We start from the raw sequence: 115,343 nt of genomic DNA, 5'->3' as shown, positions 1-115,343 counted from the left end.
GGGCCGGTGCACGCACGACGCGAGGAGCACGGACCAGATGAGCACGACGCCCGGCGGGTACCTCGCCGACCTCTTCTCCCTCGACGGCCGCACCGCGATCGTCACCGGCGGCAGCTCCGGCATCGGGCGGGCCGTCGCGGGGGCCCTGGCCCGGGCCGGCGCCCGGGTGGTCGTCGTGGCGCGCAAGGAGGCAGATCTGGCCACCGCCGTCGACGAGCTGACCGCCGACGGCTGCCGGGCCGCATGGGTGAGCGCGGATCTGGGCACGCGCGAGGGAATCAAGGCCGGCGCGGAGCAGGCCGCGGCGGTCTTCGGCGAACCCGACATCCTCGTCAACTCCGCCGGCGTCAACCTCCGTCCCCCGCTAGGCGAGCTCGGCGAGGACGTGTGGGACACGACGATGACGGTGAACCTGGAGGCCCCGTTCCTCCTCGGTCAGCGCTTCGGTCCCGGCATGGCCGAGCGCGGCTTCGGCCGGATCATCCACATCACCTCCCAGCAGGCGCACCGCGCCTTCGTGCAGAGCGGGGCGTACGGGGTGTCCAAGGGCGGCCTGGAGTCGCTGGCCCGCTCGCAGGCCGAGGCCTGGTCCCCGTACGGCGTCACGGCCAACACGCTGGTGCCCGGCGTCGTGCTGACCCCGCTCAACGCGCGCCTTGCCGCCGACCCCGACAAGGTGGCCGCCCTGGCCGCCCGGACGCTCGTCGGCCGCAACGGTCTCGCCGAGGACTTCGCGGGCGCGGCCGTGTTCCTGGCGAGCGCGTCCTCCGCGTACGTCACCGGGCAGTCCCTCTTCGTCGACGGCGGCTTCTCCGTGCACTGACGGCTCCCCGTCCCGTACGAGATCCGGCCATCTCCCGCCCCTGAGGGACGTCGGATTTCAGTCATAGTTCACGGAAACCCTGGCGCCCCTCACGGTGAGTACTTGAATGGCCTCACCTGTTTGCGGGTGAGTGCACGGAACAACCGGGGGAACACATGGAGCCACTGACGGCCATCGCGGCTGCGGGCGTGGCGCTCGTGGTCAAGGGCGCTTTGGAGGCCACGGGGCAGGAGGCGGGGCGGAGCGGCTGGACCGGCGGAGCCCGGCTGGTCGCCCGGATCAGGGAGAGGTTCCGGGGGGACGGCGACGCCGAGGCCGCGCTGGAGCGGGTGACCGACACGCCGGACGACGAATCCGGCCGCCAGGACCTGGAACGGATGCTCTCCGCGCACATGCTGCGCGACCGGGACTTCGAGGGCGACATGCGGCGGCTCGTCGACGAGGCCGTCGCCGCGTCCGGGCGCGGCGGGCCGCAGGTCAGCGCGGCGCTGATCAAGAACGCCCAGGTCTTCAACGAGAAGGTCGAGATCCAGGGCGACTGGAACGTCTCCTGACGACGTCCCCACGTCCTCGGTAACCGAGGACCGCACGTCCCCGGTCGCCGAGGACCGCCGCACCTCCCCGCCGGTCGGGGAGGGCGCGTCCCCGACCAAGGGGGGCGGCCGTGCCGCTCCCGCCTCTTCGCCGAACCACCCCGGAAGACCTGTGCCATGAGCGAGGAACCCACCGCCGAGCCGTCGGCCGGCGGTCCGACCGACCGCTCCGAGGCCTCCCCCGCCCCGACCTCCCCGCCCGATGCCACGGGTGCGCCGGAGGGCGGGTCCCGCGGGGACGGCCCGGAACAGGACGGACCCGTCAGCGCGGACGCGGCCATGCGCTCCCTCCAGGAGGGAACCGCCGCGGACGACGCCGAGCGGTCCGACGCGCAGCGCGCCGGCGCCATCGCGGACCTGATCGCACGGCGACTGAACGACGACGCCTCCGGCACCCGGATCGGCACCCTGGCGCTCTTCAACGACACCGTCAGCTTCGGCGGCGGATTCAACGCCGGAGGCGAGCGGCACGCGCGGGCCGGCCACCGCGGCGGCGGGACCGTGCCGCTCGGGGCCGCCGAACTCGGCGACCACACCGAGCTGTTCGTCCAGCCCGCGGGGTACGCCTCCGCTCTGTCGGCGCTGAGCGAGCATCGGCTCCTGGTGCTGACCGGGCCGTCCGGCAGCGGCCGGGAGGCCACCGCCGTCAACCTGCTCGCCGAGGCCCTCGCGCTGGGCGGCGCCGACGGCGGCGGCGTCTGCCACCGCCTCCTCGACCCGGCGGCCGTCCTCGCCCCCGACTGGGAACCCCCCGTCAAGGACAGCGGATACCTGCTCGCCGTCGAGGACGGCCGGGCCGGCGCACGGGACTTCGAGGCGCTCCCCCGCAGGCTCCCGGCGGTCGTGGCGGCGCTGCGCCACCACGGCTGCCACCTGGTCCTGACCGGCGGCCAGGACCTCGCGGTCACCGTCCGGGCCGACGGCACCGAGTCGGTGGCCGTGCACGCGCTGACGCCCGTGGACCCGCTGGCCGTCCTCGAACGGCGAGTGCTCGGGCACGGCGGCTCACCGGAGGCCCTTGCCCGGCTGCGGGAGACGCTCGCCTCCGGCGGCGTCGCCGACACGCTGCGGGAGATGCCCGCCGCACGGCACGCCGCGCGTCTCGCCGCCGATCTCTCCGCCGGCCGGGACGTGGTGGCGGCAGCGGCCGCGCTGCGCGACCCGAGCGACCAGGTGCGGGCCTGGTTCGACCGGCACCGGAACCCGGAGGCGGTGGCGTTCGCGCTCGCCGCCGCCGTCCTGGAGGACAGCGGCTACCTCACCGTCGCCGAGGCGGCCGTACGCCTCCGGGCGGCCCTCGCGACCCCCGAACCCGCCCCGCCGGACGTACGGTTCAGGGACCGGCTCGGCGACGAGCAGCAGTGGATACGCCTCGACGCCGACGCCTCGGGTCCGCCGCGGGTCCGCTTCCGGAACCCGCTGCTGGGCCAGGTCGTCCTGGTCTACGCCTGGACCGGACTCGACGGCTGGCGCGAAGCCCTCCTCAGCTGGCTGCGCCGCCTCCTCGACCACCACGACCTGGAGGTCCGCGCCCGGGCCGCCGTCGCCGCCGGGATCCTCGCCTGGGCCGACCACCACTACGCGGTGCACCGCTTCCTGACCGCCTGGGCCTCCGCCGACTCCTGGCAGCTCCGCCAGGCCGCCGCGACCGCGCTCGGCGTGGCGGGAAGCCGGGAGGACTCGACCGAGGCCGTGTGGGAACTGCTGCACGGCTGGGCGCGCGGCGGCAGTTCGGTCCGCCAGCGGCGGCTCGCCGGGACCGCGGCCAACACGGCGGGCGGGCTCCTCGGCCGGGAGGCGCCCGCACGGGCCGTGGCCGTCCTGCACGACGCACTCGACCGCGACGACGACTGGGGCACCCTGCCATCCGTGGCCTGGGGCGGGGTCCGCCTCGCCCACCAGGGGCGGGCGGCGGAGCTGCTCGACGCCTACCTGGACTGGTCCGGGCCGCAGGACCGCTCGCCCATGGTCGTCAAGTCGCTGTCGGCCTTCCTCTTCGCCACGGGCCGCCCGTACGAACCGGTGACCGGCGGACCGGCGGAGGGCGTGTCCGGCGTCCCCCTGCTGCTCAGCGCCCTCCCCTCGCACGAGGAGCGGATGGCGGAGTTGTGGGCGCGTTCGCTGGCCTGCCCGCCGCTGCGGGACCGGGCACTCGCCGCACTGCGGGAGTGGATCGACGTCCACGCCGACCGCGGCGGCCGGTCCGCCCTCGAAGCGCTGAACCGCCTCCTGTGGGACGTCTCCCGGACCTCGAAGCCCCACCGCGAGCGGCTGCTGTGGTGGCTGGGGGCCTGGGCGGAGGACCGCGAGCGGCCGTCGCGGAACGCCGCCCTGCTGCGTGACGCGCTGGCCCGTACGACCTGACACGGACGACCGGGCACGACCCGACCGTTCGAACCGCCCCGACCGAGAGGGCGGAACGCCCCGAGGAAGTGGAAGGAGGCCCCCCGTGGGAGAACAGCAGACCTACGACCCGGTGCTGTCCTACGAGGAACTGCCCAAGTGGCGGCTGACGAGTCCGGTACGTCCTCCGCAGCCCGGTCGCGCACTGGTCCTGGTCCGGGAGAGCGGCCCGTCCCTGACGGTCCGCAACGGGGAGGAGATACCGTCCTCCCGCTTCGGCGCCTACAGCGGGATGTTCACCGTCGACCTGACCGAGCACCGTCTCGTCCTCGACATACCGCTGCTCAGCCGCGACCACACGTTCTCCTTCCGCAGCCGGGTCGACCTGGTGTGCCGGGTCGCGGACCCCGCCCAGGTCGTGGACCGCGGCATCCGGGACATGAGCGAGACGCTCTTCGACTACCTGCGGAAGACGCTGCGCGAGGTCTCGCGGGAGTACGACATCGCCCAGTTCCACCAGGCGGAGGTGGCGCTCAACGCCACCGTGGCCGGGTTCACCGGCGACGACGCGGTCCGGCTGCGCGGCGTCCACGTGGAACTCCTCGTCGACGAGGACGAGATCGCCACCAGCGGGCGCGACTTCCGGGACGTCGTCCGGGAGACCCGGCTCGCCGGGATGCGCCGCGCACGGCACGTGGACATGATCCGCGAGGAGGGCCTCGACGGCCTGATCGCCGAGATCATGGAGAAGGAGGGCCCCCGCGCCGCCCTCACCTGGATCGAGAAGAACGAGGCCGAGAAGCGCGAGGTCCGGCAGACCATCATGCGTCTCGTCCTGGAGCGCGGCGACGCCGACCGGGAGCCCTTCGAGCAGGCCGAGCTGGAGCGGACCATCCTGGAGGAGGTCCTCCGCGAGGGCGACGGGCTCTTCGACGGGGCGGCCCGGCGCGGGCGGCTGCGCGGCTCGCTGGCCCGCCCCGCGGACCCGCCGGCGGCCCTCGGCCCCGGCCACGGGCCGGAGGACGAACCCCGGCCCCGCGACGCGCTCCGCGGGGAGGTCGTGCGGGACGCGGGCCCCACCCGGCCCGGCCGCAGCCGGATCTCGGGGACGTACGGCACCGGCCGCACCGGGGGGTACGGGCCGGGCGCCCGCGCGGCGGACCACGACGGCGGGTCCGGGCGCGCGGGCGGCACGGGGTACGGACGCGAGGGCGGTTACGGACGGGACACCGGGACGGGCCATGGCGCCGGATCCGGGCCCGACGCCGGGTACGAGGGCGCGTACGAACGGGGTGCCGGGACGGGCCGCGGTGCCGGGTACGGGGCCGACTCCGCGTCCGGGCGGGACGGCGAACGCGGTGGCGCGGCCAGCGGGTACCCGTACGGGGGCGACTCCGGATACGGGCGCGACGGCGCCGCGGCGCGCGGGACCGGGCGCTCCGGGGCGCCCGAGGACGAGCCGCTGCCCGACCCCAGCGCGGGACGGGGCCGCGACCGGGAGCCCGCCCCGGAGCGGCGCTCCGGCCCCGCCGACCGGCCCGGCACTCCGCCCCGCGGCGCCGCGTCCGGCGAACCCGGCCCGGACGCGCCGCCGCCGAGGGTGAGCCGGGTGCGCGGCACCACCAAGCGGGACACCCCCCGACCCGGACCCGACAGGGAGCGTTGATGGAGCACGACCACAGTGCGTGGCGGGCCGGGCCCGCCCACCGCCCCGATCATCGTCCGCCCGCGGCCGCCCCGCCGGGCCCGCCGCCGCCTCCCGGGCCGCCGGGTCCGCCTCCGCCACCGGGGCCTCCCGGCCCTCCGCCGCCGCCCGCGCCCGCCGCGGCACCGGCGCCCGCGGGCACGCCGCCGGCGCCCGCGGGTGTCGCCGGTCCGCTGATCGGGCCGGGGCCGATGGCGGGCCCCAAGGGAGCGCACCACGCTCCCGCCGGGTCCCGCGACGAGCCGAAGCCGGAAGAGCGCCGGCTGCCGCCCCAGCTGGTGTGGTCGGCGCCCGACGGCTACACGGGGTTCCAGGCGCTCTCGGTGTGGACCGAGCAGGTGGCCGGTCACGGTGAGGACGCCGAGCCGTTCGTGGTGCACCACTGGCCCGGCGATGAGGGCATGATCGCGGTGTTCGACGGTTCGGGCGGCGCGGGCGCGGGCCCGGTCTGGCAAGGGCCGGACGGCCTCCGGCACACCGGGGCCTGGGTCGGCTCGCGGGTCGCGCGGCTCGCCACCGAGTGCTGGTTCCGCGAGGTGGCACGCGAGGGCGAGGAGGCCGGACCCGAGAGCCTGCACCAGTACCTGGACTGGTTCCTCGCCATGGCACCGCAGCGCCGCAGCAAGATCGGCGGCACCATGCGCCGCCACCTGCCGACGACCCTGGCGGGCGTGCACTACCGCGTCCACGGCAACACCACGGTCGAACTGCGCCCGCTGTGGGCGGGCGACTCCCGGGCGTACGTGCTCACGCCGACCGGCGGCCTGCACGTCCTCACCCGGGACCACACCCGCGAGAGCGACGCCCTCGAACTGCTGCGCACCGATCCTCCGATGACCAACGTCATCTGCGCGGACCGGGAGTTCACCATCGACACGCAGCACATCGCCTCGTTCGACATGCCGTGCGTGCTGATCGCCGCCACCGACGGCTACTTCGGCTACGTGCACACCCCGGCCGACTTCGAGCACCTGCTCCTGGACACCCTGCGCCGGGCCGGCAGCACGTACGAGTGGGCCGACCTGCTCCGCCGCGGCGTCCAGCGGTACACCGGGGACGACGCCTCGCTGGCGCTGCTCGCCCTCGGCCACCAGGACTTCCCGACACTGGCCGCCACGTACGAGCACCGCTTCGCCGAACTGACCGAGCGGTACGCACGGGGGCGCCCGGCCGTCCTCGACGGGACGCCGCGCGCCCGGGGCGGGGAGCCGGAGGAGCCGGAGGGCCCGCAGGAGACCCAGGCCCGCGTCCGCGCCTGGCAGGACCGCACCTGGGAGACCTACCGGACCACGTACGAGACCCACCTGCCGCCCGCGTCCGAGGAGCACCGATGAAACTGGGCGACACGATCGCGGGCTACCGCATCGTCACCGAACCGACCAACGCCAACGGGGGGAAGTGCATCTGGGCCTTCGCGGAGAAGGACGGGGGCCAGTACTTCATCAAGCAGTTCCTCGAACCCAAGCGCCCGCGCGACGACGCCGCCGACTCCAAGAGCGTCCGCATCCGCCGCGAGGTCGCCAAGGAGTTCGAGAAGCGGCACCGCGACGTCATGAAGCGGCTGCGGCCGGACACCCTCGGCGGCGGCAACATCGTGCTCGCCACCGACTTCTTCCACGTGGGCTCCACGTACTACAAGGTCACGGAGCGGATCGACACCACCAGCCTGGACCGGCCCCAGGACCTGGACCCCCGGCAGAAGACGGTGCTGCTCAAGACGCTCGGGTCGAGCCTCAGGCAGCTGCACGACAGCGGCACCGTGCACGGCGACCTCAAGCCGCTGAACGTGCTCGTGCAGAAGCGGGAGGGCGCGGCCTTCCACGCGGCGAAGCTGATCGACTTCGACGACTCGTACGGCTCCGGGAACCCCCCGCAGCCCGACGCCATCGCCGGCGACTCCGTCTACGGCGCCCCGGAGTGGCTCCGCTACATCAAGCTCGACGGGACGGTCCGGCCGAAGGACCTCACCTGCGCGGTCGACGTCTTCGCGCTGGGCCTGATGACCCACACCTACGTGGTGGGCGAACTCCCCGGATACGAGAAGGAGTTCGACTCGCCGGCGGACGCCGTGAGCAGCGGCGCCGAGCTCCGCTTCGACTCCCGCCTCTCGGACGAGCTCCTCGCCCTGCTGCGGGCGATGACGGCCGCCGACCCGCGTGCCCGGCCGGACGTCGGCGTCTTCCTGGCGACGCTCGCCGACCCCGAGGTGTGCACGCTCCGGCACCGCAGGCCCGGGACCACGGCCGCCCCGGCGGCCACCGCGGGCGGGCCCGCCGGGGGCTCCGGCGCGGCCCCGGCCGAGCCGGCCCCCGCGAAGAGCCGGATCCGCTCCACCTTCGGCCGGCGCAGGGAGGCCCCGGCACCCGCGCCCGCCGCGCCCCCGGCGCCCCGCCCGGCACCCGAACCGCCCCCGGCCGCCACCGGGACCCCGGCGCCCGCTCCGGAACCGGGCAGGTCCCGCGTCCGCATCAACCTCGGCGACCGCCGCACCCCCTGACGACCGCCGCACCCCTGACAAGGAGAACGTCCCCATGAACGACGCCCGCGGGCAGTACCAGGGCAATCTGCAGTACGCCGTCGACATCGCGCTCTGCATCGACGCGACCGGCAGCATGCACCCCGTCCTCGGCACGGTGAAGGCGAGCGCCCTCCAGTTCCACCAGCGCCTCGACGACGTGATGGCCAAGAAGGGCAAGTCCATCAGCCAGCTCCGGCTGAAGGTCATCGCGTTCCGCGACTTCGGCGACAACCCCTCGGACGCCATCGAGGAGACGGACTTCCTCCACCTCCCCGCGCAGGCCGCGGACTTCCAGCGGTTCGTCGGCGGCATCGAGGCGGGCGGCGGCGGCGACATCCCGGAGTCCGGCCTGGAGGCGCTCGCCCTGGCGATCAACTCCCCCTGGGAGACCGGCCTCGACCGCAGGCGCCATGTGATCGTGATGTTCACCGACGCCCCCGCGCACGCCCTCGGCACGGTCGGCGCCGACGCGCCCACCTACCCGCGGCACATCCCGCGCAGCCTCGACGACCTCTTCGAGCAGTGGGGCTACGCCCGCAGCCAGAGCTCGGTCATGGAGCAGTCCGCCAAGCGGCTCGTACTGTTCGCGCCCGAGGAGGCCCCGTGGTCGGACCCGATCGCCGAGGAGTGGGACCTCACCCTGCACTTCGCCTCCAAGGCGGGCGAGGGGCTGGAGGAGTTCGAGATGGACGAGATCATCGAGACGATCGCGAACAGCCTGTGAGGTTGGAGTGGGACGGCTTCACGCTGTCCCTGACCTCCGAGGGCCTGGTGGAGTTGCAGTGGATCGGCGCGGGCGTCCTGGAGGCCAAGCCGTCGCACTGCACCTCCGCCTCGTTCCGGCCCCCCTCGGCCACCAGGCCCGGCCACGAGCTGGACTTCCGGTTCCGGTTCCCGGGCGGCGCCTCCGGGACCAAGACGGCCTGGGTGCGCGTGGACGTCCCGCCCGCCATGGTGGACCAGGTCAGGCGGTTCATGGCCGTGCTCTGGCGCGACTACTCAGTGCCGGACCTGCCGGAGGAGTCCGGGCCCGCGGCGGATGCCCGGGGCGGAGGCACGCGCGCGGGTGTTCCCGCCGCCGTCGCCGCGCCGCCGCCCCCGGCCGTGGTCGAACCCGCGGACCCGGCGCCCGGGGCGGCGACGGAGGCCGTGGAGCTGGAGCGCGTGCCCGAGGGCAGCGCCGCGTGGATCCTCAGCCCCGCCGGGGAGAGGTCGGAAGAGCTGTTCGCGGACGTGATGGAACGTCTGGCGAGCAGCGATCGCTGAGAAGGGACGACAGGGGTGGCGGGCTCGGCGGACTGGAAGTGCGCGGACTGCGACAGCAACAACGGGCTCAAGGACACGGCCTGCACCATCTGCGGGTCCACCCGGCGGGCTCCGATGCCGCGGCCCGCGGCCCCCTCGCGCCCGGCGCCCAAGCGCCCGTCGCCCGCGCGTCCCGCGGGAGACTGGCAGTGCCGGGTGTGCCGGGCCACCAACCCGGCGCGGCGGAGCACCTGTTCCGGCTGCGCCAAGAGCCGGGAGGAGTCCGGCGGCCCCGCCCCGAAGGCGACCCCGCCGCCGACCAGGACCTCGCGCGTCACCTCCACCGGGACGTCCGGGAAGGGGACGGCGAAGAAGGCGGCCCCGTCGCGGCCCACGCCCCGGCGGACGGCCTCGCCCCCGCGGTCGGGCGGTTCGAAGGGGACCGGCCCGACTCCGACGGGGCTCCTGTTCCCACCGCCGAGCGGTACCGGCTACACGCCGCCCCGGCGGACGCCGGCCCCGGCGCCGGCCCCTCCGACGTACACCGAACCGAGCCCGTACGTGCCGCCCGCCTCGTACCGGCCTCCGGCGAAGGAGAAGAAGTCGCGCGGCTGCCTGGTCTTCTTCCTGCTGGTCGCCGTCCTCGTGGTGGTCGGGATCCAGAAGGGCTGGTTCGCCCAGATCGGCGACGCCATCGAGGAGGCCGGCACGGAGCCGGCGGCGGGCGACCCGCGCCCCACGGCCGCCGCGTGCCCGGCCAGGATCGCCGACGAGATCCGGGGTGGCGACGGGGCCACCCTGGTCGAGGCCTTCCGTACGAAGAACAAGCAGATCACCCTCTGCCGCACGCGGGCCGGGGCGCTCTACTACTTCGGTGAGTTCAGCGACCGGCGCGAGCCGGGCATCGCCATGCGGGCCGAGCGGACGACGGACGGGTACGAGGCGACGAACAGCCCCTACCGGTACGTCATCCGCGGGGACACCGTCTCCGTCTACAAGTCGGGCGCCCGCATCGGCCGCGAGGAGCTCGTCCCGGAGCCGTCCCCGAGCTGAGCCCCTCGCACGCCGGTGCCGACTACTCCGTGGGCTCCAGCCGCAGCGAGATCGAGTTGATGCAGTACCGCTGGTCCGTCGGCGTGGGGTAGCCCTCGCCCTCGAAGACGTGGCCCAGGTGCGAGCCGCAGCGGGAGCAGCGGACCTCGGTGCGGACCATGCCGTGGGAGCGGTCCTCGATCAGCTCGACGGCGGAGCTGTCCTTCGGGTCGAAGAAGGACGGCCAGCCGCAGTGCGAGGCGAACTTCTCCTTCGACGTGAACAGCTCCGCGCCACAGGCCCGGCAGGAGTACACGCCCTGCGTGGTGGTGTCCGTGTACTCGCCGCGGAAGGCGGGCTCGGTGCCCGCCTGGCGCAGCACCTGGTACTCCGCCGGGCTCAGCTCCGCACGCCACTGCTCGTCCGGCTTCTCGACGTCGTACGCCATGAACTCGCTCCCTCTGCTGCTTGCCGCTACTTCGACAGGTGGTCCAGGATGCGCGGTCCGAGGTCCGTGACGTCGCCCGCGCCCATGGTGAGAACGAGATCACCCGGGCCGGCCATTCCCTCGATGATCTCGGGGACCGCGCCCTTGTTGTGGACCGGGGTCACGTCGGCCCCGGCCTTCCGGGCTGCCTCGATGATCAGCTCGCTGGTGATGCCCGGGATCGGGTCCTCGCGGGCCGGGTAGATGTCGAGGACGACGGAGGCGTCGGCGAGGGCCAGTGCGTCGCCCATCTCCTTGCCCAGCTCCTGGGTGCGGGAGAAGAGGTGCGGCTGGAAGACGACCAGGAGGCGGGAGGCCCCGGCGGCGCCGCGCATGGCCTCCAGGTCGGCGGTCATCTCGGTGGGGTGGTGCGCGTACGAGTCGATGACCTGGACGCCCCTGGCCTCGCCCTTGAGCTGGAGGCGGCGGCCGACGCCGGTGTAGGCGGTGAGGGCGCGGGCGAGGTCGGCCGGGTCGATGCCGACGCGGGCACCGGCGGCGAGGGCCGCGGCGGCGTTGTGCGCGTAGTGGCGGCCGGGGACGGAGACGGTGAAGACGTGCTCGACGCCGTCGAGGGCGACCGTGACCTCGCTCTTCATCCCGTTCGGGACGATCTTGAGGATGCGGGCGTCGGAGTCCTCGGTCTCGCCGACCGTGACGATGCGCAGACCGTCGCGGTCCGCGACGCGGCGGGCCAGCTCGCGGGCGCCCGCGTGCTCGCCGACGACCAGGGTGCCGCCGGGGCGGATCTTGGCGGTGAAGGCCTCGAAGGACTCGTAGATCTCGTCCATGGAGGCGTAGTTCGCGTGGTGGTCCAGCTCGACGTTGAGGACGATCGCGACCTCGGGGTCGTACTTCTGGAAGCTGCGGTCGCTCTCGTCGGCCTCGGCGACGAAGACCTCGCCGTCGCCGTGCAGCGCGTTGGTGCCGGGGCCCGCGAGGTCGCCGCCGATGGCGTACGAGGGGTCGAGGCCGAGCTCGGTGAGGGCGACGGCCAGCATGGAGGTGGTCGTCGTCTTGCCGTGGGTGCCGGCGACGGCGATCGCGCGCAGGCCGTCCATGAGGGAGGCGAGGGCGTCGGAGCGGTGGACGACGGGGATGCCCAGCTCGGCGGCACGGGCCAGCTCGGGGTTGTCGGCGCGGATGGCGCTGGAGACGACCACGGCGGAGGCGTCGTCGGCGAGGTGCTCGGCGGCGTGGCCGATGTGCACGGTGGCGCCCAGGGCGCGCAGCGACTGGGCGGTCGCGGAGTCCTTGGCGTCGCTGCCGGCGACCTTGGCGCCGCGCTGGGCGAGGATCTTCGCGATGCCCGACATTCCGGCACCGCCGATGCCGATGAAGTGCGGCCGTTCCATGGCGGCAGGGATGGCGGGTGCCATGTGGATCTCTCCCCGGAGTGCGTCTCGTGGCTCCTACCTGTTGCGCGCGCAACAGGTAGTGGTGGAAAGCCCCAGCCTAGTGGTTCCGGCCGGGTGGGCCCGGCGGGCGGCGGCGGGGCGGGCGTGTGGCGGGGCGGGGGTGCCGGGGCGCCGGTGCAGGCGACGCCCCGCCCGGGGCGCGCCGGTGCCCGCGACCCCCTGCACGGGGCGCGGGCACCGACGGGTGCCGGCCGGGCGGCTACCCGGCGGCGGCGTCCTCGCTGTGCGCGAAGAGCTTGAGGACGGGCACCCCGACCTTGTGACGGGCCCGGGAGGCCCAGTCGCGGTGGAAGAACTCCTCCACGTAGTGCGGGGCGGTCAGCACGATCACCTCGTCCGCCTCGGCCTCCTCGACCACCGACTTCATCTTGGTGAGCGGGTGGTCCTCGACGACCTGCCCGACCGCCTCGCAGCCGGCGTCCCGCAGTGCCTGGAGCGAGTGCTCCAGGGCCAGCTCGGCGGGGCGTCTGGCCTCCTTCCCCTCCGGCTCGTCGCCCTCGCGGGTCGCCTCCTTCAGTTCGCCCATCGCCACGTCGTCGATGGCACGCAGCAGTACATCGGCCTGGTCACCACGCGGCTGCATCAGAACGATGAAGGACACGCCCTCCTCGCCGTGCAGCGTGGTCACGAACTCCACGTCGACGGCCGTCAGGGGCTTCTCGATCATCAGAACGCTTGTGAACACCTCATGAGCCCTTCTGCGGAAACCATCCTTCCCCGTGCCCGCACGGGGTCTGCGTCAGTAAGTGTGCCCAGCCCACGCTAAGCGGAACGACAAATTCCGCCGATTGTCAGATCCGACGGTAGCGGGTGAAGAGGAAGCCGTCCTGCTCCAGCAGCGAAGCCAGCGCGAAGCGTGTCGGGACGGCCGTCGCGGGCCCCCCGGCGATGCGCTGGGCGTCGCCCGCCGTCATGGTCGGCGAGACCGAGAGGCACAGCTCGTCCAGGACTCCCGCCGCCGTGAACTGGCCGAGCAGCCGGGGTCCGCCCTCGGTCAGCTGCCGCCGGAGCCCGCGCTCCGCGAGCACCGCCTTGGCCCGGGCCGGCTCCACTCCGGCCCCGTCGCCCGCCACCAGCACCTCGGCGCCCGCGGCCCGCGCCGCCCGGACCCGCTCGGCGGGTGCGGCGGCGCCGGTGAGGACCAGGGTCGGCACCAGCGGCTCGGTGAAGAGCGGGAGCGAGAAGTCCAGGTCCAGGGAGGCGCTGACCACGGCGATCACCGGGGCCGGCCCCTGCCGGGCGGCGGCGCGGCGGGCGGCGAAGGCCTCACGCGCGCGTGCGGGGCGGTACCCCTCCAGGCGTACCGTTTCGGCACCGGCGACGACGACGTCGGCCAGGGCCCGCAGGGTGCCGAAGATCCGCATGTCGGTGTCGGAGGAGAGCGGCTGCGACCGCCCGTCGTGCTGTCCCGCCCCGTCGAGCGAGGAGACCATGTTGGCCCGCAGCCACGCGCCCCCGCCCGCGGGGAGCTCCGGGTACGCGTAGGCCTCGGCGAGCGCGTCCAGCGACCACTCCTGGTCAGGGGCGGTGGAAGCTGTCATGTCCGTCACAGGGAAGAGCTGTCGCATCCTCCGAGTCTGACATGACGCTTAGAGTGGGTAACTGTGTCGACCCGTGCCCTCCCCGAAGCCGCATCCACCCCGGCGGCCCCGCTCTCGCTCTGCTCCCGAGAGCCCCATGTCCCCGCCGACCGGCTCGTCGCGGAGATGGTGCCGCCGCCGCGCTTCGACTCCGTGCGGTTCGACACGTACCACCCGGACCCCCGGCAGCCCACCCAGGCCGACGCCGTCACGGTGCTGAGCGCCTTCGCCGAGGGCCTGGGCGGAGCGCACGCCTCCGGCGCCGGGAAGCGCCGCTGGTTCGCCCGCAAGCCGGCCGCCCCCACCGGTCCGCGCGGGGTCTACCTGGACGGCGGGTACGGCGTCGGCAAGACCCACCTGCTCGCCTCGCTCTGGCACGCCACCCCCGCCGAACCGGCGCTCAAGGCGTTCGGCACGTTCGTCGAGCTGACCAACCTGGTCGGGGCGCTGGGCTTCCAGCAGACCGTGAAGACCCTCGGCGGCCACCGCCTCCTCTGCATCGACGAGTTCGAACTCGACGACCCGGGCGACACCGTCCTCGTCTCCAGCCTTCTCGGCAAGCTGGTCGAATCGGGTGTGGCGCTCGCCGCCACCTCCAACACGCTCCCCGGCAAGCTCGGCGAGGGCCGCTTCGCCGCCGCCGACTTCCTGCGCGAGATCCAGGGCCTCTCGGCCCACTTCCGGCCGCTGCGGATCGACGGCGAGGACTACCGCCACCGCGGCCTGCCCGAGGCCCCGGCCCCCCACTCCGACCAGGTCGTCACCGCGACCGCGTACGCGACGCCGGGCGCGTCCCTCGACGACTTCCCGCACCTGCTGGAGCACCTGGCCAAGGTCCACCCGAGCCGCTACGGCGCGCTCACCGACGACCTCGCGGCCGTCTGCCTCACCGACGTCCAGCCCGTCCCGGACCAGTCGACGGCCCTCCGTCTCGTCGTCCTCGCCGACCGGCTGTACGACCGCGAGATACCCGTCCTCGCCTCCGGACTGCCCTTCGACCGGCTGTTCAGCGACGAGATGCTGAACGGCGGCTACCGCAAGAAGTACTTCCGGGCGATCTCCCGGCTCACCGCGCTCGCCCGCGACGCCAAGGGGCTGGTCCCGCAGTAGGTTGGAGGCCGTCACCCGATCGAAGGGATTCACCATGGCCACCGTGCGTCACGCCCACACCGTGTGGGAGGGCGACCTCCTCAAGGGCTCGGGCGTCGTCACCCTCGACTCCTCCGGCATCGGCTCGTACGACGTCTCCTGGCCCTCTCGCGCCGAGGAGGCCAACGGGAAGACCAGCCCCGAGGAGCTCATCGCGGCCGCGCACTCCTCCTGCTACTCCATGGCCTTCTCGCACGCCCTGGCCGGCGCCGGCCACGCGCCGACCCGCCTGGAGACCAAGGCCGACGTCACCTTCCAGCCGGGCGAGGGCATCACCGGCATCCACCTGACCGTGCGCGGCGAGGTCCCCGGGGTGGACGCGGAGACGTTCCAGGGGCTCGCCGAGGACGCGAAGAAGAACTGCCCGGTCAGCCAGGCCCTCACCGGCACGACGATCACCCTCACGGCAGAACTCGCCGCTTCCTGACCCCCGGTCGGCACACGCGCCACATGAGTCCGTTGTGGCCCGCATGTTCACCTGCCACCACCGTGCGTGGTACACACATGCGGGTCACACGTCACTTCACACACCTGTCCGCCAACAGGAAAGTGGGCTGTCTCATGTCCGCGACACGACGTCAGATCCTGTCCCGCACCGGCGCCACCGCCGCCGGGATCGCCTTCACCGGCACCCTCTCCGAACTCTTCGCCGGCACCGCGAGCGCCGCGACCGGCGGCCACACGGGACGGGCCGGCTACGGCCCCCTGGTCCCCGACCCGCACGGTCTGCTCGACCTCCCGGCCGGCTTCCGCTACAAGGTCCTGTCCCGCCAGGGCGACCCGCTCCGCTCCGGCGAGGGCCCCGTCCCCAGCAACCCCGACGGCATGAGCGCCTTCGCCGGCCGCCGCGGCCGCGTGCACCTCGTCCGCAACCACGAGAACCGTGTCACCGGGAAGATCGGCGTCCCGACCGTGCCCGGTCTGACGTACGACCCGGCCGGCAAGGGCGGCTGCACGGCCCTCGAACTCGACGGCCGGAACAACGTCCTGGGCGAGCGGGTCGCCATCGCCGGTACGGCCGTGAACTGCGCGGGCGGCCCCACTCCCTGGCGGACCTGGCTGACCTGCGAGGAGACCGAGGACAAGGCCGGCACCAACGGCTACACCAAGGACCACGGCTTCGTCTTCGAGGTCGACGGCGCCGACCCGCACCGCACCGGGGCCGTCCCCCTCACCGCGATGGGCCGCTTCCAGCACGAGGCCGTCGCGATCGACCCGGCGAGCGGCATCGTCTACGAGACGGAGGACGCCTTCGAGCACCCCTTCGGCCTCTTCTACCGCTTCCTCCCCCACCGGCCGCTCGGCGGCACGGGCTCGCTGCGCGCCGGCGGCGCCCTGGAGGCCATGCGGGTCCCGGGCGTCGCCGACCTCTCGGTGGTGCAGGAGGCGGGCACCCGCTTCGAGGGCGTCGAATGGGTCCCCGTACCCGACCCGCAGGCCGCGCTGACCCCCATCAGGCTGCAGGACTTCGGCCCCCGGGGCATCACGCACGCCCAGAAGCTGGAGGGCTGCTACTGGGGCGGCCGGTCCGTGTACTTCGTGTCCTCCTTCGCGCGCCTGGACGACGGCTCCGGCGCCACGCACTTCGGCCAGGTCTGGAAGTACGAACCGCACCGGCGCCGGCTCACGCTCGTCGTCGTCTTCGGCCCGGACACCGACGTCCGGCTGCCCGGCGAGTCTCCGGACAACATCTGCCTGGCGCCGAGCGGCGGGCTGATGGTCTGCGAGGACGGCGAGGGGGCGCAGCACGTCTTCGGGGTGAGCGAGCGGGGCGAGGTGTACCCGGTCGCGCGGGGCGCGCAGGACATCGGCGGCCCCGGGGCACCGGAGTGGGGCGAGTTCGCGGGCGTCACCTTCTCGCCGGACCGGGCGACCATGTACGTCAACTGCTACACGCCGGGCACGACGTTCGCGGTCACGGGTCCGTGGCACTGAGCTGAGGTCCCCGCCCGGCTGCGGGTGGGTCGGCGTGTGTCGGGGTGTCGGCTGAGCGCGTGGACTCGCGCTCAGCCGCTGCCGCGTCGCGAGTCGTAGAGATTCTGATCAGTTAACTTCCGATTGTGAGATCTTCTGTACGAAATCTGACGGCTCTCGGTCTTCTGGGGGCCGTCCTCGTCGGCTGCGGCCGGGAAGCCGTCGACACCGCCCCGGTCGCCCGTCCCGAGAGGACGGCCGGCACCGCCGCCCCGGCCCCCCAGGGCACCGCCGCCCCGCCCAAGGCCGCGCGCGGCCCCGCCGCACCGCCCACCATGGCCCCGGGCCCCGGCGGCCGGACCCCCGTGTACACACACCGGGTCAAGGCAGCCGGCGGGGCGGCGTCCCAGGCCGCGGAGAAGGTCGTCGCCCTCACCTTCGACGCCGACATGACCGCCGATCAGGGCCCGCGGGCCGCCGGGGGCGAGCGCTTCGACAACCCTCAGCTCATCGCGACGCTGCGGCGGCTCGGGGTGGACGCCACCGTGTTCATGACGGGCCGCTGGGCGGAGGAGTACCCGGACCAGGCGAAGTCCATCGGCGGCGACCCGCGGTTCGAGATCGCCAACCACTCCTACAGCCACTACGCCTTCGCCTCCCCCTGCTACGGCCTGCCGACCGTCGCCCCGCCCGACATGGCGGACGACGTGCAGCGGGCCTTCGACTCCTTCCGCGACGCCGGAGCGGTGAACGTCGTCCCGTACTTCCGCTTCCCCGGCGGCTGCTACGACGACGCGGCCCTGCGCGCCCTCACCCCGACCGGGGTGACGGCCGTCCAGTGGGACGTGGTCAGCGGCGACGCCTTCGCGAAGGACCCGGACGCGGTGGCCGAGCAGGTCCTCGACGGCGTGCGGCCGGGCTCCCTGGTCGTCATGCACTGCACGCGCAGCGCGGCCCCGGTCACCGAGCAGGCGGTCCGCCGCATCGTCCCGGAACTCCGCGCCCGCGGCTACCGCTTCGTGAAGGTCTCGGAACTGATGCGGGGCTGAGCACGGCGGGCGGCCTCACTCCAGGCGGGCCGTGGCCGCGCGCGAGACGGCCGCGCACCCCGCCGCGAGGAGCACGGCGCCCCCGCAGGCGAGCCACGGCGGAGTCGCCGTCGCCGTGCGGGCCCCGGTGATCAGGGCCGTCATCGCGTGCTTCGCGGGCGAGCCGGTGGTCACCAGCGCGAGCAGCGAGCCCAGGACCAGGGCCGAGACGGACCAGCCGGGGCCCCGGACGAACGGCCGCGAGGCCAGCGCGCCGACGCAGGCCCCGGTCAGGACACAGGTCAGGACCGCCAGAAGGCCCGTGGCCACGGCGGCGGACGCGGCGACACCGCGGCGGTCGCCGACCGCGGTCACCGCGAGGACCGCGACCCCGCCGACGAGGGCGGGCAGGAGGGTCCCGGCGGCGAGCGCCGCGAGGTGCGCGCGGCCCCGGCCGGCCGCCGCGGCCACGACGTTCCGGGCGGCGGGCGGCTCCTGGGTGACGCAGATGCGCACCGCCCAGGCCGTCACCGGAAGCAGCGCGCCGGCGGCGAGCCCGAGCGCCCCGAGGACCGGTTCGCCCGCGCGGACACCGACGCCGAGGACGGCCGCGTACAGGAGGAGCGGTGCGAGCCAGCGCTGGGAGCGGAGCAGCAGGCCGGTCTGGTAGCGCAGGAGCGCCGTCATACGCGTACGCCTTCGGGGTCGGTGACCGGTCCGAGACGGTGGATGTGGCAGGAGGCGGTGAGGAGGGCGCCCAGCAGGGCGTCGGAGTGCGCGGCGTCGACGGTGAGGACGGTGGTGCCGTCGCCGGCGGGGCCCGGTGCGACGAGCGGGCGGCCGGGCAGCCGCTCCGGGAGGGGGCGCGGGCCGCCCGAGACGGTGATCCGCACCCGCGGTCGCGGGCCGTCGGCCGGACCGGTCCGCCCCGCCGCCGGGTGGGCCCCGGGAGGCGCCGGGACCGCGTGGACCCGCCCGTCGCACACCGCGTGGACCGCAGACGGCTCCCCCGCGAGCCGGCGCGGGTCGTGGTCGACGAAGACGACGGTCCCGCCGGCCGCTCGGCGAGAGCGGACCGCCGCGTCCAGCTCCGCACGCGCGCCCGTGTCCAGGCCGGTCCAGGCCTCGTCGAGGACGAGGAGGCCCGGGTCCGCGAGGAACGCCTGAGCCACGGCGACCTTCTGGCTCGTGCCCTTGGAGAGCTCCGCCATGGCCGTACCACGGTGCTCGGTCGCCCCGAGGCGTTCGAGCCACTCGCCCGCCCGGTCCCGTGCCCGCGCCCCGCCGAGACCCTGGACCCGCCCCAGGTGGACCAGGTAGTCGAGGGCCGTGAAGGGCAGGGCCGCCGGGAAGCGCTCGGGGATGTATGCCGTGCGGGGCGGGCGGCCGGTGACGCGTCCCGTGGTGGGTGCGTCGACCCCGGCGACGATCCGGAGCAGCGTCGACTTCCCGGTGCCGTTCGCGCCGACGATCCGGACGAGCGCCCCGGCGGGCAGGTCGAGGTCCACCCCGCGCAGGGCCCACGGCCCCCGGAGGCCGTGCCGGCGCCCGACGCGCTCCAGCCTCACCCCGAGGACTTCTGCGGGGTCAGCTCGCTGGGCCGGACGACGACGAAGCCCTGGCCCTCCAGCTTCAGCTGGACCGCCTCGCCCGAGCCGCCGCGGATCATCGAGCCGACGGACTGCGAGCGGTGCAGCGAGGTGCGGAGCTGCTCGCTCCAGCCCACGACGGCGTCGGTGTCGACGAAGACCGGGGCCTGCGGCGTGACGGGAATGACGATCGGGCTGCCCTCGCAGACCAGGGCGACCTTGCCGTAGCCGGAGAAGACGGAGTTGAAGAGGCCTCCGCCGGTCATGCCGGCGCCCTTCACCGTCCTGATCTCGTAGTGCAGGGTGGTGTCGAAGCAGAGGACGTTGCGGCCGTTGACCGAGAAGGCGTCGCCCTGCTCGATCTCGACGATGAAGCAGTTCTGCGCTTCGTGGGCGAACCACGCCTCGCCCTGGCCGCGCACGGTCATCAGGGCGAGGCCCTCGCCGGTGACGGCCCGCTTGAGCAGGCCTCCGATGCCCTGGCCCTTGCGTTCGAAGGCGAGGTCGCCGCGGAAGGCGATCATCGATCCCTGACGGGCGTGCATCTCGCCGTTGACGGTGTATTTGACGGATTTGGCGTTCTGGAGGGTCATTCCCGGGAAGTCCGCGGTCTCGGCGAGGTGTTCGCCGCTGAAAAGATCACTCTTCATGAGGGGCATCCTGTCCCGGAGTCCTCCGTTCCCACAAGAATCGCCCACGGCGGCAATGGCAGACTTGCCCGGTGAGCAGCAACGAGACCGACACCCGCGATGAGAAGCCCCAGTTCGTCCTGCCATTGGTGGTGCGGATCGAACGGGACGCGCCGCCGTCCCGCACCGACGCCCTGGAGACCGCCGCGCGCGCCGTCCTGGAGATCCTCACCGACGACCGCTCGCTCGGCGAGGGCGACTGGGCACAGGCCGTGGCCGACTGGCAGGACGCCAGGATCCGCAAGGTGGTGCGCCGGGCGCGCGGGGCGGAGTGGCGGCGCGCGGGCGCGCTCCCCGGGATCACGGTCGGCGGCCGGGAGGCCGAGGTCCGGGTCTTCCCGCCGGTCCCGCTCGACGGCTGGCCCAAGGAGCTGGCCAGGCTCCAGGTGTCGGGCACCGACCTCGACGACCCGGAGGCGCCCGGTCCCGTCCCCGCCGGGGCGGTCGTGCTGTGGATCAATCCGGAGCTGGAGATGTCGGCGGGCAAGACGATGGCCCAGGCGGGCCACGGGGCGCAGCTGCTGTGGTGGGCGATGGACGACGCGGACCGGAAGGCCTGGCACGCGGCGGGCTTCCCGCTCGCGGTCCGCACCGCCACGGCCGAGGAGTGGCCCGCGCTGACCGCGAGCGGCCTCCCCCTGGTCCGGGACGCGGGCTTCACCGAGATCGCGCCGGGTCCCACCGTGGTGGCCGAGGGGAGCGACCGCTTCGCCCCCGGGCTGCGGCTTCCGCGTCCCTAGGGACCCGTCTCCCGGGGCGGGGGCCGCATGCCCGGCCCGATCCGGGAGGCGGCTTCCGGCCGTAGCGGTCGGATCTCCTCCGTTCGGCGTGACCGAAACGGAACCTCAAATCAACCTCTGAACGTGGTCCTCCCGGGGTTCGAACGCCTCCGCAGCGGCCATCACGTGGATGACTGAGGACCGAAGGAGGGGGACATGACGGAACTCGGCATCGGCATCGGCTGGCGTCCCGAGATCGCTGAGGCGGTGGAGGGGCTGTCCGGCATCGACTGGGTGGAGGTCGTCGCGGAGAACATCTGCGCCGACCACCTGCCCGACTCCCTGACCCGGCTGCGCGAGCGCGGCGTCACCGTCGTGCCGCACGGCGTCTCGCTGGGGCTCGGGGGCGCGGACCGCCCCGACCCGGCGCGGCTCGCCGCGCTCGGCGAGAAGGCCGTGGCGCTCGGGGCGCCGCTGGTCACGGAGCACATCGCGTTCGTCCGGGCCGGGGGGCCGCTCACCGCGACCCCGCAGCTCGAAGCGGGCCACCTGCTTCCCGTGCCGCGGACCCGGGACGCGCTCGACGTGCTCTGCGAGAACGTGCGGATCGCCCAGGACGCGCTGCCCGTGCCGCTCGCCCTGGAGAACATCGCGGCGCTCGTCGCGTGGCCGGGCGAGGAGATGTCCGAGGGGCGCTTCCTGGCGGAGCTGGTGGAGCGCACGGGGGTACGGCTCCTCATCGACGTCGCCAACCTGCACACCAATCACGTCAACCGGGGCGAGGACCCGGCGCGGGCCCTCGCGGAGCTGCCGGTGGAGGCGATCGCGTACGTGCACGTGGCGGGGGGTGTCGAGCGGGACGGGGTCTGGCACGACACCCACGCGCACCCGGTGCCCCGGGCGGTGCTCGACGTGCTGGCGGACCTCGCGTCCCGGGTGGCGCCGCCGGGCGTGCTGCTGGAACGCGACGACGACTTCCCGCCCGCGGAGGAACTGGCGGGCGAGCTCCGCGCGATCCGCGCGACGCTGGCCGGCGCCCGGCGCGGCGGGGCGGTCCGGGCGGACACGGCCCACCGGCACGGCGCCCGGCCGCCGGTGCCCGCGCCCCGCGAGACGCTCCTCATCGGCGCCGGAGCCCGGGTCTCCGGCGGGCCGATGCCCGAGGTCCCCCCGGTGGCCCCCGCCGAGGCGGCGCCCGCCGCCGCGCCGAGCCCCGCGGCCGGCGCCCGGCAGCGCGTGGCGGTCGCCCAGGCCGCCCTTCTCTCCGCGCTCGTCGCCGGCACCCCCGCGCCCGAGGGCTTCGACAACCGGCGGCTCGGCGTGCAGAGCCGGGCCCTCGCGGCCAAGCGGGCCGGGGTCGTCGCGAAGGTCGCGCCGGAGCTCCCCGAGATCCTGGGCGCGGGCTATCGGCCGGCGTTCCTCGCGTACGCCCGGTCCCGGCCGATGAGCGGCGGCTACCGCCGGGACGCGCTGGACTTCGCCGAGCACCTGCTGATCGCCGGACGGCCGGAGGACCCCGCGGCGCGGCGGCGGCTCACCGAGTGGTGGCAGGACCGTTCCGGCAGCCGCCCGCCCGGCCGCGCCACCCGGCTCGTCCGGGCCGCCCGCCACGCACTCGTACGGAAGTGAGGTGCTCGTGAACGTCCTCGTCACGGTCTTCTACCTGGCCGGCGTCGCCGGCATCGCCCTGCTCCTCACCCGGGTCGTCCGGACCCGCCGGGGATCCGGCGGCCCGGTCCACGACCGGTACGAGGTCGCCTTCCTCAACGGCGGCCCGGCCAGGGTCGCCGACGCCGCCCTGACCGCCCTCCAGGCGGACGGCAGGCTGGGGATCGGCGGCCCCGGCATCGTGGCCGTGGTCCGCCCCGTCGCGTACGACCCGGTGGAACGGGCCGTGCTCCAGGCGCACGCGGCCGCCCCGCACGGGGCCCTGCACCACCTGCGGCTCGCCGTGATGCAGCACCCGGCGGTGCAGGAGATCGGCGACGGGCTGGCGGGGCGCGGGCTCGTGGTCGACCCGGCGACCCGGCGCACGACGGCCCGCTGGTGCGGGGCGCTCCTCATCACCGGCTTCATGCTCTTCCCGGTGTCGATCGTGCTCACGGTCGTGGAGTTCGCGGGCACCCTGGACCCCGGCGCGGACATGCCCGTCCCGTTCGTCTTCAAGGTGGTGCCGATCCTGGTCGCCCTGCTGGTCACCGCCGCCGTCTGCGGGTCGCTCACCGGCCGGCAGACCACCCCGGCCGGCCGGCGCGCGGTCGCCGCGTACGGGCGGGAGCACGGCCCGCGCGCGGACCCGGCCCTGCTGGTGGCGCTGTACGGGCTCCGGGCGCTCCCCGACCCGGTGCTGCAGCAGCAGCTCGTGGCCGCGGCCCGGTTCTACGGGCCGCCCCGGCGGCGCGGGCGGGGCGCCCGGAGCACCGTGCCGCCGTACCGGCACGGCGGCACGTCGGGGTCCCACGACGATGTCGCCGCCGCCACCGTGTGGTGCGCGGGGGCGAGTGCCTGCGGCGGGGGCGGCGGATCCTGCTCCGGCTCCGGGTCGTCGTGCTCGTCGGGGTCCTGCTCGGGCGGCGGTTCGAGCTGCGGCGGCGGGGGCAGCGCGTGCTCCAGCTCCAGTTCGTGCTCCAGCTCCAGTTCCAGTTCGTGCTCCAGCTCCAGCGGGAGTTCGTGCTCCAGCTCCAGCAGCTGATCACCCGTTCGAGTGGCGGGGCGGCCCCGCCTCCCGTACAACTCGGTCATGGTCTGGGTTCCCCTGCTGCTCGTGGCGTGCGTGGTCGCCGGTGTCGGCTGCGCGCGGCTCTGCCGGGCGGCGCTCGCGGCGGCCGGGGACGGGGACGTGCCCGGCGGGGGTGCGCCGGAGCTGACCGTCGGCGAGGCGGCCTATCTCGCCGGCGGGCCGCTGCGGGTCACCGATCTGACCCTGGTGTCGATGCACCGGGCGCGGCGGCTGTTCCTGGCCCGCACGGGCTGGGCGACGGTCGTGGACGCGGAGGCCTGTGCGGCGGACCCGCTGGAGCGGGCCGTCGTCGGCGCCCTGGGGCCCGGCGGTCAGGCGCCGATCCCCGCCGTCCGTCCGCTGGTCGCCGACGCGGAGTCCGTCCGGCTGCTCGCGGAGCGGCTCGTCGAGCGGGGGCTCGCCGTGTCGGCCGCGGGCCGCCGGGAGGTCGCCGCCGGGGTGCGGGCGGTGCGGGCGGGGCTCCTGCTGAGCCTGGTCCTGGGGGCGGTGTCCGCGCTGCTCGTGCCGGCCGCCGAGCGTGCCCCGGTGCTGGCCGGGTTCGCGCTGCCGCTGCTCGCGTCGGGGCTCTGCCTGCTGATCGGGCGGGCCGAGGTGTACCCGTACACGCGCTGGGCGTCGCCGGCCGGGCAGCGGGTGCTCGCGGGGCTGTCCGCCGCGGATCCCCTGACCGCCCTCGCGACGCGGGGCACCGGGGTGCTCGAACCGGAGCTGCGGGCCGCCCTGTGCGGCCGGGGCTGAGCGGCCGGGACCGAGCAGGCCGGGGCCGGCCGGAGGTGCTCCCCCGGAGCGTGCCGAAGGCCGGTGGGGCGGCTGGAACGACCCCGGAAATGACGCCGGTGCGGCGCGCGTCGTGCGCGCCGCACCCGGAGCCGGACCCGGTGTCGCTGGAGCGGCGGGCCCGGTCGGGCCTGCCGTCTGATCTTCCGGGTCGAAGGATGGCACGCCCGGCCGGAGCCGGACCACCACCAGGTCTTGCGTGCGGCCGTCAGGCCAGGCCCGCCACCAGGTCGGCGACGCTCTTGCGGCGACCGGTGTAGAACGGGACCTCCTCGCGGACGTGCATCCGGGCCTCGGAGGCCCGCAGGTGGCGCATGAGGTCCACGATGCGGTGCAGCTCGTCGGCCTCGAAGGCGAGGAGCCACTCGTAGTCGCCGAGGGAGAAGGAGGCGACCGTGTTGGCGCGGACGTCCGGGTAGCCGCGGGCCATCTTGCCGTGGTCGGCGAGCATCCGGCGGCGGTCCTCGTCCGGCAGCAGGTACCAGTCGTAGGAGCGGACGAAGGGGTACACCGAGACGTAGGCGCGCGGGTTCTCGTCGGCCAGGAAGGCCGGGATGTGCGACTTGTTGAACTCGGCGGGGCGGTGCAGCGCCATGTTCGACCAGACCGGCTCCAGGGCGCGGCCCAGGCGGGTGCGGCGGAAGAGGTTGTACGCCTCCTGGAGCTCGTCGCTCGTCTCGGCGTGCCACCAGATCATCACGTCGGCGTCGGCGCGCAGACCGGAGAGGTCGTACGTGCCGCGGACGGTGATGTCCTTGGCCGCGAGCTGGTCGAACAGCTCCTGGACCTCGTCGGCGTAGCCGCCGCGGTCCTCGGGGAGAACGTCGCGCAGCTTGAAGACAGACCACAGGGTGTAGCGGATGACCTCGTTGAGGTCCTTCGCCTTCTTACCGGCGTTCGGGATCTTTTCGGGCGCACTCATACGCCTATTCTCGCCCGTCACAGGGAGTGCCCCGCACCGGGGTCGGTCCTTTTCGACGTGGCGATGATCTCGTCCGCCGCCCGGTGGGCCGAGGCGATGCAGGCGGGGATGCCGACGCCGTCGTACGCGGCGCCCGCGACGCGCAGTCCCGGGAGGGCGGCGACGGCCTCGCGGACCCGGGCGACCCGGTCGAGGTGGCCCACGGGGTACTGCGGCAGGCCGCCCGTCCAGCGGGTGACGGCGGTGGCGACGGGCCGGGCGGCGAGGCCCGTGGCGGCGCCGAGGTCCTTGAGTGAGGCGGCGACGAGGTCGGCGTCCTCCCGCCGGACCTGGTCCTCCTCGCCGTGGCGCCCGACGGAGGTGCGCAGGACGAACAGGTCGGGGGCGCCGTCGGTGACCCAGCGCCACTTCTGGGAGGAGAAGGTGGAGGCCTTGATCGTGTGGCCGTCGACCGGCGGCACGAGGAAGCCGGAGCCGGCCAGGGCGGGCACGTCGGTACGGCGGAACGCGAGGGTGACCAGGGCCATGGAGGCGTAGGCGACGTCGTCCAGCTCGGCGGCCGCGGTCGGCGCGTGCGGGGCGAGGAGCCGGGCCGCGGGGCCCGCGGGGGTGGCGAGGACGACGGCGTCGGCGGCGAGGGCCCGGTCGCCGCAGACGACCTGCCAGCCGGTGGCTCCGGTGCGGCGGAGCGCGGTCACGGGGGCGTCGGTGACGATCTCGCCGCCCGCGGCGCGGATCGCGTCGGCCACGGCGCCGGGCAGGGTGCCCACGCCGCCGTCGACGCCGAGGAAGACGGAGCCGCCGAGGCCGGTGCCGGCGCCCGCCGCGTCGGCGGGGGCCGCCGCCCCCGCCCGCTGGACGGCGCGGACGGCGTCGGTGAGCGTGCGGTGGCCGCGGGCGGCCGCGAAGAGCGCCGGGACGGCGGCCTTCATCGAGATGCGGTACGCGTCGCCCGCGTAGACCCCGCCGAGGAGGGGTTCCACGAGCCGGTCGACGACCTCGTGGCCCATGCGCGCGGCGACGTACGCGCCGATGGCGGTGTCCTCGCCGAGCTCGGTGGGGGGCAGTTCCGCGTCGAGGCCGATCCGGCGGACGCCCTCCGCGGAGAGCAGGCCCTCGACGGCGCGGGCGTCGCCGGGGACGCCCATGACATGGCCCTTGGGCATGGGGACGAGCGCGCCGCGGGACCAGACGGACGCCGTGGTCGTGCCGGGGGCCTGGAGCCGGACGCCGAGGCCGACGGCGCGGGCGAGGTCGACCGCCTCGGGCCGGCGGGCCAGCAGCGACTCCGCGCCGAGGTCGACGGGGGCGCCCGCGATCTCCCCCGCGAGCAGCTTGCCGCCGAGCCGCGGCCCCGCTTCGAGCAGGGTCACCCGGTGGCCGGCGAGGACCAGCCGGTGGGCGGCGGCGAGTCCGGCGATACCGCCTCCGGCGACGACGACATGGGGTCCCGTGGTGTCCGCGTTCATGGGACCACTCTCTCAAATCGCCCACGAGGTCCGGTTCCGAGGCTCCGCCGCGCGCCCGCGCCCGTTCCGAGGCCGGACCGTGACCGCATCGCTACCGCCGGAGGGCAACCCGTCCGGTGGGTCGGCACGTCGAACCGGCGACACCAACCACCCTTGGGGGGAATCGATGCGGAGCGCACGTACGACGGCGAGAACGCGGGCGGCGGCGGGCGGGGTCCTGCTCGCGGCCGCGCTGGTGCTGACCGGCTGCGGAGCCGGCGGCGACATGTCCGGGGACGCCAAGCGGGACCTGAGCGCGGCGGACGCGAAGGGCGGCGCGGAGCGGGGGGCCGCCGACGGCTACACGGGACCGGACGCCGGCAAGCCCTCGGCCGCGCCCTCGAAGGCCCCGGCTCGGCAGCACGTCATCCGTACCGCCTCGCTCGCGGTGGAGGTCGGCGACGTGACGAAGGCACTGGCCACCGCCCGTGACGTGACGGCCGCCGCGGGCGGCCGGGTCGAGAACGAGTCGACCGAGCGGGTCGAGGAGGGGGACGTCGTCTCCCGCGTCGTGCTGCGGGTGCCGCAGGAGCGGTACGACGCGGTCCTCGGCGAACTCACCGGCACCGGCAGGCTGCTGTCGCGCACGGCGGACGCCAAGGACGTCACCGAGCAGGTGGTGGACGTGGAGAGCCGGATCGCCACCCAGCGGGCGAGCGTGGCGCGGGTGCGCGCCCTGATGGACCGGGCGGAGAAGCTGGCCGACGTGGTGACCCTGGAGGGCGAGCTCAGCCGCCGTCAGGCCGACCTGGAGTCGCTGCTGGCCCAGCAGGCCTCCCTGAGGGACCGCACGTCCCTGGCGACGATCACGCTGGAGCTCTCCCAGAAGGAGAAGCCGCGCGAGGAGGAGGGCGGGGAGGGCCGCCCCGGCTTCGGCGACGCGCTGAGCGGCGGCTGGAACTCCCTGGTGGGCGCGGCCTCCTGGGCCGTCGTGGTACTGGCGGCCCTGGCCCCGTGGCTCGCCGTGGCGCTGGCCGGCTACCTGGTGTGGAGCCGTGTCGTCCGTCCCCGGCGCACGGGCCGTGCGGCCCGCACCGCCCCGCCGGCGGGCCCGGCGGCCGTCCCCGCGGCCCGTCGCAACGCCGCGGGAGCCGCCGTGCCGCCCGCGGACCCGGACGCCCCCGGCAGCGGCGAATGAGCCGTCGGGGGCGGGCGGTTCGGCCGGCTCGGCGTCCCCGGCCGGGAACGGCGCCCACACTGGAGGCATGAGCGAACGACTGGTGGTCATCGGTGGCGACGCGGCGGGGATGTCCGCCGCGTCGCAGGCACGCAGGCTCAAGGGGCCCGAGGAGCTGGAGATCGTCGCGTTCGAGCGCGGCCACTTCTCCTCGTACTCGGCCTGCGGCATCCCGTACTGGGTCGGCGGGGACGTCGCCACCCGCGACGAACTGATCGCGCGCTCCCCCGCGGAGCACCGGGAGCGCGCGATCGACCTGCGGATGCGGACGGAGGTGGCGGCGATCGACGTGGACGGTCAGCGGGTCCTCGCCCGGGACCTGGCGACCGGCGGCGAGACGTGGACGGGCTTCGACAAGCTGGTGGTCGCGACGGGCGCCCGCCCCAAGCGGCCCGCCCTGCCGGGGATCGACGCCCCCGGGGTCCACGGGGTGCAGACCCTGGACGACGGTCAGGCGCTGCTCGACTCGCTGGACGCGACCGACGGACGGCGGGCGGTCGTGGTCGGCGCGGGCTACATCGGCGTGGAGATGGCCGAGGCGCTCCTCCACCGCGGCTACGAGGTGACGGTCCTGCACCGGGGCGAGCAGCCGATGGCGACCCTCGACCCGGACATGGGCCGGCTGGTGCACCGGGCGATGGACGGCCTGGGGATCACCACGGTCGCCTCCGCGGAGGTCACGAAGATCCTCACCGGCGAGGACGGCCGGGTGCGGGCGGTCGCGACGGACGGGGCCGAGTACCCGGCGGACGTGGTCGTCCTGGGCATGGGCGTGGTCCCGGAGACCTCGCTCGCCCGGGCGGCGGGGCTGCCGCTGGGGACGCACGGGGGGCTGCTCACCGACCTGGCCATGCGGGTCAGGGGCCACGGGAACATCTGGGCGGGCGGCGACTGCGTGGAGGTCCTGGACCTCGTCTCGGGCCGTGAGCGGTACGTGCCGCTGGGGACGCACGCGAACAAGCACGGCCAGGTCATCGGGTCGAACGTCGGTGGCGACTACGCCACCTTCCCGGGGGTCGTGGGCACGGCGGTGTCCAAGGTCTGCGACCTGGAGCTGGCCCGGACCGGGCTGCGGGAGAAGGACGCGCGGGAGGTCGGGCTGAAGTACGTGACGGTGACCGTGGAGTCGACGAGCCGGGCCGGGTACTACCCGGGGGCCGCGGCGATGACGGTGAAGATGCTGGCGGAGCGGCGCACCGGCCGCCTGCTCGGGGTGCAGATCGTGGGCCGGGAGGGCGCGGCGAAGCGGGTGGACATCGCGGCCGTGGCGCTGACGGCGGGGATGACGGTGGAGCGGATGACGGCGCTGGACCTGGGGTACGCGCCGCCGTTCTCCCCGGTGTGGGACCCGGTGCTGGTCGCGGCCCGCAAGGCGACGGCGGCGGTCCGGGCGGCGGGCTGACGGAAGCGCGACGGCCGCCGGGGTGTTCCCCGGCGGCCGTCGGACGGGTGGCGCGGGCGCGTCAGACGGCCGTCCGGGTGTGGACGTACTCGACGAGCCGGGACAGGGCGTCCGGGTCCATCGACGGCATGACGCCGTGGCCCAGGTTGAAGACGTGGCCCTCCAGGTCCCGCGCGGCGGCCAGGACCTCGTCCGTCTTGGCCTCGACGACCTCGGGCGAGGCGAACAGCACGGCCGGGTCCAGGTTGCCCTGGAGCGCCTTGCCGGGGCCGACGCGGCGGGCGGCCTCGTCGAGCGGGACGCGCCAGTCGACGCCGACGACGTCCGCGCCGGCCTCGCCCATGAGGCCGAGCAGTTCGCCGGTGCCGACGCCGAAGTGGATGCGCGGGACGCCGTAGCCGGCGACCGCGTCGAACACCTTCACCGAGGCCGGCATCACGGAGCGGCGGTAGTCGGCCGGGGCGAGGGCGCCGACCCAGGAGTCGAAGAGCTGGACGGCGGAGGCGCCGGCCTCGATCTGGACCCTGAGGAAGGCCGAGGTGATCTCCGCGAGCCGGTCGAGCAGGTCGGCCCAGAGCTGCGGGTCGCCGTACATCATGGCCTTGGTGCGCTCGTGGCTGCGCGACGGGCCGCCCTCGACGAGGTAGCTCGCGAGGGTGAACGGCGCGCCGGCGAAGCCGATGAGCGGGGTGTCGCCCAGCTCCTCGGTGAGCATCCCGATGGCCTCGGTGACGTAGTGGACGTCCTCGGGGGTCAGGTCGCGCAGCCGGTCCAGGTCGGCGCGGGTGCGGATCGGGTCGGCGACGACCGGGCCGACGCCGGGCTTGATGTCGAGGTCGAGGCCGATGGCCTTGAGGGGGACGACGATGTCGCTGAAGTAGATCGCGGCGTCGACCTTGTGGCGGCGGACCGGCTGGAGGGTGATCTCGGTGACCAGCTCGGGGCGCATGCAGGACTCGAGCATGGGGATGCCCTCGCGCACCTTCAGGTACTCGGGGAGCGAGCGCCCGGCCTGGCGCATGAACCAGACGGGGGTGTGCGGCACGGGTTCGCGGCGGCATGCCTTGAGGAAAGCGGAGTCGTACGTCCGCGACTGCTTCGTCTGCTGGCCCGTGGGGCGTTCGTTGGCACTCACGCCCAGAATCTTCGCATGTGGCGGGAAGCCGCTCGTCCGGGCAGGGTGTCCCTCCCTGCGCAGAGGCCCCGTTCCGCCTACTCTTCCCCGCATGGCTGCGGCTCAGGGACATTTTTCCGATCATTCCGACGGCGATCGAGGGACGGACGAAACGGCGGACAGTACGGAGGCGAACCCGGTGCCACCGGCGTTCCGGCGGGCGGTGGAGGCCCTGCGCGCGGCCCGGCTCCGGCCCGAGATCGAGATCGACCCGACGAGGCCGCCGCAGCGGCTCGCCCCGCACGCGTACGCGGTGGAGGCGGCCGTCGTGGACGGTGAGGAGGACCTCGCCGACGGGCGGCTGGTGCTGCTGCACGATCCGGACGGGCACGAGGCCTGGAAGGGCACCTTCCGGCTCGTCACGCTGGTCCGGGCGGAGCTGGAGCCGGAGATGGCGGCGGATCCGCTGCTGCCCGAGGTGTGCTGGTCCTGGCTGACCGGGGCCCTGGAGTCCCGGGGGCTCGCGTACGGGGAGGCCGGCGGCACCGTGACGATGGCGGGCTCCCACTACTTCGGCGGTCTGGCCGACCGCAGGCCCGCGACGCAGATCGAGATCCGGGCGTCGTGGACGCCGCGGGAGGGCCTGGGCGGGGTCCCGGACACCGCCGCGCACCTGGCGGCCTGGTGCGATCTGCTGTGCCAGATCGCGGGTCTGCCGCCGGCGCCCGCGGACCCGGCGGCGGGGACGACGGGGACGGTGTCGGGCGCGGGGATCGTCTCGCTGCCGCAGCGGCGGGGGCCGCAGCAGGTCTGAGGGACGGGATCAAGCCAACCTTCGGTGTGTCCGAACGGCGGCCCCGGCCCTCCCCCTCAGGAGTGAATCGAGGGGGCCCGCTCGTAGGATGATCGATCACGCGTCCGAATTGCCCCAATTGTTACTCACCAAATCGTGATCTTTCCCTAAAGGCGGGCGACCCACCTGCCGAAGGAGTCAGTGACCCCTTCACAGCACGGGTTCGCCCCCGGCTTCTTCCCCGAGCCGGCTCCGTCCCGCACCCTTCCCCCCAGGAGGCCTGGTGTCCGTTCTCCTCGAGCAGCCCGCAAGCCTGGTCGCCTACCGCCCGAACAAGCCGACGGCCATGGTCGTCGTGGCCGACCCGCGCGTCCGCTCCACCGTGACCCGCCACCTGTGGGCCCTCGGAGTACGCGACGTGATCGAGGCTTCTTCCATCGCGGAGGCACGTCCCCGCGTCGGCAACCCGCGCGACATCTGCGTTGCCGACGTCCACCTGCCCGACGGCAGCGGCCTGACCCTGCTGTCCGAGACCCGCGCCGCGGGCTGGCCCAACGGCCTGGCCCTCTCGGCTGCGGACGACATCGGCGCCGTGCGCAACGCCCTGGCGGGCGGCGTGAAGGGCTATGTCGTCACCGGCACCCGTACCAACATCGGCCACCCGACCCGTCCGGGCGCCGCCCCCATCGGCGCCGCGGCCGCGCGCCTCGGCCACCGCCGCCCCCCGGGTGCCCCGAGCCACCCGGGCGGCTACCGCGAGCTCTCCGGCCGTGAGGTCGAGGTGCTCCGGCTCGTCGCGGAGGGCCAGTCCAACAAGGCGATCGGCGTCTCCATGGGCCTCTCCGCCCTCACCGTGAAGAGCCACCTGGCCCGGATCGCCCGCAAGCTGGGCACCGGCGACCGCGCCGGCATGGTCGCCGTCGCCCTGCGGACGGGCATCATCCACTGACGGAGCGGTGGACGAGAAGGCGGCGCCTGTCGACGGAACGTTCCGTCGACAGGCGCCTGCCGTTCACCGATACCCTTGACAGGTGACCGACGCCCAAGAGACCGCAGCAGACACAGCACTGCGCACCACCGGGGGCGGCCCCCCGGACGACGATGTCCCTGCGAATGGGCTTCCGATCCCGTTGCTGGAGCCCCGCGAGGGGATTCCGCCCGTCGTCGAGACCGAGGACGCCCTCGCCGAGGTGATCGCCGCCTTCGCGGGCGGCCGCGGCCCCGTCGCCGTGGACGCCGAGCGCGCCTCCGGCTACCGCTACGGCCAGCGCGCCTACCTCGTCCAGCTCCGCCGCGAGGGCGCGGGGACCGCGCTCGTCGACCCGGTGGGCTGCCCCGACCTCTCGGGGCTCGGCGAGGCGCTCGCCGGGACCGAGTGGATCCTGCACGCCGCGACCCAGGACCTCCCCTGCCTGCGCGACATAGGCATGCGCCCGACCTCGCTGTTCGACACCGAGCTCGCCGGGCGTCTCGCGGGCTTCCCGCGCGTCGGCCTCGGCGCGATGGTCGAGTCCGTCCTCGGCTACGCCCTGGAGAAGGGCCACTCCGCCGTCGACTGGTCCACCCGGCCGCTGCCCGAGCCCTGGCTGCGGTACGCGGCCCTCGACGTCGAACTCCTCGTCGACCTCCGGGACGCCCTGGAGAAGGAGCTCGACCGGCAGGGGAAGCTGGAGTGGGCGCACCAGGAGTTCGACGCCATCGCCTCGGCCCCGCCCGCCCCGCCGCGCAAGGACCCGTGGCGGCGCACCTCCGGCATGCACAAGGTGCGGCGGCGCCGTCAGATGGCCGTCGTCCGGGAGCTGTGGACGGCCCGCGACAAGGTCGCCCAGCGGCGTGACGTCTCCCCCGGCAAGGTGCTGAGCGACGCGGCGATCGTGGAGGCGGCGCTGGCGGTGCCGGTGAACGTGACCGCCCTCACCGCGCTGCCCGGCTTCGGGCACCGGATGGGCCGGCGCCAGCTGGAGCAGTGGCAGGCGGCCGTCGACCGCGCCCGCGCCCTGCCCGAGAGCGAGCTCCCCCAGCCGGGCCAGCAGGTGGCCGGCCCGCCCCCGCCGCGCGCCTGGGCGGACAAGGACCCGGCCGCGGCGGCCCGGCTGTCGGCGGCCCGCACGGCGGTCTCGGCCCTCGCGGAGGAGCTGAACCTGCCGCAGGAGAACCTGATCACCCCGGACACGGTCCGCCGGGTCTGCTGGGAGCCCCCGGCCCCGGCCGACGCGGACGGCGTGGCCGCCGCCCTGACCGGCCACGGCGCCCGCCCCTGGCAGGTCGGCCTGGTGACCCCCCTCCTGGTACAGGCCCTGACGGCGACGGCCTGACCCGCCCGCCACCCGATACGAGAGCCCCCGGCACGCCGAAATGCGCCGGGGGCTCCGTCATGTCCGGCAGGCTTCGGGGTGTGACCTTCGCCGCTTGGCCGTCAAGGACTGGGCAGCCTGGTTACCCACAAGTAGCATGGGGGAAGCAAGCGCACGCTTAGGCGTGTGCCGCAGCAGTGCCATCCCGCACCCTGGAGGAGAGCCATCGTGCCTCGTACCGTCAGGGACGTCGTCTTCGTCGACGGCGTCCGCACCCCGTTCGGCAAGGCGGGCCCGAAGGGCATCTACCACGAGACCCGCGCCGACGATCTCGTCGTCAAGGCCATCCGGGAGCTGCTGCGCCGCAACCCGGGCCTCGACCCCGCGCGCATCGACGAGGTCGCCATCGCCGCGACCACGCAGATCGGCGACCAGGGTCTGACCCTCGGCCGCACGGCGGGCATCCTCGCCGGGCTGCCGCAGTCGGTGCCGGGCTACTCCATCGACCGCATGTGCGCCGGTGCGCTCACCGCCGTGACCAGCGTCGCCGGTTCGATCGCGTTCGGCGCGTACGACGCCGTCATCGCCGGTGGCGTCGAGCACATGGGCCGCCACCCCATGGGCGAGGGCGTCGACCCGAACCCGCGCTTCGTGTCGGAGAAGCTCGTCGACGAGTCCGCCCTGTTCATGGGCATGACCGCCGAAAACCTGCACGACCGCTACCCGAGCATCACCAAGCAGCGCGCCGACGAGTACGCCGTGCGCTCGCAGGAGAAGGCCGCCAAGGCGTACGCCGACGGCAAGATCCAGCAGGACCTGGTGCCGATCTCGGTCCGCCGCACCGACGCCTCCACCGGCGAGACCGGCTGGGGCCTGGTCACCGCCGACGAGCCGATGCGCCCGGGCACGACCCTGGAGTCGCTGGCCGGCCTCAAGACGCCGTTCCGCGTCCACGGCAAGGTCACCGCGGGCAACGCGGCCGGTCTGAACGACGGCGCCACCGCCTCGGTCATCGCCTCCGAGGACTTCGCGCGGGAGAACGACCTCCCCGTCAAGATGCGCCTCGTCTCGTACGCCTTCGCCGGCGTCGAGCCCGAGGTCATGGGCTACGGCCCGATCCCCGCGACCGAGAAGGCCCTCGCCCAGGCCGGCCTGTCCATCGAGGACATCGGCCTCTTCGAGATCAACGAGGCCTTCGCGGTCCAGGTCCTCGCCTTCCTGGAGCACTACGGCATCGCCGACGACGACGCCCGCGTGAACCAGTACGGCGGCGCCATCGCCTACGGTCACCCGCTCGCCTCCTCCGGCGTCCGTCTCATGACGCAGCTGGCCCGCCAGTTCGAGGAGAACCCGCAGGTCCGCTACGGCCTCAACACGATGTGCGTCGGCTTCGGCATGGGCGCCACGGTCATCTGGGAAAACCCCCACTGGGAGGGCAAGTGAGCACCACCGCCGAGCTTCTGAAGGGCGCCGCGGAGCTCTTCCCCGACGAGGTCGTCACCAGCGCCCACGTACGGCACTTCGACCTGCCCGCGGGTGCGGGCCGGTTCGCCCTGATCACGCTGGACAACGGCTTCGACCACACCAAGCCGACCACCTTCGGCCCGCAGTCGCTCGCCAACCTGAACACGGCGATCGACCAGGTCGAGGCCGAGGCCGCCAACGGTGAGATCACCGGCGTCGGCATCACCGGCAAGCCGTTCATCTTCGCCGTCGGCGCCGACCTCAAGGGCGTCGAGCTGCTGAAGAAGCACGACGAGGCGCTCGCCATCGGCAAGGGCGGCCACGACGTCTTCAAGCGCCTGTCCGCGCTCGCCGTCCCGACCTTCGCGTACTACAACGGCGCGGCCATGGGCGGCGGCGTCGAGGTCGGCCTGCACTGCACCTACCGCACCGTGTCGAAGGCCCTGCCGGCCTTCTCCCTGCCCGAGGTCTTCCTCGGCCTGGTGCCCGGCTGGGGCGGCTGCGCCATCCTGCCGAACCTGATCGGCGCCGAGAAGGCCGTCTCGGTCATCATCGAGAACTCGCTGAACCAGAACCGCCAGCTCAAGGGCAAGCAGGTCTTCGAGCTCGGCATCGCCGACGCCCTCTTCGAGGGCGCGGACTTCCTGGAGCAGTCGCTGATCTGGACGGCCTCCGTCCTGAACGGCTCCGTGACCGTCGAGCGCCCCGAGGTCGACCGCGGCGAGGCCTGGGACCAGGCCGTCGCCAAGGGCCGTGCCATCGCCGACTCCAAGGTCCACGGCGCCGCGCCGGCCGCCTACCGCGCCCTCGACATCATCGGGGCCGCCAAGGACGGCGACCTGCAGAAGGGCTTCGACGCCGAGGACCAGGCCCTCGCGGACCTGATCATGGGCGGCGAGCTCCGCTCCGGCATCTACGCCTTCAACCTGGTCCAGAAGCGCGGCAAGCGCCCCGCCGGCGCCCCGGACAAGTCGCTGGCCCGCCCGGTCACCAAGGTCGGTGTCGTCGGCGCCGGTCTGATGGCCTCCCAGCTCGCCCTGCTCTTCCTGCGCCGCCTGGAGGTGCCGGTCGTCCTGACCGACATCGACCAGGAGCGCGTCGACAAGGGCGTGGGCTACGTCCACGCCGAGATCGACAAGCTGCTCGGCAAGCGCCGCATCAACCAGGACAAGGCCAACCGCCTCAAGGGCCTGGTCTCGGGCGTCCTGGACAAGGCCGAGGGCTTCGCGGACGCGGACTTCATCATCGAGGCCGTGTTCGAGGAGATGTCCGTCAAGCAGAAGGTGTTCGCGGAGGTCGAGGCGGTCGCCCCGGCGCACGCGATCCTCGCCACCAACACCTCCTCGCTCTCGGTGTCGGAGATGGCCTCCAAGCTCCAGAACCCGGAGCGCGTGGTCGGCTTCCACTTCTTCAACCCGGTCGCCATCCTCCCGCTCCTGGAGATCGTCCGCGGCGAGCAGACCGACGACGCCTCCCTGGCCACCGCCTTCGGCGTCGCCAAGAAGCTGAAGAAGACCGCGGTCCTCACCAAGGACGCCCCGGCGTTCGTCGTGAACCGCATCCTCACCCGCTTCATGGGCGAGATCCAGAACGTCATCGACGAGGGCACGCCGGTCGAGACCGCCGAGAAGGCGATCGAGCCCCTCGGCCTTCCGATGTCGCCGCTGGTGCTCCTGGAGCTCGTCGGCCCGGCCATCGGCCTGCACGTCTCCGAGACCCTGAACCGCGCCTTCCCGGAGCGCTTCACCGTCTCGCCGAACCTCAAGCGTGTCGTCGAGGCCGGCAAGCGCGGCTTCTACGTCTACAACGCCGAGAACGGCTTCAAGCCGGAGCTCGACCCCGAGGTCGCCGCCCTCCTCGTGCAGGGCGACTCCGTCCTCACCGAGGAGCAGGTCCGCGACCGCGTCCTGGACGCGGTGGCGCAGGAGATCGGCCTGATGCTGGAGGAGGGTGTCGTCGCCGAGGCGCAGGACATCGACCTCTGCCTGATCACCGGTGCGGGCTGGCCCTTCCACCTGGGCGGCATCACGCCGTACCTGGACCGCGAGGGCGTCTCCGAGCGCGTCAACGGCAAGCGTTTCCTCGCGCAGGGCGTGGCGAGCGTCCCGGCGTAACACCCGGCCTCGCGCCCCAGGGCGTACGTGGACGGCCCCGGCACCCCATGAGGGTTGCCGGGGCCGTCCGCGTGTTCCGGGGCGCTCCCCGGGCCCGTGAGGGCCTTCTCGGGGCGGTGTCACCCTATGGAGCGCCAGCCCTCCAGCAGCAGTCCCTCCGCCGCGGCCTTCTGGCGGGTGGTGATCGGCGCTCCGTCGCCGATCCGGGCCATCGCGACCAGGCGGCCGTCGAGTCCGCGGGTGAGGACGGCGGCGAGGTCGGCGTGCCGCTCCCCGGTCTCCGACCACTCGATGCCCTCGGTCTCCTGCTCGCTCGGATAGGCGGCGAGGGCGAGCCGGCCGTCGTCGGACTGCTGGGCGAGGACCGTGCAGTCGAAGCCGTCGATGAGGCAGCGGGTGGCGGCGAGCCTCCCGGTGCCGACGGCCTTGCCGAGCACCGTGGGCTCCAGGGAGCGCTCCGGCGACCAGGCGCGGACCTGCCCGTCGAGGTCCAGGTAGAAGAGGGTGACGTGCCCGGAGGGGCCGGTCGTGGCGGCCAGGGTGCCCATGGTCACCGAGGCCGGGAGCAGCTCCTCGCGGATCGGCTTGGCACCGGACTCGCGCTGGACGTAGCGGACGAGGCCCTTGGCGTGCGAGCTGTACAGCTCGACGAAGCCGGAGCCGTTGGTGATCGCGACCGGCGAGGGGTCGGTCTTCGAGCCCATCAGGTCCCACCAGGGGTGCCAGCCGCCGGTGTCCTTCTGGGCGCGGACGCTGAGCCCGCCGCCGCCGTTGCGCATGAAGGCGTACGCCCGGCCCTGGCCGTCCACCGCGACGGCGGGGTTGCCGGTCCACGGCCCCTTGCCGTTGGAGTGCCCGAGGGGGCGCCACTCCAGGGCGGGGCGGCCCGTCTGGAACTGGACGCTGTGGACGAGCTCCAGGTGCCCCTCTCCCCCGTCGGTCGGCCGCAGGGCGACCAGGTGGACGTAGCGGTCGGCGCCCTGGCCGACGGCGAGGAAGGGGGTGAGGCCCCCGGCCGGGCCCGGGCCGCCGAGCGAGACGGGGCCGGTCCAGGAACCGTCGGGTCCCTCGGTCCAGCGGACCACTTCTCCGTCCCTGGGCAGGTAGGCGCTGAACCTGCCCTCCGCTCCTCGGGTCAGCCAGGCGCCCTGGAGCAGGGGGGCGGTGGAGGGGGCTGCGGCGGCCTGGGATCGATTAGCCATGGGGGGATCCAGCACTCCGGTCGTCGGAAGGAGTTCGGGTACGAAACGACTTTAGTCGCCCTTCCGAACGGTACTTTCCGCGCCTGCCGCATCCCGGCCGTCTCTCCCGGCCGCCCTCCCTCGCTGGTCCGCTCAGTACGTCGCGTCCTGCCCCTGCCTCCCGAGCCGGCTGTGACTGCGCCCGTACAGGAAGTACACGACGATGCCGATCGCCATCCATACCGCGAAGCGGAACCAGGTCTCGCCCGGCAGGTTGAGCATCAGCCAGAGCGAGGCGGCGATGGACAGGATCGGCAGCACCGGCACCCAGGGGGTGCGGAAGGCGCGCGGCAGGTCGGGGCGGGTGCGGCGGAGCACGATGACGCCGAAGGCGACGACCACGAACGCGAAGAGCGTGCCGATGTTCACCAGGGTCGCGAGCTCGTTGATGCTGGTGAAGCCGGCGACGACGGCGATGATCACACCGAGCAGGATGGTCGGCCGGTACGGGGTCTTGAAGCGCGGGTGCGTCTTGGAGAAGAAGCGCGGCAGCAGGCCGTCGCGGCTCATCGCGAAGAACACCCGGGTCTGGCCGAGCAGCAGGATGAGGCAGACCGTGGTGAGGCCGACGGCGGCGCCGAAGCTGATCACGCCCGCGTAGAAGGGATGCCCGGCGGCCTTGAAGGCGTCGGCGAGCGGGGCGCTCACGGAGAGCTCCGAGTAGTGCTGCATGCCGGTGACGACCAGCGCGACGGCCACGTAGAGCACGGTGCAGATGAAGAGCGAGCCGAGGATGCCGCGGGGCATGTCCCGCTGGGGCAGCTTCGTCTCCTCGGCGGCGGTGGCCACCACGTCGAAGCCGATGAAGGCGAAGAAGACGACCGAGGCGGCGGTGAAGATGCCCATGACGCCGAAGTTGGTCGGCTCGTAGCCGAAGATCAGCTGGACCATCGGGGAGTCCCAGCCGGAGCCGCCGCCCTCGGGGGTGACCGCCGGCGGGATGAAGGGCTTGTAGTTGTCGCCGACGATGAAGAACAGGCCGGCGACGATCACGATCATGACCACGGTGACCTTGATCGCCACGACGAGCGCGGTGATCCGGGCGGAGAGCTTCATGCCGAGGACGAGGACGACGGTCAGCACCAGGACGAGCAGGAAGGCCAGGATGTCGAAGGTGCCGCCCGGCACGTCCGGCCCTTCGAGTGCCGCGGGCAGGTGCCAGTCGATGTTGTCCATGAGCGAGCGGACGTAGCCCGACCAGCCGACGGCGACCACCGCCGTGCCCAGGGCGAACTCCAGGACGAGGTCCCAGCCGATGATCCAGGCGGGCAGTTCGCCGATGGAGGCGTACGCGAAGGTGTACGCCGATCCCGCCACCGGCACCGTGGAGGCGAACTCGGCGTAGCACAGGGCGGCGAGGGCGCAGACGATGCCCGCGGCGATGAAGGCGAGGGCGGTGGCGGGGCCGGCGTTCTCCTTGGCGACCTTGCCGGTCAGGACGAAGATGCCGGTGCCGATGATGACGCCGACGCCGAACACCATCAGGTCCCAGGCGGACAGGGACTTCTTGAGCGCGTGCTCCGGTTCCTCGGTGTCGCGGATCGACTGCTCGACCGTCTTGGTCCGGAACACTCCGCTGTTGGCGCGTGGCTGCTGGTCCGTACTCACTCGTCGTACCTCCCTGCCATGGGGCTGCCCGTCCTGTGGACAGGATGCACGCCCAGGGGCCGATCGGCACTCCGAAGAGTGAACCGATCGGCCCCTGGGGTGACACGGGGTGACGGTGACCGTCAGTCGCGGGCGGGCTCCACGGCCTGCGCGCTGCTCTCGAACCGGCCGTCGAGTCGCGAGACCAGGCCGGTGACCTGCCGGGCGATGTCCGGGGCGGTCAGACCGATCTCCGCCAGGACCTCGCCGCGGGAGGCGTGGTCGAGGAACCGCGGCGGGATGCCGAAGTCACGCAGCGGTACGTCCACGCCGGCGTCGCGGAGCGCCTGGGCGACGGCCGAGCCGACACCGCCGACGCGGCTGTTGTCCTCGACGGTGACGACGACCCGGTGGCGCTCGGCGAGCGGGGCGAGGGCCTCGTCGACGGGCTTGACCCAGCGGGGGTCGACCACGGTGGTGGAGATGCCGTGGTTGTCGAGGAGGTCGGCGATCTCCAGGCACATGGGCGCCAGGGCGCCCACGGAGACCAGGAGGACGTCCGGCCGGTCCGAGCCGGGCTCGCGGAGCACGTCCATGCCGCCGACGCGGCGCAGGGCCGGTACGGCGGGGCCGACGGCGCCCTTGGAGAAGCGGACCACGGTGGGGGCGTCGGTGACCTCGACGGCCTCGCGCAGCTGGGCGCGGACCTGGTCGGCGTCGCGCGGGGCGGCGAGCCGCAGGCCGGGGACGACCTGGAGGATCGACATGTCCCACATGCCGTTGTGGGAGGCGCCGTCGGTGCCGGTGACGCCGGCCCGGTCCAGGACGAAGGTGACGCCGCACTTGTGCAGGGCCACGTCCATGAGGACCTGGTCGAAGGCGCGGTTGAGGAAGGTCGCGTAGACCGCGAAAACCGGGTGCAGGCCGCCGGTGGCCAGGCCGGCGGCCGAGACCGCGGCGTGCTGCTCGGCGATGCCGACGTCGAAGACCCGCTCGGGGAAGGCCTTGGCGAACTTGTCCAGGCCGACGGGCTGGAGCATGGCCGCCGTGATGGCGACGATGTCCGCGCGCTCCTTGCCGAGGGCGACCATCTCCTCGGCGAAGACGCCGGTCCAGTCCGCGCCGGAGGAGGAGATGGGCAGGCCGGTGTCGGGGTGGATCTTGCCGACGGCGTGGAAGCGGTCGGCCTCGTCCTGGAGGGCCGGCTGGTAGCCGCGGCCCTTCTCGGTGAGGCAGTGGACGATGACGGGCCCGCCGAAGCGCTTGGCGCGCGTCAGGGCGGACTCCAGGGCCTCGATGTCGTGGCCGTCGATCGGTCCGACGTACTTGAGGCCGAGGTCCTCGAACATGCCCTGCGGGGCGATGAAGTCCTTGAGGCCCTTCTTGGCGCCGTGCAGGGTCTCGTAGAGGGGCTTCCCGACGACGGGGGTGCGCTCCAGGATGTCCTTGCCGCGGGCGAGGAAGCGCTCGTAGCCGTCGGTGGTGCGCAGGGTCGCCAGGTGGTTGGCGAGGCCGCCGATGGTCGGCGCGTAGGAGCGCTCGTTGTCGTTGACGACGATGACGAGCGGGCGGTCCTTGGCGGCGGCGATGTTGTTCAGCGCCTCCCAGGCCATGCCGCCGGTGAGGGCCCCGTCGCCGATGACGGCGACGACGTGGTCGTCCTTCTTGAGGACCTCGTTGGCCTTGGCGAGTCCGTCGGCCCAGCCGAGGACCGTGGAGGCGTGCGAGTTCTCGATGACGTCGTGCTCGGACTCGGCCTGCGAGGGGTAGCCGGAGAGGCCGCCCTTCATCTTGAGCTTGGAGAAGTCCTGGCGGCCCGTGAGCAGCTTGTGGACGTAGCTCTGGTGGCCGGTGTCCCAGAGGACCTTGTCCTTCGGGGAGTCGAACACGCGGTGCAGGGCGATGGTCAGCTCGACCACGCCCAGGTTGGGCCCGAGGTGCCCGCCGGTCTTGGAGACGGCGTCCACGAGGAACGTCCTGATCTCGTCGGCCAGCTGGTCCAGCTGTTCCGGGGAGAGCCGGTCCAGATCTCGCGGTCCCCTGATACGGGTCAGCAGAGCCACCCGTGCCTCCTTGCGTTTGAGCTGGTCGAGCTTGCCGATTTGTCGAGTCTAATGTTCCGTCTTGGATCGTGGGCATCGGGCCGGGGGGTCGGGCGTCACTCCCACGGCCTACATGTCGCTGATCTGTACGGCTCCGCGCCCTGGTCCGCGGGGATTCCCGCGGCCCCTGGTACTGCTCCGGACGCAGCAGTGCCCGGCGCCGGTTTCACGGCGCCGGGCGGTGTGGCGGGCGTTACGCGGACGGGGGCGGGGCCCCTAGGCGCGTCCCGCCGTCTTCTGCGTCTTGCGGGAGACCGAGTCGATGATCACGGCGATGAGCAGGACCGCGCCGGTGATCATGTACTGGATCGCGTTCGAGGACAGGTTCATCTGGTTCAGGCCCTGGACGATCGACTGGATGACCAGGATGCCGAGGAGCGCCGACCAGACCTTGCCGCGTCCGCCGAACAGGGACGTTCCGCCGATGACCGCGGCGGCGATGCACATCATCAGCTGGTTGCCGCCGCCGAGGGAGCGGTCGGCGCCGCCGGTGGCGGAGGCGAGGAACAGACCGCCGATCGCGCCCATCGTGCCGGAGATCATGAAGACCGAGATCCGGATCCAGGCGACGTTGATGCCGGCCCGGCGGGCGGCCTCGATGCCGCCGCCGACGGCGAAGACCTGGCGGCCGTAGGTGGTGCGGCGCAGCACGAAGTCGGTGACGAGCAGGATGACCAGGAAGATCACCAGGGAGAGCGGCAGGCCCTGCTCCTGGTTGAAGCCGTACGCGGCGACGAGGACCAGGACCGCGAGGACGGCCGTGCGCAGGATGATCTCGCTCTGCGGGCGGTGCGGCAGGTCGGCGGACTTGCGGCGGCGGGAGTCGCGCAGCTGGGCCAGGTAGAACGCGGCGACGACGGCCACGGCGAGGCCGTAGGCGGCGGCGACGTCGGAGAAGTAGTACTTCGTGAGGTCGCCGACGAAGCTGCCGATCGGGGTCGGGATGGTCGACTTGTCGCCCATCACCCAGGTCTGGAGACCGGCCCAGCCGAGGAAGCCGGCCAGGGTGACGACGAAGGCGGGAACGCCGATCTTCGCGAAGACCAGGCCGTGGAAGGCGCCCAGCAGGGTGCCGGACAGGATGCCGAGGAGGATCGCCAGGGAGTCCGGCATGTCGGTGCCGAGGACGCCCCAGACCGAGCCGGCGAGGCCGGCCACCGAACCGACGGCGAGGTCGATCTCGCCGAGCAGCAGCACGAAGACGATGCCGACGGCCATGATGCCGGGGCCGACCGCGTACAGCGTGATCTGGTCGAGGTTGTACGAGGTGATGAAGTTGCCGGTGAGGGCCTGGAAGACGATGCCGATGACGATGAGGCCGACGACGACGGGCAGCGAGCCGATCTCACCGGAGCGGATCTTGCGCTTGAACTCCTCGACGTAGCCCTTGAAGCCCTGCTCGCGCACGAGCAGGCGGGGGTCGACGGCGGGTATCGCCGCGGCGGCCGGGGCCTCGGTCACCGGGGCCGTCTCGTCGGGGGTACGGGGCTCGGGCACCGCTGCCTCTTCGCTCGCGGTGGGAGGGGTGTTGCTCACTTCGCTACCTCCGCGTTGCGGGCCTGACGGCGGGTCACGGCGTTGTCCGTGGCACCGGTGATCGCGGCGATGATCTCTTCGTGCGTGGTGGTGGCGACCGGGAAGGTGCCGTTGTTGCGGCCCAGGCGCAGCACGGCCACGGTGTCGGCGACGGCCTTCACGTCGGCCATGTTGTGGCTGATGAGGATGACGCCGAGGCCCTGCTCGCGGAGCCGCTCGACCAGGTCGAGGACCTGTGCGGTCTGCTCGACGCCGAGGGCGGCGGTCGGCTCGTCGAGGATGACGATCTTGGGGTCGCCGACCAGGGCGCGCGCGATGGCGACGACCTGGCGCTGGCCGCCGGAGAGGGCGGCGACGGGGATGCGGACGCTGGGGATGCGGATCGAGAGCGTGGAGAGCAGGTCCTTGGCCCGCTTCTCCATGGCGACCTCGTCGAGGACGCCGCCCTTCTTGATCTCGCGGCCGAGGAACAGGTTGGCGACGACGTCCAGGTTGTCGCAGAGCGCGAGGTCCTGGTAGACGGTCGCGACGCCGAGGTTCTGGGAGTCGTGCGGGCGCTGGATCTCCACCCGCTCGCCCTCCCACTCGATGACGCCCTCGTCGATCGGGTGGACACCGGCGATCGTCTTGACCAGCGTGGACTTACCCGCGCCGTTGTCGCCGACGAGCGCGACGACCTCTCCTGCGTGGACTTCGAGATCGACACCGGAGAGGACCTGAACCGCTCCGAACCGCTTGAAGATCCCGCGCAACGCCAGCACGGGCGCCTGCGTCTGGGACACGTGAACCAACTCCTTCGCCGCGCGCGGGCGGCGGCATGTCGCGCCACCGGTGCAGCGCCAAAGTTCGAGGGGGGGCTGAGCTCGTCCGGCCCCCGGACCGACAGCGGGGTCTGGGTCGGCCGGGGGCCGGACGGGCGGAGGGACGGATCCGGTCGACGGGCTCGGGGCGTGCGGCGGGGGCGCGCCCTCTCGCGGGCAGGCGCCCCGGCGGGGCCGTCCGCCCCGTGGCCGGGGCTTCAGGCCCTGTACGCGGGCCGGTGTCGGGATCCGTGGTGCCGGGCCCCCTGGGGGCCCGGCGGGCACGGCTCGGGGGTTACTTGATGCCGAGTTCCGTGCACTTGGCGGCCAGGTCCGAGGTGCAGAGGTCGGCGGCCTTGTAGATGCCGTCCTTGATCACCGTGGTCTGGATGTTGGTCTTGTCGACCACGACCGGCGGGAAGAGCGTCGACGGCACGCCGTCGGTCGCGCCCTGGGCGCCGAGGTCCTTGCCCTGGAGCAGGTTCACCGCGAACTTGGCCGCCTCGGGGGCGAGCTGGAGCGGCGACTTGTAGATGGTGAAGGTCTGCGAGCCGGCGATGATGCGCTGGATGCCCGCGACCTCGGCGTCCTGGCCGCCCACCGGAATGCCCTTGATGCCGGCGTTCTCGAGGGAGGTGATGACGCCGCCGGCCATGCCGTCGTTGGCCGAGTAGACCGCGTTGATCTTGTCCTTGCCGACCGAGGAGATCGCGGCGGACATCTTCTCGCCGGCGACCTTCGGGTCCCACTCGCCGGACGCCTCGTAGGCGATCTTGCCGACCTTGCCGTCGAGCGCGGTGTGGGCGCCCTTCTTGAAGAGGCCCGCGTTCGGGTCCTTCTCGTCGCCGTTGATCATCACGACGTTGGCGGTGGCGGCCTTGGCGCCGAGGGCGGCGAGGAGCGCCTGGCCCTGGAGCTCGCCGACCTTGTTGTTGTCGTGGCTGACGTAGGCGTCGGCGCCCTTGACGGCACGGTCGTACGCGACGACCTTGACGCCCTTGGCCTTGGCCTCGGTGACCCAGCCCTCGGCCTTGGTCGCGTCGACCGGGTCGAGCGCGATGACCTTGATGCCGTCGGCGATCAGCTGGTCGAACTGCTGCTTCTGCTTGACGACGTCGGAGACCGCGTTGTTGTACACGACCTCGCAGTCGCCGCACGCGGCCTTGACGGCCTTCTCGAACTGGGGCTTGTCCAGAGCCTCGTAGCGCGAGGTCTTGTTCTCCGGAAGGAGCAGACCGATCTTGGTCGAGCTGCCCTTGTCTCCGCTGTCGTCGCCGCCGGCCTGGCCGCAGGCGGCGAGCGAGAGGGCCATCGAGACCGCGGCCGTTGCTATGACGGCACGACGCGTCACTGCGTTCATGTGGGGTTGCCTCCCTGACGAGGCCGCGACGTTGCGGCCGAGGTGGCACGAAGTCAACTCGGCCGCACGGTTGCCGTCAAGAAGTAAATTCTTAACGAGATGACAACGGTGGTGTTCGTTATCTAAGTGAACGCAAGGCGTGAGGCCGGAGCGGCCGCCGGCAGGGCACTCTCCAACAGGGTCGAATCGCCCATTTCACTCAGTACGAGGGCCAGGGCGCCGAGCACTTCGGCGCGGCCGCCCAAGGCCCCCTGGGCCAGCGAGAGCTGCCGGGCGGCACTGGGGATCGCGTAGCGCGACACGGAGTCCCTGATGGGCGCCAGAACCAGCTCCCCGGCCTCCGCGAGGTCCCCGCCGAGCACCACCCGGCTCGGGTTCAGGAGATTGCAGAGGTTGGCGATGCCGCTGCCGATGTGCCGCCCGACGTCGGCGATGACCCGGCGGCAGCCGGGATCGCCCTCGCGGGCCAGCTGGACGACCCGCTCCATGGTCAGGTCCGGGCCGTGGCTGGGCTGGAGCAGCGGCAGCACGTACCGGGCGGCGGTGAAGGTCTCCAGGCAGCCCCGGTTGCCGCAGCGGCAGACCGGGCCCGACTCGTCGAGCGTGATGTGCCCGATCTCGCCGGCGGTGCCGCCGGGGCCCCGGTAGACCCGCCCGTCGATGACGAGCCCGGCGCCGACGCCGCTGGCCACCTTGATGTACGCGAGGTCCTTGACGCCCCGCCCGCTGCCCCAGACCAGCTCGCCGAGCGCGCCGAGGTTGGCGTCGTTGTCGACGTGCACGGGCACGCCGAGGCGGCCGGAGAGCTCCTCGGCGGGGTTGATCCCGCTCCAGCCCGGCAGGATCGAGGTCGAGCCGAGGGTCCCGGAGGAGACGTCGATGGGACCCGGGACGCCGAGCCCGACGCCGATGACCTTGTCCCGGCCGATCCCGGTGGCCTCGATCAGCCGGTTGACCAGCTGCTCCGCCCGGTCGAAGCCCTCGGCGGCGGAGGCGTCCACGTCGAGCGGCTCCGCCTCCTCGGCGAGGACCTGGTGGGCGAGGTTGCCGACGGCGACCCGGAGGTGGGTGTGGCCGAAGTCCACCCCGATGACGATGCCGGCGTCGCCGGAGAGCGAGACGCTGCGGGCCCTGCGGCCGCCCGCCGAGGTGGGCGTGACGTCGACGGTGCCGCCGTCCTTCAGCTCCCTGACGATGTTGGAGACCGTCGCGGCGGACAGGCCCGTCGCCCGGGCGATCTCCGCCTGGGTGAGCGAGCCGGCCATGCGCACCGCCCGGACGACCCGTTCGAGATTGGCCCTGTGCAGAGACGTCTGCGACCCCGGAGTCTCCATCGACTCACTCACTCCCACCGTTTTCTCCAACATGTGAACTCTAAGGGGACGCTTTCGGCTTGCTCCCCGTCAAGACCTTGAGGTGGGGAGGGTCTGTGTCACACCGCGCGCCGCCCCACGCCCAGGGCCCCCGGCGCGGTTGCGCCGGGGGCCCTGGGGACTGCGGGACAGGAGTGCTACTTCACGGCGCCGGCGGTCAGACCGGCCACCACCTGCCGCTGGAAGATGATGTACGCGGCCAGGACCGGCAGCATCGCCATCACGAGCCCGGCGAAGAGACCGGACCAGTCGCCCTTGTAGCCCTGGCTGACCGCCAGCTGGACGAGGCCCTGGGAGAGCACCTTCTTCTCCGGCTCGGTGTTCAGCACGGTGGGCAGCAGGTACTGGTTCCACTGCCCGAGGAAGTTGAAGATGCCGACGCTGATCAGTCCCGGCTTCGCCATCGGCAGCATGACCTGGAAGAAGGTCCGGGTGTGCGAGGCCCCGTCCACGAAGGCCGCCTCCGCCACCGAGGTCGGCAGGGTCCGGAAGAAGGCGGTGAGGAAGAAGACGGTGAACGGCAGCGAGTACGCGATGTACACGAGGATCAGGCCGTGCAGCGTGTTCAGCAGGGCCATGTTCTGCATCACGTAGAACAGCGGCACGAGCGCCAGGATGATCGGGAAGCTCATCCCTCCGATGAAGAGGAAGTAGATGAACCGGTTGCCCGGGAAATCGAAGCGGGCCAGGACGTAGGCCGCCATCGACCCGAAGAGCAGGGTGCCGACGAGCGAGCCTCCGACCACCAGGATCGTGTTCAGGAAGTAGTCGCTCATGTGCGCCTCGGTCCAGGCGCGCGACCAGTTCTCGAAGTGCAGCCTGTCGGGCAGCGACCAGGGCGAGGTGAAGATCGCCTTGTCCGTCTTGAAGGAGGTCATGACCGCCCAGAGCAGCGGCATGACGACCATGATCGCCCAGATGATCAGGACGCCGTGTGAGAAGACGTTGAGGGTCGCGCCCTCCTTCTTCGGCTCCTTGCGGGGCGCGGGGGGCGGCGTCCTGGTGACCACGGGCCCGGAGCCGCCCGGGGTGCCGTGGCTCTCGACGCCGGTGGTGGCAGTGTCGGTCGTCTTCATCAGAACTCCAGCCGCTCGCGCCGGCCCACCTTCATCACGACGGCCGCGAAGGCCAGCGTGACGATGAGGAGCGCGACACCGATGGTCGTGGCGTAGGCGGCCTGACCGTCCCGGAACGCCTTCTGGTACACGTACAGCGGAAGGACGATGGTGGAGTAGTCGGGCCCGCCGCCGTTGGGGCCGACGGTCATGATCTGGACGACCGCGAAGGACTCCGCGCCGAGGGCGAGGATGCCCATGTAGATCCAGCCGGACTGCACGGTGTCCCAGAGCAGCGGCAGGGTGATCTTGAAGAAGGTGGTGAACCGGTTCGCGCCGTCGAGCAGGGCCGCCTCGTAGAAGTCCCTCGGAATGGACGCCATGCCGGCCGAGAAGAGGACGACGAAGAATCCGACGGTCGACCAGACGAGAACCACCATCACGCAGATGAGGGCGAGGTCCGGGTCACCCAGCCAGTCGGGCTGGACGTCGCCGAGACCGACCCCCTTCAGAACGGAATTGATCGCTCCGCTGTTCGGGTTGTACGCGAACTGGAAGAGCAGTGCCACGATCGCGATCGAGAGCACCTGCGGGAAGAAATAGACGATCTTGTAGAAAGACGATCCGCGCACACCCGCGATGGCCGCGCCCTTGCGGCGCCGACCGCCGACATTGAGCATGAAGGCGAAGAACAGCGCGAGTCCGACGGTCACCAGGGGCAGCACCAGCGCGAAGATCAGGCTGTGCTGGACCGACTTCCAGAAGACCTCGTCGTCCAGCATTCTGCTGTAGTTGTCGAATCCGACCATCCCGAATTCGGGGCTCAGTCCCGTCCAGTCCGTGAACGAGTAGTAGATGGACTGGATGAAGGGCCAGATGACGAAGAGCGCGTAGAGCGCCAGGGGGGCCGCCAGGAACCCCACGATGAAACGGTACTTGCCGTGTTGCATTCCTACCGACCCCGATCTTCCCGCGAAGGCGCGCCCCTGCTGTGACGCGCGAAGGGCCCGGGGCCCGCTCCCGGTCGGCGGGAAGGGGCCCCGGCACTGCTCACTGGTGCTTGTAGTGCTTGATCGAGGAGTCCTTGGCCGCCTCGTCGGCGTACTTCTGGATCTTCTTGATCGTCTCGGCCGGGGTCGCCCGGCCCGCCATCAGCTCACCGATACCGGCGACACCGATCTTCTCCTTCTGGAGGGCGACGTACCAGTCCTGGAGGCGCGGGTTGACGACGTTCTGGCCGGCCTTCTCCAGCGCCGCGACGCCGGACTTCAGGCCCGGGGACAGCTCGATCCCGTCGGTGCCGCCGTTGAGGGCGGTCAGGGACTTCACCGACTGGGTGAAGTTCTTCGAGGAGGCCTCGCTGAGCATGATGCGCAGCTGCTCCATGCCGCCCGCCGGGTTCGCCGCCTTCGCCGGGACGATGAAGGGCTCGCCGCCGGCGGCCCAGATGGTGCCGAACGGCATCTTGTCCGAGGCGTCGAGGCCGGTCGGGCCCGAGACGGCGAGGCCGAAGTCGGCCGGCATGGTCTTCGCGGCCTCGTTCTCGACCCAGGAGCCGTTCGGGATGAACAGCGCCTTGCCCTCGGTCCAGGCGGTCTGCGACTGGATGTGGTCGAGGCCGGGGGTGCCCTTGAGGATGTAGCCCTTGCGGACGAGCTCGTAGTAGGCCTCGAAACACGCCTTGACCGCGGGGTGCTCCCAGGCCTTCGGCTCCAGGTTGTCGATGGCGTCCAGGACCTCGCGGCCGCCGACCTTGCCGATCATCGGGTAGAGGGAGAAGGGCACGTAGTACGGGTGCTTGCCCGCGTACGTCCAGCCCGCGACGCCCTTCTTCTTGGCCTTCTCGCAGACGGCCAGCATCTCGTCCCAGGTCTCCGGGTACTTCGCGTCGAGCGAGTCGAGGAGCTTCTGGGAGTACCAGACGCCGTAGACCGTGTAGGCGTAGTTCAGGATCCAGCACGGCTCGCCGTCGAACTGGCCCATCTCGACGATGCCGGGCCGCAGGGTGTCGCGGACCTTCTTGCTCGGGTCGTCGATGGACGGCGCGTCCAGCAGCGGGGTGAGGTCCGCCAGCTGCTTCTGGCCGACGAGGACGCCCATGTCCATCTGCTCGGCGCCCGAGTTGTCGATGAGGTCCGGCGGGTTGCCGCCGTTGAAGCGCGGCTGCAGCGTGGTGGTGATCTTCTGGGTCGGGGTGAACTTGACCTTCGCCTTGGGGTAATTGGTCTCGTAGATCTTGACCGCGTCCTTGGCGTACTGCTGGCCGAATCCGCCGTCGAAGAGGACGAAATCGAGCGGTGCCGACTCGTTCACCGCAAGCGGGTTCTTGTCGGACTTCGTCCCCTTCTCGACCTTCTCGTTGCCTCCGCTGTCACTGCTCGCGCAAGCGGAGAGGAAGCCCATGGTCGGCACCGAAATCAGGCCGATCGCGGCAGAACGCTTGATCAGATCGCGACGGCCAAGGCCCTCATTGGTCTGAGCGGAGGTGGATCCCATGCTCAAGTCCTCGCCTTCATTCAGGACTCAGGCGGTGTACCGGTCGCCCGTACTCGCTCGCCACAGGCGAAGGGCCCCGCCACCGCGGTCATTTGCAGCCGGGTCGTGCAGGCGTCGGGCCGTCGTGTGATGGAACCGACTGGCTGGACGCCGACAGGTATAGTCCACTTCCCTTCGCCTGAGCAAGATCGAAAGCAGGTTTTGACGGCCATCTTTCCCGAGTTGAGACCTCCGGGATAAGCACGCTGGATCTGCGGCGTTTCGTCCAACCATTCGTCCGCCCCTGCCCTTGACACCCCCTCAGGCCGACCCGTAATGGAGCGGTGCGCGGGGGGTGCGCCGCGGCGCAGCGAGAAGACATGGGGGGCAAACGGTACATACGACCGGGATCGAAACAGTTCTGTCACAGACACCTTGAAAAGTAAGGATCCTGTGAGGATGACGGGCGATCATAGGGGGACCGCCGACCTCGCGCACGCGTTCGAGCGACCGGTGGGATCGACTGTGTCCCTCTCTCCTATGGAGTACTACGTGGCCAACTCTTCTGGCCTGAACCGCTCGGGTCTCCTGTCCCGTGTCACCGTGGCCGCGATAACGGCCGCCCTCGTGGGCACCACGACGTCGGCGATGGCCGCGGAGACGCCGGTGGCGTCCGCGAAGTCCGCCGACGTCGCCCCGGCCGCCCCGCGCGCCGGCACCTTCGCCGCGACCTCCGCCTCGGTCACCCCGACCAACGCCCTGTACGGCATCAACAGCGCCGGCGACATCTACGGGTACGGCCTCACCGGCTCCGGCGGCCTCACGGCCTCCGAGAAGACCGGCTACGGCTTCCAGTACAAGAAGTTCGTCACCCAGACGGACGTCAACAACAACGGCTCGTCGGACGGCATCTGGTTCGTCGAGAACAACCGCCTCTACTACGGTCCCTGGAGCCAGGACCGTCGTGACCTCGGCGGCGGCTACAACATCTACAACCGCGTCTTCTCGCCGTCCAGCATCGGCGGCGCCGCCGCGGACGACCTGCTCGCCCGCGACAGCGCCGGCGTCCTGTGGCTGTACCTCGGCTACAGCAACGGCGGCATCGCGCCGCGCGTCAAGGTCGGCTCGGGCTGGAACATCTACGACCAGATCACCGGCAAGGGCGACCTGACGGGTGACGGCAAGGCCGACATCGTCGCGCGCAAGAGCAACGGCGAGCTGTTCCTCTACAAGGGCACCGGCAACTACCGCGCGCCCTTCTCCTCCGCCACCCGCATCGGCGGCGGCTGGAACATGTTCAACTACCTGCTGTCGATCGGCGACATGAACTACGACGGCACCGCGGACCTCGTCGCCCGCGACACGGCCGGCGCCCTGTGGCTGTACAAGGGCACGGGCAACGCCTCCGCGCCGTTCCACGCCAAGGTCAAGATCGGCACGTCCGGCTGGAACGGTTTCAAGATCATGTTCTGATCCGTCCGCCGCTCCGGGCGACCGGATCCGGTCGCCCGGACCGCTCGGTCCGTTCAGATCACGCGGATCTTCCGGACGGCTTCCGGGTCCGCCCGGGACCGCCGAAGGGCCCCGCTCCTCTTCCGAGGAGCGGGGCCCTTGCCGTGACCGGATCCGGCGGTGTCAGCCGCGGATCAGGTTGCGGAGCACGTACTGCATGATGCCGCCGTTGCGGTAGTAGTCCGCCTCACCGGGGGTGTCGATGCGGACGACCGCGTCGAACTCGACACCGGTGTCGGTGGTGACCTTGACCGTGCTCGGCGTGGTGCCCTCGTTCAGCTCCGTGACGCCCGCGATGGAGAAGGTCTCCTCGCCGGTCAGGCCGAGCGAGTCGGCCGACTGGCCGGCCGGGAACTGGAGCGGCAGGACGCCCATGCCGATGAGGTTCGAGCGGTGGATGCGCTCGTACGACTCGGTGATGACGGCCTTGACGCCGAGGAGCGCGGTGCCCTTGGCGGCCCAGTCGCGGGACGAGCCGGAGCCGTACTCCTTGCCGCCCAGGATGACCAGCGGGGTGCCGGCGGCCTGGTAGTTCTGCGAGGCGTCGTAGATGAACGACACCGGCGCGCCCTCGACGGTGAAGTCGCGGGTGAAGCCGCCCTCGGTGCCCGGCGCGATCTGGTTGCGCAGGCGGATGTTGGCGAAGGTGCCGCGGATCATGACCTCGTGGTTGCCTCGGCGCGAGCCGTAGGAGTTGAAGTCACGACGCTCCACACCGTGCTCGGTGAGGTACTTGCCGGCCGGGGTGTCGGCCTTGATGGCACCGGCCGGGGAGATGTGGTCGGTGGTGACCGAGTCGCCCAGCTTGGCCAGGACGCGGGCGCCGGTGATGTCGGTGACCGGGGTGGTCTCCATCGTCATGCCCTCGAAGTACGGGGGCTTCCGGACGTAGGTGGACTCGGTGTCCCACTCGAAGGTGTTGCCGGTGGGGATCGACAGCGCCTGCCACTGGGCGTCGCCCGCGAAGACGTCCTGGTAGGACTTGTTGAACATGTCCTCGCCGATGGCGTTGGCGACGACGTCGTTGACCTCGGCCTCCGTCGGCCAGATGTCGGCCAGGTAGACGGGCTTGCCGTCCTGGTCGACGCCGAGGGCGTCCTTGGTGATGTCCACCTTCATGGAGCCCGCGATGGCGTACGCGACGACCAGCGGCGGGGAGGCCAGGTAGTTCATCTTGACGTCGGGGTTGATGCGACCCTCGAAGTTGCGGTTGCCCGAGAGCACCGAGGTCACGGCCAGGTCGTGCTCGTTGACGGCCTTGGAGACCTCCTCCGGCAGCGGGCCGGAGTTGCCGATGCAGGTGGTGCAGCCGTAGCCGACGAGGTTGAAGCCGACCTTGTCGAGGTACGGGGTGAGGCCCGCCTTGTCGAAGTAGTCGGTGACGACCTTGGAGCCGGGGGCGAGGGTGGTCTTGACCCACGGCTTGCGGGTCAGGCCCTTCTCGGTGGCCTTCTTGGCGACGAGCGCCGCCGCGACCATCACGTACGGGTTCGACGTGTTGGTGCAGGAGGTGATCGCGGCGACGGTGACGGCGCCGTGGTCGATCGTGTAGGTGGTGCCGTCGGGGGCGGTCACCTCGACCGGGTTCGACGGGACGCCGTTGGAGACGGCCGGGGCGTCGGAGGCCGGGAAGGACTCCTTGCCCGCCTCGTCGTCGTTCGAGACGTAGTTGCGCACGTCCTGGGCGAACTGCGCGGCGGCGTTCGCGAGGACGATGCGGTCCTGCGGGCGCTTCGGGCCGGCGATGGAGGGGACGACCGTGGAGAGGTCCAGCTCCAGCTTCTCGGAGAAGTCGGGCTCGGCGGCCGGGTCGAGCCAGAGGCCCTGCTCCTTGGCGTACGCCTCGACGAGCGCGACCTGCTGCGCGGAGCGGCCGGTCAGCTTGAGGTAGTTCAGGGTCTCGCCGTCGATCGGGAAGACGGCGGCGGTGGAGCCGAACTCCGGCGACATGTTGCCGATGGTGGCGCGGTTCGCGAGGGAGGTGGCGGCGACGCCCTCGCCGTAGAACTCGACGAACTTGCCGACGACGCCGTGCTTGCGCAGCATCTCGGTGATCGTGAGGACCAGGTCGGTGGCGGTGGTGCCGGCCGGGAGCTCGCCGGTCAGCTTGAAGCCGACGACGCGCGGGATGAGCATGGAGACCGGCTGGCCCAGCATCGCGGCCTCGGCCTCGATGCCGCCGACGCCCCAGCCGAGCACACCGAGGCCGTTGACCATGGTGGTGTGGGAGTCGGTGCCGACGAGGGTGTCGGGGTACGCCTGGCCGTTGCGGACCATGACCGTGCGGGCCAGGTGCTCGATGTTCACCTGGTGGACGATGCCGGTGCCCGGCGGGACGACCTTGAAGTCGTCGAAGGCGGTCTGGCCCCAGCGCAGGAACTGGTAGCGCTCCTTGTTCCGGCCGTACTCCAGCTCGACGTTCTCCGCGAAGGCGGAGTTCGTGCCGAACTTGTCGGCGATGACGGAGTGGTCGATGACCATCTCGGCCGGGGAGAGCGGGTTGATCTTCGCCGGGTCGCCGCCGAGCGCGGCGACGGCCTCGCGCATGGTGGCGAGGTCGACGACGCAGGGGACGCCGGTGAAGTCCTGCATGATCACGCGGGCCGGCGTGAACTGGATCTCCTGGCTCGGCTGGGCCTGCGAGTCCCAGTTGCCGAGGGCCCGGATGTGGTCGGCGGTGATGTTCGCGCCGTCCTCGGTGCGGAGCAGGTTCTCCAGGAGGACCTTCAGGCTGTACGGGAGGCGCGCGGAGCCCTCGACCTTGTCCAGCTTGAAGATCTCGTACGACTCGTCGCCCACGCGCAGCGTGCTGCGGGCGTCGAAGCTGTTCGCCGACACGACAGTCTCCTTCATCAATGTGCGCGTATTACCGCCATGCTGCCGCCACGACTCCCTCGCCGATCCGCTAAGGTAAGGCTTAGTTAGGTAACCCTTACCGGGTGGGCGGCCGCGGTGCGCCGTAAGCAGTTATCTCGATGTCGAGATAACTCTAGTGCATCCCCGCTGCGCGGTCATGCCCGGCATGCCTGTGACGGGCGTCATCCTCGCGCCCGCGACCCGGCCGACCGGAGGCGCGGCGGCGCTCAGCCGCTCCCCCGGAGGCTCGACGTGCGCGGGCACAGCCGGGCCGGGACCGTCAGCCCGCCCGGCGGCGGGTCGGGCAGAGCGGGGTCCAGCAGCGCGGCCAGGGCCGTGACGGCGGTCTCCGCGATGGCCTCGGGCCGCAGCGACACCGTCGTCACCGCCGGGCCGGGGGCGCCGTAGGCGGGATCCTCGCTGGCGCAGACCAGGAGCAGGTCGTCGGGGATCCGCAGACCGTGCCGGGCCGCCGCGGCCAGGACCTGCCGTCCGCCGGGGTCGTACACGGAGTGGACGGCGTCGCACGACCGGCCGGAGAAGACCCGGTCGAAGGCGTGGCCCGGCGCGTCGTCCGGGTCGAAGGCGATCACCGTCGGCTCCCGGCCGCGCTGCCGGCACCACTCCTCGTACGCCCGGGTCACGGCTCCGGTGTAGTACTCGCGGCCGAAGCCGGCGTGCAGGGCGATCCGGTCCGCACCGGCCGCCGCCAGGTGGTCCAGGACCTCCCGGGTGGTCGCGGCGTGGTCGTTGTCGACCCAGACGTCCCCGGGGTGCGGGTCGGTGGGGCGGCCGTCGAAGACCACGGGGATGCCCCTGGCCCGCAGGGCGCGCAGCACCCGGTCGTCCTCGGGACTGTCGAGCAGGAGCATGCCGTCGACGCTCAGGGTGTGCCAGAGGGTCTCGCCGCCGCGCACGGCCGGCAGGACCGTGAGCGCGTAGCCGTGGACGTGCGCGGTGGCCGCGGCGGCGGTGAGCAGGCGGGAGAAGTAGGGGACCTCCAGGTAGTTCCAGGCGGCGCCCGCGTAGGTGGTGACGGCGAGGCCGAGGGTCCCGGTCGGGGTGAGCGGCGTCCGCCGCGATCCGTAGCCGAGGGCGGCCGCCACCTCGCGGACCCGGCGCCGGGTGGACTCGCCGAGCCGGCCCGTGCCGTTGAGGGCGTGCGACACCGTGGCGGTGGACACCTCCGCGGCGCGGGCGATGTCGGTGAGGGTGGGCCCTGCCATGCGCGTCATCGTACGGATTCCGCGGTCCGGGGAGGGTACTGGTTACGACGTTAATCAGCGAGCGTCCGGCCACAGCCAACGTTTGGAGTGGTCATGACTTCTTCCCTGAGCCGGCGCACCGTGCTCGCCGCCGCCGGCGCGGCGGGTCTCGTCGGGGTCGCCGGGAGCCCCGCCGCGGCCGGTTCGCGGCGCCCCCGGTCGGCCGCGCTGGTCGTGCACGGCGCGCGGGTGTTCACCGGCACCCCCGGCGGCCGTCCGGTCGAGGCGGTGGCCGTCGGCCGCGACGGACGGATCCTGGCGACGGGCCGGGGCGGCGAACTGCGCCGCCTCGTCGGCCGGGACACCGAGGTCGTCGACGCGCGCGGCGCGACCGTGATGAGCGGGATCCACGACGGGCACGTCCACCCGCTGGGCGCGGGCAGCCGCTCGCTGCGGCCCTCCCTCGAAGGGGCGGAGACCACGCGCGAGGAACTGCTCGCGATCCTGACCGGCTTCCTGAAGGACGGCCCGGGGCAGGAGCCGGACGGCTGGCTGGTGGTGGAGGACTGGAACCCGGTGGGCCTGCTGCCGCAGGGCACCCTCCCGCACCACTCGCTGCTCGACGCCCTGCCCACCCGCCGCCCGGTCGCCCTCGTCGGCGGCGACGGGCACAACGTCTGGGTCAACGGCCGGGCGCTGGAGATCGCCGGCGTCACGGCCGCCACTCCCGACCCGCCGGGCGGGAAGATCGTGAAGGGCGCGGACGGGCGGCCCACCGGGGTGCTCAAGGACGACGCCCAGCCGCTGGTGACCCGGCACATCCCGGAGCCGAGCGAGGCCGAGCTGGTCGCCGCGTGCGCGCGGGTGCTCGCGCAGGCCGCCGCCTCGGGCGTCACCACGATGATGGACGCCCTGGTCGGGCGCGGGGAGCTGAGCACCTACCGGGCGCTCGCGGCGGCCGGGAAGCTGCCGCAGCGGATCGTCCCGGCGATCCGGCTCGACCCGGAGCAGGCCAAGGACCCGGCGGCGGCGCTCGCCTACGCCCGGGGGCTGCGCCGGGAGTTCGGCGACGTGCGCGGCCTGCGGTTCGGGATGATCAAGGTGTTCCTCGACGGGGTGATCGAGTACCCGGCGCAGACGGCGGCGCTCCTGGAGCCGTATCTGGACGAGGACGGGCGGCCCACCGCGAACCGGGGCGAACTGTACGTCTCCGCCCGGGACTACGGCCGGCTGTCGGCCGTCCTCAACCGGGCGGGCTGGCAGATGCACGCCCACGGCCTGGGCGACCGGGCCGTGCGGACGGCGCTCGACGGCTACGCGTACGCGCGCCGCGTCACCGGACTGCGCGATCCGCGCAACGCGGTCGCCCACCTCCAGCTGGTCGACCCGGCCGACCTGCGGCGCTTCGCCGTCCTGGGGGTCGCCGCCTGCATGCAGCTGCAGTGGGCGGCCGCGGACACCTGGACGATGGAGGCGCTCCTGCCGTACATCGGGCCCGAGCGGCACCGCTGGATGTACCCGGCGCGTTCGCTCGAACGGCACGGCGCCGTGCTCTCGGGCGGCTCGGACTGGCCGGTGGACGCCCTCCAGGTGTGGAACCAGATCCGGACGGCGATCGACCGGCAGGGCTCGCACGGCGAGGGCCCGCTGCACCGCGAGCTGGAGGCGCTGAGCCGGTCCTCGACGCTGCGGATGCACACGTACGGCACGGCCTGGCAGCTGCGCATGGACGGTGAGACCGGGACGGTCCGGGAGGGACGCGCCGCCGACCTGGTGGTCCTCGACCGCGACGTCATGACGTGTCCGGTCGCCGACATCAGCGACATCGCGGTGCGGCTCACCCTGGTGGGCGGCCGCGTGGTCCACGACGCCGAGTCCGCCTCGGGCCGCACGGCGACCGCCGGTCTGGCCCGCGCGGTGGCCGCGCCGCGCCCCTCGTCGTACGCGGCGGTGCACGGCGGCCGGCACCGGGCGTGCGGCTGCTCGGCGCACTGATCCGAGCGCCGGCGCCGCCCGTACGGCCGCGGAGGAATTGCCGCGGCCGTACGGGCGGCCGACGATCGGGACATGTTCAGTGGCGCGCACGTGATCCTCTACACGCCGGACGCGGAGGCCGACCGGGCCTTCCTCAAGGACGTCGTCGGCTTCCCGCACGTCGACGCCGGAGGCGGCTGGCTCGTCTTCGCGCTGCCGCCCGCGGAGATCGCCGTCCACCCGTCGACGGACGAGCCCAAGCACGAGGTCTACCTCATGTGCGAGGACCTCACGGCGACCCTGAAGGACCTGGAGGACCGCGGCGCGGAGATCTCACGCGCCATCACCGACCAGGGCTGGGGTCTGCTCTCCGCCGTACGGCTGCCGAGCGGCACCGAACTCCCCCTGTACGAGCCGCGCCACCCGACCGCGCACACCCTGTCACCCTGATGGCCTACCCCAACAGCAGGCCCCATCTCATATCTGAGATAACGTGACGCCATGGCAGACGACTACCTCGTACGCATCGGCAAGCTCATCCGTGACGCCCGCCAGCACCGCGGCTGGACCCAGACGCAGCTCGCCGAAGCACTGGCCACGAGCCAGAGCGCCGTCAACCGGATCGAGCGCGGCAACCAGAACATCAGCCTTGAGATGATCGCCCGGATCGGCGAGGCCCTCGACAGCGAGATCGTGTCCCTGGGCTACGCGGGACCGATGCACCTCAGGGTCGTCGGCCGCCGCCGCCTCTCGGGCGCCATCGACGTCAAGACGAGCAAGAACGCCTGTGTCGCGCTGCTCTGCGCCTCCCTCCTCAACAAGGGCCGCACCGTCCTGCGCCGGGTCGCCCGCATCGAGGAGGTCTTCCGGCTCCTGGAGGTGCTCAACTCCATCGGGGTGCGCACCCGCTGGGTGAACGAGGGCGTCGACCTGGAGATCGTGCCGCCGGCCGAGCTGGACATGGACTCGATCGACTCCGAGGCCGCGATCCGCACCCGCTCGATCATCATGTTCCTCGGCCCGCTGCTGCACCGCATGGACCGCTTCAAGCTCCCGTACGCCGGCGGCTGCGACCTCGGCACGCGCACGATCGAGCCCCACATGATCGCGCTGCGGCGCTTCGGCCTCGACGTCACCGCGACCGAGGGCATCTACCACGCCCAGGTGGAACGCTCCGTCTCCCCCGACCGCCCCATCGTCCTGACCGAGCGCGGCGACACAGTGACCGAGAACGCCCTCCTGGCGGCGGCCCGCCACGACGGCGTGACCGTCATCCGCAACGCCTCCTCCAACTACATGGTCCAGGACCTGTGCTTCTTCCTGGAGGCCCTGGGCGTACGGGTGGACGGCATCGGCACCACCACGCTGACCGTGCACGGCGTGCCGCAGATCGACGTGGACGTCGACTACTCCCCCTCCGAGGACCCGGTCGAGGCGATGAGCCTGCTGGCCGCGGCGGTCGTCACGGAATCCGAACTGACCATCCGCCGGGTCCCGATCGAGTTCATGGAGATCGAGCTCGCCGTCCTCGAGGAGATGGGCCTCGACCACGACCGCTCGGCCGAGTACCCGGCGGACAACGGCCGGACGCGCCTGGTCGACCTGACGGTCCGCCCCTCCAAGCTGGAAGCGCCGATCGACAAGATCCACCCGATGCCGTTCCCCGGCCTGAACATCGACAACGTCCCCTTCTTCGCGGCGATCGCGGCCACGGCGCAGGGCAAGACCCTCATCCACGACTGGGTCTACGACAACCGCGCCATCTACCTCACCGACCTCAACCGCCTCGGCGGCCGCCTCCAGCTCCTCGACCCCCACCGGGTCCTGGTGGAGGGCCCCACCCGCTGGCGCGCCGCCGAGATGATGTGCCCGCCGGCCCTGCGCCCGGCGGTGGTCGTCCTCCTCGCGATGATGGCGGCCGAGGGCACGTCGGTCCTCCGCAACGTGTACGTCATCAACCGCGGCTACGAGGACCTGGCGGAGCGGCTGAACTCGATCGGGGCGCAGATCGAGATCTTCCGGGACATCTGAGCCGCCCGCCCGTCCGCACGGACCGGGAGGCGGCCGGCCCGACCCGGTGTGCACGCCGAAGGCCCCCTCGCTCACGGAGCGAGGGGGCCTTCGGCGCGGGGTGGGGGTGGCGGGGTGTGTCCCTGCGGGTGTCTCGGGTCGGGAACGGTCGGGGACGGTCGGGGACGGGTCCCGGGCGGCGGGGGTGTCGGGGGTGTGCCCGGGTGTCGGGGCGTTGGGGTGTCGGAGTGTCAGGAGGGTGTCGGGGTGTCCGGGTCCCGGTACGGGGCGCGGGACCGGAGGCGGGTCAGGAGGGTCGTGCGGTGGTCGGGGTCGGTGGCCAGGTCCAGGGCCGTCCAGGCCATCGCGAGGCCGCCGTCGAGGACCGCGCGGTCGGCCTGCGGGGTCGTGCCGTAGCGGGTGAACTCGGAGTTGTGCATGATCGTGTCGCCGCAGTCGTAGCCGATCATGGGGTGGATGGTCGGGACGTGGTGCGAGACGTTGCCCATGTCGGTCGAGCCGCCGCGGATCGAGGGGTCCTCGGCCTTCGCGTCGCGGCCCAGCGCGCGGACGGCGGTGAGGTAGGAGCGGGCCATGGCGAGGTCCTGGCGGAGGTCGGCGTAGTCGTTGCCCACGGCCTCCAGGGCCAGTTCGGCGCCGGTGGCGAGGGCGCCGGCCTCGAAGCAGGCGCGGATGCGGGCCTGGAGCTCGCGGAGCTCCTCGCTGGTGGCTGCACGGCAGTCGTAGTCGGCGGCCGTGCGGGCCGGGATGACGTTGGCGGCGTCGCCGCCGGAGGTGACGACGCCGGAGACCACCGCTCCGGGGCGCATCTGCTGGCGGTACGCGGCGATGGCGACCTGGGCGATCATCATGGCGTCGGCGGCGTTGACGCCGCGCTCGGGCATGGCCGCGGCGTGTGCGGCGCGGCCCGTGTAGCCGACCTTCCAGCTGCTGATGGCGAGCGAGCTCATGCCGACGGAGTCCGCGGGCGCGGCGTGCACCATCATCGCCGCGGCGACGTCGTCGAACGCGCCGCCGCGCAGCATGTCGACCTTGCCGCCGCCGGACTCCTCCGCAGGGGTCCCCAGCAGCTTGACGGTGATGCCGAGTTCGTCGGCCAGCGGGGCGAGCGCCAGGGCCGCGGCGACGGAGGCGGAGCCGTTGACGTTGTGGCCGCAGGCGTGGCCGATGCCCGGCAGCGCGTCGTACTCGGCGCAGAGGCCGATGACCAGGTCGCCGCTGCCGGCGGTGGCCGTGAACGCCGTCGGCAGGTCGCAGACCCCGCGGGTGACGTCGAAGCCGGACGCTTCGACCAGGTCGGTGATGCGGCGGGCGGCGCGGTGCTCCTCGTAGGCCAGTTCGGGGTCGGCGTGCAGCTGGTGGCTGAGGGCGAGGAGGTCGTCCTGCCGCCGGGTCACGAGGTCGCGGGTGCGGGCGCGCAGCCGGTCCAGGGGGGCGGTCGCGGTGGTGGTCATGAGCGGGCCTCGCGGTCCTTCGGCGTGCGGTAGAGGAGGGCGAGCGCGGCGCCCGCCAGGGAGACGACCGCGCAGATCGTCCAGGAGGTGGTGTAGGCGCCCAGCTCGGGCAGGGTCTCGCCGGCCGGGGTGCGGGCGGCGAACACGGTGAGGACGATCGCGGCGCCGACGGAGCCGCCGACGTTGATGAGGAGTTCGTTGATCCCCGAGCCGACGGACGTCCGGTCCGGCGGCACGGACTCGACGGCCAGGGTGCGGGTGGAGTGCTGGAGGAAGCCGATGCCGAGCCCGGCGACGGCGGTGCCGGCGAGGAACAGCGGCATCGAGCCGTGCCAGGTCAGGGAGGCCAGGTAGCCGGCGGCCATGAGCAGGGAGCCGGCGCACAGGGTGAGGCGGTCGGAGACCGCCGCGGCGACCTTGGGCGCGGCCAGGGCTCCGGCGGCGATGGCGAGCATGTTGGGAAGCATCGCCAGGCCGGTGGCGAAGGGGTCGAGGCCCAGCCCGTAGCCGTGCTCGGGCCCGGTGCCCATGAAGACGGGGTTGGCGACCTGGAGGCCGATCATCGGGACGGTGAAGGTCACGGTCACCAGCGAGACGGTGACGACGTTCCGGCGCCGGAACATCCGGACGTCGATCATCGGCTCCGGGATCCGCAGCTCGACGCGGACCCACAGGGCGGTGACCAGCGCGCCGCCCACGAGGCAGCCGAGGGTGCGCGGCGAGGTCCACTCCCAGTCGGGCAGTCCGCCCATGCCGAGACCGAGCATGATCGCGACGAGCCCCACGCACAGGAGGATCCCGCCGGCCCAGTCGATCCGTCCGCCGGGGCGCGCCTCGGACTCGGGCAGCAGCGGCCAGGTGACGGCGAGGGCCAGGCCGACGGCCGCGGTGGGGACCCAGAGGGCGGCGGTGGGGCTGTCGACGGTACGGGCCACGAAGCCGCTGGCGACCAGGCCGACCGCGATGCCGGCGACGAGCGCGGCGACCATGTAGCTGATGCCGCGGCGGGACTCCCCGTCGCCGTCCTTCCCGCCGCGGTTGCGGAGGATGCCGACGAGCAGCGGGAAGAAGCCCGCGAACGCGCCCTGGAGGATCTGGCCGGCGAGCAGCACGCCGAAGGAGCGGCTGAAGCCGACCAGGACGGAGCCGAGCAGGACGATCGCGAGGTTCCAGCGCAGGATGCGCCGGTGGCCGTAGAGGTCGCCCATCCGGGACAGGACCGGGGTGAAGGCGACCGACGCGAGCAGGTTGGCGATGCTGATCCAGTTCAGCTCCGCGGCGGTGACCCGGAGGGTCTCCGTGAGCCCCTTCAGGAGCGGGGAGAGGAAGCCCTGGGTGATGCCGCTGGACAGCTCGACGAGCGCGACGGAGGCGATCACGGCGGCGCCGGGGGTCGCGCGGACGACGGCCCGTGACGCCGGTGGCGTCCGCAGGGTGTCGGTGTCCGTCATACGTACCACCTGTTCGGGGGGAAGGGGCCGGGGGGCCGGGGCGGGAGTGCCGGGAGCGCGGTGGCCGCGCGAGCGGGCGGCGGAGTGGCCGGCGGCCCGGCCGGTCGTCGACCGGCGGCCGCATGGCGGAATCCGCACCACAATGTCCCCAGCCGGCGGGCGATCGGGCAAGAGTGCGCCTCACAATCGGGTGAAGGCGTCATTCGGGGGTCGTCGATCGGCGGATCCTGGCGCGGTGCGCCCTCCGGCGCCCCTGCTCCGGCACGCCCTCGCACGCCGCCGGGCCCGCGCCGTAGGGTCCGGGCCCGCCCCCGTCCGTCAGCCGTCCGCACCCCGTCCGCTCCCTCGCCCACCTCGTCCGCCCGCACCCCTTCCGCACCCCAGGAGGTCCCCGATGCCGACCGGACCCGCACGGCCCGAGGCGCTCGACGCCCTGGACCACGCCGTGCTGCGGGCGCTCCACCGCGACCCCCGGGCCCCCTTCTCCGAGGTCGCCGCCGCGGCCGGTGTGCACGAGCGCACCGCCGCGCGGCGGCTCGACCGGATGACCGCGACGGGCGCGGTCGGGTTCACCGCGGCCCTCGTCCCCGAGTACCTCGGCGAGGGGGTGACGGCGGAGGTGGCCGTACGCTGCGCCCCCGGCCGCGTGCACGACACCGCGCTGGCCCTCTCCCGCCGCCCGGAGGCGCGGTCGGTGGAGGTCGCCACCGGCGCGCTCGACGTGTTCGCGGAGCTGATCGTGCCCGACCACGACGCCCTGCTGACCCTCGTGGACGCGGGCATCGGCCGGCTCGACGGAGTCGTCGACATCCACACCTCGGTGGTGCTGCGGCTGCTCCTCACCACCAGCGACTGGGCCCCCTACGACGACGAGCCCACGGAGGTGCGCCGCCACGCCGTGGAGGGCAGGCCGCTGCCCGAGCCGCCGGTGGTGGACGAGCTCGACCGGCGGCTCGTCGCGCTGCTCCACCGGGACGCCCGGATGTCCACCACCCGGCTGGCGCGCGAGCTGCGGGTCGGCGAGACCACGGCGCGCCGCCGGCTGGCCCGGCTGATGGCCTCCCACGTCCTGCACCTGCGGCTGCACGCGGAGCCCGAGGTGCTCGGCTATCCCGTGGAGGCGCGGTTCCGGCTGGCCGTCGGGCAGGCCCGCCTGGAGGAGGCGATCCGGCGCCTGGCGCGGGCGCCGGCCGTCCGCCATCTCGTGGTGACGACCGGCACGACGGCGCTCCTCGGTTATTCGAGCCACCGTTCGACCCGGGACCTGCACGACTTCACCGTGCGCGTCCTCGGCGCGCTCGACGGCGTCACGTCGGCGGAGGTCGCCGTGCTGATGCGCACCTACAAGCGGGCGGGGTTCGAGTCGGGAGGCCCCTAGGGCCGGCCCCAGCCCCCGCAGCCCCCGCCCTGGACCGCCTCGCAGCGGCGACCGCTCAGACGCCCACGCCCGGGCCCACCCCGCCCTTGAGGCGGTCGATGTCGGACTGGCGGACCTGGATCACGAAGAGGGCCACCAGCGCGCCGACCACGGCGAAGATCGCCGCCGTGACGAAGCCCGCGGAGACGCCGGAGGTCAGCACCTGGTCGCCCCAGGGGGCGGGCAGCTGGCCCGTTCTGGCGAACTCGGCCTTCTGCAGCGGGGTCGCCTGCGACAGGAAGGCCGGGACCTGGGTGTTCGCCTCGTTGCGGCTGGCCGTGCCGAAGACCGTCACCAGGATCGACAGGCCCAGTGAACCGCCCACCTGCTGCATGGCGTTGAGCAGGCCGGACGCGGCGCCCGACTCCTGCGGCTCGACGTTCGACAGCGCCATGATGGTCAGCGAGACGAACATCAGGCCCATGCCGAGACCGAAGACGAGGATCGGCCCGAGGATGCTGCCGAGGTAGGTGGAGTCGACGTCGGTCAGGGTCAGCCAGGACAGTCCCGCCGCGGCGAGCACCGAGCCCACCACCATGAAGGGTTTGGGGCCGTACCGGGGCAGCAGGTTGGAGGTGAGGCCGGCGCCGACCCCGATGATCGCGCTGACCGGCAGGAAGGCGAGTCCCGTCGCGAGCGGACTGAAGCCCAGCACCTGCTGGACGAACAGGGTGAGGAAGAAGAACATCCCGAAGATGGCCGCCGCCAGGCAGAGCATGATGACGTAGGTGCCCGAGCGGTTGCGGTCGGCGAACATGTGGAGCGGTGTGATGGGCTGCTGGGAGCGCCGCTCGATGAGGATGAACGCGGCGAGGAGGACGACCGCCGCGACGAACGAACCGATCGTGTAGGGATCGCTCCAGCCCTCCTGGGCGGCCCGGATGAAGCCGTACACCAGGGCGACCATGCCGAGGGTGGAGGTGAGCGCGCCGGCGAGGTCGAAGTGGCCGGGGTGCCGCTCGGACTCCTTGACGTGGCGCGGGGTGAGGAAGGCGATGAGCAGGGCGATCGGGACGTTGACGAAGAAGATCCAGCGCCAGTCGAGCCATTGGACGAGCATGCCGCCCGCGACCAGGCCGATCGCGCCGCCGCCGGCCGAGACGCCCGCGAAGACGCCGAAGGCCCGGTTGCGCTCCGGGCCTTCGTCGAACGTCGTGGTGATCAGGGAGAGGGAGGTCGGCGAGGCGATCGCGCCGCCGACGCCCTGGAGGGCGCGGGCCGCGAGGAGTTGCCACTCGCTCTGCGCGAGGCCGCAGAAGAGGGACGCGAGCCCGAAGAGCAGCACGCCGAAGATGAACACGCGTCGCCGGCCCAGGATGTCGCCGGCGCGTCCGCCCAGGAGGAGCAGGCCGCCGAAGGTCAGGGTGTAGGCGTTGACCACCCACGACAGGCTGGTGGTGGAGAAGTCCAGCGCGGTCTGGATGTGCGGGAGGGCGATGTTCACGATGGTGATGTCGAGGACCACCATCAGCTGACACGAGGCGATCACGAACAGGGCGATGCCCTTGCCGTCCTTGCCGCTCCTGCGGGGGGCGGTCGCCGTCGGGGTCTGCGGCTCGGGCGTCCTACTCATGGTTCTTCATGGCGCATCGCACCCTCACCTGACGGGGCCGTGGGCCGGTCAGTCCACCTTTCGACACTAAGCCCGGCCCCTCCGGGTGACCAATTGATCAAGTATGGGACGGTTCGTCCAGTACGGCGAAGCCGTCCAGCTCCACCCGGGCCTGCTCGTCCCAGAGCCGTACGACTCCGATGACGGCCATGGCGGGATAGTCGCGGCCCGCCAAGCGCCGCCAGATCCGGCCGAGTTCGGGGGCGTGGGCGCGGTAGTCGTCGACGTCGGTGGTGTAGACGGTGACGCGGGCGAGGTCGGCCGGGGTGCCGCCGGCGTGCCGCAGGGCGGTGAGCAGGTTGGCGAGCGCGGTGGTGAACTGCTCGGTCAGAGTGTCCCCCACGACGGCGCCCTCGCTGTCGAGGGCGGTCTGCCCCGCGAGGAAGACCAGCCGGCTGCCGGTGGCGGTGACGGCGTGGGAGAAGCCGGTCGGCGGGGCGAGGTCGGCGGGGTTGTGCCGGTGCAGGCTCATGGGGTCGGCTCCTCCTGGCGGGAGTGGGACCGTCGGTGGGAGGCGTACAACTCCTTGGCGATGATGGTGCGCTGGACCTCGGTGGCCCCCTCGTAGATGCGGGGAGCGCGGACCTCCCGGTAGAGGTGTTCGAGGAGGTGTCCGCGCTGGAGGGCCCGGGCGCCGTGGAGTTGGACGGCGGAGTCGACGACGTACTGGGCGGTCTCGGTGGCGAGGAGCTTCGCCATGGCGGAGCGCCGGGGGACGTCCGGGTCGCCCTCGTCGTACGCGGCGGCGGCGGCGTAGACGAGGAGGCGGGCGGCCTCGGTGCGGGTGGACATCTCGGCGATCCGGTGCGCGACGGACTGGAGGTCGGCGAGGTGTCCGCCGAAGGCGGTGCGGTCGGCGGTGTGGGCGAGGGCCGCGTCCAGGGCGGCCTGGGCCATGCCGACGGCGAAGGCCCCGACGCTGGGGCGGAAGAGGTTCAGGGTGTGCATGGCGACCCGGAAGCCCCGGTCGGGTGCGCCGAGCAGGTCGTCGGGGCCGACGGGGACGCCGTCGAAGGTGAGGGTGCCCAGGGCGTGCGGGGCGAGCATGTCGAGGGCCTCGCCGCCGAGCCCGGGCCGGTCGGCGGGGACGAGGAAGGCGGTGACCCCGCGGGCCCCGGCGTCCGGGGAGGTGCGGGCGAAGACGGTGGCGAAGTCGGCCTCGGGGGCGTTGGAGATCCAGCGCTTCTCGCCGTGCAGGCGCCAGCCGCCGGCGCCGTCGGGGCGGGCCTCCAGGGCCAGGGCGGCGGCGTCGGAGCCGGCGCCCGGCTCCGAGAGCGCGAAGGCGGCCACGGCGCGCCCCGCGGCGGCCTCGGGGAGCCAGCGGGCGCGCTGGGCGGGGGTGCCGAAGGCGGCGACGGGGTGGGTGCCGAGGCCCTGGAGGGCGAGCGCGGTCTCGGCCTCGGTGCAGGTCCGGGCGAGGGACTCGCGCAGCAGGCAGAGTTCGAGGGCGCCCGCGTCGAAGAGCCGGGCGAGCAGGCCCAGCTCGCCGAGGGCGGCGACCAGGGGGCGGTTGACCCGGCCCGGTTCGCCCTTCTCGGCGAGGGGCCGCAGGCGCTCGGCGGCGAGGGTACGGAGCTCCGCACACCAGGTGGTCTGGGCCGGATCGAGCGAGAATGCGGGCATGTGGGCCCTCTCTGACGCCCTCTGGCGTCTTCGTCCCCGCACCGGGCGGCGTCCTGGTGCCGCCCGGCACGTGCGTCCCTGTCCCGCCCGGCGTCCGCGCGCCGTGCGGGGCCTTGGTCCGGGCGCCCGGGAGCACCCTTGTCGCGAACCGTTGACTGCCGTCACCAACACGATACGCTCGTGGGGCGACGGTCGACCCCACCACGACAGGGGGACGGACTCATGGAGCTGACACCCTCGGCCCACCACGACAGCTTCGCCCGTGACCGGCTGCCCCCGCCGGACCGGTGGCCGCAGCTCGTCTTCGACCTCCCCGAGCTGGCCTACCCCGACCGGCTCAACTGCGGCGCCGAACTCCTCGACCGCACGGCGGAGCGCTTCGGCGCCGACCGGCCGGCCTTCCACGACGGCGACGGCGGCGTCTGGACCTACGGAGAGCTCCAGGACCGGGTCGACCGCATCGCCCACGTGCTCACCTCCGACCTGCGGGTCCGGCCCGGCAACCGGGTCCTCCTGCGCGGCCCCACCACCCCCTGGCTCGCCGCCTGCTGGCTCGCCGTGATGAAGGCCGGCGGGGTCGCCGTCACCGTTCTGGCCCAGCAGCGCGCCCCCGAACTGGCCACGATGGCCGACGCGGCCCGCTGCACCCACGCCCTGTGCGACGCGAGCGTCCTCGGCGAGCTCGAAGCGGCCCGGATACCGGGGCTCCGCGTCACCCCCTTCGGCGGGGAGGGCCCGGACGACCTGCTCGCCCTCGCGGCCCGCCGCGCCGGCCCGTACGCGGCGGTGGAGACGGCCGCCGACGACGTGGCCCTCATCGCCTTCACCTCCGGCACGACGGGGCGGCCCAAGGGCTGCGTCCACTTCCACCGGGACGTCCTGGCCGTCGCCGACACCTTCTCCGCGCACGTCCTGCGCCCGCTGCCCGACGACGTCTTCGCCGGTTCGCCGCCGCTCGCCTTCACCTTCGGCCTCGGTGGGCTCGTCGTCTTCCCCCTGCGGGCCGGGGCGAGCGCGGTCCTCCTCGAACAGGCCGGACCCAAGCAGCTGCTCGCCGCGATCGAGCGGCACCGGATCTCCGTGCTCTTCACCGCCCCCACCGCCTACCGGGTCATGATCGACGAGCTCACCCAGGGCACGGCCCCCGACCTCCGCTCCCTCCGCCGCTGCGTCTCGGCCGGGGAGAACCTGCCCGAGGCCACCTGGAAGGCCTGGTACGCGCGCACCGGCCTCCGCATGATCAACGGCATCGGCGCCACCGAACTCCTGCACATCTTCATCTCCGCCGCCGACGGCGACATACGCCCCGGCACCACCGGCCGCCCGGTCCCCGGCTGGCAGGCCCGGATCGTCGACCACGACGGCGGGGACGTCCCGGACGGCGAGGAGGGGCTGCTCGCGGTGCGCGGCCCGGTCGGCTGCCGCTATCTGGCCGACCCCCGGCAGTCGGAGTACGTGCGGGAGGGCTGGAACGTCACCGGCGACACCTACGTCCGCGAGCCCGACGGCTACTTCCGCTACGTCTCGCGCGCCGACGACATGATCATCTCGGCCGGGTTCAACATCGCCGGACCCCAGGTCGAGGAGGTCCTCCTCGACCACCCCGACGTGGTGGAGACCGCGGTCGTGGGCCGCCCGGACGAGCTGCGCGGACAGGTCGTCGTCGCCTACACGGTGGTGCGCGACGGGGTGCCGCGCGACGCGGGCACCGCCGCCGCGCTGCGCGCCTTCGTGCGCGCCCGGCTCGCCCCGTACAAGTCGCCGCGCGAGATCGTCTTCCTCGACGCGCTGCCGCGCACCCCCACGGGCAAGCTCCAGCGCTTCCGGCTGCGCGCCCCGGTCTGACGGCCGCGGCGCCCGCTCCCCCGCCCGGCCCGGACCGTCCGGTGCGCCACCCTCTACAGTGATCACGTGGCCGAGCAGCACACCCCCCGTTCCCTGATCGTCTCCCTCTACGGCGCGTACGGCCGTACGCCCGACGGGGCGCCGCTGCCGGTGGCCGGGCTCGTCCGGCTGCTGGCGGTGCTCGGGGTGGACGCGCCCTCGGTGCGCTCCTCGGTGTCGCGGCTGAAGCGGCGGGGACTGCTGCTGCCCGCCCGGACGGCCGACGGGGCCGCCGGATACGCCCTCTCGGACGACGCCCGCAGGCTCCTGGACGACGGCGACCGGCGGATCTACGCCCGCACCGAGCCCAAGCTGTCCGAGGGCTGGGTCCTGGCCGTCTTCTCGGTGCCCGAGGCCGAACGGCACAAGCGGCACCTGCTGCGCTCCCGGCTCGCCCGCCTCGGCTTCGGCACGGCGGCGCCCGGCGTCTGGATCGCGCCCGCGCGGCTCCAGGAGGAGACCCGGAACGCGCTGGAGCGCCTGGGGCTCTCTGCGTACGTGGACCTCTTCCGGGGCGACCACCTGGGGTACGCGGCGACGGCGGAGGCGGTGGCCCGCTGGTGGGACCTGCCGGCGGTGGCCCGGCTCCACGAGGACTTCCTGGCGGCCCACGCACCGGTGCTGCGGGCCTGGCGGGCGGCCCCGGAGGCGCGGGACGCCGAGCAGGCCTACCGGGACTACCTGCTCGTCCTCGACTCCTGGCGCCGGCTGCCGTACGCGGACCCGGTGCTGCCGGCGGAGCTCCTGCCCGACGACTGGCCGGGCCGCCGCTCGGCGGAGGTCTTCGCGGCCCTGCACGAGCTGCTGCGGGACCGGGGCGCGGAGTTCGTCCGCCCCCACCTGTCCGGCACGGACACCACGGACACCACGGCCGCGGCGGACGCGTAGCAGCTCCCGGGCGGCTGTCAGCCCCGGCGGCCCGTCGGGGGCGGTCGGCTGCCCGCGCGATACGGGGCGGGCCAGGGCGCCGCCGGCCCCTCGTAGCCCTGTTCGGCGGCCGCGTGCAGGGTCCAGTTCGGGTCGTACAGGTGCGGCCGGGCGAGCGCGCACAGGTCGGCCCGACCGGCCAGGAGCAGGGAGTTGACGTCGTCCCAGGAGGAGATCGCGCCGACCGCGATCACCGGGACGCCGGCCCCGGTGCGGATCCGGTCGGCGAAGGGCGTCTGGTAGGAGCGCCCGTAGGCGGGGGTCTCGTGGGGGACGACCTGGCCGGTGGAGACGTCGATCGCGTCGGCTCCGTGCGCCGTGAAGGCGCGGGCGATGGCGACCGCGTCCTCGCCGGTCGTCCCGCCCTCGGCCCAGTCGGTGGCCGAGACGCGGACGGTCATGGGGCGGTCCCCGGGCCACACCTCGCGTACCGCGTCGAAGACTTCGAGCGGGAAGCGCAGCCGTCCGTCGACGTCGCCGCCGTACCCGTCGGTGCGGTGGTTGGTGAGCGGGGAGAGGAAGCCGGAGAGCAGGTAGCCGTGGGCGCAGTGCAGTTCGAGGAGGTCGAAGCCGGCCCGCGCGGCGCGGCGGGCGGCGGCCGTGAACTCCTCGCGTACGGCGGTGAGTCCGGCGCGGTCGAGGGCGCCGGGGGTCTGGTTGACTCCGGGCCGGTACGGGAGGGACGAGGCGGCGGCGAGCGGCCAGTTGCCCTCGGGCAGGGGCTGGTCGATGCCCTCCCACATGCGCCGGGTGGAGCCCTTGCGGCCGGAGTGGCCGAGCTGGACGCCGATCGCCGCGCCGGGCGCCCGGTCGTGGACGAAGGCCGTGATCCGGCTCCAGGCGTCGGCCTGCTCGTCGGTCCACAGTCCGGTGCAGCCGGGGGTGATCCTGCCCTCCGGGCTCACGCAGACCATCTCGGTCATGACGAGCCCGGGGCCGCCGAGGGCCCTCGCGCCCAGGTGGACGAGGTGGAAGTCGCCGGGGACGCCGTCCTCGGCGAGGTACATGTCCATCGGGGAGACGACGATCCGGTTGCGCAGGGTCAGGCCGCGGAGCCGGAAGGGGGTGAACATGGGCGGGGTGCCGGGCGGGCAGCCGTAGTCCGTCTCGACGGCGGCGGTGAAGACCGGGTCGCGGAGCCGGAGGTTGGCGTGGGTGACGCGGCGGCTGCGGGTGAGCAGGTCGAAGGCGAACAGGCGGGGCGCCCGGTCGACGTGGCCCGCGAGTTCCTCGAACCACTGGAGGCTGGCGACGGCCGCGCGCTGGGTGGACTCGACGACGGGCCGCCGCTCGGCCTCGTAGGCGGCGAGGGCGTCCGCCGGAGCGGAGTGGTCGCGGAGGCTCTGCGCCAGGGCCAGGGCGTCCTCGACGGCCAGTTTGGTGCCGGAGCCGATGGAGAAGTGCGCGGTGTGGGCGGCGTCGCCGATGAGCACGGTGTTGCCGTACGACCAGTGCTCGTTGACGACCGTGCGGAAGGCGGTCCAGGCGGAGCGGTGGGAGCGCAGCTCCCGGCCGCCGAGCGCCTCGGCGAAGATCTTCGCGCAGCGGACGGTGGACTCCGCCTCGTCGAGTGCGTCGAAGCCCGCGGCCCGCCACACCTCCTCGCGCATCTCGACGATGGCCGTGGAGGCGCCGGCCTCGTACGGGTAGGCGTGCAGCTGCATCACGCCGTACTCGGTCTCGGCGATCTCGAAGCGGAAGGCGTCGAAGGCGAAGTCGGCGGCGAGCCAGATGTAGCGGCAGCGGTGGGTGGTGATCCGGGGGCGGAAGTGGGCGGCGTGGGCCTCGCGGGTGCGGCTGTGGACGCCGTCGGCGGCGACGACCAGGTCGTGGCCGGCGGCGAGGAGGTCGCCGGAGGGGGCCTCGGCTCGGAAGCGGAGCCGTACGCCCAGGTCGGTGCAGCGGGCGTGCAGGATCTCCAGGAGCCTGCGGCGGCCGAGGGCGGCGAAGCCGTGGCCGGTGGAGGTGGTGCGGTGGCCGCGGTGGACGACGTCGATGTCGTCCCAGCGGACGAGGTCGCGGCGGAGCGCCTCGTACACGACGGGGTCGGCGTCGTGGATGCCGCCGAGGGTCTCGTCGGAGAGGACGACGCCGAAGCCGAAGGTGTCGGAGGGGGCGTTCCGCTCCCAGACGGTGACCTCGCGGGCGGGGTCGAGCCGTTTGAGGAGGGCCGCGGCGTAGAGCCCGCCGGGGCCGCCGCCGACGACGGCCACCCGGGAGGGCGCGGGGCGGGCGCGGGTGCCCGGGGCCGGCCCGGGGCCCGGCACCGTCAGCACCCCCGCCATTTCGGGGGCCGCTTCTCGGTGAAGGCGGCGTGGAACTCGGCGTAGTCCTCGCCGTTCATCAGCAGGGCCTGGGTGGCCGCGTCGAGTTCGACGGAGGCGGCGAGCGGCATGTCGAGTTCGGCGGTGAGCAGCGCCTTGGTCTGGGCGAGGGCGAGCGCCGGGCCGTCGGCGAGGCGGCGGGCGAGTTCCGCGGCCCGCTCCCCCGCCGCGCCCTCCTCGGTGAGCTCGGAGAGCAGGCCGATCCGCTCGGCCTCGGGGGCGAGGACCGGTTCGCCGAGCATGAGGAGCCGGGTGGCGTGGCCGAGGCCGACGACCCGGGGCAGCAGGTACGCCGCGCCCATGTCGCCGCCGGAGAGTCCGACCCGGGTGAAGAGGAACGCGAAGCGGGTGGTGGGGTCGGCGATCCGGAAGTCGGCGGCGAGGGCGAGGACGGCCCCGGCGCCCGCCGCGACGCCGTGGAGGGCCGCGACGACCGGGAAGGGGCATTCGCGGAGGGCCCGGACGACCTGGCCGGTCATCCGGTTGAAGTCGAGGAGCTGGGCGGTGTCGAGGGCGAGGGTGGCGCCGATGATCTCGTCCACGTCGCCGCCGGAGCAGAAGCCGCGTCCTTCGCCGCCGAGGACGAGGGCGCGGACGGACCGCTCGCGGGAGAGCTCGGCGAGGAGGTCGCGCAGGTCGGCGTAGGCGCCGAAGGTGAGCGCGTTGAGTTTGGCGGGGCGGGCCAGCGTGACGGTGGCGACGCCCCGGTCGATGTCGAGGCGCAGATGGTGCCAGCGTGCCGTGCGGGGCGTGGAGCCGGTAAAGGGGCTCATCCGGAACGGCCTCCTTCCTCCGTTCGGAGGGTATCACTCTGCTGTGACTGTCGTCACGAGTGCGCGATAGAGAAGGAGTGGCGGCGCCCCGCACAAGGTCCCCGGCCGTCCGTGACGGAAGTCCCCGTCGATCAGGGAGGCCCGCCCCTGGAGATCCACGGGGCGCCTCGTAGGGTTGAAACCAGGACGTCCCGGGACGCCTCCACCCCACTCACCCACCCCCACTCCGGTGAAGGGAGCCTGCCCCCCATGCCCGAAGCCGCCGGACCCGCAGCCGGCACCCCCGCCGGGCCAGGCGGTCCGCCCGCCTCCTGGCGCGTCCTGCTGCCCCACACGACCGCAGCGGTGCCGATCGCCCGCGCCCTGATCCGCACCGCGCTCGCCGATCTCGTCCCCGGGAGCGCGGGCCGACCCGACCGGGACACGGCGGAACTGCTCACCGCCGAGCTGGTGGCCAACGCCGTGGAGCACACGGCGGGACTCGGCCCCATCGAGCTGGTCGTGGAGCTGCTCGCCGCGCCCGGCGGCTGCCAGATCGAGGTCCACGACGCCGAGCCGGCCCGCCCCGAGGGGCTGGTCTGCCCCGAGCCGGGGGACGTCGACCCCTGGCAGGAGCACGGCCGGGGTCTGCTGCTGATCCGGGCCCTGAGCAGCGACTGCGGCCACCGGCCCACCGCGCACGGCAAGGCGGTCTGGTTCACCCTGCCGGGGATACCGGCGCAGCGGCCGCCGTCGGAGGCGTAGGCGTGACCGGCCGCGGGCGTCCGCGCCTAGGCCGTCGGGAGCGGGCCGCCCGCCATCGTCGCGACCAGGACCGCCTTGATCGTGTGCATCCGGTTCTCCGCCTCGTCGAAGACGAGCGAGTGCGCCGACTCGAAGACCTCGTCGGAGACCTCCAGCTCGGTGAGGCCGTGCCGGGCGTGGAGGTCGCGCCCGACGGCCGTGCCCAGGTCGTGGAAGGCGGGCAGGCAGTGCAGGAACCCGACCTCGGGGTTCCCGGTGGCGCGCAGCACGTCCATCGTCACGGAGTACGGGGCGAGGTCCGCGATCCGCTGGTCCCAGATCTCCTTGGGCTCACCCATGGACACCCAGACGTCGGTGGCGACGAAGTCGGCGCCCCGGACGCCCTCGGTCACGTCCTCGGTGAGGGTGACCGTGGCCCCGCTGCCCTCGGCGAGCGCGCGGGCGGCGGCGACGACCTCCTCGGACGGCCAGTAGGCGCGCGGGGCGACGATCCGGACGTCCATGCCGAGCAGGGCGCCGGTGACCAGGTAGGAGTTGCCCATGTTGAAGCGGGCGTCGCCGAGGTAGGCGTACGTGATGCCGTCCAGCGGCTTGTCCGTGTGCTCGGTCATGGTGAGCACGTCGGCGAGCATCTGGGTGGGGTGCCAGTCGTCGGTGAGGCCGTTGAAGACGGGGACGCCGGCGTGGGCGGCGAGTTCCTCGACGACGTACTGTCCGTCGCCCCGGTACTCGATGCCGTCGAACATCCGGCCGAGGACGCGGGCGGTGTCCTTGACGGACTCCTTGTGGCCCATCTGGGAGCCGGAGGGGTCCAGGTAGGTGGTGCTGGCCCCCTGGTCGGCGGCCGCGACCTCGAACGCGCAGCGGGTGCGGGTGGAGGTCTTCTCGAAGATCAGCGCGATGTTCCGGCCCCGCAGCCGCTGGACCTCGGCACCGGCCTTCTTGGCGGCCTTGAGGGCGACGGAGAGCGCGATCAGGCCGCGGAACTCCTCGGCGGTGAAGTCCAGCTCCTTGAGGAAGTGGCGGCCGATGAGGTCTGTGGCCATGGGACGCGCTCCTGTGGGTACGGTCGGGGGGTCGGCGGGGGCGACGACAAGACCCTGGAAGTCTATACGTACATCAACATTTATATACAGCCCCCTCGTGCGGGCATCCGCCTCCGCCCGCTCCGGTGGTGACCGGCGCCCGGGGGCCCGGCGCGGTGCCGGGCGGCTGGGGCGCTGTCAGGCGGCGTCCCGCTCCACCGGACAGCTCATGCAGCGCGGGCCTCCCCGGCCCCGGCCCAGCTCGCTGCCGGGGATCTCGATCACCTCGATGCCCTGCTTCCGCAGATGGGTGTTGGTCGTGACGTTCCGCTCGTAGGCGACCACCACCCCCGGCTCCACGGCGAGCACGTTGCAGCCGTCGTCCCACTGCTCGCGCTCGGCCGCGTGCACGTCCTGCGTGGCGGTCAGGACCCGGATCTCCGAGAGTCCCAGGGCCGCGGCGATCGCACGGTGCATCTGCTCCGGCGGATGGTCCGTCACCCGCAGGGGCTGGCCCGCGTCCCCGGGTTCGATCGTGTAGGAGCGGAGCATCCCCAGCCCCGCGTACTGCGTGAAGGTGTCCTGGTCGACCATCGTCATCACCGTGTCCAGGTGCATGAACGCCCGCCGCTTGGGCATGTCGAGGGCGACGATGGTCCGCGCCGAACCCGCCGCGAACAGCCCCCGGGCCAGCATCTCCACCGCCTGCGGCGTCGTCCGCTCGCTCATCCCGATGAGCACCGCGCCGTTGCCGATGACGAGCACGTCCCCGCCCTCGATCGTCGACGGGTAGTCGCCCTGCCCCTCCGACCAGTGGTGGAAGGGCCCCGCCTCGGCCCCCGTGAAGAGCGGATGGTGCTTGTAGATCGCCTCGAAGTGGACGGTCTCGCGCTGCCGGGCGGGCCAGCGCATCGCGTTGATCGAGACGCCGTCGTAGATCCACGCCGACGTGTCCCGGGTGAAGAGGTGGTTCGGCAGCGGACCGAGGAGGAAGTCGTCCAGGTCCATGGCGTGGAAGCGGACCGAGGTCGGCTCCCGGTGCGCCGCCAGGAACTCCCGCTTCGTCATCCCGCCGACGAGCGCCTCGGCCAGGGCCGCCGCGTCCAGCGAGTCGAACGCGGCCCGCAGGTGGTCGGTGGCGAGCGGCCCGTACTCCTTCTCGTCGAAGACCCGGTCGAGCACCAGCTCGCGGGCGGTGGGCACGTCCAGGGCCTGGCTGAGGAGGTCGCCGAAGAGGTGCACCTCCACGCCCCGGTCGCGCAGCACGTCCGCGAAGCCGTCGTGCTCCTGCCGGGCCCTGCGCACCCAGAGCACGTCGTCGAAGAGCAAGGCGTCCTTGTTGGTCGGGGTGAGCCGCTTCAGCTCCAGATCGGGCCGGTGCAGGATGACGCGGCGCAGCCGCCCGGTCTCGGAGTCGACGTGGAATCCCATGCGCCCATCCTGACGGAGCGAGGCGTCGGCGGCCCGTGTTTCGGAGCAGGTCGGGGCGGGACGCGTCGGACGGCGCGCTACGGCCCTGCCGCCGGCCCCGGCCCCGCCTCCGCCCCCGCGCCCCGCCGGAGGGGTCGCCCCGGTCAGCCGAACCACGCGCGGACCGAGACGAGCAGCACGATCGCCACCACCAGGCCCCCGATCAGCAGCCCGGCCCTGCGCAGGAAGCGCCGGGTGTAGCCGCTGCCGTCGTCGTCCGGGAGGGCGGTCCCGTCCCGCGCCGCGGTCGCCGCCGGGCGGCGGGCCGTGCGCGGCAGCCCGTACGCGTCCGTCAGCAGGGTGAGCCAGACGGCCTCCGGCAGTCCGGGACGCTCGCCCTCGACGATCAGCCAGAACGCCTCGCGGGCGGACGGCACCGGGCTCACCCGCAGCCGGACGAGCAGCTCCGCGACCGTGCCGACCGGGGCGTCGCCGCCGGCCAGGACCGGGCGGACCGCCCACCGGTGCAGCTCGGCGGCGTTGGCCGCGCGCTGCTCCGGCGGCGGGTCGGAGGGGTCGGCCGCGGCGCCCGCCGGCGCGACGGCCCAGAACTCGCGGGCGATGGCCACCTCGCACAGTTCGCGGCGGAGCGCGTGCCCCCAGGACGGCAGCCGGCGGGCGACCTCGCGCAGGAGGAGGGTGAGGACGGAGTACGCCTGCGGGCGGCGCAGCGACTCCAGCAGCTCGCGGTCGCCGCCGTGCTCGACGAGTTCCCGCGCCTCGTCGACGGTCCGCGCGGCGGGCAGCTTGTGCAGCAGGCCGGTCTCGGCCTCCCGCTCCCTGCCGCGGGCCCGCACGGCGGCCCAGGCCCGCCCCGGGGCCGCCCCGGAGCCGGTCCAGACGGGCGCGACGAGGGGCAGGTCGGGCCGGGGGTGCGCCACGGCGCCGGGTCCCCGGGGCGGTCGGACACCGGACTCGGCGGACCCTGGGGCGTCGGCCCGGGGCCGGTCGGAGACGAGTGGTGCGGACCGCTCGTCGGCGGCCTGGAGTTCCGTGCGGGACTCGCGGTACGGGTGACCGGGTGCGGTCTCCGGCGGCGGGCGGTGGGAGTCGGACTCGGCCTCGGCCGGCCGAGGGGACGGGCGGGGCGAGGGGGACGGGGTGGGGTCGGGTGCCGGGTGAGGAGGGCGGTGCGAGGGGTGCTGCTGGGACCCGCGGCTCGGCGCGGCCTCCGGGGCGGGGGGCGTAGGAGGTGCCGGGGGCGCAGGGGGCTTGCGAAGCGAGCGGGGCGGGGTGGTGTCGGGGGCCGCGTGGGTCGGTTGGGCCGGGTCGGGCAGGCGGGACAGGTCCTGCGACGGGCGGCCGCCCTCCGCGGCCCGCCCCGGCGGGTGCGCGGATGAGGACCCGGGCCGGCCTTCCGGCGGGTACGGGGGGTTCTGGACGGGCGGGTTCTCCGGCGGGGTCAGTGACGCTCGGGCGGGCCGGTGCTCCGGCGGGGCCAGCAGCTCCCGCCCGGGCCGGTCGGCCGGCGGGTTCAGAGGCTCCCGGTCCGGCCGGTTCTCCGCCGGGCGGGGGAACGGGACCGGCCGGTTTCCCGGCGGGTCCGAAGGCTCCCGTACCGGCCCGTCCTCCGGCGGGCGGCGGGAGGATTGGATCGGTCGGTGGTCCTGCCGGTCCGACGCGGGCCCGTCCTCCGGCGGGCGTCGGGAGGGGTGGGGCGGGCGGTGTTCCGTGGGGTCCGGGCGGAACCACTCCTCCGGGCTCTCGTACGGGCCGGGGCGGCCCTCGCCGCGAGGGGTTCCGGCGGCGGGTTCGCCGCCGCGGGCGGGACCGGCGGACGTGGTGCCGTCCGCCGTCGGCCCCTCTCCGGCGCTCCGGCCCCCGAGGCCCCAGCCCCACCTCCGCCGGGGCTCCGGGGCAGGCGGAACCGGCGGGGTCGGGGGGCGGGTGTCCGGCGCCGGGGGGCCGGCCGGGCGTCTCGGCGGCGTCGGGGCGGGCGCGTACCCGCCGGGGTGGCGGCGGTCGAGGACGTCCAGCGCCCGCACGGACGTCTCCAAGAGCGACAGGCCCCGGACGGCGGAGGAGGCGCCGTGCAGGGCGCTGCCGACCGCGTACTCCCGTCCCTCCTCCTCCGCGACGCCCCTCAGGTGGTGGTGGACGAGCCGGGCCGCGACCTCCTCCGCCCGGTCGCCGACGCGCTCGCGCGGGTCGACGCGGCGGCGGTCGGCGTTGCGGCTCGCCGCCCCCGCCCAGCGGCCGACGAACACGAAGCGCAGCGCGGTGAGTTCCGCGGTGTCATGGGTGGCGAAGGTCCACCGGCGGCCGGTGAGCGCGCCGAACATGCTGTGCAGCCCCCAGAGCACCGGGCCCGCGGTGTCGCCGCGCTCGTCCAGGATCGTGAAGCGCTCCTCCGGATGGCGCAGCAGCTCCGCGACCATCCCGACGAGCTCCGCCTCCGCGTGCTCCAGCGCGCTGTCGAGCCGCCCCTGGCCGCGGCCGGTCGCGGGGACCAGGACGTGCTCCGGGATCACGGGCAGCTGCCCGCGCACGCGCGCCCCGTCCATGGCCGCCCCCTCCCAGTCCCAGGCGTGGAGCCCGAGGCAGGTGGCGGGTTCGAGGAGTTCGGGCGAGCCGACGAGGGCGTGGCAGAGCACGGACGCGCCGCCGTCGGCGTCCTTGAACAGCGTGCGGTGGATGAGCATCACCTCCGAGCGCCGCTGGAGCCGGATCAGCGCCGGGCGGGTCTCCTCACCGCTGGCGCGGAGCACGGTCCCGGACGTCCGGAAGAGGTTCTCGGCCTCCTCGCGGGGCCCGGACCAGGCCACCGGGCCGAAGCCGGTGTTGCCGGTGAGGTTCTCGCTGTCCCACCGGAACACGATCTGGTCGACCTCGTTCTCCGACCGCGTCATCGGTCGATCCCCTCCGTAGGTCCCGCGGGTTCGGCCCCGGGCAGCAGCCCGCACCGGGCGAAGAGCGACAGCAGTGGCGCGAGGACCCGGCGCGGCCGGGCCCCGTGCGGAAATCGGTCGCCGCGCGCCTGGCCCCCGGTCGCGGCGACGAAGTGCAGGCTGCAGTCGGCGCAGTCGTCGAAGGGCTTCAGCCAGGCGGGGCTGGCCGCCCGGGCCAGGAAGGCGTACGCGTCCCGGCTCTCGGCGCGGAGCGCGGCGGGGTCGAGGGGGCCCGGCAGGGCGCGGCCGAGCCAGCGGTCGACGACCGGTTCGAAGCGCACCAGGTCGCTCTTGTTGACGGCGAGCGCGGCGGGGGCGCCGACGAGCCCGCCGCGCTGCCGGGGGATCCGGTTGAGCACGGTGGCGAAGGCCTCGTCGCCGAGGTCGCGCAGCCGCAGCCCGCTCTGCTCCCGTACCGGTTCGAGGGAGGGCAGCCGGAGCGCGCGCAGCGGATCGAGGACGAAGACGAAGGCGTCCACGCCCATCAGGAACCGGCCGACCTCGCTGTCCTGGGCGAGGTCCTCGCCCGCGAGGTCGAAGAAGACGACGGGCCGGGGCACGGCGCCGCCCGCCGAGACGAGCAGGCCGTCGGCGAAGCGGGCGAAGGTCTGCTGTCCCGTACGGCCCAGCTGTCTGCCCTGCTGGAGGCTCTGGACGCGCTCGCGGAGATACGTGCGGTGCGCCTCGGGATTGAGCGGCAGGCACTTCAGTCCGTACGGTTCGAGGCCGCCGACTTCGACCTCGCCCAGCATGGCGGCGAGGAGGTGGGTCTTGCCGACCGACGAGCTGCCGACGAGCGCGATGGAGAGCGGCTCGCCGTTGACGAGGTAGGGCAGGGGCAGTTCGTGGCCCTCGTCGCCGTCCACGGTGTGCGGGCACAGGTGGTACGCCTTGCGCAGGGCGTCCGCGCGGTGGGCGGGGCGGCGCTCGGCGCCGAGGTCGAGCGGGACGCGGTTGCCCTTGGCGTCGATGGTGACGAGCAGCCGTTCGTCGAACTCGACGGGGAGCAGGCAGTGCGGGCACATCCGGCTGCGGGACGGCGGCGGCTGGACGATCTCGGAGGGCGGGTCCCATGGCGGGGAGGCAGATGGGGCGACGGGGGGCGCCGCGGCCGGTCGGGGCGGTTCGCCGCCCCGGATGATCCTCTTGAACAGCGAGGAACGCGACGGCGGACGCGCGTCCCGGACGAGGGCGTCCGGGACCTCTTCGGCCGGAGGGCCGGCCGGACGGCGCTCTCCGGTCAGGGCGCGCTTCCGGGCGAGCTGGGCGTCGTACCGCGCCCGGAAGGGTTCGAGCGGGTCGACCGCCTCGGCCCCGGACGCGAGCGGGTCGGGCACGTGGAGGAGCCTCAAGAGCTCGTCCGGGTGCGGCCGTTCCGACGCGTGCGGGGAGAACAGGCCGCTGTGCTGGAGGGCGGCGAGCCGCCGGTAGTCGCCGAGGTCGGCCGGGGGTCCCTCGCCCCGGTCCGTACGGCCGGAGAGCAGGTGGTAGGCGAGTGCGGCGACGGACCACAGGTCGTCGCGCGGGTCGACGGCGCCGCGGCCCGCACGCTGCTCGGGCGGGGCCCAGGGCGCCGCCCCGTACGGCGTGCGCCCCTCCCCCGCGCGCAGGGCCGCGTACGGTTCGCAGAGCCGCGCGCGGATCCCGTCCCAGCGGACGTTCTCGGGCGTGATCGCCCGGTGGACGATCCCGAGGTCCGCCATGAGGCGGACGGCCATGGCGAGTTGGCCGGTGATCCGCTCCTGGTCCTCGCCGTCGAGGCGGCCCGCCCACTCGGTGAGCGGGCGCCCGATCGGCGGGCGGTAGAGCACGAAGGGCTCGGCGGCGGACAGGTCGAAGCCGACGACCCGGGTGAGGACGCCGACGAACTTCTGCGCTCCGTAACGCCGTTCGAGCGCGACCGAGGCCGCGACCTCGCGCTCCAGGAGTCCGTACGCCTGCGGATCGCCCGGCGCGCCCGACGGGGCGAGCCGGTACTGCACGACGGGCACGCCGCCGGCCCCCAGGACCGCGCGGCGGGCGAGGAACCCGGGGCGGCCGGGGGGCCGGCGGTCCTCCCCGAACCGGACGGCGAAGCGGCTCTGCGCCTCCCGTGGGGTGAGGAACTCCAGTTCCCGGTAGTACGGATGGGGCGGCGGGCTGGGTTCGCTGAGGTGGTCCGGGTGGTCAGGGCCGATCCGCTGGTTCGGGTCGCGCTGGTCGTTCGGATGGTTCGGGTCGGTCACGGTTCTCCCGCCTCCTCGGAGCGGACGGTGTGCACGACGTCCGCGCGCAGGGGTACGAGGCGGAGGATCCCGGCGTGGCGTCCCGCACCGGTCCATACGACGTCCTCGGCGGTGCCCCGCCAGATGTCGTCCCCGGCCGCCCCGCGCCGCATCGCCTCGGGCACGAACCGGACCTGCCGGGCGGCGAGCGGGTCGTGGGACAGCAGCCGCAGGTGCTCGGGTCCGCAGAGCGCGACCGTCCGGCCGGGGTCGTCTTCGGCGAGGATCAGCCGGGCGACCGCGTCCGGGGCGACCCCGGTCAGCCGGGCGGCGTCGGGCCGGTCGGTGCGGTCGGTGAGGGCGGCGAGCCCCGAGAGGGCGTCCGGGTCGCGCAGGCCGTCGTACCGGGGAGGCGGCGAGGCGGCGACATCGCGCTCCAGCCGGACCCGGGTCTCGTCCAGGAGGTCCGTGACCCGCTCCTCGTGGACCGCGGGCACCACGGCCGCGGGGTCGCGTTCGACGCCCGCCCAGCAGCGTTCGAGGATCAGCAGGGTCCCGGCGACCAGGTCGCCGACGAGCGTGTCGACGAGCAGCGGGCCGCCGTCGCCGTACCGGCGCTCCAGCCACGCGGGGGCGGGCGCCGGCTCGTCCGCGGGGCCGGTTCCGCCCCGGGACGCCGCGCCGAAGGACCCGGCGGAGTACGGTTCCGGGGGCACCCGGGATACGAACGGGTCGGATCGGTACGGCGGTTCGCCGGGGCCGCCCGGGCCGGAGGGCCCGTGGGGGTCGTGCGCGGCGGACGCTCCGGACCGACCCGGGTCGTACGGGAATCCGCCGGGCGCGCGGGGCTCCTCGTCCATGTCCGACCAGACGTCGTCCGCCTCGCCGTCACCCCAGTCGTCCCAGCTCCACGACGGCATACGGGCGTCCGCCTCCGGCGTCGCGTCCCGCTCGCTGCGGTGCCCGCGCCCCGGCCCCTCCGGGCCCGCCCACGCACCGCGGTCCTCCCCGGGTCCGCTCGCACGGGAGGGGCCGCGGCCGTACGCGTCGGCGGTGTCCGCGAGACCGCGGAGCAGCCGTGCCACCGCTCCCGCGCCCGCCGAGCAGTGGTGCCGCACCTCGGCGAAGAGCCAGTCGTGCACCGCGGTGGTGACCACCAGGGCCTGGACCTCGCGGAGGATCCGCCGGGCGTCCTCCGGGTCCGCCAGGGCCCACCACGCGTCGACGGCCCGGCTCCAGTCGCGCAGCGCGAGCAGGAGCACCGCGGCCAGGGACGCCGCGAGGGCCAGTGCCCCCGCCCACGCGGGCAGCCCGAGGAACTGGCCGAGGCCCGCCCCGAGGAGCCCGCCGAGCACCCCGCCGGCCAGCCGGGGCGCGGCCCCGGTGGTGCCGCCTCCGTCGATCCGGCCGTCCGGCGAGCGGTTCGGCCTGCGCCGCAGCATGAGGTGGGCGAGCCCGGCGGCCAGCACGCCGACGGCCGGGCCGAGGACCCAGCCCAGGACCGGCCAGACCCCGGCGAGCAGGGCGAGGAGGCCGGTCACGGCGAAGGCGACCGGGCGCGGACCGCCGGCCGTGAACGGGTGCCGGGCGCCGAGCCGCCGCAGCCGCTCCGGTCCGCAGATCGCGTCCAGCCGGGCGAGCCGGGCGGCGCTGCCGACGGGGGCGGTGCGGGCGGACAACGCGGACAGCCGTGCCGCCACGGAACGCAGCGGCAGTCCCCTCCCGATCAGCTCGTGGGTGTGGTCGCGCAGGGCGGGGACGATGCCGGTCCGCGTGATCTCCCTCGGCATCTCGGGCAGTTCGATGCCCCGGTCCCGCAGCACCCCGCGGTGCTCGGCCGTCAGCCGGCTGCCGCCCGCGGCGGCGAACGCGTCCGCCACGGCGGTCCTGAACCGCTCCAGCTCGCCCGCCACCCGCTCGATGTCCCCCGGCAGGTCGACCGCGCGGCCGGCCCCGGCCAGGAGTCCGGCCGCGCCGCGCACCCGCCGGTGGCCGTCGACGGCGTCCTGGACGGCCTCGTCGCAGCCGACGAGCCGGAGCCCGACGCGGCCCCGCGCGGGCAGCCAGGGGTGGCCGGCGAGCGAACGCGGCAGGCCCTCGTCGAGCAGCAGCCCGAGCGCCGGGGGCACCTGGTCGGCCGAGGCGGTGCCGGCCGGGACCTCGGGGCCGATGAGGCCCTCCACCGCCTGGCGCCAGGCGCGCGCCCGCGCCTCCTCGGTGAGGTCGTGCTCCAGGACGCGCACGGCGGGCACGGCCACGCCGTGCACCACCTCCCCGAGCGCGCGCAGGGCCGCGTCGAAGACCTCGGGCGTGGACAGGACGTCGACGAGCGGACGCAGCACGGCCTCGGCCGGGACGCCGTCCTCCGCCGTGTCGAAGACCCACAGGACGCCGGCCGCCGGCGGGCGGAGGGTGAGCGTCCGGCGGACGGCCCGCTCGCCCCGGACGGCGACGGCCACGCAGACGATCCGGGCCGGCCCGTAGGAGGACAGCCGCTCGTAGAGCAGCTGGTGGGAGACGAGCCGGTCGGCCTCGTCCAGGACGAGGAAGCGGCGCTCGCCGCCGGGCTGAGGGACGTCGAGCGCGGCGCGGACGACGGCTTCGGGGTCGTCCGCGCCGGCCGCGCGCAGGTCGAGGCAGACGGCGTGCCCCGGCAGGGGCCGCTCGGGGAGGACGCGCGCGCTCACTCCGCCTCCCCGGCCCGACCGCGACGGTAGGGGGCGCCGTCGACATCACGGTGGGGCTCCGGGCCGTAGCCGGGGCCGTGCCCCCGCTCCGGCCCGAAGTCGGAGTCGTAGCCGCCTTCGTAGTCGGCGTCGTAGCCGTAATCGGGGTCGGAACCATGGCCGCGGTCGGGCCCGTGACCGGAGTCCGGACCGTCGTCGGAGCCGTACCCCGGATCCGGACCGTAGCCACGGTCGGAGCCGTAGCCGGAGTCGGAGCCGTAATCGGGGTCCGGGCCGTAGCCGGAGCCGGGTCGGCCGTCGGGGCCGTGGTCCGGGCCGCGACCGCGGCCGGGACCCGAGCCGTGGCCGGGGCCGTGACCCCGCTCCGGCCCGAAGTCGGAGTCGTAGCCGCCCTCGTAGCCGCCTTCGTAGCCGCCTTCATAGCCGGACGCGTAGTCCGCCTCGTCACCCGCCTCTCGGTCGGGGCCGTGGTCGAAGCCGTGGCCGGGCTCCTCGTCAGGGCCGAAGTCGGGCTCGGGCTCCCGCTCCCAGTCGTCCTCGAAGGCGGAGGTCCGCCGGGGCGGCTGCTCCGCCGCGCGAGGGCCGGGGCCGTCCCCGTTCCGGTACGCGGCCCGCGGATCGGCGGCTCCCCCGCTCCCGTAGGACGGCCGTGCGCCGGGCTCGTACGACGGGCGTCCGCCGGGCTCGTACGGCCGGGGCCGGCGGGCGCCCCGCGGGTCCGCGCCCTCCCACTGCCCCCGGCGCGGCCCCCGCGCCTGCCCCGGGTTCTCGCCCCGGCCGTGCGCCGCGGCGGCCCGCGGTGCGTGCCGTTCGTACAGGGCCCGCAGGGTCGACCGGGTCGCCTTCGCCGCTCTCGGGAAGCGCATGTCGAGGGCGCCGGGGAAGGTGACCTTCCAGAAGTGGCGGAGCGGGGTCAGCCATTCGGGGTCCGCGTCGCCGTACTCCCCCTGCTCCGCGACGAGTCGGTCGATCAGCGCGAGCTGGCGCGGCGCGACCTGCTCCACGAAGAGGGTGAACAGGGGCGACGGCGGCGACGGGACCTGCGCGAGGCCCCGGGGCAGCGCCTGCATGAGGCGTTCGCAGAACTGCTCGATGATCTGCCCCTCGTCGAGCAGCGCCCAGCGCTCGTACGCGCGCAGCAGCCCCGCCCAGCTGGTGAGCGAACCGTCGAACTCCTCCAGGCGCAGCGACATGGTGGCGGACTCGCCGTCCTGGAGCCGGATGCGGACGCGGTGCGGCGAGGCGGCCGGGCCCTCGGTCTCGATGTGCCCGTTCCACATCGCGCAGAGCAGCCGGTGCAGGATGCGCTGACGGTCGTGCTCGGTGGAGACCAGCCAGTCGTCCTCGTAGCCGAGGCGCTGGCGCCAGTGCAGGAAGTCGTCCTCGCCGGCCGAGTCGCGGGCCTCCGACCACAGGCTGAGGACGTTGCGGACCTCGGAGATGTCGGTGAGGTTCATGCCGCTGCGGAAGAACACGACGGTGATCGAGTCGGTGTCGCCGGCCCGGCTCTCCGGGGTCACCCGGGAGGGCAGGTTGAGGGCCTGCTCCAGGTACTCGCGGGCGCGGCCGTCGGACTCGCTCGCCGGGTGCACGATGAGGATCTTGAGCGGTCCGCTGCCGTCGGGGACGAAGCCCACCGGGATGAGGCCGGCGAGCCGGGAGCGGAACTGGTCGAGCCAGCGCGGGTCGATCTTCGCCTCGGCGTTCTCGTCGCCGGCGGCGGCCCGGAGCAGCAGTTCCATGGAGGGCAGCAGGGGGCGGGCGAAGGCGTCCTCGTTGGACTCGCCGAAGAGCCGCTTGACCCGCCGCTCGACGACCTGCTTGATCTCCTTCACCGCCGCGCCGGAGGACCGGCGGACCGAGTCGAGGGCCCGCCGCCAGTCGTCGGGGCCGACGATCCGGCCGAGCAGTCCGGCGGCGTCGGCGCCCTCGGGCAGGCCCTCGCTCTGGGCGAGCCGGTCGACGACGTCGTCGTAGAAGGCGCGCAGGGTGTTCTGCGGGGGCAGCAGGTAGGCGATGCCCGCGCGGTCGTCGCGGTAGAGGTCGCGGCGGCTGTCGGCGAAGGACTTGCGCTCGTCCTGCTCGTGGAGGCGGAGCGCCTTGACGAGTTCGGCGACCTCGGAGGTCGCCTTGTTCAGGGACGGGCGCCACTGGGCCTCGCCGTTCTGCCAGCCGTGGTGCCAGAGGGTGCGGGCCCGCCACTGGTACCAGGCCTGCTGCGCGGCGAGCGCCTCCTGGACGTCGGGGTCGCTCCACCGGGCCGGTACGACCCCGCCGACCGGGCCCTTGACCGGGGGGATGTTCGGGGCGGCGGTACGGACGTCGGGGGGCCGCTCGGGTTCGTTGCGCCGGTTGTCGATCATGCCGGTGAAGCCCTCCCGCGCCACCCGGTCGGGGTGGTTCGGCAGTCCGGTCAGGACGACCTTGATCTGGAACGGGTCCATGGCGCCGAGGAGTTCGCGGACTCCGGCACTGGGCCTGAAGTCCTCGGTGAGGCGCGGGATCTCGCGGGCGAGGCCGGTGTCGAGGCGGCGCAGGGACTCCTCCATGTCCCCGAGCCGGTTCCGCAGTTCCTGGGTGATCCTGCTCTTCCCCCGGGGCAGTTGCTCGGGGAGGGGCACGTCCGGGGCGTCCCGGGTCCAGAGGCGGCCGATGCCGGAGCGGTTGAACAGCTCCTTGACGTGGTTCTGCCCCTCGCGGTCGGGGCGGCGGGCGCGCTCGGTCATGCCGCGTACGGCCTGGGCGAGGAGCCGGGCGGCGACGATCTCGGCGAGGTCGTCGACGGGGACGGTGAGGGCGGCGGCGAGGCTGGTGGACATGCCCCGGTAGCCGATGCCCGTACGGGCCGGGGTGGAGCGTTCCACCGCCTTGTTGATGAAGCTGGCGGCGAAGGACTGGTAGTCCTCCTCGGCGCGGGTCGCCGCGCCGCCGTCCGCGCCGAGGTCCGTGCCGATGAGCGAGATCACCATGGCCGCGATGGAGCGCCGGAGGTCCTCGCTGTTGATGACGGACGGCTTCGAGAAGAGGAACGCGGTCTGCATGGTGGCGGGGCGCAGGGCGACGACGCCGTCGCCGGGGTAGGTCACGCTGAGCCGGCCGCGGTCCTCGACGTCGCCGACCTGGTCGAGGGCGTCGGGCACGTTCTGGTCGTCGACGAGCCGCGAGAGGTCCACGAGCGCGCGGGCGGAGTTGAGTTCGGCCTCGCGTCCGCCGCCGGCCTCGGGCGGGAAGGCGGAGGGCATGACGACGAGCGGGTAGATCTTGACCCCGGGCACGCGGGCGTTGCGGAACTCGTGCCCGATGAGGTGGATGAAGTCGTAGAAGATGCCGGCTCCGGTGCCGCCGGCGACGGAGAAGGCGACGAAGACGTCGCAGCCCCGGATCCGGCCGCCTCCGACCCGCCGCAGGTCTCCCGCGGACTGGCCGATGGCCCCGATCGCCTCGCGGAGCTGGCGCAGGACCGGTTCGAGGCCGGAGCGGAGGGTGGCGAAGAGGGCGGAGCGGCCGACCGTCGGGAGCTGTCCCGCGCCGCTGTTGAGCGGGGCGACGCGCGGCTGGCGGGCCTGCGGCGGCAGCCAGCTCCGGGTCTCCTCGGGGACCGAGACGCGCAGCATGCGGGTCACCTCGGGCGAGGAGTCGAAGTCGGTGGGCAGCAGGTCGCGGACGATCCTGGAGGTTCGGGCGAAGGCGGCGCCCTCGGCGCCCTTGGCCTTGAACTGGGGGTAGTTGAGCAGTTCGGCCTCGCTGAAGTCGGCGTAGACGAACTGGAGGCAGTCGGGCAGCTGGAAGGGCAGGCGGCTGCCGCCGTCGACGAGGTCCGTGCCGTCGGGGCCGCACAGCTCCCGGCGGAGGCTGCGTTCGAGTTCGCTGCCGATGCGTCCGCCGGTGCCGCCGAGTCCGACGAAGAGCATGGGCTGGTAGATCTTCATGGCGTTCTCCTCGGGACCCGTTCAGAAGTTGACGTCGTAGGTGCTCGCGTCGGGTGAGCCGTCCGTTCCCGGTCCGGTGAGGGGGCCGGCGTCCGTGCCCGTGCGGCGGTCCGCTCCGCCGGTGCGGCGGGGGCGGCGGGTCCACGGCGTGCCGCGGCCGGCGGCCGGTGCGGGGCGGCCGCCCCGTACGACCAGTTCGTGGTCGCCGAGGCCGGCCGGTTCACCGGGGCGGACGGGGACCTGCGCGCCGCCGCGCGGGCGCAGCAGCAGCTCGCCCGCGCCCGTGCGGCGCAGCACATGGGCGGAGGAGCCGGCGCCGGGGACGCGGCGCAGGGTGGCCGGCGTGCCGTACGGTTCGTCGACGGCGAAGGCGAAGGTCCCGCCGGGGCTCTGCCCGCGGCGGACGGTCAGCGAGTCGAGCGTCCGCCCGTCCTGGCGGAGTTCGAGGGTGACGCCGGTGAGGTCGCGGCGGCGGCGCCGGAACACGAGCCGGATGCCGACGAAGGTGCCAAGGAGGAGGGCCGCGGCGGATCCGCCGGCCACGGCCTTCCACCAGCGCTCCCACCAGGTCGGCGGCGCCACCACCCGGACGTCGAGGAAGGCGCCCCGCAGGGCGCGGTCCCCGTCCGAGGCGTCCACGACGGTGACCCGGCCGCCGAGCGGTCCGTAGGGGGTGTCGGGTCCCACGGTGACGGTGAAGGGGATCCGGGTGCTGCGGTTCGGCGGGGCCGTGACGGTGGCCGGGGCGACGGCGAGTTCGGCGCCCGGCGTCTGGTCGGCGAGGGCCAGCCGCAGGGTGTGCGGCGCGGAGTCGTTGTTGGTGACGTCGAGGGTGCCGCGGACGGTGGCGCCGGGGTGCACGGTGGCGCCGTCGACGGTGAGGGCGGCGGTGACCAGGGGCGCGCCCTCGGCGACGACGGCGTGCAGCGGGCGCCGGTCGGAGGTGATGCCGGGCGCGTCCATGCGGGTGACGAGTTCCAGGGCGCCGGTGGCGCTCTTCGGGACGGTGAGCGTGCCGGTGAACCGGACGTCGCCGGCCGTGGCGTCGGGGCCCTTGCCGTCGTCGGAGAGCCGGAAGTCGACGGGGGCGAAGCCCTCGCCGCTCAGCTCGGCCGCGACGGAGAGGCCCGCCAGCTGGCGGGGGTCGGTGATCACGACCCCGCGCCGGGTCTGCATCTGGACCTCGATCTCGACCTGTTCGCCGGCGCGCGGGGACGCCGGGTCGAGGACGACGGCGGAGCGCAGCCGGCCCTGCCAGATCGCGCGGACGGCGACCTCGCGGTCCCGGTGGCCGGGCGGCGCCTCGATGTGCACCCGCCATCGGCCGGGCAGCGGGTTCTTCACACGCAGGGCCTCGACCGGGCCGTTCTGCCCGCTGACCTCGAAGGAGGAGCCGTCGAACTCGCCCCGGACGGGGACCTTGCGGCCGGCCGGGTCGTAGTAGGTGACCTGGACCGCGGGGTCGTGCTTGGCGACGGTGAGGGAGCCGTCGGTGGCGATGGGCGGGATGGTGACGGTCAGGTCGGCGGGCGGCCGGCCGACGGTGCCGTGCGCGATCCGGGCGCAGCGGGCGGCGGCGAAGGTCTCCTGGAGTGCCTTGTCGATCTCGGCGGAGGTGCCGACGACCCGCATGCGCGGGGCGGAGCCGGGGATCTCGGAGCAGGCGCCGCGGTAGCCGCCCTCGGCCATCGCGGTGAGGGAGGCGCGGTCGAGTTCGCCGCCGAAGCCGAGGGGCCAGATCTGGACGCCGGCGGCCCGGGCGCGGGCGAGTTCCTCGGTGAGGCGCTTCTCCCCGTTCGCCTGACGGCTCTCCCGGTCGGTGCCGTACTCGGGGCTGTCGGCGACGTCGAGCCTGCCGTCGGTGAGCAGGAAGACGACCTTGGGGGTGCCGGGCCTCACGGCTCCGGCCGTGGTGCCGGTGAGGCGGGTGACGGCCTGGCGGACGGCGGCGGGGAAGTCGGTGCCGGGGCCCGTCCGGGCGGTGTCGCGGCGCCCCAGCCGCTGCACGCAGTCGCTGAGCCGCTCGCGGCCCGCCGCGTCGGCGACGATCAGCGGGCACACCTCGCGCACGGGCGACTGGCCGCGCTTCTCGGAGCTGCCGAAGCCGATCACGGCGGCGCGGGAGCGCTCCGATATCTCGCCCTGGACGAGCAGCGCCGCGGCCTCGGTCTCGCGCGCGAGGTCCTTGTCGGCGAGGCTCGCCGACTGGTCGACGACGACGGCGAAGTCGATGGGGTCGGGCCCTTCGACGGGGTCGGCGGAGGCGGTAGGGGGGACCGTGCGCGCGCCGGGGGCGCCGGGCGCGCCCGAGGCGGGGGTCGCCGCGAGCGGGCCGGAGAGCGCGAGGAGCGCCCCGGCGAGGAGCAGGGCGCCCCCCTTGTCGATCCACTGCATGTTCTCTCTCACCACAGTTCGCTGAAGAGGGCCAGAAGGGCGCCGAGCGCGAGCGCGGACACGCCCAGGCGGAGCCACCGGTACTTCGCCGCGAGCACGAGGCCGTGCACGCTGGCCTGTTCGAGGAGCCAGCCGGTGGCGTCCGCGCCGGGTGCGGAGAGCCGCTCGCGCAGCGCGGTCTCCGACGGTCCGCCGGAGAGGTCGCGCAGGAACGTGCGGTCGGCTCCGATCCGGGTGCGGGGCAGCACCACCGAGACGAGCATGAGGACCCCGGCCGTCCAGAGCGCGCCCGCGAGAAGCAGGAGGACGAGTCCGGGGCCGGCGGCGGGCGGGAGGGGGCCGTCGCCGGAGAAGACGACCGCCAGGAAGGCGAGGGCGCCGGAGAGCAGGATCGCGGCCTTGGTGTCGGCGCGGCCGATGTCCTCCCGGACGGTGGCGAGCAGCCGTTCGGCCATGAACCTCAGCTCCTCGGCGGGTACGGGGTCGGGAGGCGGTCCGGGTGCGGCGGCCCGGTCCGGGGCGGCGCCGGGGGCCTGCTCCCGGGTCTCCGCGGGGTCGGGGCCCCGGGTCCGGTCGGGGTCCGGCGCGGGCGGTCCGCTCCGGTCCCGCGCGGGGGCCCGCGAACCGGGTCCGGACTCCCGTCCGGGCCCGGGGGCCGTGGTCACGCGTCGTCCCAGTCGTCGAACTCGGCGCTGGGCCGGGCGGGCCGGGCGGTCCGCCGGGGGCGGTCGCGGCCGTCCCGGTCGTAGGGGTCGTCGCGGTCGTAGCGGTCGTTCCGCTCGTAGGCGTCGCTCCTGCCGTACGCGTCGCCGTCCTCGTACCGATCGTGCCCGTCGTCGTGGCGGTCGCCGTACCGGTCCCGCGGGCGGCCGCGGTCCCGGTGGGCGTCGCGGTCGTCGCCGTCGCGGCCCCGGTCGCGCGCCCTGTCCCGCTCGCGTTCCCGCTCCGAGCCGGACTCGACGCGGGTCGGCTCGTACACCCGGGGCCCGTCGGGGGCCGGGGGCTCGCCGCGGTCCCGGTCCTCGTACCAGTCGGGGCGGTTCGGCTCCGGTACGGCGTCCTCCAGGGCGAGGCGGCGCGGCGGGGGGTCGCCCGAGGGGTTGAGCACCCGGTTGGTGATGCCGTCGAGGACGGTGCCGGTCTGGGTGCGCAGGTACATCAGCACCTGGTACATCTGCTCGCCGATGTCGTGCCGTTCGAGGACTCCGGTGTCGAGGAGCCGGTTGAAGACGGCCAGGTAGTCCTCCTGGCCCTCGCGCCGCTCGCGCTGGAGCTGGGTGCGGATCTCCCACTGCTTGTCGGGGTGCATGGCCATGTGGTGGGCGATCTGGGCGAGGTCCCCGCGCCGGAAGAGGGCCTCCATCTCCCGGGCGCGGTCGGCGACCAGGGCCCGGTCGGCGGCGTCCCGGCGGCGTTCGGCCTCGGCGACCCGCTCGTCGGCCTCCATGGTGACGCCGACCCGGTCCCGTCGCGAGATCTCGGCCTTGACGGAGTCGTCGAGGTCGACGAAGACGTGGACCCGTGTCCGCAGGCCCATGTCGGCGCCGAACCGGAGGCGTCCCGCGCCCAGTTCCTCGCGTACGGCCTCGTCGGCCCGCTGGGCCTCGGTGATCCGGAACCGCCGGGAGATCCGGCGCAGTCCGTCGAGGAGTTCGTCGTGCAGCAGCTCGGCGACGTCCTCGACCTGTTCCCGGACGACGAGGTGGGGGTCGGTCACCACCCACTGGACCCGGGCGAGGGCCTCGAAGAAGACGCCGTCGCCCGCGGCGGGCAGCTGGAGCCTGAACTCGGTCACGTTGCGTCCGAGTTGCACTTCGAAGACGGTGTAGGCGGAGCCGAGCAGGGGCTTGTTGACGTCCTCCGTGCGGTCCGGCCAGACCACCCGGTGGCCGCCGTTGCGGTAGAGGAGCACGGCGGCGACCTTCCCGCTCCGGCGGCGGTACGGGGGTGCGTACTCGCCGATCAGCGGCCCGCGCGGCCGGTCGCCCGGGCGGGCCCCCGCCGCGGACCCGCCGGTGCCCTCCCCGCTCCACCGCCCGCCGCGGCCGCGTCCCCCGCCCCGCCGCCGCTCCCGGTCCAGGTCCTCGTCGCGGTCCATGGCCGTGTCCTCGTCCGTGTCCTCGTCCCGGCCGCCGGCGTGCCGGCCGCCGTTCTGTCCGTCGTACCGGCGCCCGCCGTCCCGCGGCCGGTCGCCCTGCTGCTCCCAGGGCCGCTGCCGCTCCCGGTCGTCCCGGTCGCGGTCGTCCCGGGGCCGCTCGGCCCTGCCCCGCTCGTCGCGGGCCCGCTCGTCCCGTCCCCGGCCTTCGCGGCCGCGCTCCGCGCGGTCCCGGTCGATCCAGCGCGTGCGCTCGTCGGACCGTGCGTTCCTGTCCTGCTCGGGCCCGGTCATCGGTTCGCTCCTTCCGTCACGGCGTCCCACATCCGGCGCGCCGCGCCCCTGTCCAGGGGCCGGTCACGGTCCCGGACCAGTTCGTTCAGCAAGCCCCTGAGCCGGTCGCGGTCGCGCCGGTCCACCGCGAGCCGCGGCAGGAAGGCGCAGACGTGCCGGAGCGACTCCGGGTCCTTCGCGGCCCGCCGGAGCATCCCGCCGAGCGCTTCGAGGGCGGACTCGCCCGAGCGGGCCGTGGTGAGCGTGGACCGCAGCAGCGCCGCCAGTTCCGCGGCGAGCCCGGGGCGGGTCGCGAGCAGGGCGACCAGCAGCGGACGGGCCGCGTGGCCGTCCAGCTCGGGCACCTCCCGCAGCCCCCACAGATGGGTGGTCCGGGTGCTCAGGGCCCGGATGACGGCGAGGTGGACGAGGTTGGCGAGGTTGAGCCGGCCGTCCTCCAGCCACTGCCGGAGCCGTCGGAGCACGGGTTCGGGTTCGCCGCAGGCGAGCAGGCGCGCCACGCTGAACGCGGCGGGCACGAGGACGTCCACGTCGGTCGCCTCGCGGCTCCTGACGACCCGGGCGATCGCGTCGAGCGAACCGGAGACGGTGCCGGCGGCCAGGACGTAGCCGTGGGCGAGCAGGGCGGTCCTGACGAGCGGCTCCTGGTCGGAGGAGGCCCAGTTCTTCAGGACGTCGGCGACCGCGGGCCGCACGCGGGGGTCCCGCGCGGACTCGGCCAGCGCGGTGGCGGCCGCCATGCGGGCCACCGCGTCGTCGGTCACGGCGAGGGGGACCACCAGGTCCCGGAAGCCGTGGATCCAGTCCCAGGAGCAGAGGACGCCGGCCGCGATGGACGCCCGCACCCACACCTCGGGGCGCGGGTCGTCGCAGAGCGCCCGCAGCCAGCGGGCCACCGGGCCGCGGACGTTGTGGTAGCCGTGCCAGACCTCGCCGAGGACGGCGCCGGCCAGCGCCTCGCCCTGGAAGCGGACGGCCCGCACCGGCACCTTGGCCGGGCCGAGGTCCAGCTCGCCGTCCTCCAGGACGGCCCGGGCCTGTACCGGCCGGTGCTCGGCGTGCGTCCCGAAGAGGCGGCGGCCCGGCGGGTGTTCGGGGTCGAGGGTGACCGCGAGCTCCCAGGCGAGCAGCTCGGCGGCCTCGGCGGCGAGGCTGTACGCGGATCCGTCGAAGACGGCGACGGCGATGCGGAAGGCCCCGACGCCCAAAGCCGGGAGGGCCTCGGGGACCGCGCCCGGGCGGTCGGCGCCGGCGAACCACTCGCGGGCCTGGGAGCGTACGAAGGAGGTGCACTCGGCAAGGAGTTCCTCGTCCGTCACCTCGCCGCGCCAGTGCCGGGCGAGGTGGTGCGCGAGCCGGGCCGCCTCGCGGGGCCGCAGCTCCTCCAGGCCGAGGGCCTCGGCGACGTCCCGCCGTGCGCCGCGCGCCCGGGCGTCGCCGAGGGCCTGGTCGGACTCGGCGCGCAGTTCGTTCCAGAGGTGGCGGTGGAGGACCTCGTCGGCCGGGGGCGGCGCGCAGTACATGCCGTACCGGCCGCGCAGCAGGCGGTCGGCGAGTTCCCCGTTCTCGACGAGGACGACCCCGTAGGCGTCCCGGCCGCGCAGCAGGTCGCCGAAGCGGTCGAGGTGCAGTTCGGAGAGCCGGGTGGCGGGCCGCCGGACGGCGGTGGGGTGCTCGCCCCGGCCGCCGCGGGCGGGGCGCGGCTCGCCCTCGGCCTCGCGCACGTCCTCGGTGCGGAGCTCCAGGAGGTGGCCGCCGGCCTCCTGGAGGGCCTCGTCGGTGATCTCGTCGACGCCGTGGCGCGGGTCGAGGCGGAAGACCTTGCCGCCGGTCAGCTCGTCGAGGAGGGCGAGCGCGGTGGCCTTGCGGCCGCTGCCGGGTTCGCCGCACAGGACGAGGACCCGGTGGTCGCGGAGCCGGTCCCGCATCCGCCGGTAGCCGGCGGTGGCGCAGTACACCCGGCCGAGGTGGTCGAGCGTCTCGGGCGGGACGGGTCCCTGGACGAAGTGCGCGGTGCGGTCCGAGCCGTACAGGGCGAAGATCTGGTTGCCCTCGAAGACGGTTCCGTCGCCGTGGATGGTGGTGGTGCGGTCGGCGGCGCCGGCCGCCCAGGTCTGGACGGCCCGGCGTGCCGTGGCGGCTCCGCCGGTCTCGCTCTCGGCGCCGAGCGGGCCGCGGTCGGCGGCGGCGAAGACGCTCGGTTCGCGGGTCTGCTCGGCGCCGTCCCCGCGGTCGGACCCGCCGGAGCGGTCCCGCTCCCGGTCGCCGCGGCCGCCGCGGTCGCTCCGGTCGTTCCGGTCGTTCCGGTCGCCGCCTCGGTCGGAGCCCCGGTCCGGAGCCTCCGGCCGGTCTCCGTGCCCGCCGTCCGCCGGGTCGCTCTGCGGCGCGTCGTCGTCCTGGTCGCTCACTCCGGCTCACCCGCGCCGGTGGCCGCACCGGCGCCCGTCCCCGTACCGGAGGGGGCGGAGCCGGTGCCGCGGCCGGAGTCCTTGCGGATTCCGGTGAACCCGCCGTGGATGGTGTTCCCGTGGACGTCGAGGAGGTCGCCCCCGACGTGGTACTCACGGTTCCCGCCCACGGGCCGGGGCGTTGGGCCGTCCCCCCGCGACGGCCCAACGCCCGTCCGTGCCGCCCCCGCCGGCGGCCGCTCCCCCGCGGCCTCCGGGTCCCCCGCGGGCGGCCGCTCCCCCTCCGGCGGCAGCTCTCCGTCGCGCCCGATGAGCGGCGGCGCGGGCCTGCGCGGTACGTGGAACCAGGCGGCCTCGTCGGTCTCCTTGGACCGGATGCGGGCCGACCGGTAGTGGTCGGGCTCGACGTACCGCCCGCCCTCGGCGACCACGTTGCCGTACAGCCAGTCGGAGACGACGACCACGAGGTCGATCTCCGGGGTCTCGTTCATGATCCGCTTGGCCGGGGTGCTGTCGCAGAGCCGGGCGGCGAGGTCCACCGCGCGCCCGACGAGCCCGTGCCGGTCCTGCGCGACGAGTCCGGCGTTCATTCCGATCCGCAGCCGCAGCGGCCGCGCCCGGCCCCGGTTGTGGGTGCGCAGGCTCTCGTACAGCGTGTCGATCCACCGGCCGACCATGAGGGTCGGCGGCACGTCGGGTCGCAGGGCGGCGAGGATGCCGTCCCCCCGGTCCTCCTGGTGGAAGGTGCCGGGCTCGACGCCGACGGAGCTGTACGCGTCGTCGAAGGCGGCGTACATGGCCGCCCTCTGGTGCTTCTTCTCGGCCAGGTCGAGCGTCCCGGAGCCGCAGATGTCGCCGAAGACGACGAACCGGTGGATCCCGCCCGCGTGCCCGCCCGCTTCCCCGTTCACTCCCGCACTGCTCACTCTCGGACTCCCTGTGTGCTGCCCCGGTGCCGTTGGTGCCGTGGTGGTGCGTGTCCAGACTGGCCGCCTTCCGCGGCCGGCGATGTAGCCGTTTACACACCCGGCGGGGATTGGTCCGCCGGGTCTCCGCCGGGGCGCGCGCGCCCCTCCGCGAGCAGCACCAGGACCCGCATGTCGATCACGACGACGGTGCGGTTCGCGGTGCGGACCACGTCCTGTTCCCGCAGCAGGCGCAGCGCCTTGGCCACCGCCTCCCGGGTCGCTCCGATGGCCGCCGCCAGGTCGTGCTGGGGCAGCGGGAGTTCGAGCACGGTCCCCGTCTCGGCCCGCCGTCCGGCGCGCTCGGCGAGTTCGACGAGGCGGGCCGCGAGGCGCTGCAGCACGGTCTCGGAGGCGAGAGCGCGGCGTTCGACGTCGGCGCTGCGCAGCCGGGTGGCGAGCTGGCGCATGATCAGCGAGGTGGCGTGCGGGCGGGCGGCGAGGAAGCCCCGGAACCGGTCGCCGGAGATCGCCACCGCCTCGACCCTGCCCAGCGCGGTGACGCTCGCGCTGCGGGGGCGCCGGTCGACCGCGGCGAGGTCGCCCACGACCTCGCCGGCGCCCCGGAGGGCGAGGATGAGCCGCGAGCCGCGCTCGGTCCCCACGGAGACGACGGACCAGCCGGAGAGCAGGGCGAGGACGAAGGCGCTGTCGTCGCGTTCGCGGATCATCACCTCCCCGGGTTCGTAGACGCGCCGCGCGCCCTCGGCGAGCAGGGACCGCCGGTCGGCCGCGGGAAGGGCGTGGAGGAAGGAGCGGTCCTGGCCGAAGAGACTCACCGCCCGCTCACCCCCGTACCGTCCTCGGGTCCTCCGGGGAAGACCGGCCGCCGGTGATCGACCGGCGTAATCGTGCGCGTGTCCACACCTCAAGTGACCTGTCTCGTCACACTGTTGACGCTGTGTCACGTCATGGGGTGAAGAACGCTAGAGGGTGCGGAAGAAACGCGTCAACGGGCACGGGGGGCGCAGGGGAGCGCCGCCCCCGGCACCCCTGCGCCCCCCGCCGGGGCGGGGCGGAGACCCGGCGGAGAGCGTGCGGAGGCCCTGCGGGGACGGTGTGCGGACACGGCGAAGCCCTCGCGGATCCCCGCCCGGTGGGGGCGGTTCTCCGCGAGGGCTGCCGGAGGCGGGGCGCACGGCCCGGGGTCTCCGCGGCGCCGGGACCGCGGGCCCCGCGACCGAGGAGGGGCATGTCGGGCGCGGCCTTACCGGGGGGACGCCCGGCCCGGTCCGGCGGCGCCACCGCGGGCACCACGTCTCCCCGGGGGCGTGCCGGGCCCGGCCCCGTCGCCGGGACACCCGCCCGGGGTCTCCGCACCCCCGCCGCCGCGGACCCCGCGGCCCCCGGGGTGCGGAGACGCCCGGCGTGGTCGGCGGGGCGGCCGCCGAGGCGGCTCAGAGCCTCGGGTCCACCGGCTCCGACTCCAGGGCCAGGACCGCGAACACGGCCTCGTGGACCCGCCACAGCGGCTCGCCGTCCGCCAGCCGGTCGAGCGCTTCGAGGCCGAGGGCGTACTCGCGCAGGGCCAGCGACCGCTTGTGGCCGAGGAAGCGCTGCCGCAGCCGCTCCAGGTTCTCCGGCCGGGTGTACTCCGGGCCGTAGATGATCCGCAGGTACTCCCGTCCGCGCACCTTGACGCCCGGCTGGCCGAGCCTGCCCTTCCGGTCGCGGACGAGCGCGGCCAGCGGCTTGACGACCATGCCCTCGCCGCCGGCGGCGGTCATGTCCAGCCACCACTCGACACCGGCCCGCACCGAGGCCTCGTCGCCCGTGTCGACCACGAGCCGGCGGGTGACCTGGAGCAGACCCGTCGGATCGTGCTCCACCAGCCGGTCCAGCCAGGCGAGCTGCTCGTCGTGCGGGACGGCCGCGAGCGAGCGGCCGCGTGCCGCGAGGAGCTGGAACGGGGCGAACCGCACCCCTTCCAGGCCCTCGGTCGGCCAGCAGTACCTGCGGTACGCCTCGGTGAACGCCGCCGCGTCCACCGTGCGCTCCCGCTGCTTGGCGAGCAGCCCGTCGAGGCCCTCGACCCCGCGCGCCACCGCCTGTTCGAGCGCGGAGACCGCGCTCGGGAGGACCGCTCCCGAGGCCGCGCCGACCGCCGCGTACTGCGCGCGGAGCAGCCCCGCCGACTTCAGCGACCACGGCATGAGTTCGCCGTCGAGCAGCAGCCAGTCCGTGTCGAGCTCGTCCCAGATCCCGGCGGCGCCGATCGCCGTCCGCAGCCGGTCGAGGACCTGCTCGGTGACGGCGGGATCGTCGAAGAAGGGCCGCCCGGTCCGGGTGTGCAGGGCGCCCGTCACCCCGTCGGCATCCACGCCGAACCGCTCCCGGGCCGCGTCGGCGTCCCGGCAGACCAGGGCGACGGCCCGCGAGCCCATGTGCTTCTCCTCGCACACGACCCGCTCCACGCCGTCCGCCCGGTACTGGGCGAAGGCCTCGGCCGGGTGCTCCAGGAAGCCCTCCTCACGGGAGGTGGCGGTCGGCGCCATCGTCGGCGGCAGGTAGGCGAGCAGCCGCGGGTCGACGGCGAACCGGCTCATCACCTCCAGCGCAGCCGCCGCGTTCTCCTCGCGGACGGCGACGTTGCCGAGGTTCCGGGTCTCCACGATCCGCCGGCCGTGCACGTCCGCCAGGTCCAGGGGGCGTCCCTGGTGCCCGCCGGGCGCCTCGGTCGCGAGCGGCCGGGCCGGCTCGTACCAGACGCGCTCGGCCGGTACGTCGACGAGTTCGCGCTCCGGCCAGCGCAGCGCGGTCATCTTCCCGCCGAAGACGGCTCCGGTGTCGAGGCAGAGGGTGTTGTTGATCCAGGAGGTGTTCGGCACGGGGGTGTGGCCGTACACGACGGTGGCCCGCCCCCGGTACTCCTCGGCCCACGGGTAGCGCACCGGCAGCCCGAACTCGTCGGTCTCGCCCGTGGTGTCGCCGTACAGCGCGTGCGAGCGCACCCGCCCCGAGGTCCGGCCGTGGTACTTCTCCGGCAGACCGGCGTGGCAGACGACCAGGTCGCCGCCGTCGAGGACGTAGTGGCTGACGAGCCCGTCGATGAATCCGGCGACCTCCGCCCGGAACTCCTCGGTCTCGCGGCCGAGCTGCTCGATGGTCTCGGCGAGGCCGTGCGTCTCCTGCACCTTGCGGCCCTTGAGCCAGCGGCCCAGCTTGTTCTCGTGGTTGCCGGGGACGCACAGGGCGTCGCCCGCGGCGACCATCCCCATGACCCGGCGCAGGACGCCGGGCGAGTCCGGTCCCCGGTCGACGAGGTCGCCGACGAAGACCGCGGTGCGGCCCTCGGGGTGGTGGCCGTCGACGTAGCCGAGCTTCTCCAGCAGGGTCTCCAGCTCGGAGCGGCAGCCGTGCACGTCGCCGATGATGTCGAAGGGGCCGGTGACGTGGCGCAGGTCGTTGAAGCGGCGCTCCAGGACGACCTGTGCGGCGTCGACCTCCTCGACGGAGTGGAGCACGTGCACCTTGCGGAAGCCCTCGCGCTCCAGGCCGCGCAGCGAACGGCGCAGTTCGCGGCGGTGCCGCTGGATGACGTGCGCGGGCATGTCGGCGCGGTCGGGACGTGCGGCGTTCCTGGTGCGGCAGACCTCCTCGGGCAGGTCGAGGACGATCGCGATGGGCAGCACGTCGTACGACCGGGCCAGCTGGACGAGCTGTCGCCGGGCCTCCTGCTGGACGTTGGTGGCGTCGACGACGGCGAGCCGACCGGCCGCCAGGCGCTTGCCGACGATGTAGTGCAGGACGTCGAAGGCGTCCCTGCTCGCGGACTGGTCGTTCTCGTCGTCGGCGACGAGCCCCCGGCAGAAGTCGGAGGACACGATCTCGGTCGGCTTGAAGTGGCGGCGCGCGAAGGTGGACTTGCCGGAGCCGGTGGCGCCGACGAGCACCACGAGGGACAGGTCGGTGACGGGCAGGGTGCGGGCGCGGGCGGTGCCGGCCGGGTTCACGGTCTCGGTGGTCATGCCTGTTCCTCCTTCCCGGCGGTCGGGCCGGGGGTGCGGTCCTTCACGGGGGTCGTCTCCTGGTCCTGGGAGCGGGTGAAGACGGCCATCTGGGTGGGCGGTCCGACCTCGGGGTCGTCCGGGCCGACGGGGGTGAAGCCGACGCCGTACCCGTACCGTCCGGCGACCGAGTCCGCCCAGCTCCGGAACTCCTCGCGGGTCCATTCGAAGCGGTGGTCGCCGTGCCGGACGTGCCCGGCGGGCAGCGACTCCCAGCGCACGTTGTACTCCACGTTCGGCGTGGTCACGAGCACCGTGCGCGGCCTGGCCGAGCCGAACACCGCGTACTCCAGGGCCGGGAGCCTCGGCAGGTCGAGGTGCTCGACGACCTCGCTGAGCACCGCGGCGTCGTAGCCGGTCAGCCGCTTGTCGGTGTACGCGAGCGAGCCCTGGACCAGCTTCACCCGGGAGGCCTGCCGCTCGCCCATCCGCTCCAGCCGCAGCCGCCGCGCGGCGACGGTCAGGGCGCGGACGGACACGTCGACGCCGACGATCTCGGTGTAGCGGGTGTCCTTGAGCAGCGCCTGCACCAGCTGGCCCTGTCCGCAGCCGAGGTCGAGGACGCGGCTCGCCCCCGCCTGCTCCAGGGCGGCGAGGATCGCCGTCCGGCGCTGCTCGGCGAGCGGCACCGGCCGCTCCTCGGTGTCGGTCGACTCGTCCACCGCGTTGTCGACCTCGTCGACGTCCAGCCCCTCGGCCTCGGCGAGCCGCACGAGTTCGAGCCGCTCGCTCGCCTCGCGCGTCAGCCCCCAGCGACGGGACAGGTAGCGAGCCGTGATCAGCTTCCGCTCGGGGTGGCCGGCGAGCCAGCCGTCACCGGCGCGCAGCAGCTTGTCGACCTCGTCGGGCGCGACCCAGTAGTGCTTGGCGTCGTCGAGGACCGGCAGCAGGACGTAGAGGTGGTTGAGGGCGTCCGCGAGCCGCAGCTCGCCCTCCAGCACCAGCCGCACGTAGCGGGAGTCGCCCCACTCGGGGAACTTCTCGTCCAGGACCACCGGCTCGGCGTCCACCGTGTCCCAGCCCAGCGGCCCGAACAGCGCGCGGACCAGCTCGGCGCCGCCCCGCGCGGGCAGTGCGGGCACCTCGACGCGCAGCGGCAGCGGCGCGGCGGCCCGCTCGGGCATCGCCTGGCAGACGCCGTGGAGCGCCGTCTTGAAGACCTTCGCGAGCGCGACGGCGAGCAGCGAGGACGCCGCGTAGGGCCGGTCGTTCACGTATTGGGCGAGCGCGGAGTCCGGGGCGCCGCCCCGGCCCTTGCCCTTGCCGCGGCGCACCAGCGCCACGGGGTCCACCTCCAGGAGAAGTGCCGCCGTGCACCGCTCGGCGCTCGCCTCGGGGTAGAGGACGTGCGCCGTGCCGTGCGAGGTCGAGAACGTCTGGGCCCGCTCGGGATGCTTGTGCAGCAGGAAGCCGAGATCGGTCGCGGGACGCTCCGGGTTGCCGGTCGTACTGATCGTCAGGAACACACGTCCGAGTATGATCCGCGACCACCCTCGCGACCAGGCATTTTTCCCGGCGCACCGGCGCACCGGTGCTGCGGCGCTGTGGCGCTGTGGCGGAACGGTCGGGCTGTCCGGCCCGCCGGCGAGTGCGGCCCCGGTCCGGGCCGCCGTCGGGTACGGCCCAGGCCCGCCACCGTGTACGGGCCTGGGCCGGCGCTGCGTGCGGGCCCGGGCCGACGTCGGCGACGGGCCCGGGCTCAGCCCCCGCCCGCCGCGGCGGCCAGGGACGGTCCCAGGGCGGAGATCGTCGCCGGGCCCACCCGGCAGCAGCCGCCGACGAGCCGCGCGCCGGACGCCGCCCACCCGACGGCCAGGGCCGGGTCGAAGGCGGTGGCGCCGTGCCAGCCCCGGGCGGCCGCGTCCCACCGCTCCCCGCTGTTGGGGTAGACGACGGCCGGCTTCCCGCTCGCGGCGACCGCGAGCTCCACGGCCGCCCCGGCCTCCGCCGGGTCGCAGCAGTTCACCCCGACGGCGAGGACCCGGTCGTTCCCCGCGGCGACCGCGAAGGCCTCCGCCAGGTCCTGACCGGCCCGGGTCCGCCCGCCGTCGACCGTGTACGAGAGCCACACCGGGATCCCGCAGTCCTCCACCGCCCGCAGCAGCGCATCCGCCTCGACGACGTCCGGGACGGTCTCCAGCGCCAGCACGTCCGGCTCCGCCGCCGCCAGCGCCTCGATCCGGGGCCGGTGGAAGGCCTCGAGGTCCCGTACGGACAGCCCGTACCGTCCCCGGTACTCGCTGCCGTCCGCGAGCATCGCGCCGTAGGGCCCCACGGATCCGGCGACCCACACCTCCTCCCGCGCCCCGGCCGCCGCGGCCCGGGCCAGCTCCACACTGCGGGCGAACAGCCGCGCCGCCTCCTCCCGGCCCGCGCCCCGCCGGGCGAAGCCCTGGAACGTGGCCTGGTAGCTGGAGGTGATGAGCACCCGGGCACCGGCCCGCACGTACGCCGCGTGGGCCGCCTCGATCTGCTCGGGCCCGTCGGCCAGGAGCCGCGCGGACCAGAGCGCGTCCGAGAGGTCGCAGCCCTGTGCCTCCAGCTGGTTGGACAGCCCTCCGTCGAGGACGAGGACCTCCGCCGCGAGGGCCTCGGCGAACGTACGGTCCGGTGTCATCGGCTCGCCCCGCTCATCCCAGCTGCGACTGGACCCGGGCCGAGATCAGCTCCAGGTGGTCCAGGTCCTCCAGGTCGAGGACCTGGAGGTAGACCCGGCTGGAACCGATCGCCGCGTACCGCCCGATCTTGTCGACGACCTCGGCGGGCGACCCCGCGAGACCGTTCGCCTTGAGCTCGTCCACGTCCCGTCCGATGGCGGCGGCCCGGCGGGCCACCTCCGCGTCGTCCTTGCCGACGCAGACGACCAGGGCGTTGGAGTACACCAGGTCGTCGGGGGCCCGCCCGGCCTCCACGGCGGCGGCCCGGACGCGGCCGAACTGCCGCTCGCTGTCCTCGATCGAGGCGAACGGGATGTTGAACTCGTCGGCGTACCGCGCGGCCAGCCGGGGCGTGCGGCGCGCGCCGTGGCCGCCGACGAGGACCGGGATCCGGTCCTGCGCCGGCTTGGGCAGGGCCGGGGAGTCGGTGAGCCGGTAGAACTCCCCCTCGTGGGTGAAGGTCTTCCCGACCTCGGTCTCCCACAGCCCGGTGACGATCGCCAGCTGCTCCTCCAGCCGCCCGAACTTCTCCTTGGGGAACGGAATGCCGTAGGCCTTGTGCTCCTCCTCGAACCAGCCCGCGCCGAGACCGAGTTCGACCCGTCCGCCGGACATCCGGTCGACCTGGGCGACCTGGATGGCGAGCACGCCGGGGAGCCGGAAGGTCCCGGCCGTCATCAGGGTGCCGAGGCGGATCCGCTTGGTCTCCCGGGCCAGCCCGGCCAGGGTGATCCAGGCGTCGGTCGGTCCGGGCAGCCCGTCGGCGGACCCCATCGCGAGATAGTGGTCGGAGCGGAAGAAGGCGTCGAAGCCGAGCTCCTCGGTGGCCTTCGCCATGGTGAGGAGGGTGTCGTAGTCGGCGCCCTGCTGGGGCTCGGTGAAGATGCGAAGATCCATGCCTCCATCCTGCACCGTCGGGTGCGTGTCAACCTCTCCGTCAGCTCCTTGGACGCCCCCCGGCCCGGTCAGGTGAACATCCGGCCCCGTGGCGGGCCGCGTCCTGCCCGGCCAGTGACCGGCGCCCGCACCCGTCGTTGGCTCGGGCGGAGCCGGACCGCCCGGCCCGCGCGCCGGCGGCCGCTGCCGGTGCGCCGCTCTCTCTCGCGGCCCCGTCCTCGGCGGCGGGGTCCGGGCCGAGGAGGCCCTCATGTCCCAGGAAGCCGCGCCGGAGCAGGCCGTACCCGAACATCCGGCGCCGCGGACCGTGCCCGAGCAGAAGGGCGCCGGCGCCCCCAAGGGCCTGCTCCAGCAGATGGAGGAGATGATGGCGGCGCTCTCGGCCGACCTGAACCGGCTGGACGCCGACCTCCAGTCCACCGCCGACCGGCTGGACGCCGACCTCCGGTCCACCGCCGACCGCCTCGCTCCCGAGCGGCCCGCCGACGACCGGCCCGAGCCCCTCGGGCACTGATACCGGGAGACCCGCCCGGCCCGGCCCGGCGCCCCGAACCGCGCGGCGCTCACCACCGGCCCCGCCCCGGGCCCGCGCGGTCCCGGGCGGCGTCGGGCGGGCGGGCCCGCTCGCCGTCCCGGACGGCGAGGCGCCGCAGCATCCCGCGGACCCGGTCGCTCGACTCGTCGGCGGCGTCGATGGCCTCGATGCACTGCCAGTAGAGCCCCTCGTCGTCGGTGGCGCAGGCCACGGCGACCAGGGCGATGCCCACCTCCCCGAGCAGCTCGCCGAGCGCGGTCAGCGCCCCGCGCGGGTCCGCCACCTCCGACAACCGGGCCGCCCGCGGGCCGCCGGCGCCCCACGCCGGGTACTCCCCGATCTCGCTCAGTCCCCTTGCCTCGCCCCGCAGTTCCTGCGGTCCGCAGAGCGCGAGCCGGCTCCCTATCGCCTGGGCGAGCGCCTGCGCCTGCCAGGCCTCCGCCACGATGTCCTGTGCCGATCCGCTCTCCGCCAGCGCGTGCCGGCCCAGCGCGACGAGTCGTTCCGCCTCCATCAACGCCGCCCCCGTTCGTACGACTTATCTGCCCACTGAGTCCACTACCCAGAGTGAGGCGGCCTGAGCCCCACCACCAGGGGATTTCGGAAATCTGTGGACAGGAGGCTCGACGGGGAAAAGCCGATCACTCCGCAGAGTGACGATCTCCGCCCCGATCCCCCTCCGTTCCGCCCGAATCCCCCTCCGTTCCCCCGGTCCCCCGCTCGCCGCCCCGCTTCCGGGCGGGAAACCGGACCTCGTTCCGGTCGATCTTGGCCGCGAGCGCGGCCAGCGGATCGACACCGAGCACCCCGCAGAACTGCAGGAGATAGGCGAGCACGTCCGCCACCTCGTCGGCGACCCGGTGCGCGGAGTCCGGGTCGTCCATCACCCGCTCCGCCTGCTCGGGCGTCAACCACTGGAAGATCTCCAGGAGTTCGGCCGCCTCCACGCTCAGCGCCGCCGCCAGGTTCTTGGGCGTGTGGTAGGGCTGCCAGTCGCGGGCGGCCGCGAACTCGGCCAGCCTCCGCTGCAGTCCCGCTACGTCGATGTCCGTCACGTGCCCAGGTCTACCACCGTCACCCCGGGAGTCCGGCGGGCCTGCGCCGCCGTCCGCGCCCCGACCGTGCCGGCGACCCTGACGTGGCCGTCGGCGGCGATGCCCACGGCGAGCGCCAGCAGTTCGGCGGCCTGCCGCTCGTCGAGCCCCCGGTCGAGTCCGTCGGCGAGCAGCGTCAGGGACTGCATGGCCTCGGGCACCTCGGCGATCCGGTCCATCTCCAGGACGCCGGGGCCGGTGAGCAGGGTCAGGGCGAGCGCGAGGTAGCGCAGTTCACCGTCGCCGAGCCGGGCGAGCGGGGTCGCGGGGCGGCCGCCCCGCTCCAGGACGGCCCGGACGGTGCCCTCCGGAAGCTCCTGCACGCCGACTCCGGTGACGGGCCCCGCGCAGCCGGCCGCCGCGACCGCCGCGAGTCGGTGGTGCCGGCGCGGGCAGTCGGTGTGGGTGCGGTGCAGGACCTCGGCGAGGTTGCCGCAGCCGCGCCGCAGACGCCCCTCGCCCGGCGGTACCGGGGTGCGCATGCTCGCGGGGCGGGGGTCGCAGGCGAAGGCGGACCGCAGTCCGACGACCACCTGCTCGGCGGCCGCCAGGACCTCCAGCTGCCCGGGGGTCTTGCCCGCGACCCGCAGCGGCAGCAGGGCCGTGCCGAGGAGGTCGTCGGGGAACGGCGCCCGGGTGACGGGGGTGCTGCCGGCGGTGTGCCACTCGGCCTGGACGGTGGGGCGGCCCGGGTCGCGCAGGGCGGTGGCGAGGAGGGTGCGGCCGCGGCCGGTGAGCCGCTCGCCGACGATCCGGAGCCGGGGTTCGACCTGGACGGCGAGGTCGAGGTGGACGGGGCCCTCGGGCCCGTCGACCGTGCACCCGACGCGGAAGCCGCGCCGGCCCTGGGCGTCGGGGCGGGCCCGCTCGGGGACGCAGTCGGCGGCGTCGGGGAACACCTCTCCGAGGGTGTCGCCCGCGCAGAGCCGGGCCAGCGCCTCGTACGCGCGCAGGGTGGTGGACTTCCCGCTGCCGCTGGGCCCGGTGAAGAGGGTGACCGGCCCGAGGCGGTGCGCCGCGGAGCGGTGCCGGGCGAACGCGGACAGGCGGAGTTCGGTGACGGCGGGCCGTGCGCGGAGTCCTCCGCGGCCTCCCCCGTCGGCGGCCCCCGCTCCGGCGCGGACGCCCGTCCCGCCGTCGCCGGCGCGGCCGCGGGCCTCGGCCGCCCCGCCCGCGAGTCCGGGCCGGTCGCCCGCTCCCGCGCGCGGGGGCGCGTCGGTGCCGGGTCGGGCCCGTCGCCCGGCCCCGCCCTGGGCCGGCAGCCGGGGCGGGGCGCCCGGGGCGGGCAGGCCGGTGGACGGTGCCCCCGGGGCCGGGGTGCCGGAGCGGGGCGCGGCCGGGGAGTCGGAGTGGTCGAGCGTGAAGCCACCGGTGAGGTCCATGCCCGGACCGTATGCAGTGCGTTCCCTGACGAACCGTTACGGCTAGATGACCTTCCTACGATCGGGGGACGCCGGCGGTCCTGCCGTCCACCATGCTCTCCCCGTCCTCGTCCTCGCCCTCCGCGCCCTCGACCTCCGTGCCGGCCGGAGCCAGCAGGAAGACGTTCCGGTCGACGCGGTGCATCCCGCTGCCCAGGCCGAAGACCACGCCGCTGCTGAAGTCGAGGATGCGCTTGGCGACCTCGGTGTCGGCGCTCGTCAGGTCGAGGAGCACCGGGATCTGGGCGATGAGGTACTCGGCGACCTCGCGGGCGTCGGCGAACACCTGCACGCGGAGCACGACCATGCGGCGGTGCTCGGCGGATTCGTACTGCTCGGGGATCGTGCGGTGGTCGACCCTGGACGGCCATTCGTCACGGCCGCGCAGGGGCACGACCTGGGCGAGGCCCTCCCACTGCTCGTCGGTGACGTCGTACCTCTCGTACCTACTCATGGGGACATCCTCCCGCTCCTCACCCGTTCGGCCCAACAACGACACGAGGGGATGACGTGCCGGGACAGGTTCACCCCTTCGCGCCCCGGACCAGGCCTTTCCAGGTCACGGCCGGTCGCCGCGCGGGGCCGGCGGCGGCGCGCCCGGTTCCCGGGGTGCGGCCGGATGTCCGTCAACTCCGCTCCCCGGCGCTCCCGGACGGCTCCGGCAGGGCCTCGTGGAGGCGGTCGAGGAGCCGGTGAGGCCGGCCTCGGGAGCGCCTACCCCGGTCGGCCGACCGGTTCGTCGCGGGCGTCGGCCCAGAGCGACCGCACGTGCCCGAGGTGGCGCCGCATGCACTCCTCCGCGCCGGAGACGTCCCCGGCGATCATCAGGTCGAGGAGTTCCAGGTGCTCCTCGGCGGAGGAGACGAGCTTGCCGGCCTCGTCCAGACCGGTCAGGCCGTAGAGGCGGGAGCGCTTGCGCAGGTCGCCCACCGTCTCGACCAGGCGGTCGTTGCCGGAGAGCGCGAGGAGCGCGAGGTGGAAGCGGCGGTCCGCCTCCAGGTAGCCGATGAGGTCGTGCGCCCGGGCGCACGAGACGATCTCCTGGGCGACCGGGCGCAGCGCCTCCAGTCGCTCGCGGTCGGCCGTCCTCGTGACGCGGCCGACGGTCGGCACCTCGATGAGGGTGCGCAGCTCGGTGAACTGGTCGAGGTCCCGCTCGCTGACCTCGGTGATCCGGAATCCCTTGTTGCGGACGGGTTCGACCAGGCCCTCCCGGGCCAGGTCGAGCATGGCCTCGCGGACCGGGGTGGCGGAGACGCCGAGGTCGCTCGCGAGTCCGGGGGCGGAGTAGACCTGGCCGGGGCGGAGCTCGCCGGCGATCAGGGCGGCGCGGAGGGCGTGCCCGACCTGGTCGCGGAGCCGCTCCTGGGCCCTGACGAGGCCGTACTGCTTCAGGTCACCCATCGTGCGTCCTCCGAGATGTCACGGGGGAGCATCGTACAATGTCACGTTTCTCCTGATGGGGCGCGGACGGAGCCGGTTGCGCCGGGCCGCGCGCCGCTCGCCGGGCACCCCCCGGCGGAGCCCCGCCGACCGAACCCGGATGATCGAACGCATGCTCGCTCCCGTCGTGTCCGTGCTCGCCCTGGCCGTGGTGCTGATCTGCGCCGTCGCCCGGCCCTTCCGCCTGCCCGAGGCGGTCTTCGCCGTGCCGGCCGCCGGCGCCGTGCTCGCCGTGGGCGCGGTCTCCTCCGGGGCCGTGCGCGAGGAGGCGGAGCGGCTGGGGCCGGTGATCGGGTTCCTCGCGGCCGTCCTCGTCCTCGCCAGGCTCTGCGACGACGAAGGGCTGTTCCACGCCTGCGGCACGTGGATGGCACGCTGGGCCCGCCGCCGGCCGCAGCGGCTGCTGGGGGCCGTCTTCGTCCTCGCCTCGCTGATCACCGCGGTCCTGAGCCTCGACGCGACCGTCGTCCTGCTCACCCCCGTCGTCTTCGCGACGGCCGGCCGGATGGGAGCCCGGCCCGCACCCCACTCGTTCGCGAGCGCCCACCTCTCCAACACGGCCTCGCTGCTCCTGCCGGTCTCGAACCTCACGAACCTCCTCGCGTTCACGGCCACCGGTCTGGGCTTCACCCGGTTCGCGCTGCTGATGCTGCTCCCGTGGCTCACGGCGATCGCCGTGGAGTACGTCGTCGTCCGGCGCTTCTTCGCCCGTGACCTGGCCGCCCCGGCCACCCCCACCGATCCCCCGCCGCCCGCGCCCGTCCCCCTCTTCGCCCTGCTCACCGTGGCGGGGACCCTGGGCGGTTTCGCCCTCGCCTCGGCGACCGGGGTGGACCCGGCGTGGGCGGCCGCGGCGGGCGCCGGGATGCTCGCCGTGCGGGCCCTGGTCCGCCGCACCACGACCCCGGGCGCGCTCGTGGGCGCGGCGGCGCTGCCGTTCCTGGCGTTCGTCCTGGCCCTGGGGATCGTCGTCCGGGCGGTCGTCGACAACGGGCTCGGCTCCGTCCTGGCCCACGTCCTCCCCGACGGCACCTCGCTGCCCGCCCTGCTGGGCGTCGCCGCCGTGGCCGCGGTCCTGGCCAACCTCATCAACAACATCCCGGCGACCCTCGCCCTGGTGCCGCTCGCCGCGGCCTCGGGTCCGGGCGCGGTGCTCGCCGTCCTGCTGGGGGTGAACATCGGCCCCAACCTCACGTACGCCGGTTCCCTCGCCACGCTCCTGTGGCGCCGGATCGCCCACGACCACGACCACCCCGTGGGCCTGGGCGAGTTCAGCCGCCTCGGGCTCCTCACCGTTCCGGCGGCCCTCGCGGTCTCGACGGTGGCGCTCTGGGGCTCGCTCCACCTGTTCGGGACGTGACGGACGCCGGCTGCCGGGCGGGGACGGCACCCGGCTGTCGGGCAGGTGGAGGGACCCGGGAACTCGACGTCCCCCTGCTACGTTCTACAGGACCGTAGAAGTAACTCGACGTCTGGAGTACTCATGGCCCTGTGGGACCGCCTCAAGGAATCCGCATCGACGATGCAGACCCAGCTGGTGGCGAAGAAGAACGACCTGAAGAGCGGCGCGTTCCGGGACGCGAGCATGGCCATGTGCGCGCTGGTCGCCGCCGCCGACGGGACGATCGACCCCGCCGAGCGGCGCAGGGTCGCCCAGCTCATCTCGACCAACGAGGTCCTGCAGAACTTCGACGCGCTCGACCTCCAGCGCCGCTTCGACGCCAACCTGGACAAGCTCACGGCCGACTTCGACTTCGGCAAGGTGAGCGTGCTCCAGGAGATCGCCAAGGCGAAGAAGAAGCCGGCCGAGGCGCGCGCCGTCGTCCAGATCGGCATCGTCATCGGCGGCGCCGACGGCGACTTCGACAAGACGGAGCAGGCCGTCGTCCGCGAGGCCTGCTTCACCCTGGACCTGCCGCCGCACGAGTTCGACCTCTGAGCCTCGGGTACGGGCGCGCCGCCGGTCACATCGGCGCGGCGGCGGCGCGCAGCACCAGGAAGAGCGTGACCGCCGAGTTCGCCGAGGACAGCGCCGACGCCGTGGCCCCGCAGGCGGCGCACCAGACCGCGAGGCCCACGGCCGTGCCCGCCGGCGGCCACGCGCGCCCCGCGGGCGCCGGCCGCATCAGCGCCGCCACCCGCCGGGGCACCGGACCGGCGTCCCCGCCGGTCAGGGCGGGGAGCCCGGCGGCCGGCGGGCGCGGCGCGAGGAGCGCGGCCTTGCCGATCGCCCGGGCGACGGAGCGGCGGCTGCCGACCTCGGCGGCCGCCTCCTCGTCGGCCCAGCGCTCGGCCGTGTAGGAGACGGCGGTGCGCAGCGGCCGCAGGAACGGGTTGGCGCGCGCCGCGAGATGGACCGTCAGGAGGTGCCGGTGGTGGCGCCCGGCCAGATGGGCCCGCTCGTGCGCGAAGAGGGCCCGTCGCTCGGCGGGCGCGAGGCCCGCGAGCATCCCGGTGCTGACCACCACGCGACCGTGGCCCCGGACCTCACCCGCGCGGCCCCGGACCTCACCGCCGGCGCGGCGGCGGCCGCGCGGTCCGCCGCCCGGTACGGCGTACGCGTACGGGGTGCGGTCCGGCAGGACGGCGACGGGCGTCCGCGGAAGGCCGGCGAGGGCCGCCACGACCCGGCGCCGGACCCGCACCTGGCGCCAGGCCGCCACGGCGCACGAGACGAGGACGGCGAGCAGCGCGGGGATGGCCGCGCGGCCGGCGATCTCGTCGTACGGGAGGGCGGCGCGCACATCGGGGTCGGACCAGCTGTCCGGGAGCGGGTTGCCGGGGAGCTGCGCGGTGCCCACGATCATGAGCAGGCCGAGGCAGAGGGTGCTGCACACGGCGGAGACACCGGCGACGGCGGCCAGCAGGCGCGTCGCGGTGCGGGGGTGGAGCCGCTGCTCGGCCAGCCGGGCGACCGGCCAGGCGGTGAGCGGAAGGACCAGGGGAAGGAAGACGAAGACTCCCATGGCGGCTAGCCTTCCTCCTCCTCTGCGGCCTTGGCGAGCAGTTCACGAAGGAGTCGCTCTTCGTTCGGCGAGAGGCCCGTCACGAAGCTGGCGAGGACGGCCTGCCGGTCCGCCTCCGCGTCGAGCACCTTGCGCATCCGCAGGGCGGCGAGACCGGCCTCGTCGGCGACCGCGGTCCACCGGAACGACCGGCCGTCGCGCTCGCGTTCGACGGCGCCCTTCGCCCGCAGGCGGGTGAGGATGGTGATGACGGTGGTGTAGGCGAGGCCGCCGCCGAGGCGCTCCCGCACCCAGGCCACGGGCACCGGCTCGGACGCCTCACGCAGCACGGCGAGCACCTGGGACTCCAGCTCGCCCTGCCCGCGCCGGCGCGCGGAGGGCTCCGCTCCGCCCTCGTCCCGCTCCACCACGACGCCCTCCTCCACGTAGGAACAGCAGCCCATCGTACTGAACGGCCCGGCCGCCCCGGGGAGTCGGCGGGGCGTCGGCACCCATGTCGCCCGGAGGGCCGCGACGCCGGCACCCGGAGGGCCCCGGCATGGGTGCCGGCACGGATGGACAAGACGCCGGAAACTGGTCAGGATGAGGCGGGAACATGGCTCCCGTCGCAGGTCAGGGGCTCGGAGCAGGCAAGGGAGAGAGTCGCGAGACATGTCGCTGTACTGGCGCATCTTCCTCCTGAACGCCTCGGTGCTCATCGTCGCCGTCCTCCTGCTGCTGGGCCCGGTGACGGTCTCCACGCCCGTCCTCGCGGGTGAGGCGATCGTGCTCGTGGCGGGCCTGGTCGCGATGCTCGTCGCGAACGCCCTGCTGCTCCGTCTCGGCCTGGCGCCGCTCCAGCGCCTCACCCGCGCGATGCGGACGGCGGACCTGCTGCGGCCCGGGCGGCGGGCGGAGGTGGCGGGGCGCGGCGAGCTCGCCGACCTGACGCGCACCTACAACACGATGCTCGACCGGCTGGAGGCCGAGCGCGCCGCGAGCACCGCACGGGCCCTCTCGGCGCAGGAGGAGGAGCGGCGGCGGATCGCCCAGGAGCTGCACGACGAGGTGGGGCAGACCCTCACGGCGGTGCTGCTCCAGCTGCGGCACGCCGCGAACCACGCCCCGGACGAGCTGCGCCCGGAGCTCCACCAGGCCCAGGAGACCACCCGGGCGAGCCTGGACGAGATCCGCCGCATCGCGCGCCGGCTGCGGCCCGGAGTGCTGGAGGAGCTGGGCCTGCACAGTGCGCTCAGGTCCCTGGCCTCGGAGTTCTCCACGCCGGGTCTCACAGTGCGGTCCCACATCGAGGCGGGCCTCCCGAAGCTCGACCACGAGACGGAACTGGTCCTCTACCGCGTGGCGCAGGAGGGCCTGACCAACACGGCCCGGCACGCGGGCGCGACCCGCGTCGACCTCCGCCTCGGCCTGCTGCCCCACCGCGGGGTCGGCCTCCTGGTCAAGGACGACGGCCGCGGGATCGGGCGCGCGCCGGAGGGCGCGGGCCTCAGCGGCATGCGGGAGCGCGCCCTGCTGATCGGCGCGCGGCTGACGATCCGCGACGGCGAAGGCGGCGGCACGGAAGTCCACTTGAGCACACCGAGCGGTAAGGCGACGCGATGACGGCCCCCACCCCTCCCCCGGCCCCGGAACCCCCCTCCCCCACCCGGATCCTCCTCGCGGACGACCACGCGCTGGTCCGCGGCGGAGTGCGCCTGATCCTGGACGCGGAGCCGGACCTGACGGTCGTCGCGGAGGCGGCGGACGGCGCGGAGGCGGTGGCGCTGGCCCGCTCCGAAGCCGTCGACCTGGCGGTCCTGGACATCTCGATGCCCCGCATGACCGGGCTCCAGGCCGCGCGTGAACTCAGCCGCCTCCGGCCGGAGCTGAGGATCCTCATCCTCACCATGTACGACAACGAGCAGTACTTCTTCGAGGCCCTGAAGGCGGGTGCGAGCGGCTACGTCCTGAAGTCGGTGGCGGACCGCGACCTGGTGGAGGCGTGCCGGGCCGCGGTGCGCGACGAGCCCTTCATCTACCCGGGCGCGGAGACGGCCCTCATCCGCACCTACCTCGACCGCGCCGAGCAGGGCAGGCCGCTGCCGGACAAGGCCGTCACGGAGCGCGAGGAGGAGATCCTCAAGCTGGTCGCGGAGGGCCACAGCTCCAAGGAGATCGGCGACCTCCTCGTCATCAGCCCGAAGACGGTGGAACGCCACCGCGCCAACCTCCTCCAGAAGCTGGGCATGCGGGACCGCCTGGAGCTGACCCGGTACGCCATCCGGGTCGGGCTGATCGAACCCTAGGGGGTGTCGACGGACCCGCCCCGCCGGCCGGGCTCGCGGCCCGGCCCGGCGGGGTGCTCCTCAGGGGTTGGCCGTCAGCGCGGTCCGGGGCTGGTAGAGCAGGACCGGGGCCGGATCCGGGGGATCGTCGGCCGGGAAGAAGCGCGCCAGCTCGTGGCGGCCGCTGATGCGTAACTTCCGGTACGAGTGCGTGAGATGGGACTCGACGTTCCGCAGGCTCACCTGGAGCAGCCGCGCGATGTCGCGGTTGCTCAGACCCCGGGCGGCCAGTTCGGACACCTGGCGTTCCGTGGGGGTGAGCAGCGACTCCGCCGAGTCCTTGCGCGGGTCGGGGCGGCCGCCCGCGTCCCGCAGCTCCCGCTGCACCGCCTCCACCAGGCCGTCGGCGCCGAGCGAGATGCCGACCTCGTTGGCGCGGTGGAGGAGCTCGCGGGACCGGCGGGGCGTGCCGCCCTGCCGGTGGGCGCGGCCCGCCGCGTACAGGGCGTGGGCGAACAGCAGCGGGTACGGGGTGGGTTCGAGGAGTTCCACGGCGCGGTCGGCGAGCCTCAGGGCCTCGCGGCCGGAGCCGGCCTCCGCCTCGGCGACCAGGGCCCGGCCGAGCGCGAAGGGAGCGCCCCAGCGTTCGGCGGAGGCGGTCTCCTCCTGGGCGGCGCGGCGGGCCGCGGTGACGTTGCGGCGGGCCAGCTGGAGGGCGGAGCGGGTGGAACGCCACGGGAGGACCGCCGGGTTGGTGATCCCGCGCCGGGCCAGCTCCTCCTCGCAGTGGGCGAGGAGGACCAGACCGCGCCGGGCCTCGCCGAGCCGGCCCAGGGCCCGTCCGGCGCTGTGCAGGAGGTGCAGCCGCCACCAGGTGACCGGCCGGTCGCCGGGCAGCGGCGGGGCGTCGTCGAGGAGGGCCCCGGCGGCGGCGACGTCGTCCCGTTCCAGGGCGACGTCGATGAGCACGCTGCGGGCGAGCGGTCCCACGTGGAACCGTCCGGCACGGATGCGGGTGAGCAGGTCGAGCGCCTCGCGGGCGTCGCTCTCGGCCCGGGCCAGCTGCCCGCGGTGCAGCTGCACCAGACCGCGTACGGCGAGGGCCTCGGCGATCCGGGTCGCGCGGCCGTCGGCGCGGGCGAGTCCGACCTCGGTGTCGATGTGCCGCCGGGCCTCCTCCGCGTCGCCCGCCCACAGTTGGGCGAGCAGGGCCTGGTACCAGCGGGCGGAGCCGTACGGGGCGCGGG

90 protein-coding genes (1 of these 90 only partly in view) are annotated in these 115,343 nt (G+C 74.0%); 37 read left to right on the top strand and 53 right to left on the bottom strand.

Annotated elements, in window-relative coordinates:
• Positions 1-37 precede the first annotated feature (37 nt).
• The 9 genes from ACF09E_RS30235 (at position 38) to ACF09E_RS30195 (ending at position 10,280) form a co-directional block, all read left to right on the top strand.
• The gene (locus ACF09E_RS30235; protein ID WP_388803018.1) at positions 38-823 is read left to right on the top strand and encodes an SDR family NAD(P)-dependent oxidoreductase; all 786 of its coding nucleotides are present in this window, start codon (positions 38-40) and stop codon (positions 821-823) included.
• Between the two features lie 155 nt (positions 824-978).
• Positions 979-1,377, top strand: coding sequence for a hypothetical protein (locus ACF09E_RS30230; RefSeq protein WP_361860967.1), 399 nt, complete (start codon positions 979-981; stop codon positions 1,375-1,377).
• Between the two features lie 156 nt (positions 1,378-1,533).
• The gene (locus ACF09E_RS30225; protein ID WP_392208707.1) at positions 1,534-3,780 is read left to right on the top strand and encodes a hypothetical protein; all 2,247 of its coding nucleotides are present in this window, start codon (positions 1,534-1,536) and stop codon (positions 3,778-3,780) included.
• 85 nt (positions 3,781-3,865) lie between these two features.
• Entirely contained in the window at positions 3,866-5,425 is a 1,560-nt protein-coding gene (locus tag ACF09E_RS30220) for a hypothetical protein (RefSeq protein WP_392208705.1), read from the top strand.
• Positions 5,426-5,655: 230 nt separating this feature from the next.
• Complete coding sequence (locus tag ACF09E_RS30215; protein WP_392208703.1) at positions 5,656-6,798, top strand: serine/threonine protein phosphatase; 1,143 nt, start codon at positions 5,656-5,658, stop codon at positions 6,796-6,798.
• Positions 6,795-7,961 (top strand): lipopolysaccharide kinase InaA family protein, encoded by a 1,167-nt coding sequence (locus ACF09E_RS30210; RefSeq protein ID WP_392208701.1) that lies wholly within the window; start codon positions 6,795-6,797, stop codon positions 7,959-7,961. Before ACF09E_RS30215 ends, ACF09E_RS30210 begins: the two co-directional genes overlap by 4 nt.
• Before the next feature lie 34 nt (positions 7,962-7,995).
• Positions 7,996-8,706, top strand: a complete 711-nt coding sequence (locus tag ACF09E_RS30205; RefSeq protein ID WP_392208699.1) for a vWA domain-containing protein — start codon at positions 7,996-7,998, stop codon at positions 8,704-8,706.
• A 2-nt stretch (positions 8,707-8,708) separates the two neighbouring features.
• Positions 8,709-9,248, top strand: a complete 540-nt coding sequence (locus ACF09E_RS30200) for a hypothetical protein (protein WP_392208697.1) — start codon at positions 8,709-8,711, stop codon at positions 9,246-9,248.
• A 15-nt stretch (positions 9,249-9,263) separates the two neighbouring features.
• Entirely contained in the window at positions 9,264-10,280 is a 1,017-nt protein-coding gene (locus ACF09E_RS30195; RefSeq protein WP_392208695.1) for a zinc finger protein, read from the top strand.
• A gap of 22 nt (positions 10,281-10,302) precedes the next feature.
• On the opposite strand, the gene msrB is transcribed toward ACF09E_RS30195, so the two are convergent.
• The 4 genes from msrB to ACF09E_RS30175 form a co-directional block, all read right to left on the bottom strand.
• On the bottom strand, positions 10,303-10,707 hold the full coding sequence (msrB, locus tag ACF09E_RS30190) for a peptide-methionine (R)-S-oxide reductase MsrB (protein WP_392208693.1): 405 nt from the start codon (positions 10,705-10,707) through the stop codon (positions 10,303-10,305).
• 26 nt (positions 10,708-10,733) lie between these two features.
• A complete protein-coding gene (murC, locus tag ACF09E_RS30185; RefSeq protein WP_392208691.1) occupies positions 10,734-12,125 on the bottom strand; it encodes a UDP-N-acetylmuramate--L-alanine ligase in 1,392 nt (463 codons plus the stop codon).
• A 238-nt stretch (positions 12,126-12,363) separates the two neighbouring features.
• Entirely contained in the window at positions 12,364-12,849 is a 486-nt protein-coding gene (locus ACF09E_RS30180) for an indole-3-glycerol phosphate synthase (RefSeq protein WP_392208689.1), read from the bottom strand.
• A gap of 106 nt (positions 12,850-12,955) precedes the next feature.
• On the bottom strand, positions 12,956-13,732 hold the full coding sequence (locus ACF09E_RS30175) for a pyrimidine reductase family protein (protein ID WP_392208687.1): 777 nt from the start codon (positions 13,730-13,732) through the stop codon (positions 12,956-12,958).
• Positions 13,733-13,768: 36 nt separating this feature from the next.
• Here ACF09E_RS30175 and zapE point away from each other — a divergent pair, with 36 nt between their 5' ends.
• The 4 genes from zapE to ACF09E_RS30155 all read left to right on the top strand — a co-directional run bounded on the left by zapE (position 13,769) and on the right by ACF09E_RS30155 (position 17,856).
• On the top strand, positions 13,769-14,854 hold the full coding sequence (gene zapE / locus ACF09E_RS30170) for a cell division protein ZapE (RefSeq protein ID WP_392208685.1): 1,086 nt from the start codon (positions 13,769-13,771) through the stop codon (positions 14,852-14,854).
• Between the two features lie 34 nt (positions 14,855-14,888).
• A complete protein-coding gene (locus ACF09E_RS30165; RefSeq protein WP_392208683.1) occupies positions 14,889-15,320 on the top strand; it encodes an OsmC family protein in 432 nt (143 codons plus the stop codon).
• A gap of 134 nt (positions 15,321-15,454) precedes the next feature.
• Positions 15,455-16,828, top strand: a complete 1,374-nt coding sequence (locus tag ACF09E_RS30160) for an alkaline phosphatase PhoX (protein WP_392208681.1) — start codon at positions 15,455-15,457, stop codon at positions 16,826-16,828.
• A 125-nt stretch (positions 16,829-16,953) separates the two neighbouring features.
• Positions 16,954-17,856: a polysaccharide deacetylase family protein gene (locus ACF09E_RS30155; RefSeq protein WP_392208679.1), complete on the top strand. Its 903-nt coding sequence runs from the start codon at positions 16,954-16,956 to the stop codon at positions 17,854-17,856.
• Between the two features lie 15 nt (positions 17,857-17,871).
• Here ACF09E_RS30155 and ACF09E_RS30150 read toward each other — a convergent pair whose 3' ends face one another.
• Genes ACF09E_RS30150 through ACF09E_RS30140 form a run of 3 tightly spaced genes read right to left on the bottom strand, consistent with a single transcriptional unit; the run spans position 17,872 to position 20,074 of the window.
• Positions 17,872-18,522, bottom strand: a complete 651-nt coding sequence (locus ACF09E_RS30150) for an ABC transporter (RefSeq protein ID WP_392208677.1) — start codon at positions 18,520-18,522, stop codon at positions 17,872-17,874.
• Entirely contained in the window at positions 18,519-19,403 is an 885-nt protein-coding gene (locus ACF09E_RS30145) for an ATP-binding cassette domain-containing protein (RefSeq protein WP_392208675.1), read from the bottom strand. The genes ACF09E_RS30150 and ACF09E_RS30145 overlap by 4 nt, the downstream gene beginning before the upstream one ends.
• Positions 19,400-20,074, bottom strand: coding sequence for an AIM24 family protein (locus ACF09E_RS30140; RefSeq protein WP_392208673.1), 675 nt, complete (start codon positions 20,072-20,074; stop codon positions 19,400-19,402). The genes ACF09E_RS30145 and ACF09E_RS30140 overlap by 4 nt, the downstream gene beginning before the upstream one ends.
• 71 nt (positions 20,075-20,145) lie before the next feature.
• Between ACF09E_RS30140 and ACF09E_RS30135 the strand changes: the two genes are divergently transcribed.
• From ACF09E_RS30135 to ACF09E_RS30120, 4 genes are all read left to right on the top strand, one after another.
• Complete coding sequence (locus ACF09E_RS30135; RefSeq protein WP_392208671.1) at positions 20,146-20,853, top strand: peptidyl-tRNA hydrolase; 708 nt, start codon at positions 20,146-20,148, stop codon at positions 20,851-20,853.
• A gap of 195 nt (positions 20,854-21,048) precedes the next feature.
• Positions 21,049-22,461, top strand: a complete 1,413-nt coding sequence (locus ACF09E_RS30130; protein WP_392208669.1) for a DUF692 family multinuclear iron-containing protein — start codon at positions 21,049-21,051, stop codon at positions 22,459-22,461.
• Position 22,462: 1 nt separating this feature from the next.
• Positions 22,463-23,524, top strand: a complete 1,062-nt coding sequence (locus ACF09E_RS30125) for a TIGR04222 domain-containing membrane protein (RefSeq protein WP_392208667.1) — start codon at positions 22,463-22,465, stop codon at positions 23,522-23,524.
• Positions 23,525-23,572: 48 nt separating this feature from the next.
• On the top strand, positions 23,573-24,310 hold the full coding sequence (locus ACF09E_RS30120; RefSeq protein ID WP_392208665.1) for a TIGR04222 domain-containing membrane protein: 738 nt from the start codon (positions 23,573-23,575) through the stop codon (positions 24,308-24,310).
• 247 nt (positions 24,311-24,557) lie between these two features.
• On the opposite strand, the gene hemQ is transcribed toward ACF09E_RS30120, so the two are convergent.
• Together hemQ and hemG are read right to left on the bottom strand one after the other, a co-directional pair.
• Positions 24,558-25,271: a hydrogen peroxide-dependent heme synthase gene (gene hemQ, locus ACF09E_RS30115; RefSeq protein ID WP_361862739.1), complete on the bottom strand. Its 714-nt coding sequence runs from the start codon at positions 25,269-25,271 to the stop codon at positions 24,558-24,560.
• Between the two features lie 17 nt (positions 25,272-25,288).
• The gene (gene hemG, locus ACF09E_RS30110) at positions 25,289-26,740 is read right to left on the bottom strand and encodes a protoporphyrinogen oxidase (protein WP_392208663.1); all 1,452 of its coding nucleotides are present in this window, start codon (positions 26,738-26,740) and stop codon (positions 25,289-25,291) included.
• Positions 26,741-26,906: 166 nt separating this feature from the next.
• On the opposite strand from hemG, the gene ACF09E_RS30105 reads away from it, so the two are divergent.
• Both ACF09E_RS30105 and ACF09E_RS30100 read left to right on the top strand, forming a co-directional pair.
• Positions 26,907-27,917, top strand: coding sequence for a DUF4349 domain-containing protein (locus ACF09E_RS30105; protein WP_392208661.1), 1,011 nt, complete (start codon positions 26,907-26,909; stop codon positions 27,915-27,917).
• A gap of 67 nt (positions 27,918-27,984) precedes the next feature.
• Positions 27,985-29,358, top strand: coding sequence for an FAD-dependent oxidoreductase (locus tag ACF09E_RS30100; protein WP_392208659.1), 1,374 nt, complete (start codon positions 27,985-27,987; stop codon positions 29,356-29,358).
• A 61-nt stretch (positions 29,359-29,419) separates the two neighbouring features.
• Here the strand turns inward: ACF09E_RS30100 and hemE are convergent, their stop codons facing one another.
• Positions 29,420-30,493 carry a uroporphyrinogen decarboxylase gene (gene hemE / locus ACF09E_RS30095; RefSeq protein ID WP_392208657.1) on the bottom strand — a complete coding sequence of 358 codons (1,074 nt, stop codon included), beginning with the start codon at positions 30,491-30,493 and terminating at the stop codon, positions 29,420-29,422.
• 91 nt (positions 30,494-30,584) lie between these two features.
• Here hemE and ACF09E_RS30090 point away from each other — a divergent pair, with 91 nt between their 5' ends.
• The 5 genes from ACF09E_RS30090 (at position 30,585) to ACF09E_RS30070 (ending at position 37,137) form a co-directional block, all read left to right on the top strand.
• Positions 30,585-31,286 carry a DUF3000 domain-containing protein gene (locus tag ACF09E_RS30090; protein ID WP_361862578.1) on the top strand — a complete coding sequence of 234 codons (702 nt, stop codon included), beginning with the start codon at positions 30,585-30,587 and terminating at the stop codon, positions 31,284-31,286.
• Between the two features lie 262 nt (positions 31,287-31,548).
• Positions 31,549-32,214, top strand: a complete 666-nt coding sequence (locus ACF09E_RS30085) for a response regulator transcription factor (RefSeq protein WP_015037008.1) — start codon at positions 31,549-31,551, stop codon at positions 32,212-32,214.
• A gap of 82 nt (positions 32,215-32,296) precedes the next feature.
• On the top strand, positions 32,297-33,580 hold the full coding sequence (locus tag ACF09E_RS30080) for an HRDC domain-containing protein (protein ID WP_392208655.1): 1,284 nt from the start codon (positions 32,297-32,299) through the stop codon (positions 33,578-33,580).
• A gap of 207 nt (positions 33,581-33,787) precedes the next feature.
• On the top strand, positions 33,788-35,002 hold the full coding sequence (locus ACF09E_RS30075; RefSeq protein ID WP_392208653.1) for a thiolase family protein: 1,215 nt from the start codon (positions 33,788-33,790) through the stop codon (positions 35,000-35,002).
• Positions 34,999-37,137, top strand: coding sequence for a 3-hydroxyacyl-CoA dehydrogenase NAD-binding domain-containing protein (locus ACF09E_RS30070; protein WP_392208651.1), 2,139 nt, complete (start codon positions 34,999-35,001; stop codon positions 37,135-37,137). The genes ACF09E_RS30075 and ACF09E_RS30070 overlap by 4 nt, the downstream gene beginning before the upstream one ends.
• A 119-nt stretch (positions 37,138-37,256) precedes the next feature.
• Here ACF09E_RS30070 and ACF09E_RS30065 read toward each other — a convergent pair whose 3' ends face one another.
• From ACF09E_RS30065 to ngcE, 10 genes are all read right to left on the bottom strand, one after another.
• Positions 37,257-38,339, bottom strand: a complete 1,083-nt coding sequence (locus ACF09E_RS30065) for a hypothetical protein (protein WP_388803082.1) — start codon at positions 38,337-38,339, stop codon at positions 37,257-37,259.
• Positions 38,340-38,471: 132 nt separating this feature from the next.
• Positions 38,472-39,986 carry an amino acid permease gene (locus tag ACF09E_RS30060; protein ID WP_392208649.1) on the bottom strand — a complete coding sequence of 505 codons (1,515 nt, stop codon included), beginning with the start codon at positions 39,984-39,986 and terminating at the stop codon, positions 38,472-38,474.
• 122 nt (positions 39,987-40,108) lie between these two features.
• Positions 40,109-42,028 (bottom strand): 1-deoxy-D-xylulose-5-phosphate synthase, encoded by a 1,920-nt coding sequence (gene dxs, locus ACF09E_RS30055; protein ID WP_073906613.1) that lies wholly within the window; start codon positions 42,026-42,028, stop codon positions 40,109-40,111.
• Between the two features lie 255 nt (positions 42,029-42,283).
• Positions 42,284-43,603 (bottom strand): sugar ABC transporter permease, encoded by a 1,320-nt coding sequence (locus ACF09E_RS30050; protein ID WP_383435436.1) that lies wholly within the window; start codon positions 43,601-43,603, stop codon positions 42,284-42,286.
• Positions 43,600-44,394, bottom strand: coding sequence for an ATP-binding cassette domain-containing protein (locus tag ACF09E_RS30045; RefSeq protein WP_319321169.1), 795 nt, complete (start codon positions 44,392-44,394; stop codon positions 43,600-43,602). The genes ACF09E_RS30050 and ACF09E_RS30045 overlap by 4 nt, the downstream gene beginning before the upstream one ends.
• A gap of 304 nt (positions 44,395-44,698) precedes the next feature.
• Positions 44,699-45,763, bottom strand: a complete 1,065-nt coding sequence (locus ACF09E_RS30040; protein ID WP_388803090.1) for a sugar ABC transporter substrate-binding protein — start codon at positions 45,761-45,763, stop codon at positions 44,699-44,701.
• 122 nt (positions 45,764-45,885) lie between these two features.
• On the bottom strand, positions 45,886-47,097 hold the full coding sequence (locus tag ACF09E_RS30035) for an ROK family transcriptional regulator (RefSeq protein ID WP_361850617.1): 1,212 nt from the start codon (positions 47,095-47,097) through the stop codon (positions 45,886-45,888).
• A gap of 176 nt (positions 47,098-47,273) precedes the next feature.
• The gene (locus ACF09E_RS30030) at positions 47,274-48,212 is read right to left on the bottom strand and encodes a carbohydrate ABC transporter permease (protein ID WP_392208646.1); all 939 of its coding nucleotides are present in this window, start codon (positions 48,210-48,212) and stop codon (positions 47,274-47,276) included.
• Positions 48,212-49,141, bottom strand: coding sequence for a sugar ABC transporter permease (locus tag ACF09E_RS30025; RefSeq protein WP_361850621.1), 930 nt, complete (start codon positions 49,139-49,141; stop codon positions 48,212-48,214). The genes ACF09E_RS30030 and ACF09E_RS30025 overlap by 1 nt, the downstream gene beginning before the upstream one ends.
• 100 nt (positions 49,142-49,241) lie before the next feature.
• On the bottom strand, positions 49,242-50,687 hold the full coding sequence (gene ngcE, locus ACF09E_RS30020) for an N-acetylglucosamine/diacetylchitobiose ABC transporter substrate-binding protein (RefSeq protein ID WP_361850623.1): 1,446 nt from the start codon (positions 50,685-50,687) through the stop codon (positions 49,242-49,244).
• 531 nt (positions 50,688-51,218) lie between these two features.
• Between ngcE and ACF09E_RS30015 the strand changes: the two genes are divergently transcribed.
• Positions 51,219-52,139, top strand: a complete 921-nt coding sequence (locus ACF09E_RS30015) for an FG-GAP repeat domain-containing protein (protein ID WP_392208644.1) — start codon at positions 51,219-51,221, stop codon at positions 52,137-52,139.
• A 162-nt stretch (positions 52,140-52,301) separates the two neighbouring features.
• Here ACF09E_RS30015 and acnA read toward each other — a convergent pair whose 3' ends face one another.
• On the bottom strand, positions 52,302-55,016 hold the full coding sequence (acnA, locus tag ACF09E_RS30010) for an aconitate hydratase AcnA (RefSeq protein ID WP_392208642.1): 2,715 nt from the start codon (positions 55,014-55,016) through the stop codon (positions 52,302-52,304).
• 245 nt (positions 55,017-55,261) lie between these two features.
• A complete protein-coding gene (locus ACF09E_RS30005) occupies positions 55,262-56,260 on the bottom strand; it encodes a LacI family DNA-binding transcriptional regulator (protein ID WP_392208640.1) in 999 nt (332 codons plus the stop codon).
• A gap of 93 nt (positions 56,261-56,353) precedes the next feature.
• Between ACF09E_RS30005 and ACF09E_RS30000 the strand changes: the two genes are divergently transcribed.
• The 3 genes from ACF09E_RS30000 to ACF09E_RS29990 all read left to right on the top strand — a co-directional run bounded on the left by ACF09E_RS30000 (position 56,354) and on the right by ACF09E_RS29990 (position 60,244).
• Positions 56,354-58,234 carry an amidohydrolase gene (locus ACF09E_RS30000; protein WP_392208638.1) on the top strand — a complete coding sequence of 627 codons (1,881 nt, stop codon included), beginning with the start codon at positions 56,354-56,356 and terminating at the stop codon, positions 58,232-58,234.
• A gap of 72 nt (positions 58,235-58,306) precedes the next feature.
• Complete coding sequence (locus ACF09E_RS29995; protein ID WP_361854617.1) at positions 58,307-58,663, top strand: VOC family protein; 357 nt, start codon at positions 58,307-58,309, stop codon at positions 58,661-58,663.
• Between the two features lie 51 nt (positions 58,664-58,714).
• Positions 58,715-60,244, top strand: a complete 1,530-nt coding sequence (locus ACF09E_RS29990; RefSeq protein ID WP_388803109.1) for a helix-turn-helix domain-containing protein — start codon at positions 58,715-58,717, stop codon at positions 60,242-60,244.
• A 230-nt stretch (positions 60,245-60,474) separates the two neighbouring features.
• Here ACF09E_RS29990 and ACF09E_RS29985 read toward each other — a convergent pair whose 3' ends face one another.
• Both ACF09E_RS29985 and ACF09E_RS29980 read right to left on the bottom strand, forming a co-directional pair.
• Positions 60,475-61,698: a M20 family metallopeptidase gene (locus tag ACF09E_RS29985; RefSeq protein WP_392208636.1), complete on the bottom strand. Its 1,224-nt coding sequence runs from the start codon at positions 61,696-61,698 to the stop codon at positions 60,475-60,477.
• A complete protein-coding gene (locus ACF09E_RS29980; RefSeq protein WP_392208634.1) occupies positions 61,695-63,149 on the bottom strand; it encodes an MFS transporter in 1,455 nt (484 codons plus the stop codon). Before ACF09E_RS29980 ends, ACF09E_RS29985 begins: the two co-directional genes overlap by 4 nt.
• 394 nt (positions 63,150-63,543) lie before the next feature.
• Between ACF09E_RS29980 and ACF09E_RS29975 the strand changes: the two genes are divergently transcribed.
• Positions 63,544-64,527 carry an Lrp/AsnC family transcriptional regulator gene (locus ACF09E_RS29975; protein ID WP_392208632.1) on the top strand — a complete coding sequence of 328 codons (984 nt, stop codon included), beginning with the start codon at positions 63,544-63,546 and terminating at the stop codon, positions 64,525-64,527.
• 55 nt (positions 64,528-64,582) lie between these two features.
• On the opposite strand, the gene ACF09E_RS29970 is transcribed toward ACF09E_RS29975, so the two are convergent.
• From ACF09E_RS29970 to ACF09E_RS29960, 3 genes are all read right to left on the bottom strand, one after another.
• Entirely contained in the window at positions 64,583-66,139 is a 1,557-nt protein-coding gene (locus ACF09E_RS29970) for an MFS transporter (RefSeq protein WP_392208630.1), read from the bottom strand.
• Positions 66,140-66,236: 97 nt separating this feature from the next.
• Positions 66,237-66,650, bottom strand: a complete 414-nt coding sequence (locus tag ACF09E_RS29965) for a RidA family protein (RefSeq protein ID WP_392208628.1) — start codon at positions 66,648-66,650, stop codon at positions 66,237-66,239.
• On the bottom strand, positions 66,647-67,801 hold the full coding sequence (locus ACF09E_RS29960) for an acyl-CoA dehydrogenase family protein (protein WP_392208626.1): 1,155 nt from the start codon (positions 67,799-67,801) through the stop codon (positions 66,647-66,649). The genes ACF09E_RS29965 and ACF09E_RS29960 overlap by 4 nt, the downstream gene beginning before the upstream one ends.
• Positions 67,802-68,023: 222 nt before the next feature.
• Here ACF09E_RS29960 and ACF09E_RS29955 point away from each other — a divergent pair, with 222 nt between their 5' ends.
• Both ACF09E_RS29955 and ACF09E_RS29950 read left to right on the top strand, forming a co-directional pair.
• A complete protein-coding gene (locus ACF09E_RS29955; protein ID WP_392208624.1) occupies positions 68,024-69,646 on the top strand; it encodes an AMP-binding protein in 1,623 nt (540 codons plus the stop codon).
• 66 nt (positions 69,647-69,712) lie between these two features.
• Positions 69,713-70,573 (top strand): PaaX family transcriptional regulator C-terminal domain-containing protein, encoded by an 861-nt coding sequence (locus ACF09E_RS29950; RefSeq protein WP_392208622.1) that lies wholly within the window; start codon positions 69,713-69,715, stop codon positions 70,571-70,573.
• Positions 70,574-70,590: 17 nt separating this feature from the next.
• Here ACF09E_RS29950 and ACF09E_RS29945 read toward each other — a convergent pair whose 3' ends face one another.
• Together ACF09E_RS29945 and ACF09E_RS29940 are read right to left on the bottom strand one after the other, a co-directional pair.
• Entirely contained in the window at positions 70,591-72,897 is a 2,307-nt protein-coding gene (locus tag ACF09E_RS29945; protein WP_392208620.1) for a bifunctional salicylyl-CoA 5-hydroxylase/oxidoreductase, read from the bottom strand.
• The gene (locus tag ACF09E_RS29940; protein WP_361854582.1) at positions 72,882-73,709 is read right to left on the bottom strand and encodes an enoyl-CoA hydratase family protein; all 828 of its coding nucleotides are present in this window, start codon (positions 73,707-73,709) and stop codon (positions 72,882-72,884) included. Before ACF09E_RS29940 ends, ACF09E_RS29945 begins: the two co-directional genes overlap by 16 nt.
• Positions 73,710-73,958: 249 nt before the next feature.
• Between ACF09E_RS29940 and ACF09E_RS29935 the strand changes: the two genes are divergently transcribed.
• On the top strand, positions 73,959-74,453 hold the full coding sequence (locus tag ACF09E_RS29935; protein ID WP_392208618.1) for an ATP-binding protein: 495 nt from the start codon (positions 73,959-73,961) through the stop codon (positions 74,451-74,453).
• A gap of 26 nt (positions 74,454-74,479) precedes the next feature.
• On the opposite strand, the gene argF is transcribed toward ACF09E_RS29935, so the two are convergent.
• From argF to ACF09E_RS29855, 16 genes are all read right to left on the bottom strand, one after another.
• Positions 74,480-75,499, bottom strand: coding sequence for an ornithine carbamoyltransferase (argF, locus tag ACF09E_RS29930; protein WP_392208616.1), 1,020 nt, complete (start codon positions 75,497-75,499; stop codon positions 74,480-74,482).
• Between the two features lie 177 nt (positions 75,500-75,676).
• On the bottom strand, positions 75,677-76,909 hold the full coding sequence (locus ACF09E_RS29925; RefSeq protein ID WP_392208614.1) for an arginine deiminase: 1,233 nt from the start codon (positions 76,907-76,909) through the stop codon (positions 75,677-75,679).
• Positions 76,910-77,052: 143 nt separating this feature from the next.
• Entirely contained in the window at positions 77,053-79,797 is a 2,745-nt protein-coding gene (locus ACF09E_RS29920; RefSeq protein ID WP_392208612.1) for a hypothetical protein, read from the bottom strand.
• Positions 79,794-82,061: a hypothetical protein gene (locus tag ACF09E_RS29915; protein ID WP_392208610.1), complete on the bottom strand. Its 2,268-nt coding sequence runs from the start codon at positions 82,059-82,061 to the stop codon at positions 79,794-79,796. The genes ACF09E_RS29920 and ACF09E_RS29915 overlap by 4 nt, the downstream gene beginning before the upstream one ends.
• Positions 82,058-84,727, bottom strand: coding sequence for a hypothetical protein (locus tag ACF09E_RS29910; RefSeq protein ID WP_392208608.1), 2,670 nt, complete (start codon positions 84,725-84,727; stop codon positions 82,058-82,060). The genes ACF09E_RS29915 and ACF09E_RS29910 overlap by 4 nt, the downstream gene beginning before the upstream one ends.
• Positions 84,724-88,656: a tubulin-like doman-containing protein gene (locus ACF09E_RS29905; protein ID WP_392208606.1), complete on the bottom strand. Its 3,933-nt coding sequence runs from the start codon at positions 88,654-88,656 to the stop codon at positions 84,724-84,726. The genes ACF09E_RS29910 and ACF09E_RS29905 overlap by 4 nt, the downstream gene beginning before the upstream one ends.
• Positions 88,657-88,677: 21 nt before the next feature.
• Positions 88,678-91,050, bottom strand: a complete 2,373-nt coding sequence (locus ACF09E_RS29900; RefSeq protein WP_392208604.1) for a VWA domain-containing protein — start codon at positions 91,048-91,050, stop codon at positions 88,678-88,680.
• A gap of 8 nt (positions 91,051-91,058) precedes the next feature.
• Positions 91,059-91,715, bottom strand: a complete 657-nt coding sequence (locus tag ACF09E_RS29895; RefSeq protein ID WP_392208602.1) for a Pycsar system effector family protein — start codon at positions 91,713-91,715, stop codon at positions 91,059-91,061.
• Complete coding sequence (locus tag ACF09E_RS29890) at positions 91,712-93,439, bottom strand: hypothetical protein (RefSeq protein WP_392208600.1); 1,728 nt, start codon at positions 93,437-93,439, stop codon at positions 91,712-91,714. The genes ACF09E_RS29895 and ACF09E_RS29890 overlap by 4 nt, the downstream gene beginning before the upstream one ends.
• Complete coding sequence (locus ACF09E_RS29885; protein WP_392208598.1) at positions 93,436-95,847, bottom strand: hypothetical protein; 2,412 nt, start codon at positions 95,845-95,847, stop codon at positions 93,436-93,438. The genes ACF09E_RS29890 and ACF09E_RS29885 overlap by 4 nt, the downstream gene beginning before the upstream one ends.
• Positions 95,844-96,773, bottom strand: a complete 930-nt coding sequence (locus ACF09E_RS29880; RefSeq protein WP_392208596.1) for a hypothetical protein — start codon at positions 96,771-96,773, stop codon at positions 95,844-95,846. The genes ACF09E_RS29885 and ACF09E_RS29880 overlap by 4 nt, the downstream gene beginning before the upstream one ends.
• A 92-nt stretch (positions 96,774-96,865) precedes the next feature.
• Positions 96,866-97,591, bottom strand: coding sequence for a Crp/Fnr family transcriptional regulator (locus ACF09E_RS29875; protein WP_392208594.1), 726 nt, complete (start codon positions 97,589-97,591; stop codon positions 96,866-96,868).
• Between the two features lie 618 nt (positions 97,592-98,209).
• Positions 98,210-100,780, bottom strand: a complete 2,571-nt coding sequence (locus ACF09E_RS29870; protein ID WP_392208592.1) for a polynucleotide kinase-phosphatase — start codon at positions 100,778-100,780, stop codon at positions 98,210-98,212.
• On the bottom strand, positions 100,777-102,285 hold the full coding sequence (locus tag ACF09E_RS29865; RefSeq protein ID WP_392208590.1) for a 3' terminal RNA ribose 2'-O-methyltransferase Hen1: 1,509 nt from the start codon (positions 102,283-102,285) through the stop codon (positions 100,777-100,779). Before ACF09E_RS29865 ends, ACF09E_RS29870 begins: the two co-directional genes overlap by 4 nt.
• A gap of 233 nt (positions 102,286-102,518) precedes the next feature.
• A complete protein-coding gene (mmuM, locus tag ACF09E_RS29860) occupies positions 102,519-103,436 on the bottom strand; it encodes a homocysteine S-methyltransferase (protein ID WP_392208588.1) in 918 nt (305 codons plus the stop codon).
• Positions 103,437-103,449: 13 nt separating this feature from the next.
• Positions 103,450-104,373, bottom strand: a complete 924-nt coding sequence (locus tag ACF09E_RS29855) for an LLM class F420-dependent oxidoreductase (protein WP_392208586.1) — start codon at positions 104,371-104,373, stop codon at positions 103,450-103,452.
• 250 nt (positions 104,374-104,623) lie between these two features.
• Here ACF09E_RS29855 and ACF09E_RS29850 point away from each other — a divergent pair, with 250 nt between their 5' ends.
• Positions 104,624-104,887 (top strand): hypothetical protein, encoded by a 264-nt coding sequence (locus tag ACF09E_RS29850; RefSeq protein ID WP_392208584.1) that lies wholly within the window; start codon positions 104,624-104,626, stop codon positions 104,885-104,887.
• Positions 104,888-104,936: 49 nt separating this feature from the next.
• Here the strand turns inward: ACF09E_RS29850 and ACF09E_RS29845 are convergent, their stop codons facing one another.
• The 5 genes from ACF09E_RS29845 to ACF09E_RS29825 form a co-directional block, all read right to left on the bottom strand.
• The gene (locus tag ACF09E_RS29845) at positions 104,937-105,422 is read right to left on the bottom strand and encodes a DUF6099 family protein (RefSeq protein WP_388803193.1); all 486 of its coding nucleotides are present in this window, start codon (positions 105,420-105,422) and stop codon (positions 104,937-104,939) included.
• 127 nt (positions 105,423-105,549) lie between these two features.
• Positions 105,550-105,963, bottom strand: coding sequence for a nucleotide pyrophosphohydrolase (locus ACF09E_RS29840; RefSeq protein WP_392208582.1), 414 nt, complete (start codon positions 105,961-105,963; stop codon positions 105,550-105,552).
• Positions 105,960-107,384 (bottom strand): ATP-binding protein, encoded by a 1,425-nt coding sequence (locus ACF09E_RS29835; RefSeq protein WP_392208580.1) that lies wholly within the window; start codon positions 107,382-107,384, stop codon positions 105,960-105,962. The genes ACF09E_RS29840 and ACF09E_RS29835 overlap by 4 nt, the downstream gene beginning before the upstream one ends.
• A gap of 55 nt (positions 107,385-107,439) precedes the next feature.
• Positions 107,440-107,877 carry a cell division protein SepF gene (locus ACF09E_RS29830; RefSeq protein ID WP_392208578.1) on the bottom strand — a complete coding sequence of 146 codons (438 nt, stop codon included), beginning with the start codon at positions 107,875-107,877 and terminating at the stop codon, positions 107,440-107,442.
• A gap of 260 nt (positions 107,878-108,137) precedes the next feature.
• Positions 108,138-108,827: a GntR family transcriptional regulator gene (locus ACF09E_RS29825; RefSeq protein WP_392208576.1), complete on the bottom strand. Its 690-nt coding sequence runs from the start codon at positions 108,825-108,827 to the stop codon at positions 108,138-108,140.
• Between the two features lie 151 nt (positions 108,828-108,978).
• On the opposite strand from ACF09E_RS29825, the gene ACF09E_RS29820 reads away from it, so the two are divergent.
• The gene (locus tag ACF09E_RS29820) at positions 108,979-110,226 is read left to right on the top strand and encodes an SLC13 family permease (protein WP_392208574.1); all 1,248 of its coding nucleotides are present in this window, start codon (positions 108,979-108,981) and stop codon (positions 110,224-110,226) included.
• A 123-nt stretch (positions 110,227-110,349) separates the two neighbouring features.
• Positions 110,350-110,805, top strand: coding sequence for a TerB family tellurite resistance protein (locus ACF09E_RS29815; RefSeq protein ID WP_361858250.1), 456 nt, complete (start codon positions 110,350-110,352; stop codon positions 110,803-110,805).
• 25 nt (positions 110,806-110,830) lie between these two features.
• Here the strand turns inward: ACF09E_RS29815 and ACF09E_RS29810 are convergent, their stop codons facing one another.
• Together ACF09E_RS29810 and ACF09E_RS29805 are read right to left on the bottom strand one after the other, a co-directional pair.
• On the bottom strand, positions 110,831-111,832 hold the full coding sequence (locus tag ACF09E_RS29810) for a M56 family metallopeptidase (RefSeq protein ID WP_392208572.1): 1,002 nt from the start codon (positions 111,830-111,832) through the stop codon (positions 110,831-110,833).
• A gap of 5 nt (positions 111,833-111,837) precedes the next feature.
• Entirely contained in the window at positions 111,838-112,239 is a 402-nt protein-coding gene (locus tag ACF09E_RS29805) for a BlaI/MecI/CopY family transcriptional regulator (protein ID WP_388803427.1), read from the bottom strand.
• Positions 112,240-112,483: 244 nt separating this feature from the next.
• Between ACF09E_RS29805 and ACF09E_RS29800 the strand changes: the two genes are divergently transcribed.
• A complete protein-coding gene (locus ACF09E_RS29800) occupies positions 112,484-113,434 on the top strand; it encodes a HAMP domain-containing sensor histidine kinase (protein ID WP_392208570.1) in 951 nt (316 codons plus the stop codon).
• Positions 113,431-114,117 (top strand): response regulator, encoded by a 687-nt coding sequence (locus ACF09E_RS29795; RefSeq protein WP_392208568.1) that lies wholly within the window; start codon positions 113,431-113,433, stop codon positions 114,115-114,117. Before ACF09E_RS29800 ends, ACF09E_RS29795 begins: the two co-directional genes overlap by 4 nt.
• Positions 114,118-114,177: 60 nt before the next feature.
• Here the strand turns inward: ACF09E_RS29795 and ACF09E_RS29790 are convergent, their stop codons facing one another.
• On the bottom strand, positions 114,178-115,343 hold the 3' portion of the coding sequence (locus ACF09E_RS29790) for a LuxR C-terminal-related transcriptional regulator (protein ID WP_392208566.1). 1,897 nt of this gene lie beyond the right edge of the window; 1,166 of the gene's 3,063 nt are visible here — the last part of the coding sequence; the start codon falls outside the window, past its right edge; it ends in the stop codon at positions 114,178-114,180.

The organism is Streptomyces sp. NPDC014891, assembly GCF_043081085.1.
In the GTDB taxonomy this organism is placed as follows: Bacteria; Actinomycetota; Actinomycetes; order Streptomycetales; family Streptomycetaceae; genus Streptomyces.
Note: the sequence above shows the minus strand (reverse complement) of the source record. Positions and strands in the feature narration are given on the sequence as shown.

Coding starts and splice junctions, on each gene's coding strand:
- ACF09E_RS30235 (WP_388803018.1), top strand. CDS start 38: ATGAGCACGACGCCCGGCGGGTACCTCGCCGACCTCTTCTCCCTCGAC.
- ACF09E_RS30230 (WP_361860967.1), top strand. CDS start 979: ATGGAGCCACTGACGGCCATCGCGGCTGCGGGCGTGGCGCTCGTGGTC.
- ACF09E_RS30225 (WP_392208707.1), top strand. CDS start 1,534: ATGAGCGAGGAACCCACCGCCGAGCCGTCGGCCGGCGGTCCGACCGAC.
- ACF09E_RS30215 (WP_392208703.1), top strand. CDS start 5,656: ATGGCGGGCCCCAAGGGAGCGCACCACGCTCCCGCCGGGTCCCGCGAC.
- ACF09E_RS30210 (WP_392208701.1), top strand. CDS start 6,795: ATGAAACTGGGCGACACGATCGCGGGCTACCGCATCGTCACCGAACCG.
- ACF09E_RS30205 (WP_392208699.1), top strand. CDS start 7,996: ATGAACGACGCCCGCGGGCAGTACCAGGGCAATCTGCAGTACGCCGTC.
- msrB (WP_392208693.1), bottom strand. CDS start 10,707: ATGGCGTACGACGTCGAGAAGCCGGACGAGCAGTGGCGTGCGGAGCTG.
- murC (WP_392208691.1), bottom strand. CDS start 12,125: ATGGCACCCGCCATCCCTGCCGCCATGGAACGGCCGCACTTCATCGGC.
- ACF09E_RS30175 (WP_392208687.1), bottom strand. CDS start 13,732: ATGCGACAGCTCTTCCCTGTGACGGACATGACAGCTTCCACCGCCCCT.
- ACF09E_RS30165 (WP_392208683.1), top strand. CDS start 14,889: ATGGCCACCGTGCGTCACGCCCACACCGTGTGGGAGGGCGACCTCCTC.
- ACF09E_RS30160 (WP_392208681.1), top strand. CDS start 15,455: ATGTCCGCGACACGACGTCAGATCCTGTCCCGCACCGGCGCCACCGCC.
- ACF09E_RS30150 (WP_392208677.1), bottom strand. CDS start 18,522: ATGACGGCGCTCCTGCGCTACCAGACCGGCCTGCTGCTCCGCTCCCAG.
- ACF09E_RS30140 (WP_392208673.1), bottom strand. CDS start 20,074: ATGAAGAGTGATCTTTTCAGCGGCGAACACCTCGCCGAGACCGCGGAC.
- ACF09E_RS30130 (WP_392208669.1), top strand. CDS start 21,049: ATGACGGAACTCGGCATCGGCATCGGCTGGCGTCCCGAGATCGCTGAG.
- ACF09E_RS30120 (WP_392208665.1), top strand. CDS start 23,573: ATGGTCTGGGTTCCCCTGCTGCTCGTGGCGTGCGTGGTCGCCGGTGTC.
- hemQ (WP_361862739.1), bottom strand. CDS start 25,271: ATGAGTGCGCCCGAAAAGATCCCGAACGCCGGTAAGAAGGCGAAGGAC.
- hemG (WP_392208663.1), bottom strand. CDS start 26,740: ATGAACGCGGACACCACGGGACCCCATGTCGTCGTCGCCGGAGGCGGT.
- ACF09E_RS30105 (WP_392208661.1), top strand. CDS start 26,907: ATGCGGAGCGCACGTACGACGGCGAGAACGCGGGCGGCGGCGGGCGGG.
- ACF09E_RS30100 (WP_392208659.1), top strand. CDS start 27,985: ATGAGCGAACGACTGGTGGTCATCGGTGGCGACGCGGCGGGGATGTCC.
- ACF09E_RS30090 (WP_361862578.1), top strand. CDS start 30,585: ATGGCTGCGGCTCAGGGACATTTTTCCGATCATTCCGACGGCGATCGA.
- ACF09E_RS30065 (WP_388803082.1), bottom strand. CDS start 38,339: ATGGCTAATCGATCCCAGGCCGCCGCAGCCCCCTCCACCGCCCCCCTG.
- ACF09E_RS30040 (WP_388803090.1), bottom strand. CDS start 45,763: ATGAACGCAGTGACGCGTCGTGCCGTCATAGCAACGGCCGCGGTCTCG.
- ACF09E_RS30035 (WP_361850617.1), bottom strand. CDS start 47,097: ATGGAGACTCCGGGGTCGCAGACGTCTCTGCACAGGGCCAATCTCGAA.
- ACF09E_RS30030 (WP_392208646.1), bottom strand. CDS start 48,212: ATGAAGACGACCGACACTGCCACCACCGGCGTCGAGAGCCACGGCACC.
- ACF09E_RS30025 (WP_361850621.1), bottom strand. CDS start 49,141: ATGCAACACGGCAAGTACCGTTTCATCGTGGGGTTCCTGGCGGCCCCC.
- ngcE (WP_361850623.1), bottom strand. CDS start 50,687: ATGGGATCCACCTCCGCTCAGACCAATGAGGGCCTTGGCCGTCGCGAT.
- ACF09E_RS30005 (WP_392208640.1), bottom strand. CDS start 56,260: ATGGCAGGGCCCACCCTCACCGACATCGCCCGCGCCGCGGAGGTGTCC.
- ACF09E_RS30000 (WP_392208638.1), top strand. CDS start 56,354: ATGACTTCTTCCCTGAGCCGGCGCACCGTGCTCGCCGCCGCCGGCGCG.
- ACF09E_RS29995 (WP_361854617.1), top strand. CDS start 58,307: ATGTTCAGTGGCGCGCACGTGATCCTCTACACGCCGGACGCGGAGGCC.
- ACF09E_RS29990 (WP_388803109.1), top strand. CDS start 58,715: ATGGCAGACGACTACCTCGTACGCATCGGCAAGCTCATCCGTGACGCC.
- ACF09E_RS29985 (WP_392208636.1), bottom strand. CDS start 61,698: ATGACCACCACCGCGACCGCCCCCCTGGACCGGCTGCGCGCCCGCACC.
- ACF09E_RS29980 (WP_392208634.1), bottom strand. CDS start 63,149: ATGACGGACACCGACACCCTGCGGACGCCACCGGCGTCACGGGCCGTC.
- ACF09E_RS29975 (WP_392208632.1), top strand. CDS start 63,544: ATGCCGACCGGACCCGCACGGCCCGAGGCGCTCGACGCCCTGGACCAC.
- ACF09E_RS29970 (WP_392208630.1), bottom strand. CDS start 66,139: ATGAGTAGGACGCCCGAGCCGCAGACCCCGACGGCGACCGCCCCCCGC.
- ACF09E_RS29965 (WP_392208628.1), bottom strand. CDS start 66,650: ATGAGCCTGCACCGGCACAACCCCGCCGACCTCGCCCCGCCGACCGGC.
- ACF09E_RS29960 (WP_392208626.1), bottom strand. CDS start 67,801: ATGCCCGCATTCTCGCTCGATCCGGCCCAGACCACCTGGTGTGCGGAG.
- ACF09E_RS29955 (WP_392208624.1), top strand. CDS start 68,024: ATGGAGCTGACACCCTCGGCCCACCACGACAGCTTCGCCCGTGACCGG.
- ACF09E_RS29945 (WP_392208620.1), bottom strand. CDS start 72,897: ATGGCGGGGGTGCTGACGGTGCCGGGCCCCGGGCCGGCCCCGGGCACC.
- ACF09E_RS29940 (WP_361854582.1), bottom strand. CDS start 73,709: ATGAGCCCCTTTACCGGCTCCACGCCCCGCACGGCACGCTGGCACCAT.
- ACF09E_RS29935 (WP_392208618.1), top strand. CDS start 73,959: ATGCCCGAAGCCGCCGGACCCGCAGCCGGCACCCCCGCCGGGCCAGGC.
- argF (WP_392208616.1), bottom strand. CDS start 75,499: ATGGCCACAGACCTCATCGGCCGCCACTTCCTCAAGGAGCTGGACTTC.
- ACF09E_RS29925 (WP_392208614.1), bottom strand. CDS start 76,909: ATGGGATTCCACGTCGACTCCGAGACCGGGCGGCTGCGCCGCGTCATC.
- ACF09E_RS29920 (WP_392208612.1), bottom strand. CDS start 79,797: ATGACGCGGTCGGAGAACGAGGTCGACCAGATCGTGTTCCGGTGGGAC.
- ACF09E_RS29905 (WP_392208606.1), bottom strand. CDS start 88,656: ATGAAGATCTACCAGCCCATGCTCTTCGTCGGACTCGGCGGCACCGGC.
- ACF09E_RS29900 (WP_392208604.1), bottom strand. CDS start 91,050: ATGCAGTGGATCGACAAGGGGGGCGCCCTGCTCCTCGCCGGGGCGCTC.
- ACF09E_RS29890 (WP_392208600.1), bottom strand. CDS start 93,439: ATGACCGGGCCCGAGCAGGACAGGAACGCACGGTCCGACGAGCGCACG.
- ACF09E_RS29870 (WP_392208592.1), bottom strand. CDS start 100,780: ATGACCACCGAGACCGTGAACCCGGCCGGCACCGCCCGCGCCCGCACC.
- mmuM (WP_392208588.1), bottom strand. CDS start 103,436: ATGACACCGGACCGTACGTTCGCCGAGGCCCTCGCGGCGGAGGTCCTC.
- ACF09E_RS29855 (WP_392208586.1), bottom strand. CDS start 104,373: ATGGATCTTCGCATCTTCACCGAGCCCCAGCAGGGCGCCGACTACGAC.
- ACF09E_RS29850 (WP_392208584.1), top strand. CDS start 104,624: ATGTCCCAGGAAGCCGCGCCGGAGCAGGCCGTACCCGAACATCCGGCG.
- ACF09E_RS29845 (WP_388803193.1), bottom strand. CDS start 105,422: ATGGAGGCGGAACGACTCGTCGCGCTGGGCCGGCACGCGCTGGCGGAG.
- ACF09E_RS29835 (WP_392208580.1), bottom strand. CDS start 107,384: ATGGACCTCACCGGTGGCTTCACGCTCGACCACTCCGACTCCCCGGCC.
- ACF09E_RS29830 (WP_392208578.1), bottom strand. CDS start 107,877: ATGAGTAGGTACGAGAGGTACGACGTCACCGACGAGCAGTGGGAGGGC.
- ACF09E_RS29825 (WP_392208576.1), bottom strand. CDS start 108,827: ATGGGTGACCTGAAGCAGTACGGCCTCGTCAGGGCCCAGGAGCGGCTC.
- ACF09E_RS29820 (WP_392208574.1), top strand. CDS start 108,979: ATGCTCGCTCCCGTCGTGTCCGTGCTCGCCCTGGCCGTGGTGCTGATC.
- ACF09E_RS29815 (WP_361858250.1), top strand. CDS start 110,350: ATGGCCCTGTGGGACCGCCTCAAGGAATCCGCATCGACGATGCAGACC.
- ACF09E_RS29810 (WP_392208572.1), bottom strand. CDS start 111,832: ATGGGAGTCTTCGTCTTCCTTCCCCTGGTCCTTCCGCTCACCGCCTGG.
- ACF09E_RS29800 (WP_392208570.1), top strand. CDS start 112,484: ATGTCGCTGTACTGGCGCATCTTCCTCCTGAACGCCTCGGTGCTCATC.
- ACF09E_RS29795 (WP_392208568.1), top strand. CDS start 113,431: ATGACGGCCCCCACCCCTCCCCCGGCCCCGGAACCCCCCTCCCCCACC.